The 90,219-nt window shown below is 46.1% G+C and carries 94 protein-coding genes and 3 pseudogenes (1 of these 97 running past the window's edge); 35 read left to right on the top strand and 62 right to left on the bottom strand.

Annotation, left to right across the window (positions count from 1 at the left end):
- Positions 1-141: 141 nt before the first annotated feature.
- The 5 genes from ICN39_RS01685 to glyA form a co-directional block, all read right to left on the bottom strand.
- On the bottom strand, positions 142-444 hold the full coding sequence (locus ICN39_RS01685) for an addiction module antidote protein (RefSeq protein ID WP_072583291.1): 303 nt from the start codon (positions 442-444) through the stop codon (positions 142-144).
- Complete coding sequence (locus tag ICN39_RS01680) at positions 445-747, bottom strand: type II toxin-antitoxin system RelE/ParE family toxin (RefSeq protein ID WP_216232390.1); 303 nt, start codon at positions 745-747, stop codon at positions 445-447.
- 144 nt (positions 748-891) lie between these two features.
- Complete coding sequence (galE, locus tag ICN39_RS01675; protein ID WP_216232389.1) at positions 892-1,902, bottom strand: UDP-glucose 4-epimerase GalE; 1,011 nt, start codon at positions 1,900-1,902, stop codon at positions 892-894.
- A gap of 45 nt (positions 1,903-1,947) precedes the next feature.
- Positions 1,948-2,394, bottom strand: coding sequence for a transcriptional regulator NrdR (gene nrdR, locus ICN39_RS01670; protein WP_216121648.1), 447 nt, complete (start codon positions 2,392-2,394; stop codon positions 1,948-1,950).
- 40 nt (positions 2,395-2,434) lie between these two features.
- Complete coding sequence (glyA, locus tag ICN39_RS01665; RefSeq protein ID WP_216232388.1) at positions 2,435-3,679, bottom strand: serine hydroxymethyltransferase; 1,245 nt, start codon at positions 3,677-3,679, stop codon at positions 2,435-2,437.
- Positions 3,680-3,755: 76 nt separating this feature from the next.
- Between glyA and tolQ the strand changes: the two genes are divergently transcribed.
- From tolQ to ICN39_RS01620, 9 genes are all read left to right on the top strand, one after another.
- Positions 3,756-4,412 (top strand): protein TolQ, encoded by a 657-nt coding sequence (tolQ, locus tag ICN39_RS01660; RefSeq protein WP_216232387.1) that lies wholly within the window; start codon positions 3,756-3,758, stop codon positions 4,410-4,412.
- 35 nt (positions 4,413-4,447) lie between these two features.
- Positions 4,448-4,867, top strand: a complete 420-nt coding sequence (gene tolR, locus ICN39_RS01655) for a protein TolR (protein WP_072583297.1) — start codon at positions 4,448-4,450, stop codon at positions 4,865-4,867.
- Positions 4,868-4,890: 23 nt separating this feature from the next.
- Positions 4,891-5,709 (top strand): cell envelope integrity protein TolA, encoded by an 819-nt coding sequence (tolA, locus tag ICN39_RS01650; RefSeq protein ID WP_216232386.1) that lies wholly within the window; start codon positions 4,891-4,893, stop codon positions 5,707-5,709.
- A gap of 3 nt (positions 5,710-5,712) precedes the next feature.
- The gene (tolB, locus tag ICN39_RS01645) at positions 5,713-7,035 is read left to right on the top strand and encodes a Tol-Pal system beta propeller repeat protein TolB (RefSeq protein ID WP_216232385.1); all 1,323 of its coding nucleotides are present in this window, start codon (positions 5,713-5,715) and stop codon (positions 7,033-7,035) included.
- A gap of 141 nt (positions 7,036-7,176) precedes the next feature.
- A complete protein-coding gene (pal, locus tag ICN39_RS01640) occupies positions 7,177-7,677 on the top strand; it encodes a peptidoglycan-associated lipoprotein Pal (RefSeq protein WP_216232384.1) in 501 nt (166 codons plus the stop codon).
- Positions 7,678-8,409 carry a tol-pal system protein YbgF gene (gene ybgF / locus ICN39_RS01635; protein ID WP_216232383.1) on the top strand — a complete coding sequence of 244 codons (732 nt, stop codon included), beginning with the start codon at positions 7,678-7,680 and terminating at the stop codon, positions 8,407-8,409.
- A 14-nt stretch (positions 8,410-8,423) separates the two neighbouring features.
- Complete coding sequence (gene queC, locus ICN39_RS01630) at positions 8,424-9,158, top strand: 7-cyano-7-deazaguanine synthase QueC (RefSeq protein ID WP_216232382.1); 735 nt, start codon at positions 8,424-8,426, stop codon at positions 9,156-9,158.
- 106 nt (positions 9,159-9,264) lie between these two features.
- Positions 9,265-9,519, top strand: a complete 255-nt coding sequence (locus ICN39_RS01625; RefSeq protein WP_215362623.1) for a type II toxin-antitoxin system prevent-host-death family antitoxin — start codon at positions 9,265-9,267, stop codon at positions 9,517-9,519.
- Complete coding sequence (locus tag ICN39_RS01620; protein WP_216232381.1) at positions 9,506-9,796, top strand: type II toxin-antitoxin system RelE/ParE family toxin; 291 nt, start codon at positions 9,506-9,508, stop codon at positions 9,794-9,796. Before ICN39_RS01625 ends, ICN39_RS01620 begins: the two co-directional genes overlap by 14 nt.
- 10 nt (positions 9,797-9,806) lie before the next feature.
- Here ICN39_RS01620 and ICN39_RS01615 read toward each other — a convergent pair whose 3' ends face one another.
- From ICN39_RS01615 to ICN39_RS01590, 6 genes are read right to left on the bottom strand one after another with little or no spacing between them, the layout of a single operon-like run.
- Positions 9,807-10,424: a riboflavin synthase gene (locus ICN39_RS01615; protein WP_216232380.1), complete on the bottom strand. Its 618-nt coding sequence runs from the start codon at positions 10,422-10,424 to the stop codon at positions 9,807-9,809.
- Between the two features lie 23 nt (positions 10,425-10,447).
- On the bottom strand, positions 10,448-11,560 hold the full coding sequence (gene ribD / locus ICN39_RS01610; protein ID WP_216232379.1) for a bifunctional diaminohydroxyphosphoribosylaminopyrimidine deaminase/5-amino-6-(5-phosphoribosylamino)uracil reductase RibD: 1,113 nt from the start codon (positions 11,558-11,560) through the stop codon (positions 10,448-10,450).
- A 17-nt stretch (positions 11,561-11,577) separates the two neighbouring features.
- Positions 11,578-12,186: a GspH/FimT family pseudopilin gene (locus tag ICN39_RS01605; RefSeq protein WP_255532239.1), complete on the bottom strand. Its 609-nt coding sequence runs from the start codon at positions 12,184-12,186 to the stop codon at positions 11,578-11,580.
- On the bottom strand, positions 12,149-12,478 hold the full coding sequence (locus tag ICN39_RS01600; protein WP_216232378.1) for a hypothetical protein: 330 nt from the start codon (positions 12,476-12,478) through the stop codon (positions 12,149-12,151). Before ICN39_RS01600 ends, ICN39_RS01605 begins: the two co-directional genes overlap by 38 nt.
- On the bottom strand, positions 12,475-13,128 hold the full coding sequence (locus tag ICN39_RS01595) for a hypothetical protein (RefSeq protein WP_216232377.1): 654 nt from the start codon (positions 13,126-13,128) through the stop codon (positions 12,475-12,477). Before ICN39_RS01595 ends, ICN39_RS01600 begins: the two co-directional genes overlap by 4 nt.
- Positions 13,052-13,381 carry a prepilin-type N-terminal cleavage/methylation domain-containing protein gene (locus ICN39_RS01590; protein WP_216232376.1) on the bottom strand — a complete coding sequence of 110 codons (330 nt, stop codon included), beginning with the start codon at positions 13,379-13,381 and terminating at the stop codon, positions 13,052-13,054. Before ICN39_RS01590 ends, ICN39_RS01595 begins: the two co-directional genes overlap by 77 nt.
- Before the next feature lie 122 nt (positions 13,382-13,503).
- Between ICN39_RS01590 and ribBA the strand changes: the two genes are divergently transcribed.
- The 4 genes from ribBA (at position 13,504) to ICN39_RS01570 (ending at position 17,283) form a co-directional block, all read left to right on the top strand.
- Positions 13,504-14,634 carry a bifunctional 3,4-dihydroxy-2-butanone-4-phosphate synthase/GTP cyclohydrolase II gene (ribBA, locus tag ICN39_RS01585; protein WP_216232375.1) on the top strand — a complete coding sequence of 377 codons (1,131 nt, stop codon included), beginning with the start codon at positions 13,504-13,506 and terminating at the stop codon, positions 14,632-14,634.
- Positions 14,635-14,668: 34 nt separating this feature from the next.
- Positions 14,669-15,184 carry a 6,7-dimethyl-8-ribityllumazine synthase gene (gene ribH / locus ICN39_RS01580; RefSeq protein ID WP_216232374.1) on the top strand — a complete coding sequence of 172 codons (516 nt, stop codon included), beginning with the start codon at positions 14,669-14,671 and terminating at the stop codon, positions 15,182-15,184.
- A 5-nt stretch (positions 15,185-15,189) separates the two neighbouring features.
- Positions 15,190-15,699 carry a transcription antitermination factor NusB gene (gene nusB, locus ICN39_RS01575; RefSeq protein ID WP_216232373.1) on the top strand — a complete coding sequence of 170 codons (510 nt, stop codon included), beginning with the start codon at positions 15,190-15,192 and terminating at the stop codon, positions 15,697-15,699.
- Between the two features lie 111 nt (positions 15,700-15,810).
- Positions 15,811-17,283: an NAD-dependent succinate-semialdehyde dehydrogenase gene (locus ICN39_RS01570; RefSeq protein ID WP_216232372.1), complete on the top strand. Its 1,473-nt coding sequence runs from the start codon at positions 15,811-15,813 to the stop codon at positions 17,281-17,283.
- Between the two features lie 44 nt (positions 17,284-17,327).
- Here the strand turns inward: ICN39_RS01570 and trmB are convergent, their stop codons facing one another.
- The 3 genes from trmB to ICN39_RS01555 are packed head-to-tail and all read right to left on the bottom strand — an operon-like array spanning position 17,328 to position 19,453.
- Positions 17,328-18,107 (bottom strand): tRNA (guanosine(46)-N7)-methyltransferase TrmB, encoded by a 780-nt coding sequence (trmB, locus tag ICN39_RS01565; RefSeq protein ID WP_216232371.1) that lies wholly within the window; start codon positions 18,105-18,107, stop codon positions 17,328-17,330.
- Positions 18,104-18,568 carry a DUF2721 domain-containing protein gene (locus ICN39_RS01560; RefSeq protein ID WP_216232370.1) on the bottom strand — a complete coding sequence of 155 codons (465 nt, stop codon included), beginning with the start codon at positions 18,566-18,568 and terminating at the stop codon, positions 18,104-18,106. The genes trmB and ICN39_RS01560 overlap by 4 nt, the downstream gene beginning before the upstream one ends.
- A 39-nt stretch (positions 18,569-18,607) precedes the next feature.
- Entirely contained in the window at positions 18,608-19,453 is an 846-nt protein-coding gene (locus tag ICN39_RS01555; RefSeq protein WP_216232369.1) for an undecaprenyl-diphosphate phosphatase, read from the bottom strand.
- 120 nt (positions 19,454-19,573) lie between these two features.
- On the opposite strand from ICN39_RS01555, the gene ICN39_RS01550 reads away from it, so the two are divergent.
- Entirely contained in the window at positions 19,574-21,199 is a 1,626-nt protein-coding gene (locus tag ICN39_RS01550; RefSeq protein ID WP_216232368.1) for a TolC family protein, read from the top strand.
- Between the two features lie 12 nt (positions 21,200-21,211).
- Here the strand turns inward: ICN39_RS01550 and waaC are convergent, their stop codons facing one another.
- Genes waaC through ICN39_RS01515 form a run of 7 tightly spaced genes read right to left on the bottom strand, consistent with a single transcriptional unit; the run spans position 21,212 to position 27,931 of the window.
- Positions 21,212-22,279, bottom strand: a complete 1,068-nt coding sequence (gene waaC / locus ICN39_RS01545) for a lipopolysaccharide heptosyltransferase I (protein ID WP_216232367.1) — start codon at positions 22,277-22,279, stop codon at positions 21,212-21,214.
- A gap of 41 nt (positions 22,280-22,320) precedes the next feature.
- A complete protein-coding gene (gene rfbC / locus ICN39_RS01540; protein WP_216232366.1) occupies positions 22,321-22,887 on the bottom strand; it encodes a dTDP-4-dehydrorhamnose 3,5-epimerase in 567 nt (188 codons plus the stop codon).
- Complete coding sequence (gene rfbA / locus ICN39_RS01535; RefSeq protein WP_216232365.1) at positions 22,884-23,813, bottom strand: glucose-1-phosphate thymidylyltransferase RfbA; 930 nt, start codon at positions 23,811-23,813, stop codon at positions 22,884-22,886. The genes rfbC and rfbA overlap by 4 nt, the downstream gene beginning before the upstream one ends.
- 41 nt (positions 23,814-23,854) lie before the next feature.
- Complete coding sequence (gene rfbD, locus ICN39_RS01530) at positions 23,855-24,829, bottom strand: dTDP-4-dehydrorhamnose reductase (protein WP_216232364.1); 975 nt, start codon at positions 24,827-24,829, stop codon at positions 23,855-23,857.
- Positions 24,830-24,836: 7 nt separating this feature from the next.
- Positions 24,837-25,895, bottom strand: coding sequence for a dTDP-glucose 4,6-dehydratase (gene rfbB, locus ICN39_RS01525; protein ID WP_216232363.1), 1,059 nt, complete (start codon positions 25,893-25,895; stop codon positions 24,837-24,839).
- Positions 25,896-25,910: 15 nt separating this feature from the next.
- Positions 25,911-26,849: a hypothetical protein gene (locus ICN39_RS01520; protein ID WP_216232362.1), complete on the bottom strand. Its 939-nt coding sequence runs from the start codon at positions 26,847-26,849 to the stop codon at positions 25,911-25,913.
- Entirely contained in the window at positions 26,846-27,931 is a 1,086-nt protein-coding gene (locus ICN39_RS01515; protein ID WP_216232361.1) for a glycosyltransferase family 10 domain-containing protein, read from the bottom strand. Before ICN39_RS01515 ends, ICN39_RS01520 begins: the two co-directional genes overlap by 4 nt.
- A 95-nt stretch (positions 27,932-28,026) precedes the next feature.
- On the opposite strand from ICN39_RS01515, the gene ICN39_RS01510 reads away from it, so the two are divergent.
- Complete coding sequence (locus ICN39_RS01510) at positions 28,027-28,911, top strand: alpha-1,2-fucosyltransferase (protein ID WP_216232360.1); 885 nt, start codon at positions 28,027-28,029, stop codon at positions 28,909-28,911.
- Positions 28,912-28,916: 5 nt separating this feature from the next.
- On the opposite strand, the gene ICN39_RS01505 is transcribed toward ICN39_RS01510, so the two are convergent.
- The 8 genes from ICN39_RS01505 to ICN39_RS01470 all read right to left on the bottom strand — a co-directional run bounded on the left by ICN39_RS01505 (position 28,917) and on the right by ICN39_RS01470 (position 35,530).
- Complete coding sequence (locus ICN39_RS01505) at positions 28,917-29,843, bottom strand: glycosyltransferase family 2 protein (RefSeq protein WP_216232359.1); 927 nt, start codon at positions 29,841-29,843, stop codon at positions 28,917-28,919.
- 3 nt (positions 29,844-29,846) lie between these two features.
- A complete protein-coding gene (locus tag ICN39_RS01500; RefSeq protein WP_216232358.1) occupies positions 29,847-30,746 on the bottom strand; it encodes a DUF6492 family protein in 900 nt (299 codons plus the stop codon).
- An 18-nt stretch (positions 30,747-30,764) separates the two neighbouring features.
- On the bottom strand, positions 30,765-32,096 hold the full coding sequence (locus tag ICN39_RS01495) for a hypothetical protein (protein WP_216232357.1): 1,332 nt from the start codon (positions 32,094-32,096) through the stop codon (positions 30,765-30,767).
- 34 nt (positions 32,097-32,130) lie between these two features.
- Entirely contained in the window at positions 32,131-33,090 is a 960-nt protein-coding gene (locus ICN39_RS01490) for an aspartate carbamoyltransferase catalytic subunit (RefSeq protein ID WP_216232356.1), read from the bottom strand.
- On the bottom strand, positions 33,090-33,590 hold the full coding sequence (gene pyrR, locus ICN39_RS01485) for a bifunctional pyr operon transcriptional regulator/uracil phosphoribosyltransferase PyrR (RefSeq protein WP_216232355.1): 501 nt from the start codon (positions 33,588-33,590) through the stop codon (positions 33,090-33,092). The genes ICN39_RS01490 and pyrR overlap by 1 nt, the downstream gene beginning before the upstream one ends.
- A 55-nt stretch (positions 33,591-33,645) precedes the next feature.
- Positions 33,646-34,059 (bottom strand): Holliday junction resolvase RuvX, encoded by a 414-nt coding sequence (gene ruvX / locus ICN39_RS01480; protein WP_216232354.1) that lies wholly within the window; start codon positions 34,057-34,059, stop codon positions 33,646-33,648.
- On the bottom strand, positions 34,052-34,591 hold the full coding sequence (locus ICN39_RS01475) for a YqgE/AlgH family protein (RefSeq protein ID WP_255532246.1): 540 nt from the start codon (positions 34,589-34,591) through the stop codon (positions 34,052-34,054). The genes ruvX and ICN39_RS01475 overlap by 8 nt, the downstream gene beginning before the upstream one ends.
- 126 nt (positions 34,592-34,717) lie before the next feature.
- Complete coding sequence (locus tag ICN39_RS01470) at positions 34,718-35,530, bottom strand: YdcF family protein (RefSeq protein WP_216860905.1); 813 nt, start codon at positions 35,528-35,530, stop codon at positions 34,718-34,720.
- Positions 35,531-35,603: 73 nt separating this feature from the next.
- Between ICN39_RS01470 and ICN39_RS01465 the strand changes: the two genes are divergently transcribed.
- Together ICN39_RS01465 and ICN39_RS01460 are read left to right on the top strand one after the other, a co-directional pair.
- Positions 35,604-37,076 (top strand): deoxyribodipyrimidine photo-lyase, encoded by a 1,473-nt coding sequence (locus ICN39_RS01465; RefSeq protein ID WP_216232352.1) that lies wholly within the window; start codon positions 35,604-35,606, stop codon positions 37,074-37,076.
- A 49-nt stretch (positions 37,077-37,125) separates the two neighbouring features.
- Positions 37,126-37,965, top strand: a complete 840-nt coding sequence (locus tag ICN39_RS01460; protein ID WP_216232351.1) for a symmetrical bis(5'-nucleosyl)-tetraphosphatase — start codon at positions 37,126-37,128, stop codon at positions 37,963-37,965.
- Positions 37,966-38,000: 35 nt separating this feature from the next.
- On the opposite strand, the gene hemL is transcribed toward ICN39_RS01460, so the two are convergent.
- The 10 genes from hemL to ICN39_RS01410 form a co-directional block, all read right to left on the bottom strand.
- Positions 38,001-39,302 carry a glutamate-1-semialdehyde 2,1-aminomutase gene (hemL, locus tag ICN39_RS01455; RefSeq protein ID WP_216232412.1) on the bottom strand — a complete coding sequence of 434 codons (1,302 nt, stop codon included), beginning with the start codon at positions 39,300-39,302 and terminating at the stop codon, positions 38,001-38,003.
- Positions 39,303-39,315: 13 nt separating this feature from the next.
- The gene (locus ICN39_RS01450; RefSeq protein WP_071464595.1) at positions 39,316-39,486 is read right to left on the bottom strand and encodes a rubredoxin; all 171 of its coding nucleotides are present in this window, start codon (positions 39,484-39,486) and stop codon (positions 39,316-39,318) included.
- 80 nt (positions 39,487-39,566) lie between these two features.
- A complete protein-coding gene (locus ICN39_RS01445; RefSeq protein ID WP_216232350.1) occupies positions 39,567-41,003 on the bottom strand; it encodes a class I SAM-dependent RNA methyltransferase in 1,437 nt (478 codons plus the stop codon).
- A 60-nt stretch (positions 41,004-41,063) separates the two neighbouring features.
- Positions 41,064-41,489 (bottom strand): CopD family protein, encoded by a 426-nt coding sequence (locus ICN39_RS01440; RefSeq protein WP_216232349.1) that lies wholly within the window; start codon positions 41,487-41,489, stop codon positions 41,064-41,066.
- Between the two features lie 29 nt (positions 41,490-41,518).
- Positions 41,519-42,796 (bottom strand): glutamate-5-semialdehyde dehydrogenase, encoded by a 1,278-nt coding sequence (locus ICN39_RS01435; protein WP_216232348.1) that lies wholly within the window; start codon positions 42,794-42,796, stop codon positions 41,519-41,521.
- Positions 42,797-42,814: 18 nt separating this feature from the next.
- Positions 42,815-43,876, bottom strand: a complete 1,062-nt coding sequence (gene holA / locus ICN39_RS01430; protein WP_216232347.1) for a DNA polymerase III subunit delta — start codon at positions 43,874-43,876, stop codon at positions 42,815-42,817.
- Positions 43,877-43,890: 14 nt separating this feature from the next.
- Complete coding sequence (gene lptE / locus ICN39_RS01425) at positions 43,891-44,418, bottom strand: LPS assembly lipoprotein LptE (protein ID WP_216232346.1); 528 nt, start codon at positions 44,416-44,418, stop codon at positions 43,891-43,893.
- Between the two features lie 15 nt (positions 44,419-44,433).
- The gene (leuS, locus tag ICN39_RS01420; protein WP_216232345.1) at positions 44,434-47,106 is read right to left on the bottom strand and encodes a leucine--tRNA ligase; all 2,673 of its coding nucleotides are present in this window, start codon (positions 47,104-47,106) and stop codon (positions 44,434-44,436) included.
- Positions 47,107-47,148: 42 nt separating this feature from the next.
- Positions 47,149-47,949, bottom strand: coding sequence for a 4-hydroxy-tetrahydrodipicolinate reductase (gene dapB, locus ICN39_RS01415; protein WP_216232411.1), 801 nt, complete (start codon positions 47,947-47,949; stop codon positions 47,149-47,151).
- A 68-nt stretch (positions 47,950-48,017) separates the two neighbouring features.
- Positions 48,018-48,578, bottom strand: a complete 561-nt coding sequence (locus tag ICN39_RS01410) for an outer membrane protein assembly factor BamE (RefSeq protein ID WP_255532238.1) — start codon at positions 48,576-48,578, stop codon at positions 48,018-48,020.
- 205 nt (positions 48,579-48,783) lie between these two features.
- Between ICN39_RS01410 and fur the strand changes: the two genes are divergently transcribed.
- Positions 48,784-49,236, top strand: coding sequence for a ferric iron uptake transcriptional regulator (fur, locus tag ICN39_RS01405; RefSeq protein WP_216232410.1), 453 nt, complete (start codon positions 48,784-48,786; stop codon positions 49,234-49,236).
- Positions 49,237-49,381: 145 nt separating this feature from the next.
- On the opposite strand, the gene gap is transcribed toward fur, so the two are convergent.
- Both gap and tkt read right to left on the bottom strand, forming a co-directional pair.
- Entirely contained in the window at positions 49,382-50,410 is a 1,029-nt protein-coding gene (gap, locus tag ICN39_RS01400; RefSeq protein ID WP_216232343.1) for a type I glyceraldehyde-3-phosphate dehydrogenase, read from the bottom strand.
- 54 nt (positions 50,411-50,464) lie between these two features.
- Positions 50,465-52,456 carry a transketolase gene (gene tkt, locus ICN39_RS01395; RefSeq protein ID WP_216232342.1) on the bottom strand — a complete coding sequence of 664 codons (1,992 nt, stop codon included), beginning with the start codon at positions 52,454-52,456 and terminating at the stop codon, positions 50,465-50,467.
- Between the two features lie 43 nt (positions 52,457-52,499).
- On the opposite strand from tkt, the gene ICN39_RS01390 reads away from it, so the two are divergent.
- Entirely contained in the window at positions 52,500-53,261 is a 762-nt protein-coding gene (locus ICN39_RS01390) for a 16S rRNA (uracil(1498)-N(3))-methyltransferase (protein WP_216232341.1), read from the top strand.
- Between the two features lie 33 nt (positions 53,262-53,294).
- Here the strand turns inward: ICN39_RS01390 and ICN39_RS01385 are convergent, their stop codons facing one another.
- On the bottom strand, positions 53,295-53,915 hold the full coding sequence (locus ICN39_RS01385) for a barstar family protein (protein ID WP_215321414.1): 621 nt from the start codon (positions 53,913-53,915) through the stop codon (positions 53,295-53,297).
- A gap of 128 nt (positions 53,916-54,043) precedes the next feature.
- Positions 54,044-56,365, bottom strand: a complete 2,322-nt coding sequence (locus tag ICN39_RS01380; RefSeq protein ID WP_216232340.1) for an NADP-dependent malic enzyme — start codon at positions 56,363-56,365, stop codon at positions 54,044-54,046.
- A 105-nt stretch (positions 56,366-56,470) separates the two neighbouring features.
- Here ICN39_RS01380 and thiL point away from each other — a divergent pair, with 105 nt between their 5' ends.
- The 3 genes from thiL to ICN39_RS01365 are packed head-to-tail and all read left to right on the top strand — an operon-like array spanning position 56,471 to position 58,532.
- Positions 56,471-57,496 carry a thiamine-phosphate kinase gene (gene thiL, locus ICN39_RS01375; protein ID WP_216232339.1) on the top strand — a complete coding sequence of 342 codons (1,026 nt, stop codon included), beginning with the start codon at positions 56,471-56,473 and terminating at the stop codon, positions 57,494-57,496.
- A complete protein-coding gene (locus tag ICN39_RS01370; RefSeq protein ID WP_216232338.1) occupies positions 57,493-58,053 on the top strand; it encodes a phosphatidylglycerophosphatase A in 561 nt (186 codons plus the stop codon). Before thiL ends, ICN39_RS01370 begins: the two co-directional genes overlap by 4 nt.
- A complete protein-coding gene (locus ICN39_RS01365) occupies positions 58,053-58,532 on the top strand; it encodes a CinA family protein (RefSeq protein WP_216232337.1) in 480 nt (159 codons plus the stop codon). Before ICN39_RS01370 ends, ICN39_RS01365 begins: the two co-directional genes overlap by 1 nt.
- 20 nt (positions 58,533-58,552) lie before the next feature.
- On the opposite strand, the gene corA is transcribed toward ICN39_RS01365, so the two are convergent.
- A complete protein-coding gene (gene corA / locus ICN39_RS01360; RefSeq protein ID WP_215358999.1) occupies positions 58,553-59,518 on the bottom strand; it encodes a magnesium/cobalt transporter CorA in 966 nt (321 codons plus the stop codon).
- A gap of 73 nt (positions 59,519-59,591) precedes the next feature.
- On the opposite strand from corA, the gene pyrF reads away from it, so the two are divergent.
- On the top strand, positions 59,592-60,437 hold the full coding sequence (pyrF, locus tag ICN39_RS01355) for an orotidine-5'-phosphate decarboxylase (RefSeq protein WP_216232336.1): 846 nt from the start codon (positions 59,592-59,594) through the stop codon (positions 60,435-60,437).
- Between the two features lies 1 nt (position 60,438).
- Here pyrF and mtgA read toward each other — a convergent pair whose 3' ends face one another.
- From mtgA to mpl, 6 genes are read right to left on the bottom strand one after another with little or no spacing between them, the layout of a single operon-like run.
- Positions 60,439-61,194 (bottom strand): monofunctional biosynthetic peptidoglycan transglycosylase, encoded by a 756-nt coding sequence (mtgA, locus tag ICN39_RS01350; protein WP_216232335.1) that lies wholly within the window; start codon positions 61,192-61,194, stop codon positions 60,439-60,441.
- Positions 61,195-61,203: 9 nt separating this feature from the next.
- On the bottom strand, positions 61,204-62,109 hold the full coding sequence (gene aroE / locus ICN39_RS01345) for a shikimate dehydrogenase (protein ID WP_216232334.1): 906 nt from the start codon (positions 62,107-62,109) through the stop codon (positions 61,204-61,206).
- Between the two features lie 56 nt (positions 62,110-62,165).
- Positions 62,166-63,053 (bottom strand): energy transducer TonB, encoded by an 888-nt coding sequence (locus ICN39_RS01340; RefSeq protein WP_216232333.1) that lies wholly within the window; start codon positions 63,051-63,053, stop codon positions 62,166-62,168.
- Positions 63,037-65,076 carry a ribonuclease catalytic domain-containing protein gene (locus tag ICN39_RS01335; RefSeq protein WP_216232332.1) on the bottom strand — a complete coding sequence of 680 codons (2,040 nt, stop codon included), beginning with the start codon at positions 65,074-65,076 and terminating at the stop codon, positions 63,037-63,039. The genes ICN39_RS01340 and ICN39_RS01335 overlap by 17 nt, the downstream gene beginning before the upstream one ends.
- A 2-nt stretch (positions 65,077-65,078) precedes the next feature.
- Positions 65,079-65,813 (bottom strand): 3-oxoacyl-ACP reductase FabG, encoded by a 735-nt coding sequence (gene fabG / locus ICN39_RS01330; RefSeq protein ID WP_216232331.1) that lies wholly within the window; start codon positions 65,811-65,813, stop codon positions 65,079-65,081.
- Positions 65,814-65,855: 42 nt separating this feature from the next.
- Positions 65,856-67,256, bottom strand: a complete 1,401-nt coding sequence (gene mpl / locus ICN39_RS01325; protein ID WP_216232330.1) for a UDP-N-acetylmuramate:L-alanyl-gamma-D-glutamyl-meso-diaminopimelate ligase — start codon at positions 67,254-67,256, stop codon at positions 65,856-65,858.
- Positions 67,257-67,282: 26 nt separating this feature from the next.
- Here mpl and ICN39_RS01320 point away from each other — a divergent pair, with 26 nt between their 5' ends.
- From ICN39_RS01320 to ICN39_RS01295, 7 genes and pseudogenes are all read left to right on the top strand, one after another.
- Positions 67,283-67,810, top strand: a complete 528-nt coding sequence (locus ICN39_RS01320; RefSeq protein WP_216232329.1) for a TlpA disulfide reductase family protein — start codon at positions 67,283-67,285, stop codon at positions 67,808-67,810.
- Between the two features lie 219 nt (positions 67,811-68,029).
- A complete protein-coding gene (gene aroQ, locus ICN39_RS01315) occupies positions 68,030-68,479 on the top strand; it encodes a type II 3-dehydroquinate dehydratase (RefSeq protein WP_216232328.1) in 450 nt (149 codons plus the stop codon).
- 36 nt (positions 68,480-68,515) lie between these two features.
- Positions 68,516-68,983 carry an acetyl-CoA carboxylase biotin carboxyl carrier protein gene (accB, locus tag ICN39_RS01310; protein WP_216232327.1) on the top strand — a complete coding sequence of 156 codons (468 nt, stop codon included), beginning with the start codon at positions 68,516-68,518 and terminating at the stop codon, positions 68,981-68,983.
- Positions 68,984-69,035: 52 nt separating this feature from the next.
- Positions 69,036-70,400 (top strand): acetyl-CoA carboxylase biotin carboxylase subunit, encoded by a 1,365-nt coding sequence (gene accC, locus ICN39_RS01305; protein WP_216232326.1) that lies wholly within the window; start codon positions 69,036-69,038, stop codon positions 70,398-70,400.
- A 15-nt stretch (positions 70,401-70,415) separates the two neighbouring features.
- A pseudogene (gene prmA / locus ICN39_RS11150) lies at positions 70,416-71,336 on the top strand (50S ribosomal protein L11 methyltransferase); the annotation flags it as partial.
- 90 nt (positions 71,337-71,426) lie between these two features.
- Complete coding sequence (locus ICN39_RS11145; protein WP_255532245.1) at positions 71,427-71,945, top strand: DUF3426 domain-containing protein; 519 nt, start codon at positions 71,427-71,429, stop codon at positions 71,943-71,945.
- 53 nt (positions 71,946-71,998) lie between these two features.
- Complete coding sequence (locus tag ICN39_RS01295) at positions 71,999-72,958, top strand: carbohydrate kinase family protein (RefSeq protein WP_216232324.1); 960 nt, start codon at positions 71,999-72,001, stop codon at positions 72,956-72,958.
- 222 nt (positions 72,959-73,180) lie between these two features.
- Here the strand turns inward: ICN39_RS01295 and ICN39_RS01290 are convergent, their stop codons facing one another.
- From ICN39_RS01290 to ICN39_RS01270, 5 genes are all read right to left on the bottom strand, one after another.
- Positions 73,181-73,492, bottom strand: coding sequence for a histone H1-like repetitive region-containing protein (locus ICN39_RS01290; RefSeq protein ID WP_255532237.1), 312 nt, complete (start codon positions 73,490-73,492; stop codon positions 73,181-73,183).
- A gap of 331 nt (positions 73,493-73,823) precedes the next feature.
- On the bottom strand, positions 73,824-75,008 hold the full coding sequence (locus ICN39_RS01285; RefSeq protein WP_216232323.1) for a ribonucleotide-diphosphate reductase subunit beta: 1,185 nt from the start codon (positions 75,006-75,008) through the stop codon (positions 73,824-73,826).
- 45 nt (positions 75,009-75,053) lie between these two features.
- A complete protein-coding gene (locus ICN39_RS01280) occupies positions 75,054-77,963 on the bottom strand; it encodes a ribonucleoside-diphosphate reductase subunit alpha (RefSeq protein ID WP_370623654.1) in 2,910 nt (969 codons plus the stop codon).
- A gap of 330 nt (positions 77,964-78,293) precedes the next feature.
- Positions 78,294-79,094 carry a 1,6-anhydro-N-acetylmuramyl-L-alanine amidase AmpD gene (gene ampD, locus ICN39_RS01275; RefSeq protein WP_255532244.1) on the bottom strand — a complete coding sequence of 267 codons (801 nt, stop codon included), beginning with the start codon at positions 79,092-79,094 and terminating at the stop codon, positions 78,294-78,296.
- Positions 79,095-79,115: 21 nt separating this feature from the next.
- Positions 79,116-79,964: an inner membrane protein YpjD gene (locus ICN39_RS01270; RefSeq protein ID WP_216232321.1), complete on the bottom strand. Its 849-nt coding sequence runs from the start codon at positions 79,962-79,964 to the stop codon at positions 79,116-79,118.
- Between the two features lie 20 nt (positions 79,965-79,984).
- On the opposite strand from ICN39_RS01270, the gene ffh reads away from it, so the two are divergent.
- Positions 79,985-81,367, top strand: coding sequence for a signal recognition particle protein (gene ffh, locus ICN39_RS01265; RefSeq protein ID WP_216232320.1), 1,383 nt, complete (start codon positions 79,985-79,987; stop codon positions 81,365-81,367).
- Here the strand turns inward: ffh and ICN39_RS01260 are convergent, their stop codons facing one another.
- Complete coding sequence (locus ICN39_RS01260) at positions 81,368-83,110, bottom strand: proline--tRNA ligase (RefSeq protein WP_216232319.1); 1,743 nt, start codon at positions 83,108-83,110, stop codon at positions 81,368-81,370.
- Between the two features lie 48 nt (positions 83,111-83,158).
- Here ICN39_RS01260 and ICN39_RS01255 point away from each other — a divergent pair.
- Positions 83,159-83,743: pseudogene (locus ICN39_RS01255) on the top strand (RNA pyrophosphohydrolase); the annotation flags it as partial.
- Positions 83,744-83,754: 11 nt separating this feature from the next.
- Positions 83,755-84,318, top strand: coding sequence for a CNP1-like family protein (locus ICN39_RS01250; RefSeq protein ID WP_216232317.1), 564 nt, complete (start codon positions 83,755-83,757; stop codon positions 84,316-84,318).
- A gap of 29 nt (positions 84,319-84,347) precedes the next feature.
- Here ICN39_RS01250 and proB read toward each other — a convergent pair.
- The 4 genes and pseudogenes from proB to rplU all read right to left on the bottom strand — a co-directional run.
- Positions 84,348-85,127 (bottom strand): annotated as a pseudogene (proB, locus tag ICN39_RS01245) (glutamate 5-kinase); the annotation flags it as partial.
- Positions 85,128-85,148: 21 nt separating this feature from the next.
- Complete coding sequence (obgE, locus tag ICN39_RS01240) at positions 85,149-86,237, bottom strand: GTPase ObgE (RefSeq protein ID WP_215358947.1); 1,089 nt, start codon at positions 86,235-86,237, stop codon at positions 85,149-85,151.
- 87 nt (positions 86,238-86,324) lie between these two features.
- Positions 86,325-86,585, bottom strand: a complete 261-nt coding sequence (gene rpmA, locus ICN39_RS01235; protein ID WP_215362556.1) for a 50S ribosomal protein L27 — start codon at positions 86,583-86,585, stop codon at positions 86,325-86,327.
- Positions 86,586-86,604: 19 nt separating this feature from the next.
- Entirely contained in the window at positions 86,605-86,916 is a 312-nt protein-coding gene (rplU, locus tag ICN39_RS01230) for a 50S ribosomal protein L21 (RefSeq protein ID WP_011902040.1), read from the bottom strand.
- Positions 86,917-86,991: 75 nt separating this feature from the next.
- Between rplU and ICN39_RS01225 the strand changes: the two genes are divergently transcribed.
- A complete protein-coding gene (locus ICN39_RS01225; RefSeq protein WP_216232315.1) occupies positions 86,992-87,996 on the top strand; it encodes a polyprenyl synthetase family protein in 1,005 nt (334 codons plus the stop codon).
- Here ICN39_RS01225 and ICN39_RS01220 read toward each other — a convergent pair.
- Positions 87,993-88,928 carry a glycine/betaine/sarcosine/D-proline family reductase selenoprotein B gene (locus tag ICN39_RS01220; protein ID WP_216232314.1) on the bottom strand — a complete coding sequence of 312 codons (936 nt, stop codon included), beginning with the start codon at positions 88,926-88,928 and terminating at the stop codon, positions 87,993-87,995. The two genes, ICN39_RS01225 and ICN39_RS01220, sit on opposite strands and share 4 nt — an antisense overlap.
- A gap of 56 nt (positions 88,929-88,984) precedes the next feature.
- Between ICN39_RS01220 and ICN39_RS01215 the strand changes: the two genes are divergently transcribed.
- On the top strand, positions 88,985-89,752 hold the full coding sequence (locus ICN39_RS01215) for a fumarylacetoacetate hydrolase family protein (RefSeq protein WP_216232313.1): 768 nt from the start codon (positions 88,985-88,987) through the stop codon (positions 89,750-89,752).
- A gap of 75 nt (positions 89,753-89,827) precedes the next feature.
- On the opposite strand, the gene ICN39_RS01210 is transcribed toward ICN39_RS01215, so the two are convergent.
- Positions 89,828-90,219: the 3' portion of a 2-dehydropantoate 2-reductase gene (locus tag ICN39_RS01210; protein WP_216232312.1), read on the bottom strand. Its footprint extends 628 nt past the window's final position; the window shows 392 of its 1,020 coding nt (coding positions 629-1,020); its start codon lies off the right edge, out of view; the stop codon is at positions 89,828-89,830.

Genomic DNA, 90,219 nt, shown 5'->3' with positions numbered 1-90,219 from the left:
GCGGTAAATCCTTCTTTACCTGACAGATAGTGATGAATGACTTCTAGCTTAAAGTCTTTGCTGTATTTGGACATGAGACTGACCCTTTTGAGTTGGATTGGATGTCCAACTTTTGTGGGTCAGTTCATTGCAGTCCTTTTTTTATGCATGCACACTTAATTTCATACCCAAGGCATGTATTACCCTGGCTACAGTCTCAAATCGTGGACGTGCTTCAATTTTTAAGGCTCTATAAAGAGATTCCCTGGTTACTCCACTCTTTTTAGCAATAGCAGTCATTCCTTTTGCCCTAGCAATATCGCCTATTGCCGCAACAAATAAAGCAGGATCTCCATCCTCTAGCACAGCAGTTAAATATCCAGCGATATCTGCCTCAGTTTTTAAGTAATCAACGACATCAAATTTAGGTAAATCTTTTATTTTTATTTTTTTTGTATTTTTCATTCAATCCTCCATCGTTAAAAGCAACTTCTTAACCTTTTTAATATCGGCCTTTTGAGTTCTTTTATAACCGCCGCCCAACATCACAATTACTACCTTCCCACGCCGCAAGTAATACATCCGCCAACCGGAACCAAAATGCTCTCGCATCTCCCAAATTCCATTTGCATCAGTTATTGGGGCAACATCACCCAAATTTCCCAATGCGGCCCTACGCAGTCTTGCTAATAACCGACCTCGAGTTAAAGGATCGCGAATAGCCTTTAGCCAGACCTCAAATTCAACTGTTTTATTGATTTCATACATCTTCAAATTGTAATCAATTGGTTACAGTATACACAAAACCTTACCAATTACACTGCTTTAAAACATTAAAAAATTTAGATAATTAAGATAATGTGAAGTTAGATAAGTAAATAAAAAAGTCTGTAACAGCAGACTTTTTTGAAATTACGAATATCCCTTAGGATTATTTTTTTGCCATCGCCAAGAATCAGCACACATGCGATCAATCCCCAATTGAGCTTCCCAGCGTAAAACTTTTTTAGCTAACGTTGGATCTGCGTAATATTCAGATAGGTCACCAGCTCGTCGAGCAACAACCTCATAAGGAATTTTTACTCCTGATGCCGCCTCAAAGGCCTTAATCATGTCAAAAACGCTATAAGGCTTTCCGGTTCCTAGATTTACTGTGATGGATGCATTCTGTTCTAAGGCTTTTAAAGCCGCCAGGTGACCTGCAGCCAAATCTTCAACGTGAATGTAATCTCTTAAACCCGTTCCATCTGGGGTTGGGTAATCATTTCCATACACCATCAATTTTTCTTGAGCACCAATGGCGACCTGAGTCATAAATGGCATCAGATTGTTTGGTTTGCCAAAAGGATTTTCACCAATCTGCCCAGACTCATGAGCTCCAACTGGGTTGAAATATCTCAGTAAAGCAACTTTTAGAGCAGGATTGGCTTTTCTGAGGTCGCGCAAAATATCCTCCACCATCAACTTCGTCCTGCCATACACATTGATCGGCGAAACAGGGGTCTCTTCGGTATAACAAACTGATCCAGGATTGCCGTATACGGTAGCTGAAGAGGAGAAGATCAACTGATTTACATTAGCCAGCATCATCTCTTCAAACAAGACAATACTTCCGGATACATTGTTATCAAAGTATTTCAGGGGGAAGGCTTCGGATTCACCCACTGCTTTGAGGCCTGCGAAATGCATTACCGAATCGAATGCATGTTGCTCAAAAGTGGCTCTGACTAGCGCCCTATCTCGTATATCGCCCTCAATGAACTCAACGGCTTTTCCAGTTAAGCCCTCTATGCGCTTGATAACCCCCAAGCTACTGTTGGAAAGGTTATCCAGAATCACAATTTCTTTACCGGAATTTAATAGCTGAACTACGGTATGAGAGCCGATATAACCAGCGCCACCTGTGACCAGAATTTTTTTCATATTTTTAATTGCATCTTCAGCGGTAAATGCTGCGCACCAAATCGGCTACTTCAATTCTTTTAAAGCACTCTCGAAAGATTCGATATCCGCAAAGCTTCTATAGACCGAAGCAAATCGGATGTAAGCCACTTTGTCGAGACGCTTGAGTTCACGCATCACCAATTCACCTACGCGCTCACTCGGGATCTCTTTTTCGCCAAGACTGAGAAGCTTCTCTTCAATACGGGCAATCGATTCATCAACGGAGTCTGACGAAACTGGGCGTTTACGAAGAGCCAGCTTGAGTGAACTTGCCAACTTATCGTGGCTGTATTCCACCCGGCTGCCATTCTTCTTGACGATCGCCGGGAGAACCAACTCAACACGCTCATAAGTAGTAAAGCGCTTATCGCACTTGGCACAACGGCGACGACGGCGAATGGTATCGCCCTCGTCTGATACCCGGGTATCTAGAACCTGGGTATCTTCGTTATGACAAAAAGGGCAGCGCAATGAGGGCTCTTTTCTTTAGTGGTTATTGATTTTTTGTTGCTTAACCGTAGACCGGGAAACGCTTCGTGAGCTCTGAAACTTGAGCACGTACTTTGGCGATGTTCTCGGGATCATTTGGGTTATCCAAAACATCCGCAATAAAGTTACCTACTTGTCTTGCTTCTGCTTCTTTAAATCCACGGGTAGTCATCGCTGGTGAACCCAAACGAATACCACTGGTCACCATTGGTTTCTCTGGATCATTCGGAATACCATTCTTATTACAAGTAATGTGCGCTTCACCTAAAACACGCTCAGCTTCTTTACCGGTCATTTTCTTGGCACGCAAATCTACCAACATCACATGAGAATCTGTTCCACCAGAAACAATTCTTAAGCCACGCGCAATTAAAGTCTCCGCAAGTGCTTTTGCATTCGCTATCACTTGCTTTTGATAATCAATAAAGCTCGGCTCCTGCGCTTCTTTAAATGCTGCCGCCTTACCAGCGATTACATGCATCAAAGGGCCGCCCTGTAAGCCTGGGAAGACTGCGGAGTTAATCGCTTTCTCGTGCTCAGCCTTCATCAAGATGATGCCGCCACGAGGGCCGCGCAAGCTCTTGTGGGTAGTAGAGGTAACAATATCTGCATGCGGTACGGGGCTTGGATAAACACCAGCAGCAATCAGGCCAGAGTAATGCGCCATATCCACCATAAAAATCGCGCCCACTTCTTTTGCTAACTTACCAATGCGCTCCCAATCGATGACGAGGGAGTAGGCAGATGCACCAGCAATAATCAATTTAGGTTTGTGCTCACGTGCCAAACGCTCCATTTGCTCATAGTCAATCGCTTCGTTTTTATCAAGCCCATAAGAAATAGGATTGAACCACTTACCGCTCATATTCAGAGCCATGCCATGCGTTAAGTGACCGCCCTCAGCTAAGCTCATACCCATGAAGGTATCCCCTGGCTTTAAGAAGGCCAAGAACACCGCTTGGTTGGCAGAGGCGCCGCAATGCGGTTGCACGTTTGCAGCTTCAGCACCATAAAGGGCTTTGACACGATCAATTGCTAATTGCTCAGCAACGTCTACGAATTCACAACCACCGTAATAGCGCTTTCCTGGATAACCTTCGGCATATTTATTGGTCAACTGAGAGCCTTGGGCCTCCATTACCGCTGGTGAGGTGTAGTTCTCAGAAGCAATCAACTCAATATGGTCTTCCTGACGCTTATTTTCGTTATGAATGGCTTCCCATAATTGGGGATCGGTTTTGGCTAAAGTGTTCTGACGGTCAAACATAGTAATAATCCTGAAAAAGTTGGATTGCTGAGTGAATTAACTTAGTAAAATCAACCTACATCATACAAAATCCACCATGACCTCTACACAAGACCTCTCATTCCTCTCCCTAGTCCTTAATGCCAGCCTATTAGTACAGTTGGTAATGTTGTTATTACTAGGGATGTCCGTGGCCTCTTGGACCATTATTTTCAAGAAAACCGCTGTTTTGCGTGGGGTCCGCCAGGATACCGAGCGCTTTGAGCGCGACTTTTGGGCCGGTGGAGACCTGAACACCCTCCTGGAGGCAGCCCAGCGCAATACCCGCAGCGACGCCGTCCTAGAGCACATCTTTGAGGCTGGTATGCAAGAGTTCAACAAGGGGCGTGAGATTGATGCTGCCCGTCGCGCCATGAAAGCTACCTACCAACGTGAAATGGACCTCCTGGAAGCCAATCTACCTTTCTTGGCATCCGTAGGCTCAGTTTCTCCCTATATCGGCCTCTTTGGCACCGTTTGGGGCATCATGCACTCCTTCCGCGGTTTGGCCAATGTGCAAAACGCGACTCTTTCCGCTGTAGCCCCTGGTATTGCAGAAGCGTTGATCGCTACAGCGATTGGTCTGTTCGCAGCAATTCCGGCAGTAGTTGCATACAACCGTGCAGCAACTGATGTAGACCGTCTCTCCATTCGCTTTGAAACTTTCATTGAAGAGTTCACCAATATCTTGCAGCGTCAAACTGCAGGACGTTAATTGCAATAACGAGTGCATCGATAAGCGAAAAAATTATGGCTGGATCTTCATTACGTAAAAACAAACGTCGGGCAATGTCTGACATCAACGTCGTTCCATATATCGACGTGATGCTGGTGTTGCTTGTGATCTTTATGGTCACCGCACCGATGGTCAATCCAGGCGTCGTCAACTTACCAACCGTTGGTGGCGCCAAAGTGCAATCACTACCGCCAGTCTTTCTAACGATTGATGCCAATGAAAATGTCATCGTACGTAAAGATGGTGATCCGACGCAAACACTCAATAAATTTGAACTCGGCGCCTTTGCGAGATCACAAGCAGAAAAGTCTGCTGATCAACCAATTGTGATCGCCGCTGATAAATCCATCAAATATGAAACAGTGATGGAAGTAATGTCCAAGCTCAAAGAGAATGGCGTGAAGCGCGTTGGCCTTGCGGTCAAGACCCAGTAAGACTCAGGCCTTCATAGCTGCTCATGAATAGCGTACACTCTTTTCAGCCACCCCTCTCGCAATTCAAGCGAGGACGTTTTACGAAAGAAGAAAGCACTAAGCGCGCGTTTACTTTTTCACTCATTGCGCATTTGGGATTGCTTGCCTTTCTCATGATTGGCATTAGCTGGAATAACACCACCTCTTCTGGTGTTGAAGTTGAACTCTGGGATTCTGCTCCGCAGGTTGAAGCGCCGCCTGAACCAGAACTCAAAACCGAAATGAAAGAAGAAGCTGCAGATATCGCCATCAAGAAAAAGAAGGTTGAGAAAGAACCGCCCAAAAAAGAAGTAAAAGAAACTCCTAAAACGGTAAAACCCCCTCCACCCAAGGAGAAGGAAAAACCGAAGAAGGAAGAGCCGCCGAAAAAGGCTGAAGCCCCTAAAGCGCAATCTCCTGCAGAAACCAAAGCCAATGCCGCAGCAGAAAAAGTACGTGCAGATCAGTTAGCGCGTTTACGTGCTGCAGCTGGTGCCGAAGGTGGAAGTGGTGGCACAGTTGGAAGTGGTGTTGGTGGCGGAGGCAATGCGCCTCCAGGCTGGACCGATAAAGTGATTAAGAAGGTCAAGCCATTGATTGTCTTTAACCCTGAGTCCGTAAGTGGCAACCCTGCTGCAGTCATTCTGGTGAGCCTTGCTCCAGACGGAGCTATTCTGAGCACCAGCATTCAGTCCTCTAGCGGCAACGCTGGCTGGGATCGCGCAGTACTACTTGCACTCTCTCGCGCAGAAAGCCTGCCGAAAGACGACAATGGCAAAATTCCTCAACGCGAAGTAAAACTGACTTTTAAACCCAAGGATTAATGCATGTTGCAATTAGCAAAAAGACAGCTACAGAAGCTAGCATCAAAATTAAACTCTTTTAGCTTGATTGTTATTGCTCTTTGTATCAGCTTTGCAATGCCTGCGCTAGCGCAGATGCATATTGAAATCACGGGCGTTGGTCAATCACTCTACCCAATCGCGGTAATGCGGTTTAAAGACGAAAATAAATTGCCTACCAGTGTTACTGAAATCATTCGGCAAGATTTAGCACGCAGCGGTTACTTTAAAAATACTGAAAACGGTAATGCTGTTGAGAGTGATGATGGCACGCCTAACTACAAGTCTTGGGCGGCACGCGGTGCTGATGCACTAGTCGTTGGATCAGTCGTGCAGACTGGCAATAATCAGTTTGATATTCATTACAAGTTATTTGATGTTCGCAAATCCCAAAGTCTTGGCGGCTTAAATCTCAACTCAAGTGCCGATAACCTGCGTGCAGTTGCCCATAAAATTGCTGATGACATCATCTTCAAATTACTGGGTGAACGTGGCGTGTTCTCAACCCGCCTCTCCTACGTCATCAAGGATGGTAAGCGTTATCGGCTGGTGATCTCCGATGCGGACGGTCAAAATATTCGTAATGCTATGAATAGTGGCGAGCCGATCATTTCTCCATCATGGTCGCTTGATGGCAAGAAAGTAGCTTACGTCTCTTTTGAAGATCGCAAGCCAGTCATTTATGTTCACGAGCTTGCCACTGGTCGTCGCATTTCCCTATCAAACCAAAAAGGGAATAACAGCGCTCCAGCATGGTCGCCTGATGGTAAGAAATTGGCAATCTCATTATCTAAAGACGGCAATACTCAAATTTACGGTATCAGCGCAGATGGCACGGGTTTACATCGCTTAACTCGTGGCAACACCATTGATACTGAGCCACAATATTCTGCTGATGGTCGCTATATCTATTTCACCAGCGATCGCGGTGGTAACCCACAAATCTATCGCATGAGTGCTGATGGTGAACAAGCTGAAGGTGTCAAACGCATTACCTTCAAACAAGGTTTTGTAACTTCACCTCGTATCTCTCCAGACGGAAAGTACTTGGCTTACATTGCTAACGTTGGTGGCGCATACCGCCTCTACATTCTGAACTTAGCTACTGGTGATACTCAAGCGCTTACCGATGGCACTAGCGATGAATCCCCTTCCTTTGCAGCCAATGGACGCTATGTTCTTTACTCCACCAAAGTTGGTGGCAAACGCGTTCTTGCTGCTGTCTCAGTAGACGGGAACTCCAAGCAGGTGTTGAGCATTCCAGGATCTGACGTACGTCAGCCTTCCTGGGGTCCATTCATGGACTGAGTCAAGGCTAGCCCTAACCAAGCCTTCACTACGTCCAAACCCCTTTTTAGGGGTTGAAATAGTCACTTTTGATGTTCTTGGGGGCATAATATTGTCTATTGATTCATTTATAGATTTAGCTCGTAGGAAAAAGGAAAATTCATGAAGATTTCTATCGCACGTCGCGCAGCGACATTCGCCCTGATTGGTGCCGCAGCATTTTTGATGGCAGCCTGCTCCAGCGTCAAGCTAGATGACACTGATGGTGCCAATGGTAGCGGTAGTGGCAAATTTGGCTCACAGCCATGGAATGATCCAAGCAGCCCACTCTTTGAGAAAAGCGTTTACTTTGGCTTTGATGAATACACCGTTCAGACTAAATACCAAAAAATGCTGTCTACTCACGCAAGCTACTTAAAAGCCAACCCAAAGCAGAAGATCATTATTCAAGGTAATACTGATGAACGCGGCACAGCTGAATACAACTTGGCGCTTGGCCAACGTCGTTCTGATGCTGTACGTAAATCATTGAACTTGATGGGCGTTTCTGACGACCAAATGGAAGCGGTAAGCTTTGGTAAAGAAAAACCAAAAGCAGAAGGTGATACCGAAGCAGCTTGGGCAGAAAATCGCCGCGCTGATATTGTTTACATCACCAACTAAATGAAGATGCTTTCATACTCAGCAAAACAAACGCTCTCACGAGCGTTTTGTTTAAGTGCCGCACTCATTTGCTTAGGCGCCTCTAATAGTGCTTGGGCCCTCTTCTCTGACGATGAAGCGCGTAAAGCGATTCTGGATCTACGTAAGTCTCTAGCCACCACCCAGCTTGAGTTGCAGGGGCAAATCGACAAACTCAAAACTGAGAATGCCGAGCTGCGCGGCAAAGTTGAAGAGCTTGAAAAGCAAGGTGAGGACATTAACAATAGTCAGAAAACTTACTACCAAGATCTCGATACGCGCTTAGGTAATTTTGAGCCTCGTACCGTAACAATTGAAGGTGTTTCTGGAACAGTACAGCCTGGCGAGAAAAAAGCCTACGACGATGCGTTGAAAGCGTTCCAGGCAGGTAATCTGAAAAAAGCTGACGATAGCTTTGCTGCTTTCACAGCGAAGTATCCAAAGAGCCCTTACTTACCGCTTGCCCTCTACTGGAGTGGCAATAGTAAATATGCCAACAAAGAATATGCTGGCGCCATCAGTCAACTGCAAAGTTTAATTAAGCGCTACCCAAATCATCCGCGTGTTCCTGCAGCAATGGTTACATTAGGAAGCTCGCAATTAGAAAGTGGTAACAAGGCAGCAGCTAAAAAAACATTTAGTGAAATTATTGCCAAGTACCCAGATACTGACGCCGCTAAAGATGCACAGCAACTCATTGCTGGCACCAAGTAAGCACTTCAACAGCTATGTCAAAGTTATCCGCCGCATTTGAATCACTCGCGCCCCGTAAATCAGGCGCTCCAGCAGTCATCCTCTTTTCAGGTGGATTGGACTCCACTACTGTTCTAGCGCTTGCAAAAGATCTGGGATATACGCCATACGCTCTTTCGGTTGGATATGGTCAGCGTCATTCATCTGAGCTGGCAGCAGCCAAGCATATTGCCAAGCAAGTTGGAGTGGCAAGACATGAAGTGGTGAATTTAGATCTCACTCGCTTTGGGGGCTCTGCTTTAACTGACTCCTCGATTGCGGTCCCAACAACGCCTGGCAAAGATCAAGAGATCCCCGTTACCTACGTGCCAGCACGGAATACGATCTTGCTATCACTTGCATTGGGTTGGGCAGAGTCATTGGGTGGTCTTGATATTTTCTATGGCGCTAATTCGGTTGATTACTCTGGCTACCCTGATTGCCGCCCTGAATATGTTGCCTCTTTTGAACATATGGCCAACCTAGCCACTAAAGCAGGTGTAGAAGCCATCAATGATGCAAATCGTTTTAGAGTACACGCACCTATCATCAGTCTGACTAAGGGTGAAATCATCCAACTAGGAAGCACACTAGGCGTGGATTATTCTCAAACAGTCTCTTGCTACCAAGCCAACGATTTAGGCGAAGCCTGTGGTGAATGTGAGTCTTGCCGTCTAAGGCAGGCGGGCTTTAAGCAAGCTAATCTGGTCGACCCAACCCGCTATAGGTAAGACTACGACAAAGAAGTAAACCCATAGGGCTATCAGGCCCTATATTTTTGCGTTTGACATTTGTCAAAAAGCACATAATAATGCACTAAATTATGGGTATTTTAATATGAGCCTTACACAGACAATCCACGCTAAAACCACAGTCAGCATGACTGACTTAAGGCGCAACCCCAGCAAGATTATGGAGATCGCGGGAGATCTTCCTGTTGCCGTCTTAAACCACAATAAGCCAGAAGCCTATCTTTTATCTGCAAAGGCTTATGAAGCATTGCTCGATCTAATTGATGATGTCTCACTAATTAAAACTATTCAGGCTCGCAAAGGCGGCAAAACTGTGAAAGTGAAGCTTGAAGAGCTTTAGTCTTGAGTTTCATGCTCTTGCATTAAAAGAATGGCAAAAATTAGATAACTCAGTAAAAGAGCAATTTAAAAAGCAACTGCAAAAACGTCTAGTTAACCCAAGAGTGCCCTCAGCAAAACTTCATGGTGACTTAGACAACTTTTATAAAATTAAACTGAGAACTGTTGGTTATAGACTTGTTTATGAAGTTATTGATCACAAACTTGTAGTGCTAGTGATTGCTGTAGGTAAGCGAAATCAAGATGTAGTGTACAGAAAAGCGGAAAGCAGAAAATGAGTAATCAACCTTATTTAGCTTGAGTTTCCAGCATTCTTGCAACATAGCGCGCAATCAAATCTACTTCAAGATTCACCGCATCACCTTGCTTGAGATTACCCAGCGTAGTGTTTTCCAAGGTGTGGGGAATGATATTGATATTGATCACGCAAGCAGTTGCCGTGTCTTCGGTCTGATTGACTGTGAGCGATACACCATTCACAACAATCGAGCCTTTGTAAGCCAAGTATTGCGCCAGTTCTTTTGGAGCTTCAATACGTAGTAGCCATGAACCATAAGCATCATTAGCCACTTGGGAAAAATGCGCTACTTTACCAAGACCATCTACGTGCCCGCTAACTAAATGACCGCCCAAGCGATCATTTAATCGCATGGCTTTTTCAAGATTGACTGGGCCGATCTTATCAAGACCAATTGTTTTATTCAGAGACTCACGAGAGATATCCAGGGCAAAAGAATTGCTGGTTAACTGGGTAGCTGTCATGCAAGCACCCTGAATAGCAATGCTGTCACCTAAGGCAACATCATCCAAATAGCCGGATGGAACCTCAACAATTAAATGCAAGCCATCGCCCTTTGCTTGAGCGCTCTTAATTTGACCAACAGCAGTAATGATTCCAGTAAACATAGTGTGATTTTAGTAGTTATTTTTTACTTAATTAAGCGGAGTCGAAGATCGGGCCCAAAGAGACTGTGATCAGTGACTTTCCACTCTTTTTTGTCAGTCAAAGAAATTAGGGGTGAAACATTGGCCATACCAATACCATCGCCCATCAAGAATGGCGCGTAGTAGAGTAACAACTCATCTACACAATCTTCTCTAAGCAAAGAACCATTGAGCTTAAAGCCTGACTCTATATGAATCTCGTTCATCTCACGCTCTTTGGCTAAATACGAGAATAGCTTTGGAAGATCTACTTTGCCAGATGGATTAGCCATAGCAATGACTTCTATACCGCGCCCAGTAAATGCTTGCGCTTTTTGTTGCATTTCAGGGTCATTCAGGCTGGCACAAACAATGATGACGCCTGATTGATCAATATTATTGAGAACCTTTGCTGTCGGCGGCGTTTCTAATTTGGAATCTACGATGATGCGCCAAGGTTGACGCTCAGTTTGAACATCTCGTACATTCAGAGTGGGATCATCCTCTTTAACGGTGCCTACACCAGTCACAATGGCACAAGCTTGGGCACGCCAATGATGTCCATCTGCTCTCGCCAATGGTCCGGTAATCCATTGACTTCGACCATTAGGCAAAGCCGTTTTGCCATCCAGGCTTGCTGCGATTTTCATGCGCACCCAAGGCAAACCTCGGGTCATTCGTGAAATAAAGCCTGGATTTAATGCACGGGCCTCAGACTCCATTAATCCACAGTGCACTTTGATTCCCGCAGCCTTCAGACGCTCTAAGCCTTTACCAGCAACTAAAGGATTGGGATCCGACATCGCCACAAATACGGTTGCAGGTTTTGCTGCGATCAATGCATCTACACAGGGAGGCGTTCGTCCAGTGTGATTACATGGCTCTAGCGTGACATAGATAGTGGATCCAGTCGGATCATTTCCAAGAGATTTGGTATTGGCCAAGGCTTGTACCTCAGCATGAGCGCTACCCACCTTCTGAGTGAATCCACGTCCAATCACTTGGCTGTCTTTAACGATGATGCAACCCACCCTAGGATTAGGATTGGATAAATAAAGTGCTTTTTGAGCCTCGGCTAAAGCCTCGCTCATGAACTGGTGGTCAACTGCGCTGTACATGGGGTCTATTAAACCATTCAATGACAGCGCTTTGCGTCCCTCTCGGGATCACAGATCCGCCAACGCCCTCCACTGCCCAGAATCATTTGGCGCTCTAGGTCGGGAGCCCTGCTGTGACCCAAGATCAGCCGATTGGCAACAAATCCCCCGTGGGCCGTCTTAGCAGCTCCAGCAGCATTAAATAAGATGCCCTTCTTACCAGAATTAGGATCAATGAATTGCTTACCTCCACCCTTAAAGTAAACAGGGTCAATATTTCCCTGCGAAAACCAGGGCTTTTCCATACAGCCTGATTTAACTGGCCTCCCGATACAGCCGCTTTTAACTACCCATCCCGCCTCCCATCGATCGTCAGAAATAGGCGCCAGGCGCACAGGCTGACCTAAATACAAAGCTTGCTGGCGAGCAAAATGGGCGTGGGTAATAAATCTTCGAGCGATAGTCTCGATTTCTCGAGCGGCAATTTGCTCTTGCAATAAAGGCATTGTCATCATTGCAACAATTGCAATGAGCAAAACGACAGCCATTAATTCCAGAAGACTAAATCCAAATTCCGAATGATGGCGTTGACTTATAGATTGCTTTAAATCATTCAAAGACTTGGCGCCAGTTAAAACGAGTTGCAATGCCTGTCTTTTCATCAATGACAACACCGATTTGAATCACTGGTTTTTCTTTACTCGAAATCAACCAGCGATTTTTACCAGCAGGCTGAATGAAGCAAGCATTCCCTTCTAAGTCTGCAAGCTTAGTAATATTTTTCTCGCACTCTAATACTGCTTTCTCAGAAGCAATAAAATGTTTCTGGGCCATCTCCATTGTTTTTACTTCAACAATACGCAATGCATTCAACCTCTCTAAATACGCTATGAGAGATGAGCAGAGCAAGAGCAGCGATATCACCCAAGCCAAAATCACAAGAGATTCCTCGTCGCAAATGTTCGCTCTAGATCCAGGTTGAGCTTGGCTCCGTCGGTCATCTGTAGCGTGACCTTAAAGAGCCTTTGGACCATATTGGTATTGGCTTGAGTGGGATTAAGCTCCTCAATCAATAAACCATTGACTCCATTCATTAAGGTGGTATTTTGAACGTGGCCTTGACGATCCAGCGACTCACATATCAATGAGCCGCCATTCACTTTTTTACCTTTAGGAACTCCCGCCTGACGATCTACTAAAAATCCTTGCAGCGCTAAGTGACTCTTGGTACGTTCTGCAGTGATAGCGTTACCAACACAATCAAAACCCACACCATTGGATAGCTCATGACGAACAGTCAATGAATCAGATCCTCTAAAGCCAACCTTTTTCTCTACATCCAAAAATATATTTTCTTTTTTTAACTGTCCTGATTTATTTATCGGCAAGACCTTAGATTGAATATTCCGATAACCTGCGATACGAATAGCTCGGCCAATCAATTCGAATGCACGATCTGCTTCCGAAATTAAAGATTGTGATTTCTCATGCTCAATTTGCTTGATCACCAAATCAGCGCTTGTCTTTAATAGTGGATTGAGCAGAAGTGCGCACAGCGCGATTCCGACTAAGCACTCGAGCAGACTCATTGCTTAAGGCTTTATTGGGTAGATTGAGATTGATCCTGCTGTGTTCTTGCATTTCAAAAACATCTGAATCCTTTCTAAGTTGTGATCTTTTGCTTTCTTGTTGAGTCAGGGTTAAGGCTAGGCGCTGATAAACACCTACCGATGCCATCCAGACCCCCAAAATCATGCTCATGGCCACCAAAACCTCTAACAAAATAAATCCCTGGCAATTTATAGGTCCGAGTCCTGGGTTGGAGTGCTTTTTAGGGGGCATCGCCCATTTTCAAAGGCAGTCTTCCGAACTGAAACTCCGATCCAAGGCTCTTGCTGTCAGAAACACGGGATATTGAGGTGGGACAGCACTGCAAAGGGCTCCTGAGCTTAAAATAGAGGGCTATGCCAAATACCCTTGCCTCCACCGAAGAAATTATTGCTGAGCTGCACGCCGGCAAGATGGTGATCCTCGTAGACGAAGAAGATCGTGAGAACGAAGGCGATTTAGTTTTGGCCGCCGATCATGTCACAGCTGAAGCAGTGAATTTCATGGCAAAACATGGTCGCGGCCTGATCTGCTTAACCCTGACTCGCGAACGCTGCCAACAACTTAATCTCCCCCTAATGGTTCGGGATAACGGCACATCGATGGGAACCAATTTCACGGTCTCCATTGAAGCAGCCAGCGGAGTAACTACTGGCATTTCTGCAGCTGATCGTGCACTCACCATTAAAACTGCAGTAGCACCAAACGCTAAGCCCAATGACTTAGTTCAGCCTGGACATATTTTTCCATTGATGGCGCAGCCTGGCGGCGTACTCATTCGCTCAGGACATACTGAAGCCGGCTGCGATTTAGCGGCAATGGCTGGATGCTCCCCTACTTCCGTGATTTGTGAAATCATGAAAGATGACGGTAGCATGGCACGCCTCCCAGATCTTCTGGAATTTGCCCAAAAGCATCAATTAAAAATTGGCAGTATCGCTGACCTTATTCAATACCGTAGTCAGCATGAAAGCATTGTGGTTCGTGAAGGTAGTAGAGAATTCATCACCCCATGGGGAAAATTCCAAGGCATCATTTACCGCGATACTCCAAGCTCATGTGTTCATATTGCATTAGTGCATGGCAAGCCTTCTGAAGCTCAAGAAACTTTGGTGCGCGTGCATGAGCCAGTTACTGTGTTGGACTTCCTGGATTCGAATGTCAGCACCCATTCTTGGCCACTCGCCAAAGCCTTAGAGCAAATTGCTGCTTCACCAGCTGGCGTAGCCGTACTGCTCAATGCCTCTGGCATTGCTGCCCCGAATGATCAAGATTGGTTAGCTCAGTTCCAAAAACTCAATCAGTCACAGGAAGAAGCCAAGAAACCTTTAGCCAGAAAAACGGATTTCAGAAGCTATGGCATTGGCGCCCAAATCTTGAAAGATATCGGTGTTGGCAAAATGCGCTTGCTTGCCAACCCAAGTCCGGTACCTAGCCTTTCTGGCTATAAGCTCGAAGTTACGGGTTACAAGCCGTACACTTCTTAAGTCCCCTAAAGCCAAAATATTTTTAAAGATTGCTATGACTAGTTCCACGAATGATTTTGTAGGCGTATTAGAAACTGATCTCAATGGTCAAGATCTCCGCATTGGTGTTGTACAAGCGCGCTTTAATGAAGATCATTGCGTTGCCCTAACAAATTCCTGTATCAATGAATTGATTTCTCTTGGCGTTTCTCAAGCAGATATCAAATTGGTTACCGTTCCTGGCGCCCTAGAAATTCCATTTGCCCTCCAAAAAATGGCAGAGACTGGTGAGTTTGATGGTTTAGTTGCCCTGGGAGCAGTCATTCGTGGTGAGACCTATCACTTTGAATTAGTCTCCAATGAATCTGCTTCTGGTATTACTCGCATTTCTATTGACTCTGGATTACCAATCGCCAATGGCGTACTCACTTGCGACACTGATGAGCAAGCCCTTGCTCGTGTTCAGGTAAAAGGCGCAGAATGTGCTCAAGCAGTAGTGGAGATGGCAAATTTAGCCTTGGCATTAACTCCTGATATTGATATCGAAATCAACTCGAGTGAAGAAGAATAATTCGCATGACTACATCTAGCCAGAATCCACTAAATCCACAAGCTGACAAGGAAGTGAAGTCCGCTCCAAAGCGCTCACTCACGCCACGTCGTCGCGCTCGTGAATACGCTCTTCAGGGTGTTTATCAAAGCCTAGTTATGCGTCGTGCTGGCAGCATCCCCAATGCCGCCGCCATTGCTAAGCAGCTTGCAGAAGATCCAGCCTTCCGTCGCTGCCAGCTTGATCTATTTCAAGGTATTTTTGATGGCGTATTAGCTCGCACCGATGAGTTGGAGGCCATTATTACTCCAGCATTAGATCGCCCTATTAACGAACTCTCACCAGTTGAGCATGCAGCATTGCTCATTGGCGCCTATGAGTTAGCTATCGATCTTTCGGTACCTTACAAAGTGGCCATCAATGAAGCAGTTGAGCTTGCCAAAACCTTTGGCGGCACAGATGGCCATAAATATGTCAATGGCGTACTAGATCTACTGGCCCAAAAGCTGCGTACAGCCGAGACTCAGGCAGGCTAAACATCCCCTAAGCAGCAGTACAGCATCTCAGCCTCCAGACCCCAAAAGCTCGGAGGCTTTTTTATTTATTGGGGGATAAAATGATCCACATCTATACCAAGGTCAAACATCATGCAAAAAGTAGACATTCGCAGCCAATTACAAGATTCAAGTCTTTTTAGGGAAGAGGCTTTTATCGATGGTAAATGGGTTGGCTCTAAAAATACCTTCGTAGTTTCTAATCCGGCTACTGATGAGATCATTGCTTCGGTAGCTAATCTAGAAACCAAAGATGCTGAGCTTGCTATCATCGCCGCTGAAAAAGTGCTCCCTGCATGGCGCAGTAAATTAGCCAAAGAGCGCGCGCAAATCATGCGCAAGTGGTTTGACCTCATTATTGACAATACACAAGATCTGGCAAAGCTCATGACGCTCGAGCAGGGCAAGCCTTTAACTGAAGCTGCAGGTGAAGTTGTTTATGGCGCCTCATTTGTGGAGTGGTTTGCTGAAGAAGCAAAGCGAGTTGAAGGGTCTATTCTGGGAACCACCTGGAGCGATAAGCGCCTCATGGTATTAAAGCAACCGATTGGTGTTTGCGTAGCCATTACTCCTTGGAACTTCCCGATTGCGATGATCACGCGCAAGATTGCACCCGCATTAGCAGCAGGCTGCACTATCGTCATCAAACCCGCTGAATTAACGCCGCTATCCGCCTTGGCCCTAGCTGAACTAGCTAAGCGTGCTGGTATTCCGGATGGGGTGATTAATATTGTGACCGCCGATGCCAATCAATCCATTGTGATTGGCAAAACACTTTGCTCCTCGCCAACAGTGCGCCATCTATCGTTCACAGGATCTACAGAAGTGGGCCGCATCCTGATGGAACAATGTGCTCCAACTGTCAAAAAACTCGCTCTAGAGTTAGGTGGGCACGCCCCGTTCATCGTTTTTGAAGATGCCGATATCGATGCCGCAGTCAGTGGCGCCATGGCTTCTAAATTTAGAAACTCCGGTCAAACTTGCGTCTGTGCAAACCGCTTTTATGTTCATAAAAAAGTGCATGACCTGTTTGTTGAAAAGTTTGCCAAGGCGCTATCCGCCATTAAAGTGGGTAACGGCATGGAAGCTGGTATTAGCCAAGGCCCTTTGATTGAAACTGCAGCTCTTGAGAAAGTACAAAAGCATGTTGCTGATGCACTGAGCAAAGGCGCCAAGCTTGTTACTGGCGGCAAACAGTCCATTGAAGGCAAGAACTTTTATGAGCCAACTATTTTGGCTAACGTAAATAGCCAAATGCTCATTACGTACGAGGAAACTTTCGGCCCTGTAGCACCCATCATTCCTTTTGAGAGTGATGAAGAGGTTATTCAGCTAGCCAATAGCAGTCAGTTTGGCCTAGCATCTTATTTCTATAGCCGTGATATTGGCCGCGTATGGAAAGTGGCTGAGGCCCTTGAATACGGCATGGTGGGCGTCAATACTGGATTGATCTCTAACGAGGTTGCTCCCTTTGGTGGCATCAAGCAATCTGGCCTGGGACGCGAAGGCAGTGTCTACGGCATGGACGAATACCTTGAGATGAAGTACGTCTGCGTGGGCTTATAGGCCTATAGACCTCTTTTTATTGATTTATTTTTTAGTTACTTGGTTTATTTTTTCTTGTAGACCAAATCCCAAACGCCGTGGCCTAGCTTGATGCCACGGTTTTCAAATTTGGTCACTGGGCGATAGTCTGGACGCACGACATACCCCTGATGCTCAGCATTGAGCTGCTCAAGAGTGGGCTTAAATTCATTGCAAACCTCATCAGGTTTGGCCACATCCTCAGCGGTGAAAGTTTCCACCTTCATCAATTCACTAGAAGTATTTTGTATAGTATTTTCAGCATTCAGCACCAAGAGCATTTGCTCGGCATAGTTATGCCAATCGGTTGCTAAATGTAAATAGCCCCCTGGTTTTAATCTGGAGACTAACAGTCTTACAAACTCTGCCTGAATGAGGCGGCGCTTATGGTGGCGCCTCTTATGCCAAGGATCTGCAAAGTAAATATGAATTCCATCCAGCGAATCTGGCGCAAGCATGTTCTCTAAAACCTCAACAGCATCATGCTGTATGAGTCTGAGATTGGTCAGCTGGTTTTCACCAATCAATTTGAGCAGGGCCCCGACACCAGGAGGATGAACCTCGATCGCCAAAAAGTCATCATCCGCTCTTAAGGCAGCAATCTTAGCGGTGGTCTCACCCATACCAAAGCCAATCTCCAATATCTTTGGTTTAGTTGAGCCGTTAAATGCTTCAATTAAATTGAGATTGGATGCTTGATAAGGTAGTAAAAACTGGGGTCCCAATTCTTCAATGGCGCGTTGTTGACCGGCGGTAGTTCTTCCAGCTCTCAATACGAATGAGCGAATCCTATCTACTCTCTTCATTTGTCAAAGCCATTTGGCGTATTCCAACCTGCCGAGCGATAGGCATAAACAACCTCGGCCAGAACAATGGATAAAGAGGTCATAAAAAAGACGAGGCCCAGCACAAATGTCCAAATGACATAAGCCGTCTGCAAAGAACGGACCGCGCCCGCTTGAAAGAAAAATAGTTCAAGAACCGTTAAGGAAATAAACACACCGCTGAGGACATCAAAAAATATGGCAGCGGTACAAAGGCGACCTCGAATTTGAGCCTCATCCGCCTCTTTATGCATGTGCTGCAGTATTTTCGCGTCCTTTACCTCACCCAGATTAATAGAATGCCGAATCGCACGCATACGATCAACTGAACGGGCTAAGCGCCCTGAAATCGCATTAATTAAAGTTGCTACGGCAGTTAACAAAAATACAGGGGCAAGTGCCAGCTGAATATTATTGGTAATTGCGTCTATTGATACATCCATATTGAATTGCCTTAACTTTGATAAAGGGTATTGGTTAGATCAGTGAGACCAAGCAATCAATCCACTGTAAGCAGTAAATAACACTAACAAGCCGAAAGCGATTCGATACCAGGCAAATGGAATGAAGTTATGGTGTGCCACATAATGAATTAACCAGCGAACGCAGATAAATGCTGAGATAAAAGCAGCAATGAAACCGACAATAGTAGCTAGAGTGAATTCTCCAGAGAAAAATACTGGCGCCTTCCAAAGCTTCAGCAACTCATAAGCGGTGGCACCACCAATGACTGGTATAGCCAAGAAGAATGAAAACTCAGTTGCAACGGCACGGGGCAAACCAAATAACATGCCACCAATAATCGTTGCACCCGAGCGAGACGTTCCCGGAATTAATGCGGCACATTGCGCTAAGCCGACTTTGAGTGCATCCAAAGGAGTGAGGTCATCTACTGATTTAATGTGGCTAGAAACATCTGCACGATTTTGTTGGCGACGTTCTGCCCAAAAAATAACTAAGGCCCCCACAATAAAAGCACTCGCCACTGGAATCGGCGAAAACAATACCGCTTTAATATGCTTACCAAATAAGAACCCCAAGCCCATCGCAGGAATAGAAGCGATTAATAAGTTCAGTACAAAGCGACGCGCAATGGGGCTACCCGAGAACGAGGTAGCAACTTTAATGAGTTTCTGGCGAAACTCCCAGCAAACCGCCAAAATAGCGCCAAACTGAATAATGACCTCAAAAGCCTTCCCTCGATCATCATTAAAGTCGAGCAAATCCCCAACCAAGATGAGGTGTCCAGTGCTAGAGATCGGCAAGAACTCCGTGAGCCCCTCTACCACCCCCAGAATGACTGCTTTAAGTAACAAAATTAGATCCATAGGCCAAATTTTATAGGTATATATGGGTAACTCAGAGGATTTGGCAAAATAGCGTCTAAATGAGCATTTTGAATAAATTAGCCTTAAACTGCATGGCACATTGAAAAGTATCCGAATTACATGACCCCAACCCGCTTCAGACTTTCTAGACTTACCGCCTTTGGTTTGATCCTCAGTCAAGCGCTTGGTCTCGGTACCTGGTCCTTCGATGCGTTTGCGCAAAGCCCTAGCGCAGCCGCTAGACCAGCCCTACCAACCCCAATGAGTGCATCGACCCTGATTGGCTTAGAGCAGCCGCCACAGATAGCGCCTCCACCCAATAAGACCGCATTACCAAATAATGCAACTCCGTCCTATCTAGATAACAGTAAGTCCAGCAATAGCAATGCTCAATTTAATGACCTGATTCAGCTCTATCAAGATGCTGCATTTAGTGATCCGGTATTAAATGCTGCGCGCTTTAACTATCAAGCCAGTAAAGAACTGTATTGGCAAGGCCTTGCCTTGCTGCTGCCTCAGGCCAATGCAACACCTGGAGCCACTCGCTACTACCAGCACGGAGCTGGATCAACTGTAGTTGCTACGGGCGCAGGCAACTCTCGCGTATTTGACCAAAAAAGCTACACGGTAACTCTTACCCAGCCTGTGTTTAACGTAGGTGCGCTCGAGGCTTTTAAGCAAGGTGATCTGAATACCAAGATTGCTGATATGAATTTCTTTCAAGCCCAGCAAGATTTGATTTTGAGAGTTTCACAGGCTTACTTTGATGCGCTAACAAGCCAAGACAATGTAGCGCTCTATCGCAACAAGAAAGATCTGATTAAGCAACAGCTAGATGTTGCGCAAGCCAAATTTGATGCCGGTCTAGCAACTATTGTGGACGTCAATACAGCTCAAGCCAGCTACGACCTGACTATCTCTCAAGAGATAGCTGCGCAAGCAGATTTAGTAGTAAAAAAAGGAGTTCTAGAGCAATTGGTTGGACACCCAGTCGGCCCCCTCAGACCCTTAGTTAAAGCCGCCAAGATTGATGGTGTCCTGAAAGATCCCCGTAGCAAAAGCAAAGAAAACAAAAGCGCCCCTCTGGTGGATAGCGTCAATCCAGTACTGCCTCCTGGGCAAACTTTAGATGACTGGATCAATCAAACAGAGGCGGCGAACTTTAAAGTATTGGCAAGTCAGCTCACCGTAAACTTGGCTGAAAGTACCTATCGTGCTGCCCAGGCTTTGAACTACCCATCACTCAATTTAGTGGGTACTTCAGGATATAACACTTCGAACGGCACACCGAATAGTTACACGCCATCTCAGACCAATGTCTACAACAACACTGTGGCCTTACAGATGACTATTCCGTTAGTGTCCGGCGGATTCAATAGCTCTGTCATCAGACAGAATGCTGCTTTGGTGGATACCGCAAAAGCGAACTATGACAATGCAAGGCGTATTGCAGCTCAAAATACACGTGCAGCATTTACCGGCTTTTATGGTGGTCTCGCGAGCGTTAGAGCCTATGAAGCTGCAGAGAGATCTTCAGAATCCGCCGTGGAATCTAGTCGACTAGGCTTTCAGGTTGGAACTTTAATTAATATCGACGTATTAATTGCAGTCGACACCCTATTTACTACGCGCTCTCAGTTACAACAAGCACGCTACAGCACAGTCTTAAATGCGCTCAAACTCAAAGCGAGCGCATCAACCTTATCTGACGAAGATTTGTTGGCGATTAATTCTCTGCTGCGTTAAGCCTGCGCAACTTTAAGGCAGTAAATTCATAGAAGCTTTAATCACTTCTGCCACACTAGGTGGTGCTTGAATATCACCCACATTACGAATATTCTCAGACCAATAACCTTCGGTCTTCCATCTCGGTGAATCGCAATAAATTTCGACTGTTGGCTTACCCAACACTGCAGCTAAATGGGTCAAGCCCGTATCCACACCAACTGTGAGTGCAGCACCCGCAATGACTGTGAAAGCATTCTCAATTGAAAATGCAGGAGGGACTATCGCGCCCGGTATTTGATCCGCAATTTGAACGCTGACATCTCTCTCAGCAGCACTTCCCCAGGGAAGTACGATCTGGTATCCCTTGCTAGATAACTCTTTACCCAGCATTACCCAATTCTTATTCGACCAACGTTTTGCTTCTCTAGCAGTCGAGTGAAAACATAGAACATAGGGAGACTTCAATTTCTCAAAGATGCTTAATCCACTCGCATTTAGAGAATCAACGCAAGTCTGTGGATAGAATTTTGGGGCACTAGCACGATCAACCAGGGGCCAATCTAAAGCCGAGCACATTACCCAACGCGAACGATCTACAGCGTGACACTGAGTAGGTACCTGGACCGATTGATTGTAAAAATATCGGGCTATCGGCTCGTAACCAGAAAACTCGGTTGCATTGGCAAGTCCTGCAATCACTACATTTGCGGATTTGCTAGCCAAAGAACAAACAATGGCTGATTTAAGCAGTCCTTGAGTTTCAATAATGACGTCATAAGAAACCTCTTGCAGCTCTTTTTTGAATCTAAAAAATTGCTGCCATGTTGACGCCTTGAGAAGATTCTTTTTCCAGCGACGTAAACCAACCGGAATGATGCGATCGATACCCCTAAATCCATCACGACTCAAAAGTGGCTCAAGCAAATGAACATACCCCTCCTCAACTACCCAGTCAATTTGGGCATGCGGTAGGCGTGCACGCAAATCCCAAACAATCGGTAGGTTATGAAGTACGTCTCCCAATGAGGAGAGCTTCACCAACAAAATCTTAGGATTGGCAGAATGATTTACCGCGGAGGTAGAAGATACAGCGCTCATATGAGCATTATCTTATCTTTTTAAGAGCGCCTGATATTGAATTAGAACTTCGGGGCTGCATCCCATGAATAGCCAGCTGCATCTTTAGCATTCATATTGGGCTGAATACCAGTAGGCAAAGGCCACTCAATAGCAACCGTTGGATCATTCCAGGCAAGACAGGCTTCGCTTTGCGGGTGGTAGTAATCGGTGGTTTTATATAAAAATTCTGCCGTTTCTGAAAGCACTAGAAAGCCGTGTGCAAGTTTTGCTGGAATCCAAAGTTGCTTGTGATTCTGCGCACTGAGTTCAACACCAACCCATTTGCCATAAGTCGGCGAATCTTTACGGATATCTACTGCAACGTCAAACACGCTACCTGCGACGACTCGCACCAATTTTCCCTGAGTCTGCTCTAACTGATAGTGCAAACCACGCAAAGTCCATTGACGAGAAAAGGAATGGTTGTCCTGAACGAACTCAACCTCTACTCCAGTTGCTTTTGCGAAGTCTTCCGCATTAAAAGATTCTGTAAACCAACCGCGCTCGTCACCAAATACTTTTGGCTCTACGATGAAAACATCATGAATAGCGGTTGGCGTTATTTGTAACTTAGAAGGGGCACTCATTTGCTAGTCTTCTTGGCGGATAGAGAAATAGGCTGTGCAGAGGTATTGAGCTCATTCAAAATCTTGCCAAGATACTGTCCATAACTATTTTTACTGAGCTGCGCTGCCACTTTCTGAACTGCTTCTGCGGTGATCCAGCCTTGACGATAAGCAATCTCTTCGGGGCAGGCAACCATCAATCCCTGGCGCTTTTGCAAGGTTGCAATAAAGCCAGCAGCATCGAGCAATGAGTCGTGAGTTCCCGTATCCAACCAGGCAAAGCCACGGCCCATGATCTCTACGCTCAATTCATTCTTTTCCAGGTAAACACGATTTACGTCGGTAATCTCAAGCTCCCCACGAGCACTAGGCTTAATAGAGGCTGCAATGTCGCACACTTGGTTGTCATAAAAATATAAACCAGTAACCGCGTAACTACTTCTTGGCTTTAGAGGCTTCTCTTCAATCGATATTGCTTTGTAATCTTTATCAAACTCAACTACGCCGTAGCGCTCAGGATCATTCACGTGATAGGCAAACACTGTTGCACCCGCACCGCGATCGTTTGCACTATCCAATTGGTCAACCAATTCATGACCATAAAAAATATTGTCACCAAGTACTAAGGCGCTGGGATTATTTCCAACAAAGTTTTTTCCCAAAGTAAATGCTTGTGCCAAACCATCCGGTGAAGGCTGTACACAATATTCAATATTGAGACCCCACTGCGAACCATCACCCAATAACTCTGAGAATCTAGGCGTGTCATGTGGGGTGGAGATGAGCAAAATGTCACGAATACCGGCCAACATTAGAGTGCTTAAAGGGTAGTAAACCATCGGCTTGTCATAAACCGGCATTAGCTGCTTAGAGACAGCCTGAGTAACTGGGTACAGACGAGTTCCAGACCCGCCAGCCAAAATAATGCCCTTACGATTTACGGCCATGCAAATTACCCCTATTTAGTACCTCAGGCAGCAAGGGGTTTTTAGATCAAACCGTCCGCAGCAAGCTTGGATACGTATTCTTGAACCATGCCATCCCAAACTGGGAAATTTGGCACATTTTGGGGTTCATTATAAGAGTTTGAAGCTTCGAAAAGACCGCCCTGTAGTGCGCGACGTAATTTAGCGCTATCCATGCGGGAATTCATTGGCCTTGGGGCTGGTAAGGGGTATTCAATAGCCGGAATGGGCTTAATAGCCTCTGGTTTAGCTTTCAGCTGGATTCCTAAATCAAGGGCAGCCTGAATCGCCAAACAGGCCAATCCATGCCAAGTCGTTTCCCCCGCAGGAACAGCGTGATAAATACCTGATGCAAAATGCCTGATCTTGAAATGCTCATCCAGACTCAGACTAAGACTCACCTGAGCAAGCCAATTTGCGCTAGTTGGAACACCATGCTGATCATGAATGACTTTAAGCTCTTCACGATCCTTTGCTAGACGCAACATTGTCCGAATGAAATTACCGCCATCACCATAAACCCAGCTTGTTCTGAAAATAGCAAACTGCCCTAGTGCTGAGTTTGCAAAAGCCTTTTCTATAGCAAGCTCGCCAGCTGCTTTACTTTTTCCGTACACACCCAAGGGGTTACGTTCATCATCCTCTAGGTACCAGCCATCTTTACTGCCATCAAACACATAGTCAGTGGAATAGTGCAAGAAAGTGGCGCCATGTTGTGCGGCATATTGCGCCATGAATTCTGGGGCTCGCGCATTAATAGCGAATGCCATATCAATCTCAGTCTCAGCCTTATCAACTGCCGTATACGCAGAAGCATTAATGATGAGGCTTGGCTTTTCTTGAGCAAGCAAAGCATTAAGAGCGTCGCCGTTACTGAGATCACATTCAGTGCGACCAACATACTGAATGTTCACTTCATCCGGAAGTGCTACAGCATCAAAAAGCACTCGGAAGGCTTTACCTAGTTGACCATCTTTGCCAAATACCAGAATATTCATTGGAAACTTAGTTGTATTGCTTTTGGACCCAGTCGCGATAAGAGCCACTCACTACGCCCTCAATCCAAACTGGATTATCCAAATACCACTGAACCGTTTTACGAATACCGGTATCAAAGGTTTCTGCAGGGCGCCAGCCAAGCTCACGCTCTACTTTGCTAGCATCAATTGCATAGCGACGGTCATGACCAGGACGGTCTTTTACAAAGGTAATTTGCTCGGCATATAACTTGCCGTCAGCGCGCGGCTTGAGCTCATCCAAAATACGGCAAATGGTTTTTACAACATCGATATTGGCTTTTTCATTCCAGCCGCCAATGTTATAGGTCTCGCCCAATTTGCCTTTAGCCAATACATCACGAATCGCAGAACAGTGATCACCAACGTACAACCAATCTCGAATCTGTTGACCATCACCATAAATTGGCAAAGGCTTGCTATTAAGTGCATTCAAAATCACCAAGGGAATCAACTTCTCTGGGAAGTGATAAGGGCCATAGTTATTGGAGCAATTAGTAGTGACTACCGGGAACCCATAGGTATGGAACCAAGCGCGCACCAAATGATCCGAAGCTGCTTTAGATGCTGAATACGGACTATTGGGCTCGTAAGAATTGGTTTCTGTAAAAGCGGGATCAGTTAAAGATAAGGAACCATAAACCTCATCCGTAGAAACATGATGGAAACGGAATTCATCCTTCTCTTTTCCTTCAAGAGCATTCCAATACTCGCGCGCGCACTCTAATAAATTAAAGGTACCAACAATATTGGTAGTTACAAATTCAGCTGGGCCATGAATTGAGCGATCCACATGGCTCTCGGCAGCAAAGTTGACGATGGCACGCGGCTGATGCTCTTTCATTAATTTAGCAACCAACTCTTTATCACCAATATCGCCATGAACAAAGATATGGCGTGGATCATTTTTTAAAGAGTCTAGGGTGGCCAAGTTGCCGGCATACGTTAATTTATCTAAGTTAACAACGCCTTCATTGCCCGGAACCTTCAGCCAATCCAAGACAAAATTGCCACCAATAAAACCTGCGCCGCCTGTTACCAAAATCATTTGATTGCCTCTAATTTAAGGGGTATGCATCAATTGTAGATACTTGTTAAAGCGTTTCTTACCAAATAACAAAATGCCTAATTTTTTAACGAGCTTTACTGCACCTCTAGGTTTAGGAAGCACCACAGGCTCATCAGAACCAGATGCCTTATTACAGTTAATCAACGCGGGGTTAATAAAGATGCGAAAACCTTTTTGACGCAACTCTCGATGATAGGGAGTATGGTCAGCAACATCTATCCCTCCGGCCTCTGAATCGGTGCCTGCATATCTACCCGCCAGAAATGCTTCACGCTTATAGATTCCCAAGCCACCAAATGCAGAATCCACCTCAATGAGGTCTGCACGAGGATCAATCACCACCTGCTTGCAACCAAGCGCAATCTCGGTAGCTGCCTTGTCACCCAGAATGGCTTCTAAGCGATGCTTTTGCTCCCAGCAATCCATGGGGTTCCAATGGGGATGACTTAAGGCCCAGATGTCATAGTAACCACCAAGCTGGTTTGCTGTAATGACATCCCAGGGTTCATCCACTTCCCAGCATTGCGTAATTTTTTCTTGAGTAACTAGACCATTCATGCCGTCCAAATCGGCCATAGCGACGTAATCAATATTTTGATACTTTGGATCGTTTGCTACTGCGTCAATAATTAAATTTCTAGCGTACGCAATTCGATCAGTTCTTTTTGGAAGTTTTTTACTGAGCTGACCGGCGGTGATGAATGAGAAATTCTTGAATTTCTTAGACATCTCTTCCAACCTTTGCAGAGTGTCGTCACTAGAATCACTCTCAACAATAAAACAATAGACCGCTTTAAATTGACCGAGGCTCGTCAGAACCTTTTCAATATCGTTAGCAATATGACCAGAGGCATTTCTGACGGGGCCAGCTAACAATATCTCTGATTCAGCGATAGGCTTTCTAGATCGTGAGCTGAAGTTTATTAGAGTCATAACGAATTATTGCACGGCCAATAGTGCTTAAGGTCAGCAACAATGCGCTTAGCAAAGCTCTCGGAGGTGTACGGGGTAAATCCTGAGCTCTTCAAAAACTGAATGGAGGCGTTTTGATAAGAGGCAAAGGTTTGCGCAGTCATAGTGCTAATAAATTGATTTAGCGCACTGTAATCAGCGAATTTTCGGAAATCAATAAAACAGTCAGATGGAATCGCATCGGCCACATTGGCCTCACCCCAATAAATAGGAATGCAGCCAGCAAACAAACAGTCAAAGATCTTTTCGGTTAAATACCCCGGAATATCTCTCGCATTCTCGAAGCAAATGCAAAACTTGGTCTTACTTAAAACTGCATGCTTAGTTGTTGCGGGCCCTTGATAACTAGGAAACACTGGATTTGATGTAATCCATGGATAAATTTTTTCCATGCGGTAACGCAGCTTGCCTAATTTACCCAATCGCTTTTGTGGCACCTTCCAACCGTTGCCATAAAGTTTCAATTCTCCTGGCGCGTGTTTTTCAAACCATCGAACCGCTCGCACCCTTTCTGAATAGAGCTCTCGGTCGTCATGCGCATTGGCATGGCGATTGCTCCCAATCAAACAGACTAAATCTGGTCGCTGAGAAAATGGCAAGCTTACAAAGTCTTGCCCGCACTCTGACGGGATTGGATTGGGGTGGAAGATTTCAATAAAGCGTTCAGCAGGGATAGCTCTTCCTTGATCATCGGAAAAACCTCTTTCTATCAGATCCTTATTCCAAGTGAAAATACCGTCGAATTGATTGAGGTATTGATATTCGGCATTTCTGGGGACGGTCAGCGGTGTTTCGTACAGAATTAAATAATTTTTCTTAACGGATGGGGAAGCAAAGTCGATCGACTCAACATAGAGCCCAAAATCCGGACTCACGCCATTCTTCTCATTGACGTCTGCCGTGTGTAGCTCGACACCCTGACTCAGTGCAACTTGCTGCAAAACACGCATTGGCTCGAGACAATTGTCTCGATTACGTTGGCTATGAGGATTGAAAATGTCATCTTCCCCGTTTTCCCAACCGTAAATACTGCCAATAAGCATAAAAGACCTATTTATATGAAATATATAAAGAATGGGGGCTCTACGTTTTTAGCAAATGCACCAAAAGCCCCATCTAATGTTTTAATTATAAAGTTATGAATATCATCGCACAGCTACAGGGTGGACTTGGCAACCAACTCTTTCAATATGCCACTGGAAGGGCTCTTGCCCTGCAAAAGCAAGCCTCTTTACTACTTGACCATAGTTGGTATACCCAAACCTACGATGATGTGACTCCTCGAGAGCTACTCCTTAGTGAATTAAATACTAAAGGGTCCTTAATTTCCTTTCAGCCAAAGATTCAGCGCCCAAAACGCATACAACGGATTGCACAAAAATTCTGGCCCATTAATCCGTTTGTCTTTACAGAGCAAGCCCCTTATCGATTTGATCCTCGACTGATTAAGTCACCTGCTTTTAAACAGCAGAATCTCTACCTCATGGGCTATTGGCAATCTTATAAATACTTTGAGAGTATTAAATCTATTCTCCAAAGTGAAATCAGCCCAAAAAAACCTCTCGACACTCATTACCAAAACTATCTTCTGAAAATTCAAGCGACTACTTCAGCCATGGTACACGTGCGCCGCGGTGATTATGTGAATCTAGCTAGCGCTGCAAAAGTGCATGGCTTCGTAGGCCTTGATTACTATCATGAGGGCATGAAGTTATTACTAGAGAGAAATCCAGAAACGCATTTTTTTGTTTTCTCAGATGATATTGAATGGGCAAAAGAAAAACTCCCATATCCAGAAAGAGCTACATTTGTGCAGTCCCTCAATAGCAGCGATGCCGTCATTCAAGAACTTGAACTCATGACTCATTGCCAGAATCATTTGATTGCCAATAGCTCCCTTAGTTGGTGGGCTGCATGGCTTAGCAAGAATCCAAACGGCACTATTTACTGTCCAAAAAAATGGATGAATGACACCAGCTTAGATTTAAATGATCTACTTCCGCCTAGTTGGCAGCGTATTTAACCCACCTAAGCTAGTCGCCCATAAAGACTGACAACAGTCGACACCATCAAGCGCTCTAGCCTAGTGAATGGTGTCAGAACGCCATTGCCGCGGAACTGGAAGCGCGCATAGATCTCGTAGTTGGCCATGATTGAAATGCCGGGAATATGTTGGTTGAGCCTTTTGATCATCGGCATGGCATAGCGTAGCCTGTCCATCAATGACATTGGACGTGGGCAATAATCAGGGCCTATATTCATACCTTTTAAATAATGCAATTGCATTTTCTTAAAGATCTCTCGAGCCGGGCCACCCTGCACTACGCTGATCTGATTCTCATGCAAGCGGTAAGTCAGCAATCTACTTTTAAGATTAGCAAAGCGCCAGCCTTTTAATGCAGCCTCAACAAAAAATGCATAGTCTTCAGCATGCTTATTTTGCTGCAAATAAGGCAAGTTCTTAAAAATTTCCACCTTACCCATTACTGTAGGATTACAAAACGGACTTCCAATAGTCAGTAAAGCCTTTAGATCCGCATTGGAGTATTTTTGTTTGGATTTTTTTCTGATGCCAGATTGCTCATTGATTGTCCAGTATGCCGTGCCACACAAATCACATTCACCGCTCTCTAGGTAAGCTACCTGCTCTTCAAGTCTAGTGGACTCTGCAACATCATCACAATCCAGTAAAGCGATGTACTTACCTTGAGCCTGCTTTGCTATCGCATTTCTGGCAACAATGAGTCCCTGGTTTTGGTCGGCAAGAATAGTTTTAATGCGTGGATCTGAGAAGCTCTGAATGATTTCTCGTGTTTGGTCGCTTGAACCGTCATCGTAAATAATCAACTCAAAATTTTGGTAGGTTTGATCAAGTACGCTCTGAATAGATGATGCAATGTACCTTGCAGCGTTAAACGCTGGCATAGAAATACTCACTAATGGGTGTGCGGCCATATGCTATAGATAGCTTTGCAGATATCGGCCAAAACGCTTTAAGCGCTTCAATAGACGAGAAGGTAATGATTTTTGTGAAGCGCCGAAATTCAACTCAGATTCCCAAGCAGACTGATAAATAATCCCCATGTAATGCTTTGCAACCTTAGCTTCGGTTTCACCTAGGCGCTTCATTAGGAAATACTGCCAATCGTAGTGATAAATCCGAAACAAGGGCTCAATCGCAATTAGCGGAATAGCGTGGAACTTTAGGAGGGTTTCTCCATAAATCAAAGTCTCAGGATGTTCCGGAGTAATTAAATCCCAAATGCTGATACCTTGAGGTTGTAGAAATTGTGCGTCCAGAGATTGCCAAACTTTGGCAGACCAAATGAACGGGGCTGGCGCGCAATAAAAATTCGGACCTATGCGACCAAATAATTTTTGCACGCGATCTGCTTCCGCCTTAAGTTCTCTCTCAACCTTATCCTGACCGCGATTAGACGCAATCTGAAAAAGTTCTTTGTTCTGATGCAAGACCGTATAAGGCATGCCATCTGCAGATAAGAAATCGGATTTATGAAAATCTCGAATAAATAGACTATCGGAGTCTAGGCATAAATAGTTTTCAGCTAAACCTAAGCGCCAAAACTCAGATTTCACAATCTGCTGAGACAAGCCACCTGGCATAGCTTGGTATTTTTCAAAACTTGCCTTAGGATTGGCCGCCACAATATCCTCATCAGCCACCCAGGTGTAACCCTCTTGCCCCAAAACTTCTATAAGAAGGGCTTTATCCGCTTTTGGCGTGGAGATATAAAAAGGCAGGTGACCAATATTGAACTTGCTAATGGAGTCCAGCAAGCGCTTTAGACGCAGAAAATCCCTTGAGTAGGATTTGCAGTAAAGAACAAAATCTTTCAAACGATTTTCCTGTTTTTATTAGACGCGGCTTTGTACATTCGTCAATATTGTATTGACAGCTTGATCAACGCCAATCGGCTTCCAGATGGGCTCAATCAAACGCTTCTCCTGCCAGTCTAACCAAATTCTTTCCAAGGCCATGGCAATCCCCTCAGAATCGCCTTCAGCACTTAAATATGCCCCTCTATCAAGCAACATTTGATCCAGCTGTGGATTGCGGTGGGTAATACCCCAGATAGGACGACCGGCCCAGAGGTAATCGTAGAACTTGGATGGAATGTACTCGGCACACCACTCATCATTACCATGCAGCAATATTAAAACATCTGCCTCTTGCATCTTTTCGACAACTCGCTCACGCCCAGACTTACCGCTGACAGGATCTTTTTCTAAACGGCCATGCGCAAGTAATACATCAGAGAATCCCAATTGATTGATTGCCTCAAGTGATAGAGAATCTAGAGGCGCTCCATACGCATGGACCCGAATTAAATTTCTAGCTTCTGGATATTTCTTAAAAAGGGGAACCAAACCATTTAATACAGTTGAAAGTGATCGATCATTAGCTAGCGAGCCAAAATGACATAGATTTAACTGTGAAGAGTAGGAATGCGCCTTATTGGCATTGAGACTGCCAGGAGGCTCAGCACCAGGGGTTACTACAAAGCCATGGGCATTATGAGGTGTATTGAGATTGGGATTACGCACCTTAGCGTAATGCAAAGCACCTTCAGTAAACCACCAGACCTTGTCAGAAAAACGAGTGAGTTGGTTTTCTAGATAATGTCTAAATCGTGCGTCACGATTTCTGGGCTTCTCAAACCCTGGATCATTAGGATCCTTACGAATCACCAATGGGTCATGAACTTCAGAAATTAATTCAATGCCGGTTGCTTTCTTAAGCCATACGCCAGCTAAGTGAGCAGACCAAGCGCTACCAACAGACATCACTACATCCACCTTACCTGCACGAATCAATCTCCAGCCATGCAAAAAGGCTGGCAATGCCCATGACCATTGACTGGAGTAGCCAAGGCAAAGCTTTTCAATCGCAATCAACGGGGCTAACAAGATCGAAACCGTTCTCGTCGTAATCTTATAAATTAATCCACGACCGTATTTATTAGCTACCCAATGACGAAAGTCAAAACGAAATCCCGAAGGGCCCCAAGCAATAAATTGGTAATGTGGAAAGCGTTGGTCTTTAATACCAGTAATAGCGCTAAATACAATCGGCTCAACACCCGCTTCTATTAAATAAGGGATTTTGTCGGTAATGGTTAAGCTAGCTGCACGCCCATCCATATTGAAAGCATGGGTCAAAATCAACCAACGCTTTTTTTCCGTCACAGCGGGCAAAGAAATGGTCACTCAATTAGCTCGATTAGTTACCGGCAACAATGGACATCACAGCCATGCGGACTGCAATGCCAAACGTTACTTGGCTCAAGATCACGGATTGAGGGCCATCGGCAACAATTGAATCAATCTCAACCCCGCGATTCATGGGTCCTGGATGCATGACGATGGCATCCGACTTGGCCAAGGCTAAACGCGCAGGATTTAAACCATATTGCTTAAAGAAGGCGTCTCCCTCGGGAACCTGACCAGTTTCCATGCGCTCCTTTTGAATGCGCAGGGTCATCACAACATCTACATCCTTGAGGCCCTCCTCCATGCTATGGAAGACCTTGACGCCCAACATATCTAGATTACTTGGCAGCAAACTTTCTGGACCAATCGCACGAATATCTTCACAGCCTAAAGTAGTCAATGCATGAATATTCGATTTAGCAACACGGCTATGAACAATGTCCCCCACAATCGCAACCCTCAAACCTTTGAAGTTTTGCTTAAAGTGGCGCATCGTATACATATCCAACAAGCCTTGCGTTGGATGTTGATGACTACCATCGCCTGCATTCACAACGTGCACATGTGAGGGTACGTGATTTGCGATTTCAATTGGGGCTTTAGATACGCTATGACGCACAACAAAAATATCAGCCTGCATTGCCACTAAATTATCAATGGTGTCGAGCAAACTCTCGCCCTTAGCGGTAGACGAAGTTGAAATATCTAAATTAATCACATCTGCTGATAAACGCTTAGCGGCAATTTCAAAAGTGGTTCTAGTACGGGTAGAGTTTTCAAAGAACAGATTAAATACGCTTTTGCCGCGCAGTAACGGAACCTTCTTCACCTCGCGGGCCGGATCTGTCACGCTCACAAACTGTTGCGCAGTATCCAAAATATGCAGAATCTGCTCCTTAGGCAAGCCCTCTAGAGTGAGAAGGTGCGTTAGCTCTCCAGCCGCATTAAATTGATTTACCAGCTGACTCATTACTCACGCTCCTCTAGCTGAAAGCTGAACTTGCCAGCGGTATCTTTTTCTAAAACCAGAATTTGGTTATCCGGAACCTGTACCTGCTCACCTACAAAGTTAGCGGTTACTGGTAATTCACGATTTCCCCGATCGGCAAGGACCATGAGCTCAACTTGAGCAGGCCTTCCAAAATCAAATAACTCATTGAGAGCTGCTCGAACAGTCCTGCCAGTGAGCAACACATCATCTATCAAAACTACATTGGCACCATTGACATCAAAAGGTAAATGCGTAGTCATAGTGCTAGCAGTACGTAAAGCAGTCATGCCTTTTTCCGCATAGTCATCCCGATGAAAAGCGACATTAATGATTCCAAAGTGTGGAAGCCCTAAATCATGGGCGAGCCGCTCTGCAATCCATGCACCACCCATAGCAAGCCCAGCAAGCTCGAAAGAGCCCTCTTGCGCTCTCTTGCGCAAGTTCTCTAGTAATTTTCCGTATAACTGTTCAGCGTTCATTCTCTGGTCCGGGCTCTATATAAGATTTATTTCTTTGTCTGGTGTTTAACTTAATCTAACTTAGGGGCTTCACACTATGTTCTGCAAAAAACTGCTCCAAAATAAGCGCTGCAGAATGCGAATCTAGATTGTCGTGCATCTTGGAGTCCCCCTCCAAAACTGCTGAGGTATAGCGCTCATCTACCCAGGAAACCGGCAACTGAAAGCGGCCATTCAGTTGATTGCCGAAGCGGACTGCCTTTCCAGTCATTTCATGGGGGGTGCCGTCTGGATGTACTGGTCTGCCAACCACCAATTGGTCAGGCTGCCACTCCTTCAAGAGCTTCTCAATTGTCTGAAAAAGAACATCGCTACTTGGCGCTGCAATGGTCTTCAAAGCTTGGCCTGCTTTTGTAACAGAGTTTCCGACTGCCACACCCACTCTACGGGTTCCATAATCAAATGCCATCACCGTCAATGCGTCAGGCATGCCCAGCCTCTCCAGACAGATGAGACAAATCAAAACCAAGGTGACTCACCGCTTTTTCGTAACGCTGACTTGATGGGGTATTGAAAATGATCTCAATCATTTGTTCGCGTGCCAGCGGCACATTCATCCAGCCATTCAGCGTAATCTCTTCTTCAAGCTGACCAGCACCCCATCCGGCATATCCCAGGGTCATCAAAAAATGTTGCGGGCCTTTGCCTGCAGCAACCGCCTCAAGGACATCCTTTGAAGTAGTCATCGTCAAGCCACCCGGAATAATTAAGGAGGAGCTATAAGGAGACAACGAATCAGACTCATGCAAAACGAAACCGCGCTCTATTTGAACTGGGCCACCGAAATAAACTGGCTGCTTCAATAAAGGGGCAATTTCTAATTTCAACTCAATCTTGTCAAAGAGCGTTTCCAAATCGACCTCAGTAGGTCGATTAATAACCAAACCCATTGCACCCCTCTCGGTATGCTCAAACAGGTAAATCACAGAACCAGCAAAATTAGGATCCACCATGCCCGGCATAGCAATTAAAAACTGATTAGCGAGATGGTCTGCGGAAAATGAAATTGATGACTCTGACACAGAAGCTCGTTCTGAAGCAGGGGGTGCTTTTTTAGCCGAAGTCATATGGCTTATTTTACAGAATATCTAGATTTTTCCGGTAATCCAGTAAGCAAAAAGGCCAACAAGCTCATGAACAACATCATGCCAGTTTTGCGCCCCATCCACCAAATCAAATTCAGTCCACTGAAGGTGATTGGCGGTCTGATAATCTACCGGCAGAGGTAATACTGGCAAGTCTTGTTTTTGAAAGATCCTTACAGATCGATACATGTGGCTGGCAGAGGTAATTAAAAGCCAGGGTTTTAATTGTCCAGACTCATCCTTGGACCCAAATTCTTGAATGATGGGCTTCATATACAGCACATTTTCGTAAGTGTTACGAGACTGATTTTCATAATGCGCGTTCTGCTCGCTTAAGCCCTGCTCTTGAATCAACTGCTTAAATGCATCTGCCTCAGATAAACCTCTAGGTGTAATGCGCCCAGAGTAGCCACTGAATATATATGGCAATGAAGGATTCTTACGAATCAGCTCGAATGCCTTAGTAACCCGCTCAGCCGAGGAATGAATCGATACCTCACCTCTATCAACCGCAATTTCGCTACCGTTGATTGCTCCACCCAAAATAATGATTCCACCAACTTCACTCACTAGATCTTTGGATAACTCTACTTTAGGAGTGAGATTCTCAATACTGCTCAATAAAATCTCTGAGGTCGGGAGCCAGCCGACAATAAATAGATCTAGTAGCGCTAACAATAAAAATCGTTTGCACAGGTGCGGTTTTCGTAGGGATAAAAAGAAGAGTGCCAGCAATACGAAAATAGGCACCCAATTGAGCGGCTCAATGCAAAATTGCACTACCTTCGAGAGAATAAAAAAGATCGTATCTATCATTCATTAGGATCTTAACCTGATTGCCCCGCCTAGCCGCCTGCATTTACTCTGAATAAGCCCTAATATAGGGGCTATGCAAAAAGCTCTCGTTTGGCTCCGCCGTGACCTCCGCCTCTATGACAATGCTGCGCTTCACCACGCCCTAAAAGAAAGTGGTCAAGTTTGGCTTACGTTCATTTTTGATACAGACATTCTCAAACCCTTATTGAAGGGTGATTTAGATGCCAATGGGCTCAAGCATGATCGCCGTGTAGATTTCATCTGGCAGGGCGTAAAGCAAATCGATGATGAACTTCAAAAGCAAGGCGGTGGACTGATCGTTCGCTTTGGCAACCCTACCGAATGTGTTCCTCAAATTGCAAAAGAGTTGGGCGTTGAAACCGTTTTCACCAATCACGACTATGAACCCTCAGCAATTGAGAGAGATGAAGCTGTTCAAGCATCTCTAGAAAAATTAGGAATTGATTTTAAGAGCTTTAAAGACCAAGTCATTTTTGAGAAGAAAGAAATTCTTACAAACTCAAATACTGTCTTTTCGATCTTTACGCCTTATAAAAACAACTGGCTCAAGACTCTTCAAGAAAAAGATCTTGCTGCATATGAGTGCAATCCAAAACCTGGACAGTTTTCAGCTGTCCCTAAAAAATTAGATCAAGAATTTCCTTCGCTTGAGTCGATGGGCTTTTGCCCCACCGGCATCGAAAGCTATCTACCGCCTGGCTCCGAGGGTGGTCAAGCCTTTTTAGAAGATTTCCTGCCACGCATTGATCAATATCAGATTGGCAGGGACTTCCCGGCCATTAAAGGGGTCAGCTACCTATCTACCCACTTACGCTTTGGCATGCTCTCTATCAGAGGTTTAGTACGTGAAGCCCATCGCCGCATGTTGGCTGGCAGCATGGGTGCAACCATTTGGTTAAGCGAACTGATTTGGCGTGATTTTTATTTCATGATTCTGGCTAATCATCCTCGCTTAGCCACAGGTGCATCTTTTAAACCTGATTATGACAACATTGTTTGGGAATCTGGTCCAAAGGCAAAGAAACTTTTTGCCGCTTGGTGCGAAGGTAAAACAGGCTACCCATTAGTTGATGCCGCCATGCATCAACTTAACCAAAGTGGCTACATGCATAACCGCTTACGAATGGTAGTAGCAAGCTTTCTGACCAAGGATTTGGGAATAGATTGGCGCTGGGGTGAAGCTTACTTTGCAGAACATCTCAATGACTTTGAGCTTTCCTCAAACAATGGTGGTTGGCAGTGGGCCTCTTCATCAGGATGTGATGCGCAACCCTACTTCCGCATCTTCAACCCCATTACCCAATCAGAAAAATTTGATCCAGAAGGTAAGTTTATTAAACGTTACCTTCCTCAACTGGAAAAGCTCTCCAAAAAGTCTGTTCACGCCCCCTGGAAAGCGGGCCATATTGAGCTAGAAGCCGACGGACTGGTGCTTGGGCGAGACTATCCACTGCCAGTGATAGATCACGATGAAGCACGCAAAAATACCTTGGTGCGGTATAGCGTTGTTAAAAAAGTTGCCTAATCTATAGAATCATTCAAGGCCTATTCACAGTTCCGATTTAAGATAGGGCATGAGCAAGATATACGCTATAGGCGATGTGCAGGGTTGCGCACCCTCCCTTAAAGCCCTAGTTAAGAAACTCCCTAAAAAATCTAAGATGATTTTTTTGGGAGATCTAGTCAATCGCGGCCCAGACTCGCTTGGTGCATTACGCCAACTAAAAGCCTTACAAGAATCTGGTCGCGCTGAATGCATCTTAGGCAATCATGATCTGCACCTCCTAGCAATCGATGCAGGGCTTCGCAAATCTAAGGGCTTGGACACCATCGAACCCATACTATCGGCGCCAGATCGCAAAGAACTGATTCACTGGATTCGTAATCGACCCATGGCCTTGAGCAATGGCAAAGTATTAACAGTTCATGCGGGAGTGTTGCCGCAATGGGATCTGCAGCAAACCATTGAATGCGCTCAAGAAGTAGAAAAAACTTTACGTAGCAAATCGTATAAAGATTTTCTGGCCAATATGTATGGAAATACACCAAATCAGTGGAGCAACTCGCTGAAAGGCTATGAACGCCTACGCGTGATTACCAATACCCTAACCAGAATGCGTTTCTGCACACCCACTGGAAAAATGGAATTTGAGAGCAAAGAAGGCTTGGAGCAAGGCCCCAAAGGCTATATCCCGTGGTTCAAGGTTCCAGGCAGAAAGACTCAGGACGTTCTCACGTACTTCGGCCACTGGTCAACATTGGGCTTACTACGTCAACATAATGTGATTGGCTTAGATACTGGCTGCGTATGGGGTGGCAAGCTCTCTGCCCTAGAAATCCCCAACTCAAATAAAGACTCCAAAAGTCTAGAGCTCATTCAGGTGAGTGGTTACGACCACCCACTCAGAATGTAAATAATCAGAAATATTGATTGTTTAATGCTTAAAGCTCAAAGCTTTTTAAATGATTTCTCGGCAGCGGCAATAATGGTATCAATCACTGCGTTGTCATGAGCAATTGAAGTAAAGCCAGCCTCATAAGCTGAAGGCGCCAGATAAACCCCTTCATCTAGCATCAGATGAAAGAATTTCTTAAACGCTTCAATATTGGTTTTGGTAACCGCCTCATAAGAAGTTGGTACGTGATCGGTGAAGTAAAAACCAAACATACCGCCTACGCTATCCACAGCAAAAGGAACACTGGCCTTATCTGCGGCTTGCTTTAAGCCGGTCATCAACTTTTCTGTTTGGCCAGATAAGCATTCGTAGAAACCTTCGCGAGAAATAATCTCCAAAGTTTTCAAACCAGCAGCAACTGCTACCGGATTACCGGATAAAGTGCCTGCCTGATAAACGTTACCCAAAGGGGCAAGCTTATTCATGATCTCTTTCTTGCCACCAAATGCCGCCATCGGCATACCGCCGCCCATGACCTTGCCTAGGCAAGTGAGATCAGGGGTGATGCCCTGCAAGGACTGAGCGCCACCTAGGGCGACTCTAAAACCAGTCATCACTTCGTCGTAGATTAAGACGCCGCCATGCTTACTAGTCAAGCTTCGAATGGTCGATAAAAATTCTTTTGAAGGCTGAATCAGATTCATGTTGCCGGCAATCGGCTCCAAGATCACAGCAGCGATCTGATCGCCCTGCTTTTTAAAGACTTCCTCAATTGCTGCCACATCGTTATAAGGCAGAACTAAAGTGTGCTTCACCAAATCCTGCGGAACGCCACCAGAAGACGGTGCATTGTGGGTGGAATCGGCAAAGGTAAGCAAGCCTGAACCCGCTTTGACTAAAAGACTATCGGCATGACCGTGATAGCAACCTTCAAACTTAATAATCAAGTCACGACCGGTGTAACCACGAGCTAGACGTAAAGCGCTCATCGTTGCTTCAGTTCCGCTAGAAACCATGCGCACTTGTTCAACGCTCGGCATCAGAGCGCAGATGCGCTCAGCCAATTCAATCTCGCCTTCAGTCGGAGCGCCATAACTAAAGCTAGTTTCAGCAGCCTTCTGAACCGCAGCCACCACTTCAGGATTGGCGTGGCCCGCAATCATTGGGCCCCAAGACATAATTAAGTCGATATAACGCTGATCATTGGCATCCCAGAAATAAGGACCTTGGGCTCTAGTAACAAAACGGGGGGTGCCGCCCACCTGACGAAATGCTCGCACTGGAGAGTTGACGCCTCCAGGAATAGTCTTTTGTGCACGCTCAAATAAAACTTCGTTTTGATCTACTTTTACCATCATTACTTCCGAATTAAATTGCCATCATTTCAAAATCTTCTTTACGAGCGCCGCATTCTGGACAAGTCCAATTCATAGGCACATCTTTCCAAAGCGTTCCCGGTGCAATACCTTCATCAGGTAAACCAGCGGCTTCGTCATAAACCCAGCCGCAGATCAAACACATATACGTTTTAAATTCCATTACCCTCATCTCCGAATATTTTTAGCTGCATGAATGAGCTGTATTAAGCTTGCTCGTTTATTTTAAGGTTTTTGACTGTATTAAGCTGGTCGCTTGGCATGCATCTCAAACTTGAATAAACGGCACTCCAAAGGACCATTAAATAAAGGTGTGCGCTTGGATTCTTTGATGCGCAACTGGCCTGGCAGAGCCATATCAGCCGTCAAAACAAAGATATTCCAGCCACCGAAATCTTCTTTGAGATGCTGTCCAAATTGACGCAAAAACTCCACAAACTTTGGATCCTGCTCTTCTTGAGCTTGAAGCTTCTTCAAAGACTCACGGCTTGAACGCTTAGCACTTTGACGACCAGTTTCTAAATTCAACTCAAAACGATTATCAGGTTCATCATCGTAATTAGCATCTTCACTAGAGACGTGATCCTGACCACGTCCACCCTTAATAACTAAGCGCTCTCCATAAGGAGGGTTCAATAACATCACGCCCTCGCTGAGATTACCCGGGGCTTTGGCTGCCAAAGCATCAACCTGTCGTACTACTGGCTGATCGGGCAATTGGGCTCTTTGCCAATTGCCTTTGAACATCGATACTAATTTCTCATTGATATCACCACCAGATATTTTCAGAGCATCAACACTTGGATATTGCTTACGCTTTTCTAATATCAAAGCAAGTGCCGCCTCTTTCAAATCTACCCAGCGCTTCTGCTCAGCAGCCTCATTAAATGGCTTGAGTCTCTGAAACCCAAAGCCATGAGAGGAAGTCACCAAGGGGCGATAAGCTAATCGACTTGGCTTGGCATCATCGCCATACATGCCTGCACGAATAGCGCCAGGAGGAATAGCCAATGCTAGCTGCGCAGCCTCAATTAAGAAGGTGCCGCTACCGCACATAGGATCAAATAAAGCTTGTCCTGGTTTCCAAGCGGTAATCGATAAGATGCCAGCGGCTAAGTTTTCCTTTAGGGGTGCATCGCCTTTTTCATCGCGCCAGCCACGCTTAAATAATGCCTCACCGGAAGTGTCTAAATAAATCGTGATTTGAGTGGCTGTTAAATGGGCCTGCACTCGCACATCCGGAAAGGCGGTATCAATGCTAGGGCGGTCACCAGTCACATCACGTAAACGGTCAACGATGGCATCTTTAATTTTGAGAGTTGCAAAATTTAAGCTCTTTAATGGGGAGCGATGTGCTGTCACATCCACTCGTAACGTTTGCTTTGAGCTAAACCACTCCTCCCAAGCCAAGCCGCTCGCCAATTTATACAAGTCTTCTTCTTGCCTATAAGGTGCTTGGGCCATTTGCAACAACACCCGACTCGCAATACGTGAATGCAAATTCAATGCCATTGCAGCAGAAATCGGCGCAGCGAGACCAACACCACCAGTAGGACTAGTAGGCGTAGGATCAATCACCCATGCTCCCAAGGCCTTACATTCTGGGCGTCCAGCAATCTCTGCCAGCTCCTGGGCAAGCGGCACTTCCAAACCGCCTGGACAAACAACAAAAAATCTCATGGGGCTAACAATCTTTAAATGGGGGGATTAAAAAAATAAAACAATATTTATAGGTTGGTCTTAAGGCTTAAACAATACCAAGGCAACAATAATCACCAGCAATATCACCGGGACTTCATTAAACCAACGAAACCAAACACCAGATCGCTTGTTGACGCCTGCGCGAAACTTCTTAAGCAGACTTAAACAGGCATGGTGATACCCAATCACCAAAATTACCAAGAACAATTTGGCGTGCATCCAGATATCGCCAGCGCCAATGCCAAAGTAAAGCCATAGCGTCAGACCTAGTAGTACCGCCGGCACAGCCAAGATTGTCATGAATCGAAAGAGGCGATCAGCCATACCCAAAAGACGAGCATATGCCTCAGAGTTTTTCTCTTCAGCCAAGTTCACAAAAATTCTGGGCAGGTAAAACAAACCGGCGAACCAAGAGGTAATGAAGACGATGTGAAAGGTTTTTACCCAGAGGTAGGCGTTGCTCATATGTAGTTTGTTCTATTTATCTTTTTACGTTATGTCCGAATCTCACCATGACCCATGACCACATACTTCAATGAGGTCAATCCATCAAGGCCTACAGGGCCACGAGCATGCAATTTGTCATTAGAGATGCCGATTTCAGCCCCTAGGCCATATTCAAAGCCATCCGCAAAGCGGGTGCTCGCATTAACCATCACGCTCGCGCTATCTACTTCACGCAAGAAGCGATCAGCCTGTGCTTTGTTATTAGTAATAATGGCATCCGTATGCTTGCTGCCATATTGCTCTATATGGTTCATGGCCTCGTCGATATTAGCCACCGTCTTAATCGACAGGATTGGGGCCAAGTATTCAGTTTGCCAATCTTCTTCATTTGCATCGACTAGATTCTGAAATCCATTTGCCTCAAGCGTTTTGCGAGTCAAACTATCGACCCGAAGCTCCACGCCTTTGTCTTGATAAATCTTGCAAAGCGTTGGCAACACTTTTCCTGCGACCTCTTGATTAACTAGCAAGGTCTCCATTGCATTGCAAGGGGCGTAGCGTTGAGTCTTGGCGTTATCACATACCTTCACTGCCATTGCTATGTCTGCATCAGCATCAATATAAGTATGACAAATTCCATCTAAGTGCTTAATCATAGGCACACGCGCTTCAGCCATAAGGCGGGCAATTAAACTCTTACCGCCGCGAGGCACGATCACATCAATATATTGGGTCATGGTGATCATCTCACCGACGGCGCTACGATCGGTAGTAGTCACCACTTGCACAGCATCTTTAGGTAAGCCGGCAGCAGCCAGACCCTCTTGAATAATCTGGGCTAACAAAGTATTTGAATCAATTGCTTCGGAACCACCACGCAATATCACGGCATTGCCAGACTTTAAGCATAAGGCGGCCGCATCAATAGTGACGTTTGGGCGAGACTCATAAATGATGCCAATCACACCCAAAGGTACGCGCATCTGACCCAACTCAATGCCGGAAGTCTGCTTTTGCAAAGCGGAAATCTTGCCAATCGGATCATCTAAAGAAACAATTTGCTCTAGACCCAAAGCCATGGTTTCAATCGTTTTAGGGGTCATAGTTAGGCGATCAACAAAAGCAGGATCCTGCCCATTGCCTTTTGCGCGCTCTACATCCACTTGATTAATCCTCTGAATTTCAGCGGCTTGCTGACGAACTACTTTAGCAATATGTAATAAAGCCTGATTCTTTTGCTCACTTGATGCGCGCGCCATTGCACGCGATGCGGCACGTGCTCGCATCCCAATGTCTTGCATCATTTCTTGAATGGATGAACTCATTTCTTAATCTCTTATTTCTTAACGGAGTAAATTTCCAACTAAACGCAAACCATCCCATGGATCGGCAGGTAATTCAGCCGCATGCAAACCCTTTACTTGGCGATCCAATCCTGCCGCAACCTGCATCGCTCTTCGCAGCTTGAGGGGCTGAACCCTTCTTAATGCTGCCGGGTATAAACGTTCTTTATTTCCCCAAATTCGGTTGGCCCGCATCAAGTTCTGCACTGATTCACCAGCATCGCTTGCAGCCTTTAATTTAGATAGTATCCGAAGCTCTTCAGTTACGCTCCACAGAATCAATACTAGCGGTTCACCCTCACCTTTGAGGCCATCAAGCATGCGATTTAGCCTAGCCAGATCTCCAGCCAGCATTGCCTCAGTCAATTCAAAGACGTTGTAGCGCGCCACCTTCAAAATGGATGACCGAATTTGCTCCTCAGTCAATTTTCCGACTGGATATAACAAACCTAATTTCAATATTTCTTGATGAGCAGCAATCAAGTTGCCTTCTACCTGATCGGCAATAAACTCAAGTGCGCGCTGACCCTCCGGTCCTGCCTCAACCTCTTGATCTTGGCGCTTGAGTCGTCCCGCGATCCACTGTGGCAAATGGCTGCGATCCAAAGAATCTATCTGAATAGCCATTCCGGCATCGTCCAAAGCGCTGAACCACGCAGAAGTCTTAGTCTTGCCATCCAAGCGAGGCAACACAATACAGACAACGGTATCCGGACCATCAGACCCAACTGATTGCGAAGCAATTTGAGCAGCGAATTGTTTTAAAGCATCGGCGCCATCGCGCCCAGGCTTACCAGTTGGAATGCGCAACTCGACCCAACGCTTGTCACCAAACAAAGACATTGTCTGACCTGCATTCAGCAGAGCGCTCCAATCAAATCCTCGCTCCTGTAATAACACCTCACGTTCGGTGAAGTTTTGTTTCTTAGCAGAAGCTCGTAATTGATCCATAGCCTCCATCATCAACAGCGGCTCATCGCCACTAAAGATATAGAGTGGCAACATTGCACCACCAGAACTCAAAGACTTGAGGTGCACCTGCAAGGCATCAACTTTAACCATGCCTTAATTCACCTCTAAAATGCTCTTGCTTGCGGCGCTCTTGCGGCAGCAGCAACACGACGTAAGATCTGAATAGCCAAGTCTTTACGCATGAGAGTTAAGAATTGCTGAATTTGAACATCAGTAGCCAAAACCGTAGAGACAGTGAAGTCCATATCGCGAGTCATGTAAATCTCTGCCTCAGGCACGATTTCTGCTCCAGCTAAATCAAAAGCTCTAAAGCCAACCCGAATATTGAGGCGATATGCAGATACCTGACCATTCGAGTTGTAAGCCAAAATCTCACGACCATTAATGTCGTTGGTAATTTCCAAGATGAGATCTGCATCTTTCGGATTAATAGCTACTTTGGCATCGGTGCCGGTCAAAATCGCTGTCTGCAAGTCTGCCCTGAGAGGTGGGGATGGATTACCGGTAATGGCAATCACCTTAAACGGCAAATCCACCATGCCTCGCAAGCGATAGCCACAAGCGATCAATCCACCTAATGGAGCAGTAGCAATTAAGCCTAGCATTGCACGACGAAGGGAATTTACGCTCATGTCTCTTTTTTCTATTTAAGCAACAATATTGACCAAACGTCCAGGCACCACAATTACCTTTTTCGGTGAATTGCCATTCAAAGCTTTTTGTGCGGGCTCACTTTGTAAAGCCAATGACTCAACCTGCTCTTTGCTGGCATCTGCTGGCACTTTAATATCGCCACGCAACTTGCCATTAATCTGAAGCATCAAAGTCAGTTCAGTCTGCACCAATGCCGCTTCATCTACCGAAGGCCATGGAGCATCAAGCAAAGGCCCGTAAGTTTTTGTATAACCAAGATCTTTCCACAACACATGGGTCATGTGTGGAACCACTGGATAGAGAACGCGCAATAAAATACTTAAGCATTCACGCAAGACTGGCGCACTAATGGCGGTATTCTGCTCCAACTTGATAGGCTCAAGAATATTGAGCATCTTCATTGCTGCAGAAACCACCGTGTTGTATTGACGACGTTGGTAGTCAAAATTAGCTTGCTTCAAAATGGTATGCACTTCACGACGCAGTTCTTTCTCAGCATCACTCAAGTTACCAGGCAAGCTATCAGAAGCATCACGTAAGGCGCTTGCCTGACTGCTGGAATACATCCACACGCGGCGCAAGAAACGAGAGGCGCCATCCACACCAGCACCAGACCACTCTAGCTGTTGCTCAGGAGGAGCAGCAAACATCACAAATAGACGCGCGGTATCAGCACCATGTTGATCAATCAAAGCTTGGGGATCAACACCATTGTTCTTGCTCTTAGACATCTTCTCAACGCCACCAATGATTACCGGTGTATTGGAAGCGTCACCTATCAACTTGGCGCCCTGTGGACGACCCTTTTCATCAAGATCTAATTCCACATCCAAGGGATTAAGCCAAGTCTTTTTACCCGAAGCATCTTCAGAATAGTAAGTCTCATTGAGAACCATGCCTTGGGTGAGCAAATTCTGGAAGGGCTCATCAAAGGTAATGAGATTAAGGTCGCGCATGACCTTAGTCCAAAAGCGCGCATAGAGCAAATGCAAAATCGCATGCTCAATACCACCAATATACTGATCCATTGGCATCCAATATTCGTTGCGCTCATCGACCATGGTCTTAGCATTAGGTCCGGTATAGCGCATGAAATACCAAGAGGAATCCACAAAGGTATCCATGGTGTCAGTTTCACGACGCGCAGGCTTGCCGCACTTCGGACACTTCACATTCAAGAAGTCGGCACGTTTATTGAGTGGATTACCGCTACCATCTGGCACGCAATCCTCAGGTAACACTACCGGTAGATCTGCCTCAGGCACAGGCACAGCACCACAACCAGGATTGCTGTCATCACCACAATGAATGATCGGGATTGGCGTGCCCCAATAGCGCTGACGAGAAATACCCCAATCACGCAATCGATAGGTAGTTTTGATTTCGCCAATGCCGAGCTTTTCAAATTCTTTCGCAACCGCACTCACCGCCTCTTCATGCGATAAGCCATCAAACTGAGCGCTGTTAAAACAAACTACACCTTCTTTTTGGGCATACCAATCTTCCCAGCGAGTGGCATTAAACATAGGCGACTCATCTTTGAGTGCAATCACTTGCTTGATCGGCAATTCATACTTCAGCGCAAAAGCAAAGTCGCGCTCATCGTGAGCAGGCACACCCATTACTGCGCCATCCCCATAAGACATTAATACATAATTACCAACCCAGACTGGTACCGGCTCTTGCGTCAAAGGATGTGTGACATACAGACCAGTAAACATCCCTTCTTTTTCTTGAGTAGCTAAATCAGCCTCAATCACACTACCTGTTTTGCATTTCTCAATAAATGCAGCGAGCTCTGGATTGTTGGCGGCTGCCTTAGTAGCCAATGGATGCTCTGCTGCTACTGCACAGAAAGTAACACCCATGATGGTGTCTGCGCGCGTAGTGAACACATACAAAAGACCGTCTTGAATAAAGTTACCGTGCTCATCAGCAATGTCATGCTTAAAAGCAAAACGCACGCCACGGCTTTTACCGATCCAGTTTTGCTGCATGGTCTTGACGCGCTCAGGCCAGCCCAAGCCATCTAAACCAGAAAGCAATGGTTCTGCATAGGCAGTGATATTGAAGTAGTAACCAGGAATCTCGCGCTTTTCTACTAAAGCGCCAGAGCGCCACCCGCGACCATCAATCACCTGCTCGTTCGCCAAAACCGTTTGGTCAATTGGATCCCAATTCACTACTTGCGTTTTGCGATACGCGATACCCTTTTCGAGCATCTTTAAAAAGAGCCACTGGTTCCAACGATAGTAGTCGGGGCTACACGTAGCAACTTCACGTGACCAATCAATCGCCAAACCCATCGCAGCCATTTGCTTTTTCATATAAGCAATGTTGTCGTAGGTCCACTTAGCTGGAGGAACTTTATTCTGTATCGCCGCATTTTCGGCCGGCATACCAAAGGCATCCCAACCCATAGGCATGAGAACGTTATAACCTTGCATGCGAAGCTGACGCGCCATTACATCGTTAATGGTGTAGTTGCGTACGTGCCCCATGTGGAGCTTGCCAGATGGATAAGGCAACATTGAGCAGGCATAGTACTTTGGCTTCTGCTTGCCCTGTGCATCGACTGCGTTCTCCGCTACTTGATAGACTTGCGCACTTTCCCAATCAGCTTGCGCTGCCGCTTCAATACTGCGGTAGTCGTAATCCTTACTCATTCTTCAGCAACTCTTTTCTTCTATTTTTAATTGATTGACTAATTATTTGCGCAAGCCGAGAACATCTTGCATATCGAATAAACCAGCACTTTGGTTTTGCAAGAAACGGGCTGCGCGCAATGAACCTTGAGCATAGGACTGACGGCTTGAGGATTTATGACTGATTTCAATGCGCTCACCATCACCTGCAAATAACACAGTGTGGTCACCAACAATATCGCCACCACGAATCGTTGCAAAACCGATTGAGCCTTCTTTGCGCTCACCGGTATGACCTTCGCGTGCATACACAGCAACGTCATCGAGCTTTTCACCTAAAGCATCCGCAATTACTTCGCCCATCTTAAGCGCCGTACCAGAAGGGGCATCCACCTTATGCTTGTGATGAGCCTCAATAATCTCAATGTCATAACCTTGATTGAGCATCTTTGCTGCGATCTCCAGCAACTTAAAAGTCGCATTCACACCCACACTCATGTTTGGCGCAAAAACAATTGCTAATTTTTCGGAAGCTTTTTTCAAACTCGCAATTTGTTCGGTAGTCAGACCAGTGGTACCAATAATCATTTTGGTACCGGTCTTTTCAGCAACAGCCAAATGGGCCATAGTGCCTTCAGGCCTAGTGAAGTCAATTAAGAATTGGGCATTGGCTAAAACCTGATCGACATCAGAAGAAATCTGTACGCCAGTCTTTTTGCCCAAGAAGGCACCAGCATCTTCACCCAACTGTGGGCACGCATTATGTTCAAGCGCACCAACCAACTGTGCATCAGCTGTATTGAGAACAGCCTCAATCAACATCTTACCCATACGGCCTGTTGCGCCTGCAATTGCAATCTTCATCATTTTTCTTCGCTTCTGATTAAAAGTTGCCAAAGGAACTCACTTCAGCATCAACACATAAGTAATTTTTACTTGGCTTCACTAGCCTGCGGAACATTGAGAGCGCCAGGCCCTAAAGGCTGAGGCTGAACATTGGGATCCTTTTTAGAAAAACTAAAAAAGTCCCAGAATGAACTGCCAGTAGTGGCTGGTGGTATGGCTGCACCAGCTGCCAAATTATCCGTTTTACTTGGCACCATCAGCTCAGGTTGCTGTAATGGTGGCGTGACCGGCGGCTTATTGGACCCCGTAATGACATCCCAGAACGAGCGCTTAGTTTTAGCGTAGTTATCGATCTCGGCAACCATCTCAACTTCGGTTGGCAAAGCATCGCCTTCAAACTTCACTACTTTGTCGCCATCAAAAAATATGGTCACATGACGGTCTTTACCGACAACTTGACCAGAGCGCTTAAATTCAAAAATATAATCCCAGCGATTTGCATGGAAGTAACTTGCTAATAATGGTGTGCCTAAAATTTGACGCACTTGCTCACGAGTCATACCTAATTGCAACTTAGCGTACTGCTCGCTAGAAATAAAGTTGCCTTGTACAACATCCGGAACATAAGGTCTAAAAATCTTATTCATCCAGGCGCGTTGAGTTTCATCAACTGCAGAAGTACACCCAACTACCCCCATCAATCCCAGCAGAGCGAAAGATACTAGTCCCAATCTAACGGGGGAATAGATACCCTTCAAAAACGGGTTCAAAAGGCGGGTAAAAAGTTCAAGGCAATTTTGCATGGCTGGCCGTATCATTAAGACATTGATTTTAGCTCCCAATGCCATAAATATGACCCAAAACCCTACCCCTGAAGATTTACGCGATATTGGCCTAAAAGCTACCGGTCCAAGGATGAAAATCCTCGATTTTTTTCATCAAAACGGCGGGACGCACTTTAGCGCTGAAGATGTCTTTATGGCCCTAGCCAAAGAAGATAAAGAGATCGGTTTGGCAACGGTTTACCGGGTGCTTACCCAGTTTGAGCGAGCCGGCCTATTGCTCCGTAGCCATTTCGAATCCAGCAAAGGCGATAGCAGGGCTATCTACGAACTCAATGAGGGTCAGCATCATGACCATCTGGTTTGCATTGATTGTGGCCATGTTGAGGAGTTTGTGGACGAAGCTATTGAAAAAAGGCAGCGTGATATTGCCAAAAACCTCGGTTTTAAGCTCCAAGAGCATTCTTTAGCCATGTATGGCCATTGCTTAAAGAAAAATTGCCGCAACAAACAAGCTAAATAACACAGCCAAAGTAAACAGTTTTCAGAACTGTAGAAGCAAAAAAGACCTCAAATTGAGGTCTTTTTTACAAAGTTAAGCCTAAAAGTAAGATTTAAGGTTTTTTTAACAACTTTTAGATACTCTTAGATACTTTTATCTATTTTTCTTACTTTACAGCCATTAATGCTTCTGCAGCATTCAGCATCTGCACTGAATAACCCCATTCGTTGTCATACCAAGCCAATACTTTCACTAGCTTGCCATCTGCAGAAACGCGAGTTTGGGAGGCGTCGTAAATACTTGGGCGTGGGTCGTGATTAAAGTCGATGGATACCAAGGGCAAAGTGTTGAAGCCCAAAATACCTTTAAGCTCGCCTTCGCTAGCGGTCTTGAGGATGGCATTGACTTCGTCAACGCTGGTGGCGCGACTTGCAGCAAAAGTCAGATCCACAACAGAAACGTTGATGACTGGTACGCGCATCGCAAAACCATCAAAGCGACCTGCCAAAGCTGGCAGAACTAAACCAACCGCCTTAGCAGCACCCGTCTTCGTTGGGATCATGCTGGTAACGGCAGAACGTGCGCGACGCATATCCTTGTGATACACATCAGTCAACACCTGATCGTTTGTGAATGCATGAATCGTTGTCATCAAACCAGATTCAATGCCAATCTTTTCTAAAAGCGGCTTCACTAATGGAGCCAAACAGTTGGTAGTGCAACTTGCATTCGATACAACAACATCGCTTGGCTTCAATACATTTTGATTTACACCATACACAATCGTTGCATCCACATCTTTTTCACCAGGAGCAGAAATCAATACTTTCTTCGCGCCCTGCTCAATATGAATCATGGCTTTTTCTTTTGAAGTGAACTTACCAGTACATTCCAAAACCAAATCAACATCTAACTCACCCCATGGGGTTTCTGCAGGATTACGTGTGCAGAACATTTTGATGCGGTCACCATTGACCACCATGCAGTCACCATCAACAGATACGTCTGCTGGGAAGCGGCCATGAGCAGAGTCATATTTTGTAAGGTGGGCATTGATTGCAATATCACCCATCGCATTAATTGCGACGATCTTGATATCACGACGTGGCTTCCCATTTACTTGATCTTCATACAAAGCACGCAATACCATGCGGCCAATACGCCCATAACCATTAATTGCGACACGAATTGTCATTTATTTCCCCTTACTAATATTGAATTTGTACTTTGCTTTATTTCGCGCTTTGCTTTATTTCTTTTCGATGCATTGTTTAACTGTCTTTGCAATCTGATCAGCCGTTAAACCAAAATATTCATACAGCACTGGTGCTGGTGCTGATTCACCAAAAGTATCCACGCCATGAACTGCTGCGCAACCATATTTCCACCAGAAATCACTCACGCCTGCTTCAACTGCAATGCGTGGAATATTCGCAGGCAATACTTTTGCTTTGTAGGCAGCATCTTGTTGATCAAAGACAGTCGTTGAGGGTATCGAAACCACTCGAACTCCTAAACCTTCAGCCTCTAAGCGCTCTGCAGTTTGTAATGCAAGCGCAATTTCAGAACCAGTCGCAATAATGACTGCATCAATCTTGCCAGAAGGATCACGCAAAACGTAACCGCCACGTGAGATTTCTTTAATTTGTGCAGGGGTACGAGATACAAATGGGCAGTTTTGACGACTAAAGATCAGGGCGCTAGGACCATTTTTACGCTCAATGGCTGAACCCCAGGCTACGGCGCTCTCAGTGGTGTCACAAGGACGCCAAACCATGAGGTTCGGTATGAGGCGTAAGCTAGCTACATGCTCCACAGACTGATGGGTTGGGCCATCCTCACCCAAACCGATTGAGTCGTGGGTAAAGACAAAAATACTGCGCAATTTCATCAAAGCAGCCATGCGCAAAGCGTTACGACTGTAATCGGAGAAGGTTAAGAATGTGCCACCGAATGGGATGTAACCACCATGCAATGCAATGCCGTTCATGATAGCGCTCATACCAAATTCACGAACGCCGTAATTAATATGGTTGCCCCATTGATCGGCGCGCACGGCTTTGCATGTTGACCAATTAGTCAGGTTCGATCCCGTTAAGTCAGCAGAGCCACCCATAAATTCTGGCAAAGCAGGTGCCAAAGCTTCGATCGCGTTCTGACTTGCTTTACGAGTCGCAATGGTTTCTGCTTTAGATTGGCAAGTTTTTAAGTACGCATTTAATGTGGATGAAAAATCTTTAGATAAGTCACCTGCCATACGACGTTGCAATTCAGCAGCAAGTTCTGGAAATTTATTTTTGTATTTCTGGAATTCTTTATTCCACTCATGCTCGGCAGCTTGACCACGCTTTTTAAAATCCCATGCTGCATAAATATCTTTCGGAATTTCAAATGGTGCGTAAGGCCAATTCAATGCAACACGAGTTTCAGCAATTTCTGTCGCGCCCAATGGAGAACCGTGAACCTTGTCGCTACCCGCCATATTCGGTGAACCTTGGCCAATCGCGGTCTTACAGCAGATCAGGGTTGGCTTATCGCTCTTTTTAGCCTTGGCAATCGCGGCAGATACAGCCTCTGCATCATGTCCATCAACAGCCCGAATCACATTCCAGCCGTAAGCCTCAAAGCGCTTCGGCGTATCTTCGTTAAACCAAGAAACCACTTTGCCATCAATCGAGATGCCATTGTCATCCCACAATGCAATTAACTTATTGAGTTTGAGTGTGCCAGCCAAAGAACATACTTCATGGCTAATACCTTCCATTAAACAACCATCACCTAAAAAGACATAGGTGTAGTGGTCAACGATATTGTGACCAGGGCGATTAAATTCTTCTGCTAATAATTTTTCGGCAAGCGCCATACCAACTGCGTTGGAAATGCCTTGTCCCAATGGACCAGTGGTTGTTTCCACACCGGGAGTAATTCCGTACTCAGGATGTCCTGGCGTTTTGCTATGCAATTGACGGAAATTTTTCAATTCTTCAATCGGCAAGTCGTAACCGGAAAGATGTAAGAGTGAATACAACAACATCGAGCCATGACCATTGGATAAAACAAAACGATCACGATCAATCCAATGTGGATCAGTTGGGTTATGTTTTAAATGTTCATTCCAAAGACCGACAGCAATATCTGCCATACCCATTGGCATACCAGGGTGACCTGAATTTGCCTGCTGTACCGCATCCATGGATAAGGCGCGAATGGCATTGGCCATACGAATTTGAAGATTTGACATCGTAAAAGTGGTCTCTGGAAAATTAATTGGCTATATTGCAGTAATGCCTCAATTTTATCTTCCCGGACCATGGGAATCCCAAAAGCCAACTACCCTCTCCCCTGAGGTCGCCCACCATTTGCGCGTTAGACGTGTCCAGGCCGGGGAATTCTTCCCGGTATTTGATGGAAAAGGGCAAGTCGCCAAGGGAAAGCTACTCTCTTTGACTGGAAAAACAGGTCAAGTTCAACTGACGGATATCCATGCCGACACCCATCGCGAGACACCTTATGCCATTACTTTGGCTCAGGGATTGGCTGGTGGCGACAAAATGGACTGGATTGTTGAAAAAGCGGTGGAAACTGGCGCCCAAAATATTGCCCCCATGCAATGTGAACGCTCCATCCTCAAGTTAACCCGCTCCAGCGACCTAGAGCGTGCCCAAAAAAGACTTGCCCACTGGGAGGGGATCATTCAAGCAGCTTGTGAACAATGCGATCGCACCATCTTTGCAAGCTTGGAACCTATTCAAACGTTTGAAGCGTATTTGAAGGCGAGCCCCAAACCCGCGCTTAAGTTATTACTCAGTCCAGATGCCACCAAAAGCCTGTATTCAGTGCTAATACAAAATGATCCTCAAGATATCGTTTTAATGATCGGCCCCGAAGGAGGTCATACCCCTGAAGAAGAGGCGCAAGCGCAAGCAGCAGGCTATCAATTGGTTTCCTTGGGAGAGCGGGTACTTAGAACTGAAACGGCTGGCGTAGTGGCTATTACGGCCGTACACAGCGTATGGAATCCTGAAATGCAAAATCGCCTCAAGTAGAGGCGATTTATAGAACTTCTAAGACTTTAGCGATTAAGCAAAAGAGTAGAAGACGCGATATGGAGTACGACGCTCAGCCCAGAAATCAACAGCATCACGGAAAACATCCAAAAGCGTTTCACGAGCTTCTTTGTCAAACTTCTGAGTACAAGGCAAACCTTCGAGCACCACTACAAATCCAGGCTGTGGGCCAGACTTGTCTACCGTAGTAGTCAAAGCATCTAACAAAGGGTCGTAATTTTTTGCCTGCTGCTTAGTAAATGAGTAAGCAATCGCAATTGACTCCAAAACCTCACCTTTAGTCATCGCATTTGCGCAATTGGCGTAAATGAAGTGCTGACCTAATTCAGTTGCCGCTTCCTGCAAATCAGGAGTACGGAAAGCACGAATAGATTGAACGATATTAGGGCGCACACTGCGCAACATTGCCGGCGGTCCGGCATCGCGAACGGCCAAAGCGGCACGCCAAGAAGCTGTCACTTTTTTCCCCGAAACTTGATTTGCTGCATAGGTTTGTAAACGAGATAAACCGCCTTCAGCGTAAATGTTGGCAGCGGATGATTCGGTTTCTAGCCGATCATTGCTATCCCAACTTTCAGCACGGCTATGTTCATCGAAGCTGGCTGTATTGCTGTTTTCAGAGCGATTATTCATGATGGGTGCTAGGTTACCCGTAACACGCCATCAAATCAAGCCCAAATACAGTGCCTTTTACGTAAAGCACTGATTTATATAGAAATAATTTATGTAAGTTATTGCTAACTTACATAAATTACCAATTCTTAAGAAATACCTCTTGCATTACTGGCTGCCTCAACAACCGCCAAAGTTGTCACATTCACGATACGGCGCACAGTTGCCGCTGGGGTGAGGATGTGAATTGGCTTAGCAACACCCAGCAACAATGGGCCGATTGCAATGCCGTTACCGGCTGCTGTTTTTAGCAAGTTGTAAGAAATATTTGCTGCATCAATATTTGGGAGAACTAACAGATTAGCGTCGCCCTTCAGTGAAGATGAAGATACTGCACCTTCACGAATGCTTGCATCTAAAGCGCTATCTCCATGCATCTCTCCATCAACCTCTAGGGTTGGATCTGCTTTTCGAAGCAATGCCAATACTTCACGCATTTTGACTGCGGAAGGGGCGTTGCTGGAGCCAAAATTTGAATGGGACAGAAGGGCAACCTTAGGAGCCAGCCCTAACTTTCTCATTTCACTTGCGGCCATGAGAGTGAGATCTGCCAACTGTTCAGCAGTAGGATCAAGATTGATATGGGTGTCCACTAAAAATACTTGGCGACCCGGAAGGATCAAACCTGACATCGCACCATAAACATTCGCACCAGGCTCATGCCCAATGACTTCATCAACATACTTTAAGTGCGTAGCGATATTGCCGACTGTGCCGGAAATCATGCCATCGGCCATGCCCTTTTGAATCAACAGACTTCCAATCAAACTATTGCGGCGGCGCACCTCTAACTTAGCAAACGATTGTGTGACGCCCTTACGCTCCGTGAGTGCAAGGTAGGTTTGCCAGAAATCACGGAAGCGCGAATCATTCTCTGGATTCACAATCTCAAAGTCATCACCTGCCTTCATGCGCAGGCCGAATTTTTCAATCCGATGCTCAATTACCGCTGGGCGGCCAATCAAGATTGGAGTTGCAAGATGCTCATCAATGATGATTTGTACTGCACGCAATACGCGCTCATCTTCACCTTCAGCAAACACAATGCGTTTTTGATTTGCTGGCACGCGCTTAGCAATGCTAAAGAGAGGCTTCATCAAAGTACCGGAGTGGTACACAAATTGCTGCAGCTGATTGCGATAAGCATCGAAATCTTTAATTGGACGTGAAGCTACGCCATCGTCCATGGCTGCCTTAGCAACAGCCGGGGCAATCACCGTGATCAAGCGCGGATCAAATGGCTTCGGAATCAAATACTCTGGACCAAAGGATAGGTTCTCAATACCGTAAACAGAGGCAACCACTTCGCTCTGTTCCGCTTGGGCCAATTCTGCTACAGCCTTTACTGCTGCGACTTCCATGCCGCGGGTAATCGTTGTTGCACCTACATCCAATGCACCTCGGAAGATGAACGGGAAACACAAAACGTTATTTACTTGGTTCGGATAATCAGTACGGCCTGTTGCCATCACTGCATCTGGGCGAACCGCTTTTACTTCTTCAGGCAATATTTCTGGAGTTGGATTTGCTAAGGCATATACCAATGGCTTCGGAGCCATCTTCTTCACCATGTCTTGCTTAAGCACACCGCCAGCAGATAGTCCCAAGAAAATATCTGCACCTTCAATCGCTTGATCAAGTGTGCGCAAATCTGTGTCTTGGCAGAATGGCTCCTTCTCAGGATCCATCAATTCTGTACGGCCCTTGTATGCAACGCCAGCCAAGTCAGTAACCCAAATATTTTTACGCTGAATACCCAAGTCAACCAATAGATCCAAGCAAGCTAGCGCAGCAGCACCCGCTCCTGAAGTAACCAACTTAACGTCTTCTACTTTTTTACCAACCACCTTCAAACCATTGATGATGGCGGCTGCAACCACAATCGCCGTACCGTGTTGGTCATCATGGAAGACTGGAATTTTCATGCGCGCTTGCAACTTACGCTCAACAACAAAACAATCGGGCGCTTTAATATCTTCCAAATTAATGCCGCCAAAAGTTGGCTCTAGTGCCGCAATAATTTCTACCAACTTATCGGGATCGTTTTCATTGACTTCGATATCGAAAACGTCAATGCCAGCAAACTTCTTAAAAAGAACTGCTTTACCCTCCATCACCGGCTTACTTGCGAGCGGTCCAATATTTCCCAAACCTAAAACAGCAGTACCGTTCGTAATAACGCCCACTAAATTTCCACGTGCCGTGTACTTGAATGCATTTGCAGGATCTTTAACAATCTCTTCGCAAGGAGCTGCAACACCAGGCGTGTAAGCCAGCGCCAAATCTCGTTGATTGGTTAGCTGCTTTGTTGGGGCAATTTCAATTTTCCCAGGAGTCGGAAACTCGTGGTACTGAAGCGCTGCCTCTCTTAAGGCTGCAATTTGTTGCTCTTTAATATTTTCTTTGCTCATCCACTAACTCGCTAAGTTTTGTCTTATCTTCGTTTATCTAAGACTTATAAGACTTCAATTCTATTCCTCTCGGGCATTCACTTCATAACCGCCATAAAATGTGTCATGTCTTCTCGCTCCACCCCCCTCGGTGAATTTGACCTGATTGAACGTTTTTTCAAAACGGGTGCGGATTTATTGCGCACCAATGTAGATCAGGGCATTGCCTTAGGCATTGGAGATGACTGCGCCCTGATCAGACCGCCGTCCAATGAAGAAATAGCCATTACCAGCGATATGTTGGTTGAAGGCAGGCACTTTTTTGCAGGCGCTGATCCCGCACAATTGGCCCGCAAAGCCCTAGCAGTCAACCTTTCAGACCTGGCGGCTATGGGCGCAAAACCCCTGGGATTTACCTTGGCAATTGCCCTGCCAGCGGTAGATGAGGCCTGGCTAGAGGCTTTTTCTAAAGGGCTGTTTGCCATTGCCAAGGAGTATTCCTGCCCCCTCATCGGCGGAGATACCACCGCCGGCCCCCTCACCATCTCTATTACCGCCTTTGGCAGCATCCCTGCCGGCAAAGCCATTCGCAGATCAGGCGCAAAGGCGGGTGATGATATTTGGGTCTCAGGAATGGTTGGAGATGCGAGACTCACTCTTGCTGCACTGCGTCATGAAATAAACCTATCTAAAGAAGATTTGCAACAGATCGAACACCGCATGCATCAACCCACCCCAAGGGTTGAATTAGGGGTTTACTTAAGAGATATAGCAAGTGCAGCTTTAGATATATCCGATGGCTTACTCGGTGACTTACGTCACATATTGAAGCAGTCACAAGTTGATGCACAAATTGCTTTGGATAAATTACCTAAGTCAACTATCTTACAAAAACAAGAATCCTCAATTTATAACTTATTTGCCGCATGCGGTGGTGATGATTATGAGCTTTGCTTTACTGCACCCTCAAGCCAGCAGGAAAAAATTCAGGAGATTAGCAAGTCACTTCGCTTGCCACTAACACTCATTGGAAAAATACTTCCAAAAAAAGATGATCAAGCAAGGGTTTATTTACTAGACGCATCAGGCGCCCTCCTAAGTGATTTACAAGCGGCACCTTTTCTCAACTCATTTGACCACTTTGCATCATGACCAATATTGAACAGGCTGCAGAAGTGAAACCAAACTTCAAATGGGTTTTTAATACGGCCAGTCGCACTATTGCTTTTGGCTTTGGCAGCGGGCTAAGCCCTATAGCTCCAGGCACTGCAGGTACGCTATGGGCCTGGGCTGTATTCCTGCTAGGCGAATACTTTTTCAGCACTGCAGACTTTATCTGGATCATTGGTGGTGGCATTTTGCTTGGCTGCTGGATCTGCGGTCATGTTAGCGAAGAGCTTGGTAAAAAAGATTTTGGCGGAATTGTTTGGGATGAAATCGTCGCTTTTTGGTTGGTGCTCATCTTCATCATGCCGGCTAATATTTGGATGCAAATGATTGCTTTTGCACTATTCCGATTTTTTGATGCAATCAAACCAGGCCCTATTGGCATGATTGATCGTCACTTTAAAAATACTTCGAGCGATAGCGCTCAGCGATCAACCCTCTTGCAAATTATTTGGCGTGGATTTGGAATAGTGGTGGACGATCTTGCCGCTGCCTTTTGTACGCTGCTCGCAATAGCCTTGATACAGTTCTTAATTAGATAATGAACGCAATCGATCTCACCAAAACCTTAGCCGAGATTTTGCTCTCCAGAAACTGGACAGTGTCCCTAGCCGAGTCTTGCACTGGCGGTCTTGTTTGTGCCACCCTAACTGAGCTTGCGGGCTCAAGCGTGTGGTTTGAACGTGGCTACATCACCTATAGCAATGAAGCTAAAACAGAATGTCTTGATGTATCCGCCCAACAGATTGAGTCCCATGGAGCTGTTAGTGAGCAAGTTGCTAAGGCCATGGCTGAAGGCGCCCGAATCAATTCAGGAAGCAATGTGGCCATCTCTATAACGGGGATTGCAGGACCAGGAGGCAGCTCACCAGAAAAACCAGTGGGAACGGTCTGTTTTGGCTGGGCTACTGAAAATCAAACCCTGACTAAAACCATGTGTTTTGACGGAGATCGTCAAGCGGTAAGGCTGCAAGCAACTGAATTTGCACTGACTGAGTTAATCGCACTACTCAGAAGTTAAGCGCAAATCCAGACTGCTAATTACTTCATCCAGCCTTTACTGTGGAAATACCAGAGCGGGATAATGGCTGAAACCACCATCGCACCAATTGCCATTGGATAACCCCAAGTAGCATCTAATTCAGGCATGTGCTTGTAGTTCATACCCCAAATACTTGCTAGTAAAGTTGGTGGCATTAAGGCTACAGATACCACCGAGAAGATCTTGATAATTTTGGATTGGTTCAAGTTAATGAAGCCGACGGTAGCATCCATCAAGAAGTTGATCTTGTCGAATAAGAAAGCGGTATGGTTTTCCAGAGAGTCAATGTCGCGCAAAATTTGACGCGCCTCTTCTTGCTGTTCATCTGAGAGTAACTTGCTGCGCATCAGGAAAGATAGGGCTCTGCGGGTATCCATCACATTACGACGAATACGTCCGTTGGTATCTTCCTCTTTGGCAATAGTTTCGAGGACTTGCTCTGCATCCGCATCATTGATGTCATCTTGCAAGACTCGTTTACCAGCTTGCTCCAGGTTTTCATAAACCTCTTCCAAAGCATCAGCAGAGTACTCAGCATCGGTTGAATACAAATCCAGTAATACATCTTTTGCATTGCTCACTGAACCTGGACGCAAACGCGCGCGCAAGCGAACCAAGCGGAACACTGGCAAATCTTCGTCATGAATTGAGAACAACACTTGCTTGGTCAGAACAAACGCCACCCGAACGTTACGAGAGGTTTCTTCTTCGTCCAATAAGAAATCAGTACGGATATGGAGGTGGCCATCATCTGCTTCAAAATAACGCGCAGATGCTTCTAAGTCGCCCAAGTCATCTAACTCAGGCAAAAGTACGCCAAACGCCTCTTTAATCCAAATTAATTCCTCTTCTTCTGGATCAACCACGTCAATCCAGATAGGATTGGCATATTGCAACAATTCATTGCGATCTTCGACTTGCTCTTGAGAGAGGCGGCCATTTTGCAGGACGAACAAGTTGATCATGGTGAACTCCTAAGGAATGTGCGCTAGTTTATCCTATAGAACATGACAGTTTCACTAAAATAAGCCAAATCCAATGAACTCCCGCTCAAATACCTTTAACCAGCAACTCCAGTCCGCATGGGCTTCCCAAGGCAGCATGCTGTGTGTTGGCTTTGACCCAGATCCGAAGCGCTTGCCCCCCTCCCTACAAGGGAATACCGAGGGCATCTATGAGTTCTGCCGAGAAATCGCTGATGCGACCGCGGATTTGGTCTGCGCCTTCAAACCCCAATTTGCTTACTTTGCCTCCCAAAGAGCAGAGGCTCAACTAGAAAAACTAATTAAGCACCTCAAAGATAAATACCCCCACATTCCAGTAATCCTGGATTCCAAGCGTGGAGATATCGGCAGTACTGCTGACCATTACGCTCTTGAGGCCTTTGATCGCTACGGTGCGGATGCTGTAACCGTGAATCCATATATGGGCTTTGACACGATCGAGCCCTACCTAAAGCATTCAGGCAAAGGGGTTATTGTCCTCTGCCGCACATCCAACCCTGGCGGGTCCGATTTGCAATTCCTGAATGTGGCGCCTAATGGCGAACCTCTTTATCTACATGTAGCCAAACTGGCTGCACAGCAGTGGAATAGTTCTGGTCAGATCAGCCTGGTAGTCGGCGCAACTTTCCCAGAAGAAATTGCCAAGGTACGCGCCATTGTTGGTGATATGCCCTTATTGATTCCAGGGATAGGCGCTCAAGGTGGCGACATTGATGCCACTGTCAGCGCGGGAAAAATAACCGGCAAATCAGGAACAGGGATGATCATCAATTCTTCCCGAGCAATTCTTTATGCCAGCTCAGGACCTGATTTTGCGCAAGCTGCTAGAGCAGTTGCCACGAGCACTCGTGATGCACTACGAGCTGCTACAAGTAAATAAATTATTTACTTGAGCTGCCTTTTGGGTAAGGCGCCAAGGCGACTTTATCCATGTTTTCCAAGACAAATTCTTGCCGAGCGGAATAGTTAATGCTTCCTCGACGGCAATATTGTTGCTTATCAAAACATTTGGGCGCCGGCAGTGCTGAAGCTAGAGCAGCAGCTTGCTCACGATCCAGGGCTGCCGGACTTGTAGAGAAATAATGCTGAGAAGCGGCACCGATTCCAAAAACACCTTCGCCCCACTCTACCGAATTGAGATAAATCTCAAATAATCGCTGCTTAGAAAGTATTAACTCTAAGAGCCCGGTAATGATGAGCTCCTGGCCCTTGCGCAAATAATGTTGCTCTGAAGAGAGAAATAAGTTTTTTGCTAATTGCTGGGTAATAGTAGATCCACCCCGTAACGCTATTTTAGATCTATTGCCTGTTTGAGTTTTTTGCTGATTCTGCTGTTGATTTTTCTGCCAGGCTTTTTGCATATCTTCAACCCGGATGCCTTTGTGTTGAAAAAAGATATCGTCTTCACTGACTAAAACCGCGCGCTTGAGATTGCTCGAGATCTTGTCATAAGGCACCCAATGGGATTGCACTGGACATGTCCAATGCCAAGTGCATAAGCGCCAACGCTCAGCCCTCTGAAATGCGGTGCTACTGGGATCCAAGCCAATCCACATAGCAATCTGCAAGGCGAAAAAGATTTGCATGGCGATCAATCCTGCGAGCAAACACTTCACTGGATATAGAAGCCAGCGCATCAGGGCAAATTAACTGCGTAACTCTGCTAAGACTGCGCGGGGGTCAATCGCGCTCGCTAATTGCGCGCCCCGCCATAGCAAGAATGCATCTGCTGCCTGTTCAACCAACATTCCAAGGCCATCACTAACGCGTGCACCTCGTTGTAGGGCCTGCTGCATGAAGGCGGTAGTTTTGCCATAGACCATGTCATAAGCGAAAGAGCTAGGCACAAAAATATTGCTCACCGCTTCGGGCATCAATGGAGACTCATCGGTTAAACCGGCAGCTGTGGCATTAATGACCAAATCAAATGGATACTGAGTTTTTGCAACATCCTCCAAATCAGCCAAAGTGCGCGACTCTAGCGCCACTTCCTTAGAGCCAGCTAAATCTGCGAATAGCTTCACCAACTCATTCGCCTTTGCGCTGGAACGATTGGCAATGATGAGAGTCTTAGGGGATTGCTCAAGCAAAGGGCCAATCACACCGCGGGCAGCCCCGCCGGCACCGATCAATAAAATACGAGCGCTATGCAGTGCAATACCTTGAGCCAGCAAATCACGAACTAGACCAGCACCGTCCGTGTTGTCACCAAAAATTTTGCCTTCCGTCTTCCACAAAGTGTTAACGGCACCGGCCAATTGAGCACGCGGTGTTAATACATCCGCTAAATTTTGAGCGTCCAGCTTGAAAGGTACGGTGACATTCATGCCTTTACCGCCTGCAGCAAAAAAAGATTGTGCTGCTTGAGCAAATGAACCTATCTCCGGCTGAAGACGGCCATAGTGCATCCGTTGATTTGCTTGTTCTGCAAAGCGTTGATGTATTGCTGGAGATTTGCTATGAGAAATCGGATTACCCGCTACCGCATAGACATCCACGCCAGCAAAAAGGCTTGGATCAGTGTGTAAGGAGGCGGAATCGGCAGAACTCATGATGACTACAGAATAAGCGAATTTGTAAACTGAGTTAGTAAACTTTTTAAATGGTGTTAATGACGTAGCTCTAGGCGATCCACACCATCGCGCGTGAACTCAAAGGTAGAGACCCAGTCTAAGACATCGATTTGATTACGCATTTCCGAAGGAAAAGGACCAAATGGTGCAGAGGCTCTAACGATTGCCAGCGCTTGGCGGTCTAGCTCGGGATTGCCAGAACTACGCCCAATTGAGAGCCCATCCTTACCTTGAGTATTTGTAGTGATTCTGCCCTGGTTATCAACGCTAACGACAATGACTAGACTGCCGTACAAGGGATGCCCACTCGCCCTTGGGAAAAAAGCGCTACCGTAAGCCTCAATCTTTTGACGCATCACATCGTAATAATGCGCGAAGGTAACTGCTTTGGTATTAGCTCCGGTCAATACTTTACGTCTTGGTTCTTTGCTGTCAGCTTGCAAGCGTTTGGCTAACTCAGCCTCTAAAGAATTTAATTGAGGAGTAATTTTTTGTTCGTCACCACTCTTGCGACCGCCTGAACGAGTGCGTTGTTCATCCAACTTTGCGAGCATTTGCTTTTGCTGTTTTTCTAGGATCTCAAGCTTAGCTTCAGCACCTAATCTGGCGCGATGCATAGCAGTGGCTTCTTGATTTTCTGTTTTGCCACCTCCCTGCAAATCAGCCTGCGCCAATTTGCTGGCTTTCTGAGGAGGGGTTTTATTGCTGGCGTTTACCAAAACAACGCTCAGTGGGGTATTCAGTCTTCGACTCTGAATCTCCCCCACACCCCAACGAAAAGATAAGAAAAGAACATGGATCAAAATCGAGGCACATAGCGCAAATTGAAACGGGTAACGATTCCAAGCGCCTTGCAGATAACGCAAAGCCCTAACAAGGCCCTCGGGGCATGGAAACTCTAGCGATTTAATCTGGGCTAGCATCTTCTTTGGAATTTTCCGATGAATCCGACTCTGCAGGCTGGTCAGTCAACTCTTTTTCAGGGGAATCGACCTTTGCTTCAATCTCCAGTACACGAACGCCAGCACTTAACTGCAGCAAATCTACATCTGCGATCACTACTTCAGCACGGGTCATGCGCGGATGAGTTGCCAACTCGGGGATAGGTAAATGTAGAGGCACTAACTCCACTCTAGACATGCCCTCTTTTAAATGGCGCACATGTACCGTTTTCGAATCACCGTCCTGAGTGATCCAACGCAAACACCAATACTTTTCCAGTCGATCCTGAAACTCTCCATAAGCTTGGTAGCAAGACTCAAAGTCAGCCGCAATCCCCATCAAGGTCGCATCTCTAGGCGGGAAAGGGGCAACCATCTTGGCAGTGACACCGTGCTTTGCCAGCGCAATTAATTGCCACTGATTCACCAAATCAGAGTACCGGCGTAAAGGAGATGTACACCACGCGTAATAGTCCAAACCAAGGCCTTCATGGGGTCCAGGAGTGGTTTGCATCCGGGTACGCAATGGACCCCAGCCCTTTTGAGTTCTGAATAATCCAGGAAGACCATGATCTGCTAGAAGCTGTCCTGAGGCGCTATTACAGAAAATCATCCACTCGGCAACGATCGTATCCAAAATAGAACCGCGTTGACGCGGCATGATTTCTACCCGCTGCACCCCATCAACATCTTGAATCTGAAAATGAAAGTCTCTCGCTAGAGCATTTGGATCGATCAGACCTAACTGCTCAGCACGCAAACCATTTGCTACGCGCTTTTCTTGACGACCCGCATGAAGCAGTTTGGCAGCCTGCCATAAGGTCGCCAGCTCTTTGCGATAAGGGTAATTAGCACCCTCATCAAATAGACTCTCTTCGCTTACAAGATGCTCAATATTTTCCAGGCGTAAATTAGCAGCCATTGGCACCATCTCAGCACGCATCTGTAAGCTAGCTCGATTGGCAATACCTTCAGCATCAATATCAACATAGATTGATAAGGCTGGTCTAGGCATGCCCTCATCTAATGAAAATTGCTCAATCACTGAATCGGGCAGCATCGTAATTTTGTCACCCGGAAAGTACACCGTGGACATTCGATTACGAGCCACTTGATCCAATGGATCATCTTTTGTAATGGCCAATCCCGGTGCGGCAATATGAATACCTACTCGATGCCCGCCCTCGATTACCGTTACCGATAGAGCATCATCAATCTCTGTGGTGCCCGAATCATCAATGGAGAATGCTTGCACCTGAGCAAGCGGGAGCTCAGCAACTGCGGCGGCATAAGCCGCTTGATCAACACCAACGGTTGGGTTGTGATCTGCACCACTCGGGAAATGCGCCTTCAGAAACATGCCCTGGTGATACGCCAATGGTGAATCAATCGCACCACATCGAATCATGAGTTGAGCTGAGGATTCACCGGTCTCGGTGCATGCTAAAACCAATGCCTTATAAGCCGAAGTATTTTTATCGGGAGAAAAAAGTAATTGCTTGGCTGAAGACTTCAGTACTTCAGGGAAAGTGCCAGCAACTAATTCTTGCTGCCAAGCGGATTGCTGCTCAAGTTCTTTTTGTTTGCGCTCCAAAGCAGCTAGGCCTGCTTGCAACTGCTCCAGGGGAGCCCTCTGAAAGCGACCGCGCCCTTTGCGACGGAAAAATACTGGCGCGCCTTGCAAGGCAATTGCCAGAGCAACTTGCTGTGGAATGCTAGCTTGAGAACCAAAGTACTCATGTGCCACATCAACTAAACCAAACTCTTCTTCAGGCGCGCAATCCCAAAGGAACTGCAAATCAATATCGGCCGTGAGCGTATTGGCCTCATCTATTGCAGCTTGAGCCTCAGGCTTTTCAAAACGCAGCCATACTTCCTTGGCCTTGAGCTTGATCTTTTTTCCAGAAAGGCTAGTTGCTTGCCAAGACTCTGTGTCCCCAGCCCCTGAGGCAGACTGGACTGTGGCGATCTTAATATCGCCACCTTCTTCGTATAAGAGATTCATACTTAGAGCGAGATCCCGCCGCTGGCCTCTAATGCCACTCCATTGACATAGCTTGCCTCATCGCTTGCTAAGAATAAATACACATTTGCCATTTCAGTGGGGGCACCCAGACGACCAAGCCAACTGCGCTTTTGAATGTCTTGCACAATATTTTCTGGCATGGCCATGACCATTTCGGTAGCGATGAAGCCTGGGCATACCGCATTAACGCGAATCCCCTTAGGACCCAATTCACGCGCCCAGGTTTTTGTAAAACCAATCACGCCGAATTTAGTAGCCGAGTAATTGGTTTGGCCAAAATTGCCGTACAGACCCACAACGCTTGATGCATTGACGACCGCGCCAGCGCCAGCCTCCAACATATGCGGCACGATGATCTGGGTGCAATTGAATACACCCTTCAGATTGACATCAATCACATTATCAAACTGTGCTTCGGTCATCTTAATTAAGCGTGCATCTTGAGTAATGCCGGCATTGTTGATCAAGATATCAATCCGTCCGTGCTTTTGCATGACGTGATCTACGACCGACTGAATGCTAGCGCGATCGGTGACATTCATGGCATAGCCTTCAGCATTGGGTGCTTTTTCAGCAGCACTATTAACAGCCTCCAGACTGATATCAGTCATGATGACTTTTGCGCCCTCCTCTGCAAAACGCTGAGCAGTAGCAAAACCAATGCCCTTAGCGGCACCGGTAATGATGGCTACTTTGTCTTTTAATCTATCGCCCATGATTTGCTTTCTAATTTTGCTTTTGTTATTGATTCTTATTTTTTACTTCGCCGAAATGGCTTTTAATATTTTCTGATGCACGCCACCAAACCCACCATTGCTCATGACTAAAATATGATCGCCTGGCTTCGCCTCTTTTGAGACTGCATTCACTAAGGCCTCAAGATCATCAAAAGCATGCGCCTTGCCTTGCTCGCTTGTATTGAGTGGAGATAAAACTTCTACTAAGTCCCAACCCAGTGATTCCTTGCCAGCGTTGGCGCCATAGGCAAAAACTTTATCAGCGGCCTCTAGGCTTCCGGGAAGTTGGGCTTTCATGACACCGAGCTTCATCGTATTGGAACGTGGCTCCAGAACCGCCAAGATACGGGCCTTACCAACACGGCGACGAAGGCCATCAACCGTAGTCGTAATCGCTGTTGGGTGGTGCGCAAAATCATCATAGACCGTGATGTTATTTGCAATACCAATTGTTTCTAAGCGGCGCTTTACATTCTTAAACTCCGCCAATGCACGGGCAGAATCTGCTGGCGAGATGCCAATATGATTTGCGCAAGCAATAGCCGCAAGTGCATTGAGTTGATTGTGTCTCCCCATCACGCCAGAATCAGGCGCCCATTTCACAGCCGCCACCTCCTTGCCAGCCCTACGCACAATAAAGCCATCAGCCTCTTGAGAAATTAATGACCATTCATTGGTCAGCTCTTGACCGAAGCGCTCTACAGGGGCCCAAGCACCGCGCTTAATCACACTTGCCAACGCCGGCTCTTCGCCATTCACCACCAACAAACCATCGCCCGGAACAGTGCGCACTAAATGATGAAACTGGGTTTCGATTGCCGCAAGATCTGCAAAAATATCTGCGTGATCAAACTCTAAGTTATTTAACAAGGCAGTACGTGGTCGGTAATGAACAAACTTACTGCGCTTATCAAAGAAAGCGGTGTCATATTCATCGGCTTCAATAACAAAATATTTACTTTCACCCAAACGTGCAGACACTGTGAAATTCAAAGGCACTCCACCAATGAGATAGCCTGGCTTATAGCCGTTGAATTCCAAAATCCAAGTCAGCATGGCTGAAGTCGTTGTCTTGCCATGGGTACCCGCTACGGCCAGAACATGTCGCCCATACAAAACTTGTTCGCCCAACCATTGAGGGCCAGAAATATAAGGTAGCCCTTGATTGAGAATTGCCTCCATTAATGGATTGCCGCGAGAAACCACATTGCCAATCACGAATAAATCAGGCATGGTCTCAAACTGGGATAATTGATCGGGGGAGAATCCCTCAATCAGTTCGATACCTTGAGCTTCAAGCTGCGTACTCATTGGTGGATAGACGTTGGCATCGCAACCAGTAACGCGATGCCCGGCTTGCCTCGCAATTGCGGCAATGCCGCCCATGAAAGTACCGCAAATGCCCAAGATATGTATATGCATTAGCGAATTTTAGCGAAGGAGTTGCAATGAACCGCAGACAATTGATCATCATCGTCGCAATTAGTCTTTTGGCACTCCTTGGGGGCGTACTAACCTCCCAGTGGATTTATAAAACTGGCTTAGCCAGCGATCCTGCCGTAAAAGCATTTTTTGCGAATTCCTGGCAAACGCCCGATGGAAAAACAGTTGACACCCAAAAATGGCAGGGGAAAGTGTTGGTGGTGAACTTTTGGGCCTCCTGGTGCCCGCCCTGCGTCGAGGAAATGCCCGCTTTAGATAAACTGCAGCAAGAGTTTTTGCAACAAAATGTCTTATTTGTCGGCATCGGTATTGATTCCCCCTCTAATATTCGTGAATTTCTTTCAAAAACTCCAGTTAGTTACCCCATCGTGATTGGCGGTCTTGAAGGTAGCAATCTTTCTAAGCAGATGGGCAATTCCCAAGGTGCCCTTCCTTACACCATCATCATCAATGCCAAGGGTAAGGCGAGCTACAGCAAACTAGGAAAGATAAGCGAAGATGACGTTAGAAGCGCTATTAAATCTGCTTTATAGGCATTTTTAAGCTATGAATGGATTTACTAGGCTATCAATTTCCGCCTAAAAATTAAGCATTTATTTAGATATCTTCCTTTAAAAGCGATGAAAATTCCTGTTTTTGAACTGAGTTTTTGGTCTTTCCCCGTCTTTAAAAAGGTATACTTCCCCTCATAAGCAATCGAGCATGAAGTTATTTAGCAATTTACGCTTAACTGCCTCTAAAAACAGGGATCTATGTCGAAAAAAGCTTCAATTCTCGTAATCCAGGGCCCAAACCTAAATTTATTAGGCACCCGTGAACCCGATGTTTACGGAAAAACTACCCTAGAAGATATCCACCAAAAGCTCGGCGAACTGGCAAAAGCGCAGTCCGTTGATCTTGGTACCTTTCAAAGCAATCATGAAGGCGAGTTAATTGACCGCATTCAACAGGCTAAACAAGATGGGGTCGATTTCATCATCATCAATCCAGGCGCCCTTACCCACACAAGCGTTGCATTACGCGATGTCTTGGCTGGGGTTGCCATTCCCTTTACAGAAGTCCATTTATCCAATATTCATCAGCGCGAAGAATTCCGTAAACATTCCTATTTGTCCGATATTGCAACCGGAGTGATTTGTGGTCTTGGTGCGATTGGCTATGAATTAGCACTTCAAGCGGCCATAGCCCGTTTGCAGAAATAAAACCATTTAAAGAATTACAAGAGAGGAAGCACTCGTATGGATCTGAGAAAACTAAAAACCTTGATCGACTTAGTTTCTGAATCAGGCATTTCAGAATTAGAGGTCAATGAAGGTGAAGATCGCGTTCGCATTGTTAATGCCGGATCTCCTGCGCCAGTTGGTCAAATGGTTTACGCCAATCCAGCGCCTGCACAAACAATGCAAGCTGCACCAGCAGCTAGCGCACCTGTCGCAACAGCCCCTATCGCCGAAGCTCCCGCTGCTGAAACTGGCTTTGTTGCGAAATCTCCGATGGTTGGTACCTTCTACCGCGCCCCAAATCCAGAATCTCCGAACTTCGTCAACATTGGCGACACGGTAAAAGTAGGTCAAACGCTTTGCATTATTGAGGCAATGAAGTTGCTCAATGAAATCGAATCCGAGCATGCTGGTGTGATCAAAGAAATTCTTTGTGAAAACGGTCAAGGCGTTGAATTTGACCAGCCGCTTTTCATCATCGCTTAATTGACTACCTTTAGATCAATTCCAATTCACCCTAACTTAACTCAGAGCCGACATGTTCGATAAGATTCTGATTGCCAATCGGGGAGAAATTGCTCTCCGTATCCAACGCGCATGCCGCGAGTTGGGAATTAAAACTGTAGTGGTGTACTCCACCGCAGATAAAGAAGCGAAGTATGTAAAGCTTGCCGATGAAGCCGTTTGTATCGGGCCAGCGCCATCTCCGCTTAGCTATCTCAATATGCCAGCGATTATTTCTGCGGCGGAAGTTACCGACGCTGAGGCAATCCATCCTGGTTATGGCTTCCTTTCTGAAAACGCAGACTTTGCAGAGCGGGTTGAGAAATCTGGCTTTGCTTTTATTGGGCCTACAGCCGCATCCATTCGCTTGATGGGTGACAAAGTTTCTGCAAAACGCGCCATGATTAAAGCTGGCGTGCCTTGCGTACCTGGATCAGAAGGCGCCCTTCCTGATAACCCAAAAGAAATTATTGCGACAGCTAAAAAGGTTGGTTATCCGGTAATCATTAAAGCTGCTGGCGGTGGTGGTGGTCGCGGCATGCGAGTGGTTCACACCGAAGCTGCACTGATCAACGCTGTCAATATGACTCGGGAAGAAGCAGGCCGTGCGTTTGGTAACCCAGAAGTCTATATGGAGAAGTTTTTAGAAAAACCTCGCCACGTAGAGATTCAAATTTTGGCCGATACCCATGGCAATGCTATTTGGTTGGGCGAGCGCGACTGCTCTATGCAGCGTCGCCATCAAAAAGTGATTGAGGAAGCGCCAGCTCCGGGCATTGATCGTCGCTTGATCGCCAAAATTGGTGAACGTTGCGCAGAAGCCTGTCGCAAGATTGGCTACCGTGGCGCAGGAACATTTGAGTTTCTCTACGAAGATGGCGAATTCTTCTTTATTGAGATGAATACCCGCGTTCAGGTAGAGCATCCGGTGACCGAAATGATTACTGGTGTGGATATTGTTCAGGAACAAATTCGTATCGCAGCTGGCCTGAAATTGGGCTATCGCCAAAAAGATATTGTTTTCCGTGGTCATGCTATTGAGTGCCGCTTGAATGCTGAAGACCCATTCAAATTCACTCCAAGCCCAGGCAAAATTGGTTCGTTCCATATGCCTGGTGGTCCCGGTATCCGGGTTGATTCGCATGCTTACAGTGGCTACGTAGTTCCATCAAACTATGACTCTATGATCGGCAAATTGATTTCTTACGGCAATACTCGTGAGCAAGCTATTCGCCGCATGCAGATTGCGCTCTCTGAGATGGTGATTGACGGCATTACAACCAACGTTCCACTCCACCGTGAACTCATGCTGGATCCAAACTTCATTGAAGGCGGCACCAGCATTCACTACCTGGAACATCGCCTAGAAGAGCAAGCTGCAAGTCGCGGTAAATCCTAATGATGAAAGCGCTTCATGTCTTATCGTGAACTGGTATTCACGGTAGCCGCCGAAACCGCTGAGCCTTTGGGTGACGCGCTTTTGGATTTGGGCGCCCTGTCCGTCACTGTTGAAGATGATGCTGCTGGTGGCTATGACGAAAACCCACTCTATGGTGAGCCAGGACTGTCTCCAGAAGTACAAGCATGGGATAGATCAGCGGTAACCGCCCTTTTTAATCCAGAGATTGATGCCTCAGGCAGCGCGGAGTTTATTCCTGATCTGCTTGAATCCCTTAAAGAGGCGGGCTTTCATCTAGCACCCCCTCAAGAAAAAACCGTTGAAGAGCAAGATTGGGTTCGCTTAACCCAAAGTCAATTTGCACCCATTCAGATTGGTGAGCGGATTTGGGTGGTGCCATCGTGGCATGACGCACCAACTGATCCCAATGCAATTTGTCTTGCCGTTGATCCAGGCCTTGCATTTGGCACTGGCAGTCATCCCACTACGCATTTATGCCTACTTTGGCTTGAACAACAAAGCCATTTACAAAATCAAAGTCTCTTAGATTACGGTTGTGGTTCAGGTATTTTGGCAATTGCTGCGGCAAAGCTGGGCTGTAAGCCAGTGATTGGCACTGATATTGATCCACAAGCGATGGTTGCCGCTCGCAGCAATGCAGAAATCAATAACACCACCATTCGCTTCGTCTTGCCAAATGAAGGCGCCATCGAGCTGGCTGCCGAAACTAAATACGACATCGTGATGGCCAATATTTTGGCAAATCCACTGCAAGTTCTTGCTCCTGCTTTAGTCAACAAGATGAAAGCAGGCGGACGCATTGTTTTATCTGGCGTACTTGCCCGCCAAGCTGAAGAAGTGATTGCCACCTATAGCCAATGGCTCAAACTCTCCGTCTGGAAAGAGAGTGAGGGCTGGGTTTGCTTACACGGCACCTTAAACAAGGATAAGCAAAGCAATTCTGAAAATACTTTTGCTGCACTTGCTCAAAAAAAAAGTCTTAAGTTAGCTCTATACGCTGTTTTACTGCTGCTCTTGCTTGTTTTTGGAGAGCACCTTTCTAGAAACGCATTGCTTCCCGCATTAGCGCCACGAATTGATGGGACATCGAATTCAATTACTGTTCGTGCATTTCATCTTTTACAACGCATTGACGAAAAACTTTGTCGCTCACTAGGATGTCTAGATCGCGTTGTAAGCGATTTTGCCGCTTGGAAAATAACTTCAGCCGCACTTTCACCAGAAAACGCGCGCGAGGGGCTTAAAAACGCCGCAAATCAATCTCTGTTGCAAGTAGAGATACAAAATCGCCTAGCCATTCCTGTTTTAGCTCCGAATTTAGAAATTTCTTTGACTGATGCAGAGGAATCTGAGATCAAGGCAATGCAATTCACTCCACAAGAGTGGCTATCTAAAGCTTGGCAAGAATCTCATCCGGATTTTTTAAAAAAAGGGATTTCTTCTGGCGAAATATTTCAGCTTGAGCTACCCATTTCTCTGCCACCAAATGCTGCGGGCTATCGTGTTCGAGTGCTCTACCCCTAAATCAATCCATAAACACCACATTTACACCCCGATTTTTATAAAGAAAGTAATTTATGTCTAGCTTGATCTGTGGCTCTATCGCCTACGACACCATCATGAATTTTGAAGGTAAATTTGCCGATCAAATCCTCCCAGAGCAGATTCATATTCTGAATGTGGCCTTCTTAGTGCCCACTATGCGCCGTGAATTTGGTGGTTGCGCCGGCAACATTGCTTACAACCTCAATCTTTTAGGTGGGGATCCCATCATCATGGCCACAGTGGGTGGCGATGCCGCTCCGTATATGAGCCGTCTTGAGCAACTCAAGATTGATGCCAGCCATATTCGCCAGATCGATCAAGCTTTTACCGCACAAGCCATGATCACCACTGATCAAGCAAACAACCAAATCACCGCTTTCCATCCCGGCGCCATGGGTGAATCTCACCTTAACCAAGTCTCCGCTGTTGTGGCCGAACGTAGCAAGAACGCTAAGGGTCCAGCGAAATTAGGAATCGTTGCACCTGATGGTCGTCAAGGAATGTGGGAGCACTGTCATCAATTGGCCGATGCCAATATTCCATTTATCTTTGATCCAGGCCAAGGTTTACCGATGTTTAATGGTCCCGAGCTTCTGGAATTGGTCGATATCGCCAGCTATTTGGCAGTAAATGACTACGAGGGAGAGATGCTTTCTCAAAGAACTGGCTTGAGCTTGGCAAAAGTGGCTGAGCGAGTCAAGGCACTGATTGTTACTAAAGGTGCTCAAGGTGCCGATATCTACTTTGAAGGTAAATGCATTGCGATTCCGCCGGTACCAGCCGCAAAAGTAGTAGACCCAACAGGCTGTGGGGATGCATTCCGCGGTGGATTACTGTTTGGCCTAGAAAACGGCATGGACTGGGATACCACCGGTCGCCTTGCTAGCCTCATGGGTTCAATCAAGATTACCCATCAGGGACCACAAAATCACCAACTAAGCAAAGATCAGATCGCAGAACAATTTAAAGCAGCGTTTGGCTTTAGTTTCTAAACAAAAATAATCCTAGGCTAACTAGGATCACTCGTTTCTTAGTCTGGAAATAAAAAAGGGGTCTCGTGAGAGACCCCTTCTAGTAACACCCGTCCAATTAAGGACGTGTGCCAGTTGGGAAGGGCCAAGCAGCGGCAGGATTCAACGCACTAGTCGCTGATGCAGCTTTCTTAGCCGCGGGCTTTTTTACAGCAGAGCCCGCTTTCTTCGCAGCAGGCTTACTTACTTTTTTTTTGCTACGCGCTTCTTTGCTACTTTTTTAGCTACTTTTTTAGCAGCTGGCTTTTTAGCAGCAGCTTTTTTAGCAGCAGGACGCTTCTTAGCTACTTTTTTAGCAGCAGGCTTCTTAGCAGCAGCTTTTTTAGCAGCAGGACGCTTCTTAGCAGCTACTTTTTTAGCAGCAGGCTTCTTAGCAGCTACTTTTTTAGCAGCAGGCTTCTTCTTAGCTACTTTTTTAGCAGCAGGCTTCTTAGCAGCTACTTTTTTCTTAGCAGCAGGCTTCTTTGCAGCAGGTTTTTTCTTGGCGATTGCCATAGTAATGCTCCTTCACGTGAGGATTAGTACAAACTACATTAAGAAGACCCGACCACTCATTTCTGCTGGGTTTTGCAACCCTTTAGATCTGGCGAGCGAGCCATTCATCGGCGCGCGGCTTGATGCTAGGTGCTGCACGCTAATGAATCCTGGAAAAAAAGCCGTGGCCCCAAAGGACAACGGCTTCTTAAATGTGCTGGAAAAAATAGAGAGAATAGCCCAGGCACCCTTGAACAAGGGTTTTCGGATTTGAGTCTGTTTTTGCTGACTTCTTAAACTATCCAACCGTCTAATCTCCAATTTAGCCGGCCATGCGCTTACTTGCTACTTGCTACTCCCAACTTAGCGCACCGCCAGTTTGATACTCAATAACGCGTGTCTCAAAAAAGTTTCGCTCTTTTTTCAGATCAATCATTTCTGACATCCATGGAAATGGATTCTCTTCATTTGGGAACATCGCGTCAAGTCCTATTTGCAAACATCTGCGATTACAGATGTATCTTAGGTACCCTTTGAACATCGGAGCGTTCAATCCGAGCACTCCGCGAGGCATCGTATCTTCAGCATAACGGTACTCTAATTCAACCGCTTTTTCGAAGATGGATTTGATCTCGTCTTTGAACGCGGAAGTCCATAACTGCGGGTTCTCCAGCTTGATTTGGTTAATCAAATCGATGCCAAAATTGCAGTGCATAGACTCATCGCGCAGGATGTATTGATACTGCTCAGCAGCACCCGTCATTTTGTTTTGACGACCCATTGCAAGTATTTGCGTAAAACCAACATAAAAGAACAAACCTTCCATCACGCAAGCAAAAACAATGAGTGATCGGAGCAACTTTTGATCGTTTTCTAATGTGCCAGTCTGAAAATTCGGGTCAGTTAAAACATCAATAAACGGAATTAAGAATTGATCTTTGGCACGAATAGATTCAATTTCGTTGTACGCATTGAAGATTTCAGCCTGATCTAAACCCAAAGATTCCACAATATATTGGTACGCATGGGTATGAATTGCCTCTTCAAAAGCCTGACGCAATAGGTATTGACGGCATTCTGGAGCCGTAATGTGGCGATAAGTACCCAAAACAATGTTGTTTGCAGCCAAAGAGTCTGCAGTCGTAAAGAAACCAAGATTACGTTTAATGATGCGACGCTCGTCTTCTGTTAGGCCATTCGGATCTTTCCAAAGCGCGATATCGCGGTTCATATTGATCTCTTGCGGCATCCAGTGGTTTGCACAACCAGCTAAATACTTCTCCCAAGCCCATTTGTACTTGAAAGGAACCAACTGATTTACGTCAGTCTTGGCATTAATCACGCGCTTATCAGCGGCGTTTACACGCAAAGCTGCACCACCAGATAAATTGGCGGCCTCTACTGACGCAGGTGCAGCAGTTTGGGGTGCCATTGCAACTTGATCTGGTTGTGGACGTTGTGGCTCCACTGCTACCGGCTGCGGTGCAAGACCAGCTTTCGCTAGTGCTGGAGCAACTTCCTCTTCCCAATTCAACATAACTTTCTCCTAAATTCTTCTATTAATCACCAATAAGCAAACGGCTTATTGGCATGCTTCACATTCTTCGAAACCAGCGTCGCCTGGGCGCATTGTGCAGGCTGGTCCATCTAATTCTTGCGCTGCTGCCGCATCAGTACCGTTTACACCACCGCCACTAGAAACAGAGTTCAATTGACCGCTAGCAACTGTTGATTTCTCAACGTGTGTTGCAGCCATTGTGCGGAGGTAATAGGTTGTCTTCAAACCACGCAACCAAGCCAACTTATAGGTATCGTCCAATTTCTTACCAGATGCGCCGCCCATGTAGATATTCAATGACTGAGCTTGGTCAATCCACTTTTGACGACGGGATGCTGCCTCAACCAACCAGCTTGGCTCAACCTCAAAGGCAGTTGCATACAAATCACGTAAATCTTGTGGGATGCGATCAATCTTCGACAAAGTGCCATCAAAGTACTTCAAATCGGCAATCATGACTTCATCCCAAAGGCCACGATCTTTCAAATCACGCACCAAGTACTCGTTTACCACTGTAAATTCGCCTGAAAGGTTAGATTTCACAAACAAGTTTTGGAAAGTTGGCTCGATACAAGCCGATACACCAATAATATTAGAAATCGTTGCTGTTGGGGCAATAGCCACACAGTTGGAGTTACGCATACCATGTTGCTTAATGCTTGCGCGCAAGCCGCTCCAATCCATAGTGGAAGAGTTATCTACCTCAACATAACCACCACGCTCAGCCGCTAACATTGCTACTGAATCCTGTGGAAGGATGCCGCGATCCCATAAAGAACCTTTATATGTGCTGTAAACGCCGCGCTCAGCCGCCAATTCATTCGATGCTTGATAAGCGTAGTAGCAAACGGCTTCCATTGAAGAGTCAGCAAACTTCACAGCCTCATCACTGGCATAAGGAATACGCTGCATATGCAAGCAATCCTGGAAGCCCATGATGCCCATGCCGACTGGACGGTGCTTCAAGTTGGAATTACGCGCTTTAGCAACTGCGTAGTAGTTGATATCAATCACGTTGTCCAACATACGCATTGCAGTGCGTACGGTTCTTTGAAGCTTCTCGTGATCCAAGATCATCTTGCCGTTGGCATCTGTAGTCATGTGAGCAGTTAGGTTCACAGAACCCAAGTTGCAAACTGCAATCTCAGTCTCATTCGTATTGAGGGTGATCTCAGTACAGAGGTTAGATGAGTGAACTACACCAATATGCTGCTGTGGGCTACGAATGTTGCAAGGATCCTTGAAAGTAATCCATGGGTGGCCAGTTTCAAACAACATACCGAGCATCTTGCGCCACAATTGCTGCGCTGGAATGCGGCGGAATGGCTTCAACTCACCACGGTCAGCTTTTTGCTCATAGGCAACATAAGCCTCTTCAAACGCTCTACCGAATTTGTCATGTAAATCCGGGGTATTAGATGGTGAGAACAAAGTCCAATCGCCACCTTCCATTACACGCTTCATGAACAAGTCAGGAATCCAGTTAGAGGTATTCATATCGTGTGTACGACGACGGTCGTCGCCAGTGTTCTTACGCAATTCCAAGAACTCTTCGATATCTAAGTGCCATGTTTCCAAGTAGGCGCAAACCGCACCTTTACGCTTACCGCCTTGGTTCACAGCAACTGCAGTGTCATTTACCACTTTCAAGAACGGCACAACACCTTGTGATTTACCGTTAGTACCTTTGATATGGCTTCCCAATGCACGCACGTTAGTCCAGTCATTGCCCAAGCCACCAGCAAACTTAGATAACAAAGCGTTTTCTTTCAATGCCTCGTAGATGCCATCTAAATCATCATCCACAGTCGTCAAGTAGCAGCTAGAAAGCTGTGGACGGGTAGTGGCAGAGTTGAACAAAGTAGGGGTGCTGGACATGAAATCGAATGTAGAGAGGATTTCATAGAACTCAATCGCACGACGTTCACGATCCATCTCATTCAAAGACAAGCCCATTGCAACGCGCATAAAGAAAGCCTGTGGCATTTCAATGCGGCGCTCTTCAATATGCAAGAAATAGCGGTCATACAAAGTCTGCAAACCGAGGTAATTGAACTGCAAGTCACGATTAGCGTTCAATGCTGCGGCCAAGCGCGGTAAGTCAAACTCGCGCATACGTGGATCTAACAATTCAGCAGAAATGCCTTCGTTGATGTACTTTGCAAAGTAAGTGCTGTATTCAGCCTGCGTATCACCTTGCAATACTTCCTTGCCAAAGATTTCTTTACGAATTACGTGCATCAAGATGCGCGCTGTTACTTGGCTATATGCAGGATCTTTTTCAATCAAAGTACGGGAAGCCAAAATAGCGGAGTCATATACCTGCGCCATTGGTACGCCGTCGTACAAATTCTTGATAGTTTCAGTAATGATTGGTGTTGCATCAATGTTATTACCCAAACCTTCGCAAGCCGCCTCAATCACAGTGCGCAAAGCAGCCATATCAAGCCACTTCTCAACGCCGTTGTCAGTTACCTTGATGCCAGACTCACCAGCTTGATTCGCAGTTTGCGCTTCTTGGGAAACTTCTTGCTGAGCAGCGCGCTCTTGGTTGCGCTTTTCGCGATAAAGAACGTAAGCACGAGCAACGTTGTGCTCACCACTACGCATCAAGGCCAACTCAACCTGGTCTTGAATATCTTCAATATGGAAAGTTCCGCCATTTGGACGGCTACGCAACAACGCGCGCACAACAGAGTGGGTCAACTGTTCTACTTGTTCACGAACACGTGCTGATGCAGCACCTTGTCCGCCATTAACCGCTAAAAATGCCTTAGTTACTGCAATCGCAATTTTGGATGGCTCAAACGCTACAACTGAACCATTACGGCGAATAATTTTGTAATCAGATAATTGGGTTGCCTGGGCGCCACCAACACCACCTGCCACAAAGCTGGCAGAAGGGGCTTGATTTACGGCCCCTGCAGGACTCATTCCTGGGTTATTCGCTCCAGCTGGTTGGCCTGCTGTCTGTGGATTAGCGTATGTCATGTTGCTCCTGCGTATATATATAGTTATTTGGACAAAATATCGTTAAAAAACAATGGGGTATTGCTGGATTCCAACACTACATCTAGTGTTTCGAAGTGCATTAGGCACTAAGTATAGGGAAATATTTGATAATTGGTAAGCCGTTTATGACAAATATTTATTAGTATTTTTACTAATTTTTCTAACTATTTTGGGGTCATTTTGGTGCGTAATTTTTAGCCCTTTTATACAAAGGCTAAAAAAGTAAGCGTACGCTCACATACAAAAACAAGGCTATCGAGATCTTAGGCCAAAAGGCAGCTTCTCAGAAGAAATGCCTGTCTCTTTTTGGAACTTTTTCCAATCAAAATACATTCCAGGATCGGTTTTGCGATCAGGCGCAATGTCGCTGTGTCCGGCAAATTGCAAATGAGGATATGTGGCTGCCAATTTCTGAATGAGATTTGACAAGACTTGATACTGAGCAGCTTCAAATGGCGAATCTCCATCCCCCTCCATTTCAATCCCAATTGAAAAGTCGTTGCACTTTTCCCTACCAAGAAATGATGAAACGCCAGCGTGCCAAGCCTTGTTGTGTGTAGAGACAAACTGAATTAATTCTCCGGAGCGAGCAATCAAAAAATGGCTAGATACTTTTTGATCAGCAATCTCTGTAAAGTAAGGATGCGCGCTAGGGTCCAGCTTATTTTGAAAAAAATCAACAATATGCTGACTAGACGCTTGATTTCTGAACTCGCCTGGCGGAAGACTGATGTGATGGATCACCACCAAATCGGGGGCAACGTTTTCCGGTCTCACATCTTGATTGGGAGAAATGCGCCAGCGCGCATCACCTATCCAACCTTCGGAATCCAAAGTCTGCAGATGTTCTTTAGAGCAATAAAAACGGTCGTCACAAGTTAAAACTTCCGACTTGGGTAGATGCACTTTGCAATACTGACATTGCACCATTGCCTCGGGCGCAGTAGGCTGCTCAGGCTCATTTTTATTGGGTTTTCGAGAGTTTTCTGCATTGAGCTTGGCCTGCTTCTTACCCTTAATCCACAGATAAAAAAGGCCAGCACCTGCAAACAATAGAAGCCACTTAAACAATGGTTAAGCTCTCTGAAGAATCACTTCAACTACAAAGCGACTGCCAACGTAGGCAAGTAATAAAGCGGTATAAGCACTTAATACCCAACGAATAGCTGCTCTGCCACGCAGCCCCACTCGCCAACGAGCAATCAAAAGACCGGCAAACAAAAACCAGGAGACCAAAGCAAAAATGGTTTTGTGATCAAACACCAAAGGTTTGCCAAACAGGGTTTGCGAAAAGAGTAGGCCTGAGAAGACCGTCAAACTCAGAAGCGCAAAACCAACATAGAGCAAATTAAATAAAAGACTTTCCATTGTCATTAATGGAGGCAGATCCTCCAGCCAATGAGCAAGGCGGCCATTCGGAATCATTGCCAACTGACGATGCAAAGCACGATCTTGAACGCTCATGAGCATGGCATGCATCGCTGCTAGACTCAGCAAGCCGACTGAAACAGTAGCCACTACGAAGTGGCCTTTAAACCAAGGATCCGAAACCGCCTTAGGTGAAATCAAGGTTCCCGGAAAAACAGTTGGCAGAAATGCGCATATGAGCGCAAACATTAATGCCATCCAACGTAAGCTCGAGATAGGTAAAAACCAAGATTGAAACCAATAAAAGGCCAGGCCAACCCAAGCAATCAAAGACAAATCCTGTGCAAACCCAAATACAAAACCCTGGGGAGTGAATACAGAATCATGCAATTGCACCCCATGAATCACCAAAATCACAAAAATTGCAGTCTGCACCAGAGCGCTTGAGAGCCCAGACTCCACGCCGCGCTTGGCTTTGAAGCTCAAAACCAGCAAAAGCACCAAATAAAGTACGGAAGGAAGCCATCCGTAACTTGAGTAACCTAAAATATCCATCTGGAAAGTCTAATCGATAAATGCTAGAAAACCTCACCGACCGTCTATCACGCGTTGTTAAAACAATGCGGGGGCAGGCCCGCCTCACCGAAGCCAATACCGCAGAAATGCTGCGGGAAATCCGTTTAGCCCTATTGGAAGCTGACGTAGCTCTGCCAGTAGTCAAGTCTTTGCTGGAACAAATTAAATTTAAAGCCCTTGGCGAGGAAGTGGTTGGAAGCCTTAGTCCTGGACAAGCCCTAGTTGGCGTAGTTCAACGTGAGCTTGCCCAAGTCATGACGGGCGACACCAATCAAAGCGGCGAACTCAATCTAGCAACTCAGCCTCCTGCGGTGATCTTGATGGCCGGCTTACAAGGTGCGGGCAAAACGACATCTGTCGGCAAACTCGCTAAGTGGCTGCAAGAGAAAAAGAAAAAGAAAGTTCTGACTGTTTCTTGTGACGTCTATCGTCCGGCTGCGATTGAGCAATTAGAGACGGTGACTAAACAAGTTGGCGCCGAATTTTTCCCGAGCGACATTAGTCAAAAACCAAATGACATCGCCGTTGCTGCCCTGGATTGGGCACGCCGCCATTACTTTGATGTGGTCATTGTGGATACCGCAGGACGTCTCGGTATTGATGAAGCCCTCATGCAAGAAATCAAAACCTTGCATGCCAGCCTCAATCCAATCGAAACCTTATTCGTAGTCGACGCCATGCTGGGACAAGATGCCGTTAATACCGCTAAAGCCTTCCACGATGCCCTGCCGCTAACTGGTGTAATCCTCACCAAGCTAGATGGCGACTCGCGCGGTGGTGCGGCGCTTTCAGTACGTCAAGTAACAGGTGTACCGCTCAAATTTATCGGCGTCGCCGAGAAGATGGATGGTCTAGAGGCATTTGATGCCGAACGTATGGCCAACCGCATCTTGGGCATGGGCGATATCCTGGCTCTGGTTGAGCAAGCTCAACAACACGTTGACGTTGCCAAAGCAGAAAAATTAGCCAGCAAGATTTCTAAAGGCGGTTTTGATCTGGAAGATTTCCGCGATCAACTTATGCAAATGCAAAAGATGGGTGGCATGGCTAGCCTGATGGATAAGTTGCCTAGCCAAATGGCACAAGCGGCCTCCAAAGCCAATCTCAGTAATGCGGATAAACAAACCACGCGCATGCGCGGGATTATCGACAGCATGACCCCTCGCGAGCGCAGAAAACCTGAGTTACTCAAGGCCAGTCGTAAGCGTCGCATTGCTGCGGGATCTGGAGTGGAAGTGCAAGAAGTGAATCGCTTACTTGCTCAGTTTGAGCAAATGCAAACCATGATGAAGCAATTCAAAGGTGGAAAAATGGCGCGCACCATGGCTACCATGGCCGCAAAAGGAGCCGCCAAGGGTATTGGCGGGCTCTTCAAAAAATAATTAATTAACTAAGATTTTTGCTGCTTGAACTGCAGCAATCACTTTTGCTTTGATGTCGCCAAGCGGAATGTTCTGAGATTCAACATCCGTACGACCCTTAAATTCCACTTGAGAATCTGCCAAGCCGCGATCACCAATCACAACACGGAATGGCGCTCCAATCAACTCCCAGTCAGCAAACATCGCTCCTGGGCGTTCATTGCGATCATCCAGAATCACATCAATGCCAGCAGCTAACAGCTCGTCATGCAACTGATCGCATGCCGCTTTAACCGCCTCTGATTTCTCGTAACCCATCGGGCAAATCACCACCTCGAATGGCGCCATGGAGATTGGCCAGATAATGCCCTTCTCGTCATGGCCCTGCTCAATTGCAGCGCCAAGCAAACGAGTAACACCAATACCGTAACAACCCATCACCATCGGCTGAGCTTTCCCCTGTTGATCCAAGTAAGTGCAACCCATCGCCTCTGAATAACGTGTACCCAATTGGAATACGTGACCCACTTCAATCCCACGACAAATATCAACAGTACCTTTGCCATCTGGAGAAGGATCGCCAATCACTGCGTTACGAATATCCAACACCAAGGGCTCAGGCAAATCACGACCCCAGTTGACACCAGTCAAGTGATGACCAGCATCATTGGCGCCACAGACAAAGTCAGCCATATTAGCAACGGTACGATCAGCAACAACAGTCACGCCAGCACTCACTCCAACAGGGCCCAAATAACCTGCCGGCGCATTACAAGCTTGTTTGATTTCTACTTCAGTAGCAAAGCGTGATTCCGCCATACCCGGAATTTTGCTCGCTTTGACTTCGTTAAGCTCATGGTCACCGCGCACCAACAACATAAAGAGTTTTGCTGGCCCCTCTTCTTGATCGGCAGCAAACAGCAAAGACTTCACAGTGCTCTCAAGAGGAATATTTAAGAACTTCGCTACATCTGCGCAATTTGTCTTATCAGGCGTTGGCACCTTCGTCATTACCTGGGTCGCGGCAGCACGAGCAGCTATTAAAGCTAAAGACTCGGCCGCTTCTAAATTAGCCGCGTAATCAGAGCTAGGACAATACACAATCGCATCTTCACCAGTATCAGCAATCACGTGAAACTCTTGACTGCCAGAGCCACCAATCGCGCCATTGTCTGCGGTTACTGCACGGAACTGAAGACCCATACGCTTAAAGATGCGGGTATAAGCATCAAACATGATTTGATAGGATTTCTTGAGACCCTCAACATCGCGATCAAATGAGTAAGCATCTTTCATGCTGAATTCGCGACCACGCATGATGCCGAAACGTGGGCGACGCTCATCACGGAACTTGGTTTGAATTTGATAAAAATTGATTGGCAGTTGTTTGTAACTCTTCACTTCATTACGAGCCAAATCAGTAATGACTTCTTCGGAAGTTGGTTGAATCAAAAAATCACGATCATGGCGATCTTTGATACGCAGCAACTCTGGTCCCATTTTTTCCCAACGACCAGTTTCTTGCCATAATTCAGCAGGCTGAATCATTGGCATTAGCAATTCAATTGCGCCAGCACGATTCATTTCCTCGCGAATGATGTTTTCAACTTTGCGGATCACCTTTAAACCCAGCGGCAAATAGTTGTAAATGCCTGCGCTGAGCTTACGAATTAAACCTGCACGCACCATGAGTTTGTGCGAAACCACCTCAGCGTCGGAGGGGGCTTCTTTTAGCGTGGCGAGAAATGATTGTGAGGCTTTCATGTATGGATATAATCAAATCGTTGATTTTAAAGGATTTGAGGCACGATCATGCTTGACCGTGAAGGGTATCGCCCGAATGTCGGCATTGTCCTCCTCAACAGCCGTAACGAGGTTTTCTGGGGAAAACGCGTTGGGCAGCATTCGTGGCAGTTCCCGCAGGGCGGGATTCAGCATGGTGAAAGCCCTGAACAGGCTATGTACCGCGAATTGCAAGAGGAGGTTGGCTTACTGCCGGAGCATGTCCAAATTATTGGACGCACCAGGGATTGGCTTCGCTACGATGTCCCTGAGGAATACTTGCGCCGTCAACATGCCACTAGGGTCCACAGGGCTGCGTATCGCGGACAAAAACAAATTTGGTTTCTCTTGCGTCTAGTGGGCCTAGATAGCGATATCCAACTACGCGCTTCTGAACATCCTGAATTCGATGCCTGGCGCTGGGTACCATTCTGGATTCAGCTAGACGCCGTCATTGGCTTTAAACGTGAAGTTTATCAACTCGCGCTTTCAGAATTAGCGCGTTTCCTATCCCGTGGCATGCGTATGCAGCAGCTTGCCTGGGGATCTCCTCTTGATTTAATTCAGTCTTTTTACGGTGGTACTCACGAACACTCGAAAGATGGCAACCCAAACGACCAATCCACATGACCAATTCCCTAAAGCGCCTTTACCTCTCGTGCTGCACCGCAATCCTTGGCCTAACATTGTCTGCATGCGGTGGAGATGCGCTCATTAGTGGCGTAGATCCTTTTGCACCCATGGTGTTTAAAGAAGGGACAACTGCCATGCCCCTGAACCCCCCAAACCAGTCTACCCTAGTACCCTTTTACGTTTCTCAACGCACCATCTTTAAATTTGCCGTGGATACCGATTCGATATTGATTGGCGCAGATGGCGTCACACGATATATCGTTGTTATTAGCAGTCCAAGCGGAAGCCAACAAACTCAATACGAAGGTATTCGCTGTGATTCATTTCAGTGGCGTCTCTATGGCACCCTAGAGAGCGGTGTTTGGAAAGAAAATCCTTTGGGTAGCTGGAAAAATATTCAAAGCGATATACCCAATCGCTATCAGGCCTCATTAGCTCAAGGCGCTTTTTGCAACTTTAGCAATCAAGAAAAGAATATCAAAACCATCTTGCATTCTCTAAACCCAAATGGATTTATTGGTGGGCAAAAGCCAACCAATTCAAACGGTATTCAATAAAAATTTGAGGTCTGTTTACTTGACACTTACTGAGCGCTCAAGTGGGTCCCTATTTTCTCGCCTGCCATTAAGCGGGTAAGCACATGGGGTTCGCGCCCAGAGGCAATCACTGTTGCCGCACCAGTTTGCACGGCAATCTTTGCTGCTAGCACCTTAGTCAACATGCCGCCCTTACTGAGCTCACTAGCAGCACCGCCTGCCATTTTTTCTAAAGCAGGATCTCCTGCAATGGCATCAGCAAGCAATGTGGCATTTGGATTTTGACGTGGATCTGCAGTAAAGAGGCCGCCTTGGTCAGTCAAAATCACCAAAAGATCTGCATGAATTAAATTGGTTACTAAAGCAGCAAGGCTATCGTTATCGCCGAATTTAATTTCATCGGTTACTACTGTGTCATTCTCATTGATGATAGGAACTACACCCAACTTCAACAAAGTATCGAGGGTAGCTCTAGCATTGGCATTACGTTCAGCGTCAGCCAGGTCTGCATTGGTTAGTAAGACCTGAGCACTGCGGAGATTAAAGCGCGCAAAACAGCTTTCATAAACCTGAACTAAACCCATTTGACCAACTGCCGCAGCGGCTTGAAGTTGGTGAATTTCTTGCGGGCGCTTCGTCCAACCCAGACGCTGCATGCCTTCAGCAATAGCACCTGAGCTCACCATCAATACCTCATGACCAGCTTTTAATAGCCCAGCCATTTGCTCAGCCCACATCGCAATCGCAGCATGATCTAAGCCTTCACCGTTATTGGTGACTAGGCTAGATCCTACTTTGACAACAATCCGTTGAGTTTTTTTAGCGTTCATGGCAAAAGGCGAATGGAATATTTAATCTGGTTTTTTGTCTTCTAGCTGATCTTGATAACGCGGATCTTGAGCACGCTCATCAGCATCATCTCGGTCACGACGTACAGAATCTAAATAATCTTGCAAAGAATAGCAAAGCTTGTCGCACCCTAGGCCTGTTAAGGCTGAGATCTCAAAGACTGGGCCTTTCCACTTGAAGCGCTTTATAAAGTCTGCAACCACTTGCTTGCGATCTTCTTCAGGAATCATGTCTACTTTATTCAAGACTAGCCAACGCGGCTTCTCAACCAAAGCTTCATCATACTTACGCAATTCATTCACAATCGCTACAGCATCTGCCACTGGATCAATATTTGCATCAAATGGAGCAATATCGACCAAATGCAGCAATACACCTGTACGTTGTAAATGGCGTAAAAAGCGATGGCCCAAACCAGCACCTTCAGCAGCACCTTCAATCAAACCAGGAATATCGGCAATCACAAAACTGCGCTCAGCACCCACACGCACCACGCCCAAATTTGGATGCAATGTAGTAAATGGATAATCCGCAATCTTTGGACGCGCATTCGAAACTGCCGTAATCAAAGTGGATTTGCCCGCATTAGGCATGCCCAACAAACCGACATCGGCCAATACCTTTAATTCAAGCTTCAGCTTGCGACGTTCACCTTCTTTGCCATTCGTCTTTTGACGTGGCGCTCTATTCGTACTGCTCTTAAAGTGAATATTGCCCCAACCACCAACACCACCCTGCGCCAAACAAAGGCGTTCGCCATGCGTAGTTAAGTCAGCGATTGGCTCACCAGTTTCATAGTCAGCAATGATTGTGCCCACCGGCATCCGTAACTCAATATCGTCACCCGCTCGGCCATAGCAATCGGCGCCACGACCAGGCTCACCATTTTTCGCAGTGTGTGTTTTTGCGTAGCGGTAATCAATCAAGGTATTAATGTTGCGATCAGCTATTGCCCAGACGCTGCCGCCTTTGCCGCCGTCACCACCATCAGGACCGCCAAATTCAATGAACTTTTCGCGGCGCATAGAGGCGCTCCCGGCGCCACCTTGCCCGGCAATCACTTCGATACGTGCTTCGTCTATAAATTTCATGAATAAAAAAGGCCTCGCTTAGCGAGGCCTGTTCCTAAGAGTTAAATTCGGAATAAATCTGAATCAAACGTGTCTCAGTCAGGCGCCTTATGAACGAGGCAAGACTGAAACTTGGGCCTTCTTCATAGCACCCTTAACGCCGAATTCCACTTGTCCGTCAATCAAGGCAAACAAAGTGTGATCTTTACCAATACCAACGTTAGCACCTGGATGAACACGTGTGCCACGTTGACGAATGATGATGCTGCCAGCATTAATATGCTCGCCGCCAAATACCTTAACGCCTAAGCGTTTCGATTCTGAGTCGCGGCCATTTCGTGTTGAGCCGCCGCCTTTTTTCTGTGCCATATCTTTCTCCTACCCTGAATTAGGCTTTAATCGTGTTGATCAAAATTTCAGTGAAATTCTGACGATGGCCTTGGTGCTTTTGATAATGCTTGCGACGGCGCATCTTAAAGATTGTCACTTTATCGTGACGTCCCTGGGAGACGACAGTGGCCATCACAGCTGCACCATTAACCAATGGATCACCCAATTTGAGTGAAGCGCCTTCGCCAACGGCGAGGACTTGGTCAAGAGTGATTTCGCTGCCGATTTCCGCTGGTATCTGTTCTATTTTCAATTTTTCGCCTGCAGCAACTTTATATTGTTTGCCACCGGTTTTTATGACCGCGTACATGGTTTGAAACCTCAATTAATATCTACATTTAAGCTAATCCACCCTGGACCAGCTAAGCCCATTATTATATCTTGCATGCCCAGCACTGTCAAAATCAATGACTTAAGCCAAATCCTGGCCCCAATTGCCTTAGATTTCAAGGCCTTAGATGAGGTTATCCGTCAGCGTTTGGCCTCAAAAGTCGCCTTAATTGACCAAATCTCGACCTATATCATCCAGGCCGGGGGTAAACGGGTCAGACCAGCCTTATTGATGCTAGTGGCCAAAGCCTTAGCCAATGGCAAAGAAACACCCCATACCCTAGAAATGTCGGCTGTAGTCGAATTCATCCACACCGCCACCCTGCTTCATGATGATGTGGTCGATGAGTCCACCCTGAGAAGAGGTCGAGAGACTGCCAATGCGGCTTTTGGCAATGCTGCCAGTGTTTTAGTGGGCGACTTCTTGTATTCCAGAGCCTTCCAAATGATGGTTGGCCCAAATGACCTCCGTGTCATGCAAATTTTGTCAGATGCAACCAATACGATTGCCGAAGGCGAAGTTTTGCAACTTCTCAATATGAATGACCCAGAAGTAGATGAAGCGAGTTATCTGCAGGTCATTCGCTACAAGACAGCGAAGCTCTTTGAAGCCTCTACTGAACTAGGCGCCATTCTAGCGAATGCTACCGAAGCACAAAGCGAACAAGCCGCTGCATTTGGACGTCATATCGGTACCGCTTTTCAGTTGATGGATGACTTGCTTGACTACACTGCCAACGCTGCACAAATGGGAAAAAATGCTGGTGATGATTTACGCGAAGGTAAGCCTACGCTCCCACTGATTTACTTGTTAGAAAATGGCAGCAACGAAGAGCACCTTCTAGTGCGGGCGGCAATCGAGCAAAACCAAGATTTACCAGACGATGTATTTGCACAAATCCTTGCCGCCGTCCAAAACTCTGGCGCTCTTGATTACACCCAGGCAGCTGCAAAGCGTGAGGCAGACCTTGCTTTAGCTTGCCTCAAAGACTTCCCGGAAAACGAAGCCAGTACTGCGCTTAAAGCCCTGTGCGCATACTCTCTCACGAGACAGACTTAAGCCCCCAAAGTATTTACTCGGAGTTCACGTGCGGTAATTCGCACTTGCTCTGCCTCTTCACGTAAGCGTGCAATTTCTTGCGGTGATAACTTCTCTAGATTGGAATAATCTAATTTCCATGAAGGGTCAGACGACCATCGTAATGGCGATTGAACTGTAGTACGCGGTGCAGGAGCTAACTCCAGAAGCCGCAAAGCTAACTCAAAATTAAGATCTTGCGAAGGGGTATCGTTGGGTTTTGCAGCCGCATTACCTAGTGGAAAATCACTAAACAAAAGTCGTGGCACTCCGCAATACTCAATAATGTCTTTAGCGGCACCCATCACTACCGTTGAAATTCCTGCAGCCTCTAAATAACGCGCCAATAAACTTTGGCTCTGATGACATATCGGGCAGTTTGGAATTAATACCACCATATCCACACCATCAGTTTTTAACATCTCTAAAATACGAGGCGCGTCAATCTCCAATGTATGGCGCTGACTCCGATTAGTCGGCAGGCCATAGAAGTTTGCTGAAAGCCCACCCATTCTTCCAGCTGCAACCGCTCGTTTAGCGGCGTCCAGCGGGAACCAACAATGGATATCTTCCATATTGGCATTCTTGCGATCAACCCCCACATGGGCAATTCGTAGATCGACACTTCCTTCGATGGATTGTTGGTAGGGTTGATAAAACTTGGCTGCAGCATTGTAAGGAGCGCCCTGCCCTTGAGGCCCTTTACCAGGATCATGAGGAACTGCTGTAGTGATCAGGCCCAATACTGACTGACCAAGTGGCTTTTTCAGAGGGCTAAATGGCACATCAATATAGTGAGCCCATACATAAGGATTCTCATAACCCAAACCCAAGTAGTAACTGCGGGTGCGCTCTATATAGCGAATCGGCTGATCCTGTTCTGGTGCAAATACGAGCTCAGAAGTCTTAGACATCAATACATCCCTGTAAGATATTGCATATTAAATATTTAACATCATAGGATCCCATTATGGCTCAGTGGCTTAGATTTCAGCATCAAGAAAAAAGTGGTTTAGGGCAATTGCAGGGCGACCAAATCGCAGTGTATGAGGGTGATTTATTTAAAGGGCCCAAGGCCACCGGTGAAACCCTCAAGCTGGCTGACGTAATAATTGATATCCCATGCACACCCTCCAAGATGGTTGCCATGGTTGATAACTTTCATGCGTTGGTAACTAAGCTTGAACATGCTGTACCCACTGAGCCCTTGTACTTCCTTAAAGGGAACAACTCTTTCTTGGCAGCAAATCAAGTTATTCGCACACCCAAGTCCTACTCCGGAAAAGTCGTTTACGAAGGAGAGCTTGGCATTGTGATTGGTAAGCGCTGTCATGAGGTCGATGAGGCAGAAGCAGCTAACGCGATATTTGGCTACACCTGCATCAACGATGTCACCGCCATTGAAATCCTTAATCGCGATCCTGGTTATGCACAGTGGACTCGCTCAAAGAGTTTTAACACCTTCGGCGTATTTGGCCCTTACATCACTACCGATGTAGATCCAAGCAAGCTAACAATCAAAACTATTCTCAATGATCAAGAGCGTCAAAACTATCCGATTGCGGATATGATTTTCCCACCCGCAAAATTAGTGAGTCTGATTTCCCAAGACGTACCCCTTGAAGCTGGCGACATCATTGCTTGCGGCACTTCCGTTGGCGTTGGGTCTATGAAGCCTGGTAGCAATGTCAGCATCATTATTGACGGTGTTGGACAACTGGATAATCGTTTCGAATAATTTCTAGCACCACAAAACAAAAACCCTTGCTATGTTGAGTAGCAAGGGTTTTTTATTTCAAGAAACTGTAGATTTTTAGTAGCCTGATACTGATGGCAATGCCAAACTACCTTTAGATGCCTGGACATTTTCATCCAAGTATTTGGTCAAAGCAAATACAGTATTTAAGCAAGGTGTTGGAGTTTGAGTGATCTTGCCCAACTCAATCACCGATCCTAACAAAGCATCAATCTCCAAGCTACGGCCCGCTTCCAAGTCTTGCAACATCGAGGTTTTGTGCTTACCTACCTTTTCAGCGCCAGCGATACGACGCTCAATATCCACACGGAAAGTCACACCCAACTTCTCAGCAATCGTCTGCGCTTCAGCCATCATGTTGCGCGCTAACTCTTTAGTTAAGGGGTATTGGCAGATACCTTCCAAGGTGCCATGCGTCAGCGAGCTGATTGGATTGAAGGTCATATTGC

Origin of the sequence: Polynucleobacter sp. AP-Reno-20A-A9 (genome assembly GCF_018882085.1) — a bacterium.
Classification (GTDB): domain Bacteria; phylum Pseudomonadota; class Gammaproteobacteria; order Burkholderiales; family Burkholderiaceae; genus Polynucleobacter.
The sequence above is the reverse complement of the archived record's forward strand: the minus strand, read 5'-3'. Positions and strand labels throughout refer to the sequence as shown.

Bases quoted from the DNA above. Each gene is read 5' to 3' on its own strand.
- rfbD (WP_216232364.1), bottom strand. From the start codon at position 24,829: ATGAATATTCTGGTATTTGGCAAAGATGGTCAACTAGGTAAAGCCTTC.
- ICN39_RS01590 (WP_216232376.1), bottom strand. From the start codon at position 13,381: ATGCCCCCTAAAAAGCACTCCAACCCAGGACTCGGACCTATAAATTGC.
- rfbC (WP_216232366.1), bottom strand. From the start codon at position 22,887: ATGAGTGCCCCTTCTAAGTTACAAATAACGCCAACCGCTATTCATGAT.
- queC (WP_216232382.1), top strand. From the start codon at position 8,424: ATGTCAAAGTTATCCGCCGCATTTGAATCACTCGCGCCCCGTAAATCA.
- rpmA (WP_215362556.1), bottom strand. From the start codon at position 86,585: ATGGCACAGAAAAAAGGCGGCGGCTCAACACGAAATGGCCGCGACTCA.
- ICN39_RS01680 (WP_216232390.1), bottom strand. From the start codon at position 747: ATGTATGAAATCAATAAAACAGTTGAATTTGAGGTCTGGCTAAAGGCT.
- ICN39_RS01220 (WP_216232314.1), bottom strand. From the start codon at position 88,928: ATGTCTAAGACTTCTGAGCTCGTATTTGCACCAGAACAGGATCAGCCG.
- pal (WP_216232384.1), top strand. From the start codon at position 7,177: ATGAAGATTTCTATCGCACGTCGCGCAGCGACATTCGCCCTGATTGGT.
- corA (WP_215358999.1), bottom strand. From the start codon at position 59,518: ATGATCAACTTGTTCGTCCTGCAAAATGGCCGCCTCTCTCAAGAGCAA.
- ICN39_RS01450 (WP_071464595.1), bottom strand. From the start codon at position 39,486: ATGGAATTTAAAACGTATATGTGTTTGATCTGCGGCTGGGTTTATGAC.
- ICN39_RS01270 (WP_216232321.1), bottom strand. From the start codon at position 79,964: ATGGATATTTTAGGTTACTCAAGTTACGGATGGCTTCCTTCCGTACTT.
- rfbA (WP_216232365.1), bottom strand. From the start codon at position 23,813: ATGGCCGTAAATCGTAAGGGCATTATTTTGGCTGGCGGGTCTGGAACT.
- mpl (WP_216232330.1), bottom strand. From the start codon at position 67,256: ATGCATATACATATCTTGGGCATTTGCGGTACTTTCATGGGCGGCATT.
- waaC (WP_216232367.1), bottom strand. From the start codon at position 22,279: ATGAGCGCTGTATCTTCTACCTCCGCGGTAAATCATTCTGCCAATCCT.
- ybgF (WP_216232383.1), top strand. From the start codon at position 7,678: ATGAAGATGCTTTCATACTCAGCAAAACAAACGCTCTCACGAGCGTTT.
- ICN39_RS01475 (WP_255532246.1), bottom strand. From the start codon at position 34,591: ATGCCGGGCATGGTGGATCCTAATTTTGCTGGTTCTGTGATTTACCTG.
- ICN39_RS01510 (WP_216232360.1), top strand. From the start codon at position 28,027: ATGAATATCATCGCACAGCTACAGGGTGGACTTGGCAACCAACTCTTT.
- aroQ (WP_216232328.1), top strand. From the start codon at position 68,030: ATGTCGAAAAAAGCTTCAATTCTCGTAATCCAGGGCCCAAACCTAAAT.
- ICN39_RS01410 (WP_255532238.1), bottom strand. From the start codon at position 48,578: ATGAATAAGATTTTTAGACCTTATGTTCCGGATGTTGTACAAGGCAAC.
- ICN39_RS01685 (WP_072583291.1), bottom strand. From the start codon at position 444: ATGAAAAATACAAAAAAAATAAAAATAAAAGATTTACCTAAATTTGAT.
- accC (WP_216232326.1), top strand. From the start codon at position 69,036: ATGTTCGATAAGATTCTGATTGCCAATCGGGGAGAAATTGCTCTCCGT.
- ICN39_RS01285 (WP_216232323.1), bottom strand. From the start codon at position 75,008: ATGTTGAATTGGGAAGAGGAAGTTGCTCCAGCACTAGCGAAAGCTGGT.
- holA (WP_216232347.1), bottom strand. From the start codon at position 43,876: ATGGTTAAAGTTGATGCCTTGCAGGTGCACCTCAAGTCTTTGAGTTCT.
- ICN39_RS01260 (WP_216232319.1), bottom strand. From the start codon at position 83,110: ATGAAAGCCTCACAATCATTTCTCGCCACGCTAAAAGAAGCCCCCTCC.
- fabG (WP_216232331.1), bottom strand. From the start codon at position 65,813: ATGGGCGATAGATTAAAAGACAAAGTAGCCATCATTACCGGTGCCGCT.
- pyrR (WP_216232355.1), bottom strand. From the start codon at position 33,590: ATGAACGCTGAACAGTTATACGGAAAATTACTAGAGAACTTGCGCAAG.
- ribBA (WP_216232375.1), top strand. From the start codon at position 13,504: ATGCCAAATACCCTTGCCTCCACCGAAGAAATTATTGCTGAGCTGCAC.
- ICN39_RS01250 (WP_216232317.1), top strand. From the start codon at position 83,755: ATGACCAATTCCCTAAAGCGCCTTTACCTCTCGTGCTGCACCGCAATC.
- ICN39_RS01550 (WP_216232368.1), top strand. From the start codon at position 19,574: ATGACCCCAACCCGCTTCAGACTTTCTAGACTTACCGCCTTTGGTTTG.
- ICN39_RS01615 (WP_216232380.1), bottom strand. From the start codon at position 10,424: ATGTTTACTGGAATCATTACTGCTGTTGGTCAAATTAAGAGCGCTCAA.
- ICN39_RS01505 (WP_216232359.1), bottom strand. From the start codon at position 29,843: ATGGCCGCACACCCATTAGTGAGTATTTCTATGCCAGCGTTTAACGCT.
- ICN39_RS01520 (WP_216232362.1), bottom strand. From the start codon at position 26,849: ATGACTCTAATAAACTTCAGCTCACGATCTAGAAAGCCTATCGCTGAA.
- ICN39_RS01625 (WP_215362623.1), top strand. From the start codon at position 9,265: ATGAGCCTTACACAGACAATCCACGCTAAAACCACAGTCAGCATGACT.
- ICN39_RS01440 (WP_216232349.1), bottom strand. From the start codon at position 41,489: ATGAGCAACGCCTACCTCTGGGTAAAAACCTTTCACATCGTCTTCATT.
- hemL (WP_216232412.1), bottom strand. From the start codon at position 39,302: ATGGTAAAAGTAGATCAAAACGAAGTTTTATTTGAGCGTGCACAAAAG.
- nusB (WP_216232373.1), top strand. From the start codon at position 15,190: ATGACTACATCTAGCCAGAATCCACTAAATCCACAAGCTGACAAGGAA.
- ICN39_RS01365 (WP_216232337.1), top strand. From the start codon at position 58,053: ATGAACGCAATCGATCTCACCAAAACCTTAGCCGAGATTTTGCTCTCC.
- aroE (WP_216232334.1), bottom strand. From the start codon at position 62,109: ATGAGTTCTGCCGATTCCGCCTCCTTACACACTGATCCAAGCCTTTTT.
- accB (WP_216232327.1), top strand. From the start codon at position 68,516: ATGGATCTGAGAAAACTAAAAACCTTGATCGACTTAGTTTCTGAATCA.
- thiL (WP_216232339.1), top strand. From the start codon at position 56,471: ATGTCTTCTCGCTCCACCCCCCTCGGTGAATTTGACCTGATTGAACGT.
- tolB (WP_216232385.1), top strand. From the start codon at position 5,713: ATGTTGCAATTAGCAAAAAGACAGCTACAGAAGCTAGCATCAAAATTA.
- ICN39_RS01290 (WP_255532237.1), bottom strand. From the start codon at position 73,492: ATGGCAATCGCCAAGAAAAAACCTGCTGCAAAGAAGCCTGCTGCTAAG.
- ICN39_RS01460 (WP_216232351.1), top strand. From the start codon at position 37,126: ATGAGCAAGATATACGCTATAGGCGATGTGCAGGGTTGCGCACCCTCC.
- ICN39_RS01295 (WP_216232324.1), top strand. From the start codon at position 71,999: ATGTCTAGCTTGATCTGTGGCTCTATCGCCTACGACACCATCATGAAT.
- ribH (WP_216232374.1), top strand. From the start codon at position 14,669: ATGACTAGTTCCACGAATGATTTTGTAGGCGTATTAGAAACTGATCTC.
- mtgA (WP_216232335.1), bottom strand. From the start codon at position 61,194: ATGCGCTGGCTTCTATATCCAGTGAAGTGTTTGCTCGCAGGATTGATC.
- ICN39_RS01320 (WP_216232329.1), top strand. From the start codon at position 67,283: ATGAACCGCAGACAATTGATCATCATCGTCGCAATTAGTCTTTTGGCA.
- fur (WP_216232410.1), top strand. From the start codon at position 48,784: ATGACCCAAAACCCTACCCCTGAAGATTTACGCGATATTGGCCTAAAA.
- ICN39_RS01515 (WP_216232361.1), bottom strand. From the start codon at position 27,931: ATGCTTATTGGCAGTATTTACGGTTGGGAAAACGGGGAAGATGACATT.
- ICN39_RS01445 (WP_216232350.1), bottom strand. From the start codon at position 41,003: ATGAGATTTTTTGTTGTTTGTCCAGGCGGTTTGGAAGTGCCGCTTGCC.
- ICN39_RS01390 (WP_216232341.1), top strand. From the start codon at position 52,500: ATGCCTCAATTTTATCTTCCCGGACCATGGGAATCCCAAAAGCCAACT.
- ribD (WP_216232379.1), bottom strand. From the start codon at position 11,560: ATGTACAGCGCAGTTGACCACCAGTTCATGAGCGAGGCTTTAGCCGAG.
- ICN39_RS01435 (WP_216232348.1), bottom strand. From the start codon at position 42,796: ATGAGTTCATCCATTCAAGAAATGATGCAAGACATTGGGATGCGAGCA.
- gap (WP_216232343.1), bottom strand. From the start codon at position 50,410: ATGACAATTCGTGTCGCAATTAATGGTTATGGGCGTATTGGCCGCATG.
- ICN39_RS01280 (WP_370623654.1), bottom strand. From the start codon at position 77,963: ATGAGTCCTGCAGGGGCCGTAAATCAAGCCCCTTCTGCCAGCTTTGTG.
- glyA (WP_216232388.1), bottom strand. From the start codon at position 3,679: ATGTTTGACCGTCAGAACACTTTAGCCAAAACCGATCCCCAATTATGG.
- ICN39_RS01225 (WP_216232315.1), top strand. From the start codon at position 86,992: ATGCCCAGCACTGTCAAAATCAATGACTTAAGCCAAATCCTGGCCCCA.
- ICN39_RS01490 (WP_216232356.1), bottom strand. From the start codon at position 33,090: ATGAGTCAGCTGGTAAATCAATTTAATGCGGCTGGAGAGCTAACGCAC.
- trmB (WP_216232371.1), bottom strand. From the start codon at position 18,107: ATGAAGAGAGTAGATAGGATTCGCTCATTCGTATTGAGAGCTGGAAGA.
- ICN39_RS01380 (WP_216232340.1), bottom strand. From the start codon at position 56,365: ATGAGCAAAGAAAATATTAAAGAGCAACAAATTGCAGCCTTAAGAGAG.
- ICN39_RS01555 (WP_216232369.1), bottom strand. From the start codon at position 19,453: ATGGATCTAATTTTGTTACTTAAAGCAGTCATTCTGGGGGTGGTAGAG.
- ICN39_RS01570 (WP_216232372.1), top strand. From the start codon at position 15,811: ATGCAAAAAGTAGACATTCGCAGCCAATTACAAGATTCAAGTCTTTTT.
- ICN39_RS01385 (WP_215321414.1), bottom strand. From the start codon at position 53,915: ATGAATAATCGCTCTGAAAACAGCAATACAGCCAGCTTCGATGAACAT.
- pyrF (WP_216232336.1), top strand. From the start codon at position 59,592: ATGAACTCCCGCTCAAATACCTTTAACCAGCAACTCCAGTCCGCATGG.
- ICN39_RS01215 (WP_216232313.1), top strand. From the start codon at position 88,985: ATGGCTCAGTGGCTTAGATTTCAGCATCAAGAAAAAAGTGGTTTAGGG.
- ICN39_RS01370 (WP_216232338.1), top strand. From the start codon at position 57,493: ATGACCAATATTGAACAGGCTGCAGAAGTGAAACCAAACTTCAAATGG.
- ICN39_RS01595 (WP_216232377.1), bottom strand. From the start codon at position 13,128: ATGAGTCTGCTCGAGTGCTTAGTCGGAATCGCGCTGTGCGCACTTCTG.
- ICN39_RS01335 (WP_216232332.1), bottom strand. From the start codon at position 65,076: ATGAATCTCTTATACGAAGAAGGTGGCGATATTAAGATCGCCACAGTC.
- tolA (WP_216232386.1), top strand. From the start codon at position 4,891: ATGAATAGCGTACACTCTTTTCAGCCACCCCTCTCGCAATTCAAGCGA.
- ICN39_RS01470 (WP_216860905.1), bottom strand. From the start codon at position 35,530: ATGATAGATACGATCTTTTTTATTCTCTCGAAGGTAGTGCAATTTTGC.
- obgE (WP_215358947.1), bottom strand. From the start codon at position 86,237: ATGAAATTTATAGACGAAGCACGTATCGAAGTGATTGCCGGGCAAGGT.
- rfbB (WP_216232363.1), bottom strand. From the start codon at position 25,895: ATGATTTTGGTAACAGGCGGCGCAGGTTTTATTGGTGGCAATTTTGTC.
- leuS (WP_216232345.1), bottom strand. From the start codon at position 47,106: ATGAGTAAGGATTACGACTACCGCAGTATTGAAGCGGCAGCGCAAGCT.
- lptE (WP_216232346.1), bottom strand. From the start codon at position 44,418: ATGAGCGTAAATTCCCTTCGTCGTGCAATGCTAGGCTTAATTGCTACT.
- ICN39_RS01465 (WP_216232352.1), top strand. From the start codon at position 35,604: ATGCAAAAAGCTCTCGTTTGGCTCCGCCGTGACCTCCGCCTCTATGAC.
- ffh (WP_216232320.1), top strand. From the start codon at position 79,985: ATGCTAGAAAACCTCACCGACCGTCTATCACGCGTTGTTAAAACAATG.
- tkt (WP_216232342.1), bottom strand. From the start codon at position 52,456: ATGTCAAATCTTCAAATTCGTATGGCCAATGCCATTCGCGCCTTATCC.
- ICN39_RS01340 (WP_216232333.1), bottom strand. From the start codon at position 63,053: ATGCTAGCCCAGATTAAATCGCTAGAGTTTCCATGCCCCGAGGGCCTT.
- tolQ (WP_216232387.1), top strand. From the start codon at position 3,756: ATGACCTCTACACAAGACCTCTCATTCCTCTCCCTAGTCCTTAATGCC.
- ICN39_RS01560 (WP_216232370.1), bottom strand. From the start codon at position 18,568: ATGGATGTATCAATAGACGCAATTACCAATAATATTCAGCTGGCACTT.
- rplU (WP_011902040.1), bottom strand. From the start codon at position 86,916: ATGTACGCGGTCATAAAAACCGGTGGCAAACAATATAAAGTTGCTGCA.
- dapB (WP_216232411.1), bottom strand. From the start codon at position 47,949: ATGAAGATTGCAATTGCAGGCGCAACAGGCCGTATGGGTAAGATGTTG.
- ruvX (WP_216232354.1), bottom strand. From the start codon at position 34,059: ATGCCTGACGCATTGACGGTGATGGCATTTGATTATGGAACCCGTAGA.
- tolR (WP_072583297.1), top strand. From the start codon at position 4,448: ATGGCTGGATCTTCATTACGTAAAAACAAACGTCGGGCAATGTCTGAC.
- galE (WP_216232389.1), bottom strand. From the start codon at position 1,902: ATGAAAAAAATTCTGGTCACAGGTGGCGCTGGTTATATCGGCTCTCAT.